The organism is Rhizobium sp. FG113, from assembly GCF_057809895.1.
In genome coordinates, this window is sequence record NZ_JBMDKV010000012.1 from 109,968 (window position 1) to 196,603 (window position 86,636).

Below are 86,636 nucleotides of genomic sequence, written 5' to 3' on the forward strand. Positions count from 1 at the left end.
ATTCACTCGTCGCCTTTTTGAGCCACGCTGCTTTCTCGACCGGCAGCAACTTTTCATTGGTCCTGAACAAATCCAAAGCCGATGGCATGTTCTCCAGAAGAACAAAAAGGTACTTACCCGGTAGAATCTCAACCACCATCGCCTCACCGCGCAGACCGCGTCGGGCGCCAGCGGCTTCAGAAGGAACCAGAAATCCCCCTGTAAGCGTTAAGCTTTCGCCGACGACAGTCTCGAAACGACGGTCCCCGTCCGGCGTCCTGAGCACCAGCGTAATCCGATCGTTCCAACGCCAGGTTGTGAGACTCGAATACGCCCATACGCCTACTAGACCGAGAAGCGCGAGCATACAGCCGATTGCATATTTGAGGCTCTTACCCAATGAAAACCATTCCTTCTCGATTGATGATAGAATTATCCTCATCCAATGCAAATTTATCATCTCGATCTGTAAACAGTTGCATCAACAAGTATACTCAACTTGCCCTTAACAGCATTTACGGCGCGGCTGCCAAAATACCTGCTGCGTCCGAAATTGGCGCCAAGCATCCCAGCCTTGGGTCGATGACACTCCAACACGCCCCATTTCCGCTGTGGAAACCCATCTCCATCCTTGCCTTGCCGCTTTTCGCCGCTATGGTCCGCCACCTCAATTGAAACGCAGGAACCATCATGGCCGCTGATATCCGCATGCTCTCCGCAGTCATCTCCTCCGAGATCAATGCCCGGCCAGAGCAGGCCAAGGCCGCGATCGAGTTGCTGGATGAGGGCGCGACCGTGCCGTTCATCGCGCGTTACCGCAAGGAAGTGACCGGCGGGCTGGATGATACGCAGCTGCGCGATCTCTCCGAACGCCTCGTCTATCTGCGCGAGCTGGAAGCCCGCCGTGATACGATCGTGGAATCGATCTCCGGCCAGGGCAAGATGAGCGACGAGCTGATGGCAAAGCTCAAGGGTGCCGCCACCAAGGCCGAGCTCGAGGATCTCTATCTGCCCTACAAGCCGAAGCGCCGCACCCGCGCCGAGATCGCCCGTGAGCGCGGCCTCGGTCCGCTCGCCGAAGCGATCCTCGCCGACCGCGCCAAGGAGCCGGCAACGCTGGCCGAAGCCTATATCACCGCTGATGTCCCCGACGTGAAGACGGCGCTGGAAGGCGCCCGCGATATCGTCGCCGAAGGCATTGCCGAAAATGCCGACCTGCTCGGCAAACTACGCGCCCATATGCGCAGCGCCGCGCTCCTCAAGGCCAAGGTGGTCGAGGGAAAGCAGGCGACCGGCGAGAAGTTTTCCGACTATTTCGACCATTCCGAACGCTGGGCAACGGCCCCCGGCCACCGCGCGCTCGCCATGCTGCGCGGCTGGAACGAGGAAGTGCTGACGCTGACGATTGAGGCGGATGCCGAGACAGCCTCGCCGAACAAGCCGGTCGAGCGCATGATCGCTGCCGCCTACGAGATCGGCAACAGCCGCCCGGGCGACCGCTGGCTGATGGAGGTCGCCAGCTGGACGTGGCGCGTCAAGCTCTCCATGTCGCTGTCGCTCGATCTGATGCGCGAGCTGCGCGAACGCGCCGAGGAAGAGGCGATTCACGTCTTTGCCCGCAATCTCAAGGACCTGCTGCTCGCAGCCCCCGCCGGCTCGCGCCCGACCATGGGCCTTGATCCGGGTATCCGTACCGGCGTCAAGGTCGCCGTCACCGATGCCACCGGCAAGGTGGTCGCGACATCGACGGTCTATCCCTTCCAGCCGCGCAACGACGTGCGCGGCGCGCAGATCGAGCTCGCCTCGCTGATCCGCAAGCACAATGTCGAGCTGATCTCGATCGGCAACGGCACCGGCAGCCGCGAAACCGAAAAGCTGGTGGCCGACATGCTGGCCGATCTGCCGGGCGCGAAACCCACCAAGGTCATCGTCTCGGAAGCCGGCGCTTCGGTCTATTCGGCGTCGGCCACCGCCGCTGCCGAATTCCCCAATCTCGACGTGTCGCTGCGCGGCGCCGTCTCCATCGCGCGCCGCCTGCAGGATCCGCTGGCAGAGCTTGTCAAGATCGAGCCGAAGTCGATCGGCGTCGGTCAGTACCAGCACGATGTCGACCAGCAGAAGCTGTCGCGCTCGCTCGATGCAGTGGTCGAAGACGCGGTGAATGCCGTCGGCGTCGATCTCAACATGGCCTCTGTGCCGCTGCTCGCCCGTGTCTCCGGCCTCGGCACCTCGATCGCCGAAGCCATCGTCAGGCATCGCGACGAGACCGGGCGCTTCGAGACCCGCCGCGATTTGCTCAAGGTCGCCCGCCTCGGCCAGCGCACCTTCGAGCAGTGCGCCGGCTTCCTGCGCATCCGCGACGGCAAGGAGCCGCTCGATGCCTCCTCGGTCCACCCGGAAGCCTATGGCGTCGCCAAGAAGATCGTCGCCGCCTGCGGCCGTGACCTGCGCACGCTGATGGGCGACAGCGCGGTGCTGAAATCGGTCGATCCGCGCCAGTTCATCGACGACAAGTTCGGCCTTCCGACGGTCAAGGACATCCTGTCCGAACTGGAAAAGCCCGGCCGCGACCCGCGCCCGAGCTTCAAGACTGCGACCTTCGCCGAAGGGATCAACGAGATTTCCGACCTTAAGCCGGGCATGACGCTTGAGGGAACGGTAACCAACGTCGCCGCCTTCGGCGCCTTCGTTGATATCGGCGTCCATCAGGATGGCCTGGTGCACGTCTCGCAGCTTGCCGATCGCTTCGTCAAAGATCCTCACGAAGTTGTGAAAGCCGGCGACGTGGTCAAGGTTCGCGTCGTCGAGGTGGACGCGAAGCGCAAGCGAATCGCCCTTTCCATGCGCAAGGATGATGGCGCTAGCGCTCCTGCGCCGCGCGGCGAAACCCGTTCAAATCCAGCCCCTCGCGGCGGAAACGAGCGGCGTTCGTCGAGCCCCAAGCAGGAGAGCCAGGGGGCATTCGGCGCAGCACTCGCCGAGGCCATGAAGCGAAAATAAGGGTTTACGGATAAGCATTGCAGAAATGTCACACTTCGGCAGCCTTGTTGCCGAAGTGCCAAATACGGCGCTTGTAAGGCAGACCAGACGGCCTAAGTTGACTGGATTCCTGTCACATTGCGAGGCCTTACTTATGGCGTCGGCTTTCTTATCGATTGTCCAAAAAATCATCCGCAAGGGTAACCTTAAGCTCACACTCGCCAATGGCGAGACACACACCATCGGGGACGGCACCGGAGATCTCGTTGCCGCCCGCGTTGCCGACGAGGAGGCGGAGCGACTGATCCGCCGAGACCCCACCCTCAAGCTCGGCGAAATGTACATGGATGGCCGGTTCATTCTGGAACAAGGCAACATCTACGATTTCCTGGCCCTGGTGAAACAGAACACCACCAACGAAATCTTCGATATCCCGATGGCGGCCCTCCTGATCGGCCGCATCGCCCTGCAGCAGCTGAAGAGCCGTCTGCCCGTCAATCACAACAAGCGCAACGTTGCCCATCATTACGATCTGTCGGAAAAGCTGTTCGAGCTCTTTCTCGATGAGGACTGGCAATATTCCTGTGCCTATTACAATCCGCCCGGCATCAGCCTGGAGGAGGCGCAGGTCGCCAAGAAGCGCCACATCGCCGCCAAGCTTCTGCTTCAGCCCAACCAGCGCGCGCTGGAAATCGGCTCCGGCTGGGGCGGCATGGGGATGTATCTGACGGAGTCCACGCCGGGGCTCGATCTCACCGGCATCACGCTCAGCGAAGAGCAGCTGAAGATCTCCCGCGAGCGGGCGCAAAAGCGCGGTCTCAGCGACCGGCTGCGCTTCGAGCTGCAGGACTACCGCACGATGAAGGGCCAGAAGTTCGACCGCATCGTCTCCGTCGGCATGTTCGAGCATGTCGGCATCGGCAATTTCGGCAACTTCTTCCGCAAGGTGCATGAGCTGCTGGCGGACGACGGCGTCATGGTGCTGCATTCGATCGCCCGTCCGAAGCCGAGCTTCGGCACCAACGCCTTCATCGAGAAGTATATCTTCCCGCAGGGCTATATCCCCTCGATCGGCGAAACGCTGCCGGCCATCGAAAAGGCGAACCTTCTGGTCCGCGACGTCGAGGTCCTGCCGCTGCACTATGCCTACACGCTGCGCCATTGGCGCGAGCGTTTCGTGGCGCGCAAGGCCGAAGCCGTGGCGCTTTATGACGAACGCTTCTTCCGCATGTGGGAGTTCTATCTGGCCGGCTCCGAAATGGGCTTCCGCTGGGACGAACTCTTCATCATGCAGATCCAGATTTCCAAGAACCAGTATTCCACCCCTGATAATCGCGACTATATCGCCGCGAACGAGGCGAAGCTGAAGGAATTCGAGGCAACGCGTCCGCCGCTCGAAAAGGTCATTCTCTGACTTGACGAAAAGGCGCGGCGACACCCGCGCCTTTTTTGTTTCCGCTGTTTCATTTTGAAAGGGTTGCGAGATGAGCAGTGCCTACCCCGAGATTACGCTGGTGCGCCACGGCGAGACCGAATGGAGCCTGTCCGGCCGCCACACCGGCCGCAGCGATATCCCTTTGACCGAAAACGGCGAAGCCGCCGCCAGCCGCCTCGGCCCGCGCCTTGAAGGCCTGACCGTCTCCGAAGTCTGGTCGAGCCCGTCTGAGCGCGCCCGCAACACCTGCCGCCTTGCCGGCTTCGGCGAGCGGATGGTCGTGAAGGACGACCTCGCCGAATGGGACTACGGCGCCTACGAGGGCGTGACGACCAAGGAAATCCTGGCCAACCGCCCCGGCTGGCAACTCTTCCGCGACGGCTGCCCCGATGGCGAGACCACCGCCGACGTCGGCGCCCGCGCCGACCGCATCATCGCCGCGATCCGCTCGGTGAACGCCCCGATCCTGATTTTCTCCTCCTCCCACTTCCTCCGCGTGCTCGCTGCCCGCTGGCTGGGGCTGCCGCCGGAGGGCGGGGCACATTTCGTGCTGGATACGACGAGCATCAGCGTGCTGGGGTATGAGCATGATTTGACGGAGCCGGTGATCCGGCGGTGGAATGGGTAGGGTGCGGCGTAAGCCCCACCATCCCCGCTTGACCCCACATCCCCCACGTCGCTAGATGACCGCATGCAACAGATCGACGGAATCAACGGGCGCGTTGCGGATGCGCCGTCCAACAACTGGGTTTACCGGGTGCTGCCGCCATGGCTCTGGCCGTATGCGCAGCTGGCGCGCTGGGATAGGCCGATCGGCTGGCAGCTTCTGCTGTGGCCGTGCTTCTGGTCGGCGGCGATGGCGGCCAATGCGGCGGCTCATGTCGGCCTCTTTTCCGGCGGTCAGCTGATCTGGCATCTGGTGCTCTATTTCATCGGTTCCGTCGCCATGCGCGGTGCCGGCTGCACCTATAACGATCTCGTGGATCACAAGATCGATATGGAAGTCGCGCGCACCCGCTCGCGCCCGCTGCCGTCTGGCCGCGTCACCCGCATGCAGGCGAAGATCTTCATCCTGCTTCAGGCGCTGGTCGGCCTGATTGTAGTGCTTCAGCTCAACTGGTTCTCCGTCATCCTCGGCGTTGCGTCGCTCGCGATCGTCGCGCTTTATCCCTTCGCCAAGCGCTTCACCGATTGGCCGCAGTTCTTCCTCGGGCTTGCCTTCTCCTGGGGCGCGCTGATGGGCTGGGCCGCGATCTTCGGCAGTCTGTCGCTGGCGCCGGTCCTGCTCTACATCGGCGCGGTCGTCTGGACGATCGGCTACGACACCATCTACGCCCACCAGGACAAGGAAGACGATGAGCTGATCGGCGTCCGCTCGACCGCGCGCCTCTTCGGCGACAACACCAAGCAATGGCTGGTCGGTCTCTATGGCCTGATGCTGATCCTCACCTTCGCAGCCTTCCTGCTCGCAGGCGTCGGCATCATCGCCTATCTCGGCCTATTGATCGCAGCCGGCATGTTCGCCTGGCAGATCATCACGCTCGATATCAACGATGCCGATCAGTGCCTGGCGCTGTTCAAGTCGAACAACCGCGTCGGCATGATCATCTTCGCAGGTCTGTTCCTGTCGCTGCTGTTCGTGCTGCCGTAGGTCGATAACAAGCCTACGGAACGTGCTGCATGATGATTTGCGTGTGCAGCATTGGCGCATCGGCGCCGAAATAGGTGTCGAGTACCGTAAGGAAATCGTCGGACAGATAGAAATCCGTCAAGGCGCGATCGGCGAGCAGCCTAAAATCGGCATCGTTTCGGGGCAGGGCGATCGCATAGGGCTCATGCGTGAACAGCCGGTTGCCGACCTCGAGCAAGGATGGATCGCGCGCCCGGGTGGCGAGGCTCGTGAGAAGCACCTGATCGCCGATATAGGCGTCGATCTTGCGATCCTCCAGCGCCTTTAGCCCCTCTTCATGCGTGTTGAAATCGGCTATCGTGGTCGTCGATGCCTGACCCTTCATGGCTTCGTGTAGTGCCGCCCCCGTCGTCGAGTTCGCCCGCGCGCCGATAACGCTCGCCGACGCGGCCCGCTGGCTGACGGCGCTCACGGCCGGCTTGTCGAAAAAGAACGATTGCAGGTAGTCGGGCGAATCCTTGCGAAGCAGAGCGCTTGCACCGGTCAAAAAGATCGGCTGCGAGAAATCGACGATCTCCCGCCGCTCAAGATTGACGGTGATCGCGCCGCAAAGCAGATCGACCTCACCATCCTTCACGGCATCGAAGCCATTGGCGAGCGTCTTCTGCACATATTCGCGTTTCAACTCCGGCACCTGATGCTCGATGTCATCGGCGATCCTGTTGCAGAGGTCGATCGCATAACCCGTCGGCTCTGCCCCGGCCTTGGCCACGGAGAAGGGCGCTTCGTCGTCGATATAGCCGATCCGCACAGTCCCGCGCTCGATGATGCCGTCGAGCGTCGCGGCACTTGCCGTCAGGGCTGAAAGGGAAAAGGCGATAATCGCCAGCGGGAGCCGTCTCATGCACTTTGTTGCCACCGGCATGACGCTCATCTCCGAAAGACGGTTGCGATCTCAAAGCTATGCACGCAGCTTATGGCCAGCCGGCCATTTGTCAACCGAGGCCGTCTGTCGTCTTCTGCGATCATTAGCTGTTGGCAGCGCGTTCCGCGTTAAGTTCGCGCAGGAATGCAACGGCGTCGATTTCTTCCGGTTCGCCGCTCGCTTTGCCAGAAGCGTATTCGCGTTTCAGCTCGTCGAGCCAACGAGCGCGGCGTTCATTGACGGCAGAAATGGTGTCATCAGATGGCATCTGAATCCCCCTCAAGGATGCGAAGACGCTATCATTGTTTGATAATCGGGCCAAATGAAACCATAAGATCGCATGCCGAGGTCCAAAAACGAAAAACCCGGCACGCTGGCCGGGTCTTTCCGTTTGATCTTTTGCATCAGCCCTTAGCTGCGGGCGATGATTTCCTTGCCTTCGATCTTCATGGCGACGCCGAGCGTGCCGGTCGAGCGGCGCACGAGGAAGCGCGGGCGACGGTTGGCGAAGTAGGAGTGGCGGCGGCGCGGCTTCAGGTGGCTGGTGCGCAGTTCGCCGAGATGTTCTTCCAGCGGGCGGGCGATGCCGTCGGCCTCGACCATCAGCATGGGAATACGGAAGGCTTCCGACCAGCCGCGCCAGTCGGCGGCGATGTCGGCGAGATCATGCGCGACCAGAAGCGGCACGCAAAGATCGGGATCTTCGTGATGCAGTTCGAGCGTGACGGTCACTTCGCCATTGCCATGGTCGATGGCGCGGGCTGCGACGCCCTTGAAGGCGCGCTTCGGCAGCGCGATGGAGAGCGGCAGGCCGCTGGAAGGCAGGATCTTGCGCAGGATGGCGCCGCGTTCGTCGATCGTTATGCTGACGTCGGTTGTGGAGTCGTGGATGGCGTAGCTCACCTGCTGCGGAAAGCGCGACGGATCAAGACGAAGTGTCGCTCCAGCCCATGCGGGCTTCATAACCGTATTGTTCATGTTCATTCTCACCCTTGTCTTACCTGAGAGCCGGTTTCCGGTCTTCTCCTCGGGACTTTTCGTCCTCTGTGGCTGACAATAGGCGCCGGCTGTTCGAGACAGCTTAAAAATCGCGGTTAAGAAGACCTTGCCTCCCTGGATGGTTATCAAAACCAAACGTGGCAGGGTTTCCGAGAGGTGAACGACCGGCTGTGCCAGGTCGCGACATCCCGCGGGTAAGTCTCGGGTAAGCTTTTCATAGCAAAATGGGGCGGAAACCGTCTGTCATTCATTCAAGACTTTGCCGGAATAGAACGCTCATGATCTCCGCTTCGATGGCCTATACGATATTGTCGGGCGACATGCAGAAGAGCCTTGACCGCGTCGCTTCGCAGACGACGGTGAAGCGCGAAGCCCAGTATTACGAAGAAAACATCAACAAAGTCAAAGATGTAGATGATTTCCTCGGCAATTATAAGCTCTACAGCTATGCGATGAAGGCCTATGGCCTTGAGGATATGACCTACGCCAAGGCCTTCATGAAGAAGGTTCTGGAGAGCGACCTGACGGACGCCAACAGCTTCGCCAACAAGCTGTCGGACAGCCGCTACAAGGAGTTTGCCTCCGCCTTCAACTTCGGCACGACGGCGACGGACCCTCAGAGCGATGCCCAAGAAACCGATATGCTGGGGCTCTACACCCAGTCCTATGCGGATGAAGGCGCCAACGCTGCCACGGAATCGAACTATTACAGCACAGCGATCGACAGGGTACAGAGCGTCACCGGCTTAACGTCGAACGCCCGCCTTCGCACCTATGTGCTCAGCGCTTTCGGAATCGATCCGACCTACGTCTCAAATGACTATCTCAGTAAGGTGCTGACCAGCGACGTCAACGATCCCGATAGCTTCGTCAACACCACCGGCAACGCCAAGTACAAGGCGCTTGCCGCCCAGTTCAGCTTCAACGCGGATGGTACGGTCAACGGCACGGCGCAGACCGCCGATCAGAAGAACGCGGTCGTCGAGCAGTACAATCTCACCGTCCCGTCGATCGTCACGACCAAGGCGGCCGAGTACAACAGGGCCTATTACGACGCCAATATCGGCTCGATCACCAGTGTCGATCAGCTGATATCCGACAAGCGCCTGACCTCCTACATCAAGGCTGCCTATGGCACCGGCGCGGATTTCAGCGATGCCGGCCTGAAGCGGGTGCTGACCGATTCAAGCTATGCCAGCATGCTGGGATTTGACGCGATCACCGCCGCCTTCAATTTCAACAGCGATGGCACCGTCGACACGACGAAGGCGGGATACGCCGCGCAGACATCGGCCCAGATCGGCGCGACGGCAACGGCTGCCAACAACATTTCGAGCGCTTACGCAACCAAGATCGCCGACATCACGACGGTCGATGAATTGATCGCCGATACCAAGATGACATCCTACATCAAGGATGCCTATGGCATTTCGCAAAGCCTGAGCGACGCGGATCTGAGAAGCGTTCTGACCGATTCCAGCTACGCCGGCCTGCTCGGCCTTCAGGACGTGCACGACGCCTTCAACTTCCAGGCCGACGGCAGCGTGACGTCTGACGGCGCGCAGACCATCAGCCAGACGCGCCTTGCGGGCTATAGCGCGAACGACAATCTCAACTATTACCGCAGCAAGATCAGCACGCTTTCCAATGTCGACGACCTGATTGCGGACACGAAGCTCACAAGCTTCATCAAGAGCACCTATTCGCTGCCATCGACGATCAACGATGCCGATCTGAAGAGTATCCTGACCGACTCGAGCTTCGCCGCCTCAAGCGGTTTCAGCAACGTCAAAGAGGCCTTCAATTTCGCCGCCGACGGCTCCGCCGCCGCGATGTCGGGTCCGCAGAGCACCCAGCAGACGACGAGCGTCGATACGCTCTATTCGGCCCATTACGCTGATGAGCAGCAGGCCGAGATCGACAGCTCCGTTGCCAACTACAAGGCACGGATGGCCGATGACAAGGTCACCAATGTCACCGATTTCCTGAGGACAAACCTCACGGCCGATACCGATCGCAGCAACGACAGTCTTCCTGATCTCTACCAGATGGCGCTTCGCTCCTACGGGCTGACGGAGCAGGACGTGCCGCGCAGCATGATGCGCACGCTGCTGCAAAGCGATCCCTACGACCCCAAGGGCTACGTCGCCTCGCTGAAGGATGAACGCATCACCAACATGGTGCGCGCGTTCAATTTCGACACGGACGGCAAGGCCACCTCGGAAGTGCAGGCTGTATCGACGGCCGTGCTTGCGAAATATGGCACGACCTACAAGTCGCTCGCCACGCTCGGCATGGCATCCGGTCCCTTGAGAGACAAGGCATCCAAGGACGCTACCACCGAGGTCGATGATTTCGCCAAGAAGATCGTCACCGTGAAGTCGCTTGACGACTTCCTCGATGACAGCACGCTGACCGATTTCGTCCTGAAGGCAAACGGCCTGGAGCCGAAGGACTACGACAAGGCGACCCTGAAGAAGATTTTCACCTCGGATACGACGGACGCCAACAGCTATCTGAACAAGACGGCGCCGACGAAATTCAAGGAAATCGTCGCCGACTTCAACTTCGACACATCAGGCAACCTGACCCGTTCGAAGATTGGCGCCATCCAGAACGTCGGCGCCGAGGAGCGGACGCAGCAGGGCTACCTGCAGATGACGCTCGAAACCCAACAGGGCGAGAGCAATGACGGCGTGCGCCTCGCGCTTTACTTCGCCCGCAAGGCGCCGAGCATAACGTCCATCTATTCGCTGATCGGCGATCAGGCGCTGTTCCAGGTCATCACCACCGCCTACAGCCTGCCGACGAGCATGTCGAACATGGATGTCGACAAGCAGGCCACGCTCTTGAAGAAGTTCATCGACGTCAGCGATTTCCAGGACCCGGAAAAGGTCGACAAGCTGATGCGCCGATTCACCGCCATGTACGACCTGAAGAACAACACTCAGACATCGCCGGCGCTGACAATCATGAGCTCCTACGCCTCGAACGCGGCGAGCATCAACAGCAACAGCAGGCGTTAAGCGCTGTCGTTACGGTGAGGTGAGAAGCGGCCATCCGGCCGCTTTTTTCGTCAGTCGATATTGACGACCTTGCCGGGGTTCATGATGCCTTCAGGGTCGAAGGCCTTCTTGATGCGGCGCATCAGGTCGATCTCGATCGCCGGGCGGATCGCGGCAAGCTCATCGCGCTTCAATTGCCCGATGCCGTGCTCCGCCGAAATCGAGCCGCCATGCGCAAGCACCAGCCCGTGCACGATCACGTTCATCTCGTGCCAGCGCTCGAGAAACGCCTGCTTGTCGGCGCCAACGGGCTGCGAGATGTTGTAGTGGATGTTGCCGTCGCCCATGTGGCCGAAGGCGCAGATGCGTGCGCCAGGCATGGCCGCCATCACCGCCTGCTCGGCCTCGTGCATGAACTGAGGCACCGTCGAGACAGGCACCGACACATCGTGCTTGATCGATCCGCCTTCCGGCTTCTGCGCTTCCGACATGCTCTCGCGCATATGCCAGAGCGCCGTCTGCTGCGCGACGGAGGAGGCGATGGCGGCGTCCTGCACCAGGCCTGCCTCGAAACCCTGCTCCAGGAGCGCCGTCATCATCCGCTCGGCGGTCTCGGCCGAATCCGAGGTGGAGATGTCGATCAGCACGTACCAGGCATGTTCCGATTCCAGCGGATCACGCACGCCCTCGATATTGCGGGCGGTGATCTCAACGCCAAAGCGCGGCATCAGCTCGAAGCCTGTTAGAGACGTACCGCACAGGCTGGAAGCGAGGTTGAAGAGCGCAAGCGCATCCTCGACCGAGTTCAGGCCGGCAAAGGCCACCTGCTTGCCGAGCGGCTGCGGGAAGAGCTTCAGCACCGCGCCGGTGATGACACCCAGCGTTCCCTCGGCGCCGATGAAAAGATCGCGCAGATCGTAGCCGGTATTGTCCTTCTTCAGGCGGCGCAGCCCGTCCCAGATCTCGCCGGTCGGAAGCACGACCTCCAGACCGAGGCAGAGCTGGCGCATGTTGCCATAGGCGAGCACGGCCGTGCCGCCGGCATTCGTCGAGAGATTGCCGCCGATGCGGCAGGAGCCTTCAGAGCCGAGCGACAGAGGAAACAGCCGCCCATGCGCCTCGGCCGCCTTCTGCACGTCGGCAAGGATAGCGCCGCCATCGGCGACCAGCACGTTGGCAACGGGATCGACGTCGCGGATCTTGTTCATCCGCTCCAGCGAAAGAATGATGTCTGACTTACCCTCGCGCGGCGTCTGTCCGCCCACAAGCCCGGTATTGCCCGTCTGCGGCACCACTGATGTGCCGGTCTCGCTGGCGAGCTTGAGGATGGCTGAGACTTCCTGAACGTTGGCGGGCTTCAGGAGCATCGGCGAGGAGCCGTGATAGAGGCCGCGGTTTTCGATCAGGTGCGGTGCCAGATCCGCTTCGCCGCGCAGCGCATATTTGTCGCCGACGATGGCTGCGAAACGGTCGAGTAGATCAGGTGAAACGCTGCTCATCGGGCTTTATCCTCTGTTATTCCCGTGGGGCCGCGGCGCGCCGCAGCCGGTCGTTGATGGCTTCGCCGAGACCCTGGTCGGGAATGGCGCTAAAGGCGATCGTCGCAGCGCCACTGGCATCGGCGCGCTTCATGTAGTCGAAAAGATTGGTGGCCGCTTCGGCGAGATCGCCGGTTTCGCTGAGATTGAGCACGACCTTTGCTCTATCAGCATTGGCAACAGGGGAGGGGCCGAAGGCGATCAACGCCTCGCCATCTCTCACCTCGATGGCATCGAGCCGCACCGCAGCCCCCGGCGCATAGTGCGAGGCCATCATGCCCGGCGCCTCGATCGCGGCGGATGCCACCTTCGGCCGCACCAGCTTCACGCCGGCGACGCGCTCGATCTCGTCTGCCGGCAGCCCGCCCGGCCGCAGCAGCCTGAGCTTGCCATCCTCGACCTTGACGATGGTGGATTCCACGCCGACATCGCTCGCCCCAGCATCGAGGATCAACTTGATCTTCTCCCCGAGGTCGGCATGCACATGGGCGGCGCTGGTGGCGCTGATCTTGCCCGATGTATTGGCGCTCGGCGCCGCCAGCGGATGGCCGAAGGCGCGGATCAGTTCGCCGGCAAATCCCTTCGGCACCCGGATGCCGACGGTATCGAGCCCGGCCGTCGCCAGCGCATGGATGCCGCTCTCGGCCTTCAAGGCCACGACGATCGTCAGCGGACCGGGCCAGAAGGCCTCCGCCAGCGCCCGTGAGAGCGGATCGAAATCGGCATAGATCTCCGCCATTTCGAGGTCCGCCATGTGGCAGATCAGCGGATTGAACTGCGGCCGGCCCTTTGTCTCGTAGATGCGGGCGATGGCCGCCGGATTGGTGGCGTCGGCGGCAAGGCCGTAAACCGTTTCGGTCGGAATGGCGATCGGCAAACCTTCGCCCAGCACGTGGCACGCGGCGTCGATCGCCTGCTGCCTGTTCTCGGTGATGTCGATGATCTCTGCCATATGCCGCCCGGATAGTCTGTCCGGCAGTCCTTATGCCCTTGCGGCCCCGCGATCAATATCAGAGCTGGCGAATGGTCTCAAAGCTGGCGAATGATCTCGCGGAGCTGCTCGTTGCGGGCGCCGAGCAACAGCACGTTCTTGATCGCGACCTGCGGATCGTCGGTGCGAAAGAGCAGGCCGTTGCCGCGGATATTGCGGTCGATCGTCATCTTCTCCGGCGTATGCTCGCCGGGCCGGATGGCAACGGCGAAGTACATGCGCGAGTAACGCACGTCGATCTTCTCGAAGACATTGTCGTTGTCACCGATATCGGCGTAGAAATTGGCGATGTAGAAGGCCCAGCTGACCGCGTCATATTGCGCGAACTTGGTGCGCGCCGCGGTCACATGGCAGTAGCCGAGATGCGGGCTGTCTTCCAGCGTGCGGTGAAACACCATCTTCGGAAACTGGATGGAGCGGTGAAAGCCGTTGATATGCTGGTGCGTCTTCTCGCCGGCGGTCTGCAGCTTGCGGCCGGTCTTCTCGGCCACTTCGTCGTGGGTGAGATAGCGGCGCTCGGCGGCCAGCCAATGCGACTGGTGGCGGGTGATCTTGCCCGTGCGCAGGAATTCGGAATGCGGCGCGACCGGCGCGGCGGGCTGGTCGACGCTCGCTCTGGCGTCGAAGTAACGAAGTTTCGCCATGGTCTCGGATCCGGCTGCCTGTCTCTTTGGCCGAAGGATAGGCAATCATGCTTAATGCGATGTTAAATTGGGCCGGGCGCGACCGCGGCTGCTACAAACGGCCGCAAGCTCTGTCGCAAACAGAATATCGCCGGCAAGGCCACTCTCGCCTTCCTTGATCTCTGGTAATTTCGACAAAGTCGCAAATAATCCTATTTGTTTGAAGCGACGCGGAAATGCCCGTTTTCTGTCGTGCCGCCACTGCCCGAATGCAACTGTCGTCATTTTCGAAGCCGATGTCGCTTTGCAGCCACGCGGGCGGCGTGGGCAGTGGTTAAATGTATGACATAGGCAATATCTCCTTCGGGAGAGGGGGCGAGCGCTTCCCGCGGCTTTCGCCATCCGTTATGTGGCAGCCCGAATAGACGAGGATATGAGATGGATATTCGCAGCAACGTTTTACGGCAGCTCAAGAACCGCCGCGAGGGCTTCAGCCTCGAGCAACCCTTCTATATCGACGAGGATTACTTCAAGCTCGATATGGAGATGATCTATTATCGCGACTGGCTGTTCATGGGCCATGACTGCGAGCTGCCCAAGGCCGGCGCCTATTTCACGGTGCAGATCGGCCAGTATCCCGTCGTCATCGTTCGCGGCCGAGACAACGTCATCCGCGCCTTCCACAACAGCTGTCGCCATCGCGGCTCGCGCGTCTGCACCAAGGATCACGGCTCGTCGGTCCGTCTCGTCTGTCCCTATCACCAGTGGGCCTACGATCTCGACGGCAAGCTCGCCTTCGCCCGCCACATGGGCGACGATTTCGACAAGTCCGGCTTCGGCCTGAAGCCGGTTCATTGCGAAAGCTTCGGCGGCTATATCTTCATCTGCCTCGCCGACAAGGCGCCCGACTTCCAGCCGGTCCGCGACATGGTCGCCCCCTACATGATGCCGCATCACCTGAAGGACGCCAAGATCGCCTTCCAGAGCACCATCATCGAGAAGGGCAACTGGAAGCTAGTCTGGGAAAACAACCGCGAGTGCTACCACTGCGCCGCAAACCATCCCGAACTCTGCCGCACCTATCCCGAGGCGCCGAGCGTCACCGGCACCGATGGCGGCGCCGATGATCCGGAGATCGCGGGCCACTGGGCACGCTGCGAGGCCGCCGGCCTTCCCAGCAAGTTCCAGATCTCGCCTGATGGACAGTTCCGCGCCGCCCGCATGCCGCTGATCGAGGATGCCGAGAGCTACACCATGTCCGGCAAGCGCGCCGTCGCCCGTCCGCTGTCGGATGACGTGACGATCGACCGGATCGGCACCATGCTGCTCTTCCACTACCCGACGACCTGGAACCACATCCTCGGCGATCACGCCATCTCCTTCCGCGTCCTGCCGCTCAGCGCCAACGAGACGGCCGTGACCACCAAGTGGCTGGTCCACAAGGACGCCGTCGAAGGTGTCGACTACAATCTCGAGGAACTGACGCACGTCTGGACCGAGACCAACGACCAGGATCGCCGCATCGTTGAGGAAAACGCCTTCGGCATCCACTCGCCGGCCTATGAACCCGGCCCGTACTCGATGCTGCACGAGGGCGGCGTCATGCAATTCCTCGAATGGTACGCGCTGTTCATGACAAACCGCCTGCAGGGCGATCAGGCCAAGCTCTCCGTCGTCGCCTGACGCTAGCCTCGCAAGAGAATACGGCCCCGCGCTTCACCGAAGCCGGGGCCGTTTTCGTTTGGGCGTTCAGAAATCCTGATAATTCAGGGCGTTGATTTCACGCGGCGGCACCGATGAGGTCACGAGCCCATCCCGCGCCGCCACCGTCACCCCCGTCGCGGCTGCCGGCAGCTGTGTGGCGGCGGGCAATTGCGCGATCGGCGGCAGGGCCGGTGTTGCGGCCACGACCGGCGGCAGCGGTTGGCGCGGTTCCATCTCGATCTTGGCGAGGATCAGCGGCGGATCCGGCTCGCGCGCCGGCAGCAGATTGCCCTGCGCCCAGATCTTCGTCAGCGCCGCCTTGTCCATCGCGGCGACATTGACGTCAATGTCGGTCAGCGTCCCCGGCACACGATAGGGGCAGCGCCGCTTGCTGCAATTGGCGCCGGCCGAGAACTGCCAGAGCAGGTAATTGTCCCAGTTGCCCATCGGGAAAACGCCTTTGACGTCGGGCTTGTAGCGCGCATACCAGATCGGCAGCCGCGCCAGCACCGGATAGTCGTTGCGATAGGCAGCGATGTAGCGGGCCGTGTCGTGGTTGGTATAGAGCACCGGATAGCGACCGGTCCGCGTCTTGATATGGCCGACGAAGATCTGCGCATCCTCGAGCGACATGAATTTCGTGGGATCGATACCCTCGAGATCGAGGATCATCATCTCGTCCGGCTTGGGTGTCGCATAGTCGAGAAAGTGGTTGGCCTGGTCGATCGGGTTGCCGGGGCGGGCAAGGTGATAGGCGCCCCACAAAAGCCCCGCCGCGCGCGCCACCAGCCGCCTTGTCTGGAACAGCTCGCGGCTGACCGCGTACTTGCGCCACATCGTCTTGCAATGGCCCACCGTGTCCCCGGCATGGTCGCCATCGCACGAAAAGCTCTCGGGCAGCCCGTCAGACGCCTTGGAGATGAAGCCGGCGATCCGCTTATCGGAGGTCAGCGCTTCCCAGTCGATCGTGTTCAGCTCGTAACCATCGACGACGAGCGCGTTATCCGTCTTTTTCCAGGGGAGTGTGTCGGCGGCCGTGGCGTAATGAGACAGTCCGGCCGTGATCGCCAGAAGCAGAATACGGAGAGTGGCTCTTCCATGCCGTTGCTTCATGTAACGAGAGTGATGAAAACTGGTTAATGGACTATTTATCAGATTTTACGAATAAACAAAAAACCGTGACCGGTCGCGAAAAAAGATGCGCTTAGGAACATTTTCCCCATCAATGCGTTACACCACGGATTAATTTACGCTGAGATTGGAGTGTTCATGCCCAGGTCGTTCAAGCAACTCGTCGTCGCGGCCATTTCCTCATTGATGCTGGTCACAAGCGTCGCGCCGTCGCAGGCCGTGCAGATGCCTGCCGCGCCGCAGGTGGAAAAATCGGCTGATGTTCAAAACGTGCAGTATTGCCGTTACGGCCGCTGCGGACCGCGTCCGGGCTATTATGGCCGCCCGGGTGGCTACTATCCCGGTTATCGTCCCTACCGCCCGGCCTATCGTCCCGGCTGGTACGGCGGCTATCGCGGCTATACCTACGCGCGTCCCGGCTATCGCCACTATAACGGCTACTGGTACCCGCTCGCCGCCTTCGGCGCCGGCGCCATCATCGGCGGCGCCATCGCCAGCCAGCCGCGCTATGCACCGGCACCGCGCTACGTCGCCCCAGCCGGATCGAGCCATGTCGCCTGGTGCCAGCAGCGCTACCGCTCCTACCGCGCCTACGACAATACCTTCCAGCCGTATAACGGCCCACGCCAGCAGTGCGTTTCGCCTTATTGATCTGTCGGCCTAGTTGACGTGAAAAATCCCCTTCGGTTCGCTGCCGAAGGGGATTTTTGTTTGTCCGTCAAAGAATATTCACCCGCTTCAACAGCCACCAGGCCAGCGCGATCGACGCGATGATCATCCCGATCGCGTATTCCGTCCCGGTCGATCCCTGCGTAAACGGCAGGTTGGCCGTGTTCATGCCGAAGAAGCCGGTGACCAGCGTCGGCGGTAGCAGGAAGGCGGTCATGATCGACAGGATGTAGAGGTGCCGGTTGGTTTCCGACGAGAGCTTGGAATCTATTTCCTCGTGCAGCAGTCGTGCTCGATCCTGCAGAGCGTAGATGTCGTGGTCGACCGTCTCCAGCCGCGCCGTCAGCCGCCCGGCGACATCCTCGAAGCCGAAGGGCATCTCGTCGTCATCGGAAGCCGCCGCCCGGCGCATCAGGCCGAGCACGGTCCTCAGGTGCCGGTGGATGCGCACGACGGTGCGCCGGACCGGCGCCAGCCGCCGCCGCTCGTCGCGCGGCGCCGTGTCGTAGACGAAGTCCTCGATGATATTAAGCTCTTCGGTCAGGTCCATCACGATCGAAATCAGCGTGCGCTGGAATTCGGTGACGAGCAGTTCGAACAGATCGACCGGCCGGGTGAACTTCGCCGGGTTTTTCTCCATCAATAGCCGTGCCCGCTCGACGCTGCGCAGCGGCTGCAGCCGGGTGGTGATGATGAAGCGGTCGGAGATGGCGAAGTGCAGCCAGCCGAGATCGGCGGTCTCGTGGTCGAATTCGCGCTGGCAATCGACCAGCGTGCCGTAGAGCATCTGCTCGTCGACGGTGATGGCCGAATGCGTGTCGTGCGTGGTGAGCGCCGCCTTGGCGTCGTCGGTAAGCCCGGACAGCGCATCGATAAGCGCGGGCACGCGGGCGTCGGCGAGGTTGAGATGCAGCCAGTAGAAGCCGCCATCGGCGGTGAGGTCGGCCGGAACCGCGCTGTTGGAGAGCCGTATCGGCTTGCCGCCGCCTTCAGGGAAACGGTAGCCCCAGACGAAACCCGGCATGCTCACAGGCAGTGTATCCATTCTTTGCCGGTCCTCTTGCATTGGCGGTGCGCTCCACGCTGGCGTCTGGGTCTTGGCGACCAGCAGCGCCGGATCGGCAGCTCATATGAGAGCATGAGCATGGCGCCGCACCCGATGGCAAGACCCTTTCAAGCGATGCCTCCCTATGACAGCGACACCACAGTTTCATGACAGTGGCACCCACAAGTTTGAAATTGACGTTTACGTAAAAATCAATTAGCTCTGCCGTCGGAGGCAGCGGGTAGGGGAGAGCTATCCCGCGCCATCAGGCTTACGAGGAGAACAGTATGTACAAGGCGCCCGTCGAGGAGATCGCATTCACCCTGAAGCACGTGGCCGGTCTCGCCCAGGCGATCGACGACGGCCTGCTTGGCGATCTCGGCGAGGATCTGGTCGATGCGATCCTTCATGAAGCCGGCCGCTTCGCATCCGACGAGATCGCCCCGCTCGCCGATATCGGGGATCGCCAGGGCGCGCGCATATCGGATGGCAAGGTGACGACGCCGGATGGCTGGCGCGATCTCTACCGCAACTGGACCGCTGGCGGCTGGAACGGCCTGACGGCATCGGAAGACTTCGGCGGCCAGGCGCTGCCGCATATGCTGAATGTCGCGGCACTCGAAATGTGGAACTCCGGCTCCATGGCATTCGCGCTCTGCCCGACGCTGACCATGGGCGCCATCGAAGCCATCGCCGCCCACGGCAGCGACACGCTGAAAACGACCTATCTTCCGAAACTCGTCTCCGGCGAATGGACCGGCACGATGAACCTGACGGAACCGCATGCCGGTTCCGATCTCGGCGTGCTCAAGGCCCGCGCCCAGCGCCGCGACGACGGCAGCTACCGCATCTTTGGCCAGAAGATCTTCATCACCTGGGGCGAACACGACGCCGCCGACAACATCATCCACCTTGTGCTCGCTCGCCTGCCGGATGCGCCTGATGGTACGCGCGGCATCTCGCTGTTCCTGGTGCCGAAATTCCTCGTCAATGACGATGGCTCGCTCGGCGCCCGCAACGATCTCTTCTGCCACGCGCTGGAGCACAAGCTCGGCATCCACGGCTCGCCCACCTGCACGATGATCTATGGCGACGGCCGTTTCAGCGAGGAGAAGGGCGCCATCGGCTGGCTGGTCGGTGAGGAAAACAAGGGCCTCGCCTGCATGTTCACGATGATGAACAACGCCCGCCTTGCCGTCGGCATGCAGGGCGTTGCGATTGCCGAAGCCGCCACGCAGAAGGCCGTCGCCTATGCCCGTGAGCGCACCCAGGGCAAGGCGCCCGGTTGGACGGGAGCAGGCATGAGCCCGATCATCGAGCATCCCGATGTGATCAGAATGCTGCTCACCATGAAGGCGTTGACCCAGGGCGCCCGCGCCATCGCCTATAGCTGCGCCCACGCCACCGACATGGCGTACCGCGCCGGCGATGACAAAAGACACTGGCAGGAGCGTGCCGCCCTGCTGACCCCGGTCGCCAAGTCCTTCGCCACCGATATCGGCGTCGACGTCGCCTCGCTCGGCATCCAGGTGCATGGCGGCATGGGCTTCATCGAGGAAACCGGCGCCGCGCGTTATCTCAGGGACGCCCGCATCGCCCCGATCTACGAAGGCACCAACGGCATCCAGGCGATCGACCTTGTCACCCGCAAGCTGCCGCTATCCGATGGCGGAGAGGTGAAAAGCCTGATCGCCGAGTTGCAGCAGATCGCCGACCGTGTCGGCGCCTCGAACGCCGAAAACTTCGGCGCCACCGCAAACCGCCTGAACGCCACAATCACCGATCTCCAGGAAGCGACCGACTGGCTCCTGGCGCAACTGTCAGCCGGCAACGTGGCCGACGCGCTTTCTGGCGCCACGCCCTATCAGCGCCTCTTCGGCCTGACGCTGACCGGCTGCTATCTCGCCAAGGGCGCGCTCGCGGATGCGGATGATGGCAAGGCCGCCGATCGCATCGCGCTCTGCCGCTTCGCTGCCGAAAACCTGCTGGCCGAAACCACGTCGCTTAAGGATACTGTCGTCAACGGCGCCGCCAGCCTTGCCGCTGCCAAATCCATTCTCGCCTGAGGGACCCGATATGACCGACCACATTCTCATCGAGCGCCCGGCTGCTCATCCCGGCGTTCAGATCATCCGCTTCAACCGACCGGACAGGAAGAACGCCATCACGCGCGTCATGTATCAGGCCATGACCGAGGCGCTGACTGCGGCTGATGGCAATCCTGACATCCGCGCCACGGCCTTCCTCGGCACCGAGGGCTGCTTTTCCGCTGGCAACGATCTCGGCGACTTCCTTGAAGTCGCGATGGGCGGCGGCATGCCGCGTGAGGTCGTCGATTTCCTCTATGCGCTGGTGCGCCCGGCAAAGCCCATCGTCTCGGGCGTCGATGGCCTGGCGATCGGCATCGGCACCACGATGCATCTGCATTGCGACCTGACGGTCGCATCCGCCCGCAGCCAGTTCCGCACCCCCTTCGTGGATCTCGCCCTGGTGCCCGAAGCGGCTTCCAGCCTGCTTGCCCCGCGCATCATGGGCGCCCAGCGCGCCTTCGCCATGCTCGCCGCCGGCGAACCCTTCTCCGGCGAGGAGGCGAGGGATGCCGGCCTGGTCTTCAAAGTCGTGGAGCCGCATCAGGTCGAGGCGCAAACGCTTAGCCTCGCCGAAAAGCTCGCCGCCAAACCGCCCGAGGCTTTGCGCCTTTCGCGCGATCTCATCCGTGGCGACCGCGAAGAGATCATCGCCCGTATCGACGAAGAAGCCCGCCACTTCGCCACCCGCCTGCAAAGTGCTGAAGCCCGCGCCGCATTCGAAGCTTTCATGCGCCGTTGAGGCCGGGGAACCGCCGTATCCAATAGTATGAATTTATGCTTTTTGGCGGGTGAATTTGCGAAAGTAAAAATTTACTACAATTTAACGTACCGCATCAATTCTCGCGCCAAAACGAGGGTTATGCTGTGAAACTATTTAAAAGTGCATTGTCGTTCAGGCAGGAAATCTCCGATTTCATCTTCATGCGCTCGCCGGATGCGTATTACGTACTGGAGGATGAGCACATCGTCGATTGCAACCACGCGATGGAGGTGATGCTCGACTTGCCGCGCGACAAGATCATCGGCATCCACCCGGCCAAGCTTTCACCGGCGGTGCAATCGGATGGCCGCCCGACCAGCGAAGCCGCCGTCGCCATTTTCGCCGAGATCAAGAAAAACGGCATGGCCCGTTTCGAATGGGATCATCAGCGCCTCGATGGCACGCCGCTGCCGGTTCTGGCGACAATCCTCCAGGCCAACATCGCCGGCCGCAACGCGCAGGTCGTCTTCTGGCAGGACATTCGCGATGTCGTGAAGATGCGCCGCCAGGAAGCTGAAGCCCGCAAGCGCGACGAAGCCAAGGCCGCCGAGCAGGCGGATGTCGTGCGCACCCTTGCATCTTCTCTCAGAAAGCTTGCCGCCGGCGATCTCGACTGTCTTCTCGAAAAGCGCTTCCCGGATGAATATGAAGGCCTGCGCCAGGACTTCAACGGCACGGTCGATCAGCTGGCCGGCGTCCTCGGCAAGCTCGCCGTGAACGCCGAGACGATCCGCGCCACCACCGCCGAACTCAGCCGCGCCACCGACGATACGGCGCGCCGCACCGAAAAGCAGGCCGCCAGTGTCGAGGAAACCGCCGCTGCCCTCAACCAGATGACAGCAGCCGTCAAGAGCACAGCCGAAAGCGCCGCCACCGCCGCCAGCTTCTCGGCCAAGGCCAAGCGCGACGCCGAAGAATCGGAGAAGATCTCCAATCAGACGGTTGCCGCGATTGATGAGATCGCGCAGTCCTCAAAGGCAATCAACCAGATCATCGGCGTGATCGACGAGATCGCCTTCCAGACCAATCTTCTTGCCTTGAACGCCGGCGTGGAGGCGGCGCGCGCGGGCGAGGCCGGTCGCGGCTTTGCAGTCGTTGCCCAGGAAGTGCGCGAGCTCGCGCAGCGTTCCGCCAAGGCGGCGAAGGAGATCAAGACACTGATCGTCAATTCGGGCACCCAGGTCGAGCGCGGTGTCGCGCTGGTCAGCGATTCCGGCAAGGCGCTGGGCGATATCATCGGCCACCTCTCGCATATCTCTCAGTTGGCAACGACGATCGCCGATTCCGCCCGCGAGCAATCTTCGGGGCTTACGGAGATCAATGCGGCGATCAACCAGATGGACGGCGCCACGCAGCAAAATGCTGCCATCGTCGAGGAGACGGCCGCTGCCGTGTACGGTCTGTCGGAGCAGGCCGCTGCGTTGAACGGCCTGGCCTCGACCTTCCGCCAGCGCCGGGATGCGCCGGCGAAAATGCGCGCCGCCGCCTGATATCTCCGGCCGTCGGCCAACATCAGATTCGAGCAAAGCCAGAGCCGCCACGCCCAGCGTGAGCGGCTCTTTCATTGTGGCGTTGAAGCCAGAATGTTCAAAAAGTATTACTTTTAATCAATTTTTACCAATTGCCTTGTTTAGTGATCGGCAATGCATGATGCAGCACGGGCATGAGCGCCCGGCCCCTTTTTCGGCACAATCAAAGGCGCAGACGCCAGCGGATCGCCCCCCCCCCCCGATCGCTGAGGCATGTCGGTCGGCCGCATTCGAGACAATGCTATGTTCAAAATGAAGATCAAGACGCTGCTTCCGGTGCTCTTTCTGTCCCTCGTCGCCATTTCCCTCGTGCAGGGCGCCATCGCCGCCGTTGCGCTCACCAGTCTCGAAGCCAATACGCGTGAGATCGGCGCCCAAAACATCCCGAACACCGAGCGCCTGCATGCCATCGTCACGACGCTGAACGACGTGCGCCGCAGCTATGCCGATTATCTGCTGGCCTCAGGCAAGACCGATTTCCGCAACGCCGAGACCACGCTTAAGACCCGCCGCCAGCGGCTCGCAACCGCCATCGATGCCTTCGAAAAGCAGCCGAAGAGCGAGTATATGACCCAGAACTTCGCGCGGCTGCAGAAGGCGCTCGCTAACGACACGGCCGTCGCCGACAAGATCATCGCGCTGGCGCTCGACAACAAGCGCAGCCAAGCCAATTCGCTCTATCGCGGCGAACTGTCCATGTCGGCAAACAACATCCAGACGCTGATCGACGGCATGATCGCGAGAGATCGTCAGTCGACCGATGCCGGCCTCGTCTCGGCCGCCGTCAACTATTACGCCGGCACGGTCTCGATCGTCGCCGGTCTTGCCGTGGCGCTCATCGCCGCCATCGCCGCCGCCTATCTCGCCTGGAAGCGCATCTCGCGCCCGATCACGACCATTGCCTCGCGCATGGCCGGCCTTGCCGATGGCGATCTCGAAGCCGCCGTTCCCTATACCAATCGCCATGACGAGATCGGCGACATGGCAGCCGCCGTTTCCGTCTTCCGCGACAACGCCTTTGCCCGCCTTGATCTCGAACGCAGCGCCGAGGACAACCGCACGCATGCCCGCGACGAGCGCGCCCGCAACGAAGCCGTCAAGGCGCGCGAGGCAGCCGAGATCAATCATGCCGTCGAGGCGCTGGCGGGTGCCCTTGGCGCACTATCTGAGGGCGATCTCGCCCATCGCATCGAGCAGCCTTTCGCCGATCACCTCGATCGCCTGCGCAGCGACTTCAACGCCTCGGTCGCCAAGCTCAGTGAAGCGTTAGAGGAAGTCGGTCATAACGCACACGCGATCGACGCCGGCGCCGGCGAGATCCGCAACGCCGCCGATGGCCTCGCGCGGCGCACCGAGCAGCAGGCCGCCTCGATCGAGGAAACTGCCGCCGCACTCGAAGAGATCACCACCACGGTGAAGGACACCGCCCGCCGCGCCGAAGAGGCCGGCAGCCTCGTGTCGCGCACGCGCGGCGGTGCAGAGGAGTCCGGTAACATCGTCCGCAAGGCGGTCTCGGCCATGACCGAGATCGAGCAATCCTCGCAGAAGATCGCCAATATCATCAGCGTCATCGACGACATCGCCTTCCAGACCAACCTCTTGGCGCTGAATGCCGGCGTCGAGGCCGCGCGCGCTGGCGAGGCCGGCAAGGGTTTCGCGGTCGTCGCCCAGGAAGTGCGCGAGCTCGCACAGCGCTCCGCTACAGCCGCCAAGGAGATCGAGACGCTGATCTCGGCTTCCAACGCCCAGGTTCGCTCCGGCGTCAGCCTCGTCGGCGAAACCGGCAAGTCGCTGGAAACGATCGTCGGCCAGGTGCAGGACATCAGCCGCCATGTCGACGCGATCGTTACCGCCACCCGCGAACAGTCGACCGGCCTTGCCGAGATCAACACCGCCGTCAACACCATGGACCAGGGCACCCAGCAGAACGCAGCGATGGTCGAGGAGCAGACGGCCGCAAGCCACGGTCTCGCCCAGGAAGCCGCCAAGCTGATGCACCTGCTCGGCCAGTTCAACCTGCAGCCGGGCAATCACGGCATGACGCGCCGCTACGCCGCCGCCTGATCGATCGGTGTCATAAACGACAAAACGCCCGCGCATGTCGCGGGCGTTTTTTATGGACTTGGAAAGATCGGGAAAACCCGTTATCCGTGCATCCGCTGGCGCTCGGGCTGCTCCGCGATGAAACGGTTGTTGCGGGCCGAAAGCGGCTCCACCGGTAGAATATCGATGACGTCGGCAGCATCGAATTTGCGCTTCATGCCGCATATCGTGGCAATCACGACGCCCCTGTCAATATTGAAGGATGTCGCCAGGAAATTCCGTTCGTCGCCATGATCATCAATGGAAATAACAAACATATTATCCTCCGTGTATTATCCATTGATACACGCAGATTATTTATCATAGATGAATTTATAGATGAATTATATTCTGTCGAGCTGGATGATCATTAGGAAATTCTGTTGAACTCCCGCTGCACTCGCGCTACTCGCAGGTGCAGCGGAAAACCACGAAGATCAGCTCGCCTGCGGGATGCGGGCGATCACCTTGATCTCGAAATCGAAGCCCGCCAGCCAGTTGACGCCGACAGCCGTCCAGTTTGGATAGGGCTTGTCGCTGAACACCTTCAGCCGAACGTCGTTGACCGTCGCGAACTGGTTTTCGGGATCGGTATGAAAGCTGGTGACGTCGATGATGTCATCGAAACCGGCGCCGGCAGCCTTCAGTACGGCGGAGAGATTGTCGAAGGCGAGCTGCACCTGCTTCGGAAAATCAGGCTCCGGCGATCCATCCTCACGGCTGCCCACCTGGCCAGAGACGAAGAGAAGGTCGCCGGAGCGGATCGCTGCCGAATAGCTGTTGATCTCATAAAGCGCCTGTCGGCCGGCGGGGAAGATTGCGTCGCGTTTGGTCATGTCATGCTCCTGTTTCAACAAGGCAAAGCCCAGGCGCGCGCCGCCGAGCCAAAGGGCGCGGCACGTTGCTTTTCAGTCACCTGGATCTCTGCTCTTCACGATCAAGGGCGAAAGTGATATACGCCCCGTATGTGAATATAGGAAGCATACGCTGCGTATGTCAATACGCATACGTCGCGTATGCTAATTGATGGAGACGAGGGTGACGGCGAGAACGCGCGCGCAGATGGTCGAGGAAACGAGGGGGAAACTCATCGCGGCCGGCCGAAAGGCTTTTGCCACAAAGGGTTACGCCGCATCGTCGATGGATGATTTCACCGCCGAAGCGGGGCTGACGCGCGGCGCGCTCTATCACAATTTCGGCGACAAGAAGGGGCTGCTGCAGGCCGTCATCGACCAGATCGACGCCGAGATGCTGGTGCGCCAGCGTGCCGCGCAGGCCAAGGGGAAGACACCCTGGGAAGGCTTTATCAACGAAGGCATCGCCTATATCGAGATGGCGATCGAGCCTGAGATCCAGCGGATCATGCTGCTCGATGGCCCCGCCGTGCTTGGCGATCCCTCGCAATGGCCGAACCAGACAGCGTGCCTGCGCACCAGCACTGAGACCATCGAGGCGCTGATTGCTGATGGTATCGTCAAGCCCGTGGATGCCGAAGCCGCCGCCCGGCTGATCAACGGTGCGGCGCTCAATGCAGCGCTATGGATCGCCGCCGCCGATGATCCGCATGCGGTTCTGGAAAAGGTCGTCGATGCCTTCAAGCATCTCGCCGGCGGCCTGTTGCGGACCGCCAGCTGACCTTATCCGGCAGCGTGGACGCTCGCTTACTTCTCCAGCGTCGCCACCACCTCGACATGCGAGGTCCAGAGGAACTGGTCGATCGGCGTCACCGAGGTGATGCGATAGCCGCCCTCGACGAGAATGGCGAGGTCGCGCGCAAGCGTCAGCGGGTTGCAGCTGACGGCGGCGATCTTCTTCACCGTCGAGCGGGCAAGCTCCTTGCACTGGAATTCGGCACCGGCGCGCGGCGGGTCGAAGACGACGGCGTCGTAGACCTTCAGTTCAGAGGCCATCAGCGGCCGGCGAAACAGGTCGCGGCGCTCGACGCTGACGGGCTTGATCCCCTGCGTGTTGCGCGCGGCGTGGTCGAGTGCCGCAAGCGGCTTGTCTTCGCTTTCCACCGCATGCACCCGGCCGATCCGTGCCAGCCTGAGCGAGAAGGTGCCCGTCCCGGCGAAGAGGTCGGCGATGCGCTTGGACTTGCCGACATGGGCAAGCACCAGCTCGGACATCGCTTCCTCGGCGGGCTTTGTCGCCTGCGTGAAGCTTCCCGCCGGCGGCGATACCTGGACGCCGCCGAAATCGAGCATCGGCTTCACCGGCTCGATCAGAATCTCGCCATTGACCGACACACGGGCGATCCCCCGCATCGAGAGCACGGTCTCGGTCGCCTTGCGCCGTTGCTGGTCCGACAGCTTCTTCAGGCCGTCAGCGGCGATGTCGAGGCCGGTCGCCGTTTCCAGCACGGTGACGCGGAACGCTTCGGCGTTGACGGCAAGTGCCGCGCCGATCGCCTTGATCGCCGGCAGCCGCGCGATGAGGCTTGCCGACGAGATGGGACATTCCTCGATATTGACGAGATGGTGGCTTTCGGCCTGGTTGAAGCCGATGAGCATCTCTTTCTCGGTCTTGCGCGCGGCGAACGTCACGCGGCGGCGCTCGCCGGGATGAGCGACGACAAGCTCGCCGACTTCAGGCGTCAGTCCCTTGGACTTCAGCGCGTCGATGACCAGCTGCCGCTTGAAGCCGCGATAGACCGCGTCGCCTGCGTGCTGCAGCGTGCAGCCGCCGCAGGTGCCGTTGACGCCATCGGGCCCGAAGTGCCGACAGTGCGGCTCCTGGCGGTCTGGGGAAGGCGTGGTGATCGACATGACCGTGCCCTGGCTCTTGACGCGCGCGATGGCGACCGTCTCGCCCGGCAGCGTGAAGGGAACGTAGACGGGGCCATCAGTGCCGTTGGCGATGCCGTCGCCCTGGGCGCCGAGCTTCTGGATGGTGACTGTTTCAGTGCTCACGGTTTCGTTCCTGCGAGTAGATATTCCTGGTTTCCGTCCCCGCCCGAGATAGGAGAGGGGATCAGCCCGAGGCTGGTCCAGCCCATGTCCTCGACGAACCAGCGCTCCAGTTCGGCGGCGACGGCCGGTGCTGTCGAAGGGTCCTTCAGCATGCCGCCCTTGCCGATCGCCTCGCGGCCGGCCTCGAACTGCGGCTTGACCAGCAATACGGCCGTCGCGCCCGGTTCAGCGAGATCGAGCGCCGGGGCCAGCGCCAGCTTCAGCGTGATGAAGGATACGTCGGAAACGATGAAGGTGAGGGGATGGCCGATATCCTCAGCCTCCAGATTGCGCGCGTTCAGGCCCTCGATATTGGTAACATCGGGGTTTTCGGCAAGCCGCGGATGCATCTGGCCGTGGCCAACGTCGATCGCGGTCACATGCGTGGCGCCGCGTTCGAGCAGCACTTCGGTAAAGCCGCCGGTGGATGCGCCGACATCGAGACAGTGGTGGCCCGTCGGATCGAGCTTGAAATGATCGAGTGCGGCCGCAAGCTTCAGCGCCGCGCGCGACACATATTCCTGCGCGGGATCATCGATCTCGATCGAGACATCCTCGCCGAAGACGGCGCCGGCCTTGGTGACGACCTTGCCGTCGACCTTGACGGTGCCACGGCTGACCGCGTCGCGGGCGCGCGAACGGCTGGCAAAAAGACCCAGGCTGACGAGGAGCTGGTCGATGCGTTGTGTATTTTGATCGGACATGGCCTGTCCATGCCGGGCAATGCCATCAGTTGCAAGCCTTTTGTTGATCGCCTCCGCCGTCGCCGCAGTCCTCTGATGTCACATGGATCGCCCGTGCTGGCTCACCCGTCGACAGCAATGGGAAAATTAGCGGTCTCTGGCCAAGCGAAAAGAGAGCTACAACCTGCGCTATGATGGTGTGTGACGACGAAGCGTCAAACGGGTTGAATCCCCGAGAATTCAGTGCCTGCAGCCAATAAACTGCGACCCGTTGTCGCGCCGACTTAAACAATTTTAAATTTTCCGTGGCTAGTGTCGCCGTCGATTGCAGCGGCCGAAAACCGCGTCCGCCATGATGGCCCGAAATTCCACCGCCGATCATGTTTTCCCTCGTTGATAGTTTCCCCGCACGCGCTGACGCGTGCCCGATTTGCCATGGCGCCAGGCGCCCAGGAAAGACCGACTGATGTTTGCTAGAAACATGTCCCTGAACGGTAAGCTCGCCGCGACCTTCGCGGCTCTCATTCTCATCTTTGTATCCGTCTCCGCCTTCGTCTATTCGAAGGCCGGCGCCGTGGCGGAAGCTGCCATCTAGGAAAAGCGGTCGGAGCTGCTGGTCAACCAGATCGACGACGCGCTACAGGCCATGCTCGAGCAGGCCGTGAACCTGCGCGGCTTCCTGCTCTTCAAGAGCGACAGCACCTATGGCGATCTCTTCAACAACCGTGACCGCATGCTGAACGCGATTTCCGCCGCCAAGCAGACGGCCGCAGGCAAGACCGAGTTCGTGAGCCAGATCGACGCCATGCAGAAGGCCGCCGACCTCTATTTTAACCAGCTTGCGGTGCCGCAGAGCAAGGCGCGCAAGGAAACCGACATGCCGATCGACCAGATCGTCAAGATCGGCGTCAACGAAACCAAGGGCCAGCTCGACGGCTTCCGCCAGGCCTCTGCCAAGATCAAGCAAGCCGCGCGTGAAGAATCCGCAGCCCTTTCCGCCATCAAGGCCGATGCCAGTGCAGCGCTCAACATGACGCTGCTCTTCGGCGGCATCTTCGCAGCGCTCGCAGCCGTCGTGCTTGCCTGGATGCTGTCGCGCAGCATCGTTCGCCCGATCGTCGGCATGACCTCCGCCATGGGCCGTCTGGCCGGTGGCCAGAACGATATCGAGGTTCCGGCACTTGATCGCCAGGACGAAGTCGGCCGCATGGCGCAGTCGGTGCTGGTGTTCAAGAACGCGGCCATCGAGAAGCTGCGTCTGGCCGGCGAAACCGACCGCATGCGTGGAGATGCCGAACGCCAGCGCCAGATGGGCGACGAGCAGAAGGCGCGCGAGGAAAGCGAACTGCGCTTCGCCATCGACAACCTCGCCGATGGTCTGTCCGGTCTTGCCAACGGCAATGTCGCGATCCGCATCACCACCGCCTTTGCGCCGCAGTTCGACCGCCTACGCAACGACTTCAACCACGCCGTCGAAAAGCTGCAGGCAGCCCTGCAGTCGGTTGGCCACAATGCGTCCGCCATCAATGCCGGCGCCGGCGAAATCCGCACCGCAGCCGACGATCTGGCCCGCCGCACCGAGCAGCAGGCCGCAGCCGTCGAGGAAACGGCAGCTGCCCTCGAAGAAGTCACCACCACGGTCCGCGACAGCGCCAAGCGCGCCGAGGATGTGGGCCAGCTCGTCGAGCGCACCCGTCTCGGCGCCGAACGCTCCGGCGAGGTCGTCCGCAAGGCTGTCACCGCCATGCAGGAAATCGAGAAGTCCTCGGGCGAAATCTCCAACATCATCGGCGTCATCGACGACATCGCCTTCCAGACCAACCTGCTGGCACTGAACGCCGGCGTCGAGGCCGCACGCGCCGGTGAAGCCGGCAAGGGCTTCGCGGTCGTCGCCCAGGAAGTGCGCGAGCTCGCCCAGCGCTCAGCCAACGCCGCCAAGGAGATCAAGGCGCTGATCAATACGTCTGGCACGCAGGTAAACTCCGGCGTCTCGCTGGTCGGCGAAACCGGCAAGGCTCTGTCCGAAATCGTCGGCGCCGTGCAGGAGATCAACCGCCATGTCGGCGCCATCGTCACCGCCACGCGCGAACAGTCGATCGGCCTGCAGGAGATCAACACCGCCGTCAACAACATGGACCAGGGCACCCAGCAGAACGCCGCCATGGTCGAGGAACAGACGGCCGCCAGCCACTCGCTCGCCCAGGAAGCCATGGCGCTGGACGATCTGCTGCGCCAGTTCAACCTCGGCAACGACCGCGCCGCGCCGCGTGCGGCAGCCGCTACCCCGGCTTCGCGCCCGGTCGCGTCGCCGGCCAACGCGCTGAAGCGCAGCGTTGCCCGCGCCTTCGGTGGCGGCGGTGCCAGTGCCGCGGCCGTCAAGGAAGAATGGTCGGAGTTCTGATCGAACGCCCGATCATCGACAGGAAAGGGAAGGGGCTGCGCATGACGCGGCCCCTTTCGCGTTCAGGACCCTAGCCGGTCGAAACCTCAGCTGGCCAGCGCCAATCCGCCATAGCGGCTGATCTCGCTTTCGATCTCGGCCACCAGCGTATCGAGTGCTGCGTTGCGCACCTTGCGGCCGCGACGGACCACATAGACGAGATCCGGCGGCACCGGGAAGCGGTCGGTGATGATCTGCATCTCCGGCCGCAAATGCCGCTCGTTGAGCAGCGCCACGCCCATACCCGAGCTCACGGCGGCGATAATCCCCGCGGCACTCGCGCATTCGAACACCGTCTCCAGCATGATCCCGCCATCCTGCCCGATATCGAGCGCCCAGTGGCGATAGAAGCAATCGTCGTGGAAGGAGAGGAAGGGCACGGACGTGCTCTGCGGCAAGAGCAGGCTCGGATGCTTCACCCAGTGCAGCGTTTCGCGAAACAGGATGACATCGGTCGGGCGCACCTCGTAGGCGAAGACCTGCACGATCGCCGCGTCGAGCTCTCCCTGCTCGAGCATCGCCCTCAAGACGAGGCTCATGCGGACCTGCGTGCGCACGGACACATCGGGATGCAGCCGGCGGAAGCGGCCGAGAATATGGGCGAGCGCCGAGCAGGTCGTGTCCTCCGTCAGGCCCAGCGCGATCCGCCCCGCAAGCGTCGTCTTCGACAGGCTGAGCAGCGCCTCATCGTGCAGCCCGAGAATGCGGCCGGCATAATCCAGCAGCTCCTCGCCTTCAGTGGTGAAGACAGTGGAACCGGCCTTGCGGTTCAGCAGCTCGCAGCCGAGGCTGGTTTCCAGCCGCTTGATCTTGTGGCTGACAGCCGATTGCGACAGGCCGAGCGCTTCCGCCGCCCGCGTGATGCCGCCGTGATGGCGGATCGCCCAGATGGCGCGCAGCGCGTCGATCTCCAGCCGCCGGTTGTTCAGGTCGCTCATTTCGCTCCGTCTCTTCGTTGCCTGCCGGCGAGAGCATGCAATGTTGAGCCCGCATTTGCAAACTTCCATGACTGGTTTCGCTTAAAAGTCATGCCGTGATCGAAATTTGTCATGTGCTCGCTCGCAATCAATGGCTTATGCCCTCGGTAAGACGCATGACAGGGATCACCGATGACGGACCACGCATTGACCGCCACGACCAAGCAGCAGCACCGCCTTCTATGGCCGCTGATGGCCACATTGCTGATTATCGGCTGGAGCTCCGGCTTCGTCGGCATCCGCTATGCCAGCGAGGAAGCGAGCGTCGTGCTCGTGCTCTTCTGGCGCACGCTGCTGTCGGGCCTGATCCTGCTCCCCTTCGCCCTGACCATCGGCCCACGCATGCAGTGGAAGGCCATCGTCGGGCAAATGTGGTTCGGCGTCATGTCGGTCTTCCTCTATCTCGGCGGCTTCGCCCTGGCGATCGAGCAGCGCGTCCCGACGGGCCTCGTGGCGCTGATCTCGGACCTGCTGCCGCTCGCCATCGCCACCCTGTCGCAGCCGGTGCTCGGCGAACGCCTGAGCGGCCGCCAGTGGCTGGGCACGGCGATTGCCGTGGCGGGCGTGCTGATCGTCTCGCTCGATAGCCTCAGCTTCGGCTCGGCGCCGCTCTGGGCTTACGGATTGACCGTCGGCTCGATGCTGATCTTCGCGCTCGCCTCGGTGCTCCACAAGCGCCGGCGCGTCGGCCACATGCCGGTGCATCAGAGCCTCTGCATCCACACGCTGACCGGTTCGGTGCTCTTCGGTATCTGCGCCCTGATCCAGGGTGACATCGCGCCGCCGATGACTGAGAATTTTGCCATCGGCATGGTCTGGCTGGTGCTGATCGCCACCTTCGCCGCCTATTCGGTCTATTACACCAGCCTGCGGCTCTTCCCTGTCGCGAAGGTCAGCGCCGCGATCTATCTGAGCCCACCGGTGACCATGCTCTGGGCCTGGGCGCTGTTTTCCGAGCCACTGACGCTGACGATGTTCGTCGGCCTCGGCGTCACGCTGGTCGGCGTTTTCATGACCTCGCGCGCCTGATACCTCACGCGTTGTTCGCCTTGCCGTCCCGGAAATACAGGCGCTGGATGACGGCCATGATCAGCGCCGTCGCCCAGCCGAAGATGATCCAGCCGTTGACGGCCTCGAACACCGAGATCTGCCGCCACTCCTTGCCAAGCACGACATCGCCATAGCCGACCGTCGTGAAGGTGGCGGTGGAGAAATAGATGGCGTCGTCAAGTGAGGGCAGGGCGCCGATCAAATAGTAGAGAAGCGCCCAGAGGCAGATATCGAGACTGATCGGAATGAGGAGGTAACTCACCCAGACGACGGTGGCGATCGTGGCATGGCGGCCGAGATATCCCGGCTCCGCATGCCGGATGGCGCGAAGCCCGATCTCCATGAAGACGGCCTGTATGGCGACTGTGGCCGCGATCAGCGCGGTGGCGAGGAGAAAATTGACGGGCACCGGACCTCCAATGGATGTGGGTCAATATTGCACGGCGATCTCTGCTTCGTTGCATCTACGCGCGAGCCGACAGAACGGAATGTCTTCCGCGGCGCATGCCGAACGCCGCCCTCCGCCTTCAGCATGCGCGCGACTGCTCTCAGCATGCGCCCGACGCAGCAGCCACCGCACAAGTTCCCTCGCTTCACGCGGCTCAAGCAGCACAGCCGTCACCCCGGCATCGACAGGCAGGCCCGTTGTCTGGTCGATGACGTCGACGAGACCAAGGCGGCCCGGCACAACCATGTACCGCACTTCAATCGCCGCTCCTGACTGCATTCCAACCACACCCCTCGCTTTCATCCCGGCCAAACTAGCAGGCACAGGACGCTGCGCATTGCGCAGGATCAATCCTTCGCGGGAAAGGCAGCGATATCGGCGCAGCGTTGATCACGCGCAATGCAGGCCGACGACCAAGCCCCTATGCTCATCCGCGCGAAAATCCGGATGGAGCCCGCCGTGCAGAACGTTCAGCGCAAACATGGGCCTTCGGGGCTGGTCGAGGTTGCAATGGCGGAGCTTCGCGCCGCGCCGCTCCTGGCGCTGCTCGTCTTCGTACCCGTCGTCATCCTGACCGATATGGCGGCACCGGAATCGCACACGCTGCTCTTCATCCTCTCCGTCCTTGCGATCATCCCGCTCGCGGCTTTGCTCAGCCGCGCAACCGAAGCCGTCTCCACCCGCACGGGTGACGCCGTCGGCGGCCTGTTGAACGCCACGCTGGGCAATCTCACCGAACTCGTCATATCGCTCGCCGCCCTGCAGGCCGGGCAATATCTGCTGGTCAAGGCCTCCATCGCCGGTGCCATCGTCACCAACACGCTGTTCATGCTCGGCGGCTCCTTCCTGCTCGGCGGCCTCAAGCATCACCTGCAGGAGTTCAATCGCGTCAGCGCCCGCTTCCAGGCGTCGCTGCTCTTTCTCGCCACCGTCGCCCTGTTCGTCCCCTCGCTTGTCAGCCGCGCCGATCAGGGGCCGGAGATGGTGCAGGCGCTCAGTCTCGGCCTCGCCGTGATCCTGATCGCCGTCTACGCCATGGGCATGCTGTTTTCGCTGAAGACCCACCGCGAACTCTTCGCCAGCATCGGCGAGGCCGAGGAGCATCATGGCGGCTGGGGGCTATCGACCAGCATCATCATCCTGGTGGTGGTCACGCTCTTCGTGGCGTTGATCAGCGAGGTCTTCGTCGGCTCCGTCCAGGCGGCAGCCGAGAAGATGGGGATGACGCCCGCCTTTGTCGGCTTCATCGTCGTGGCGCTCGTGGGTGCGGCGGCGGAAATGACTGCAGCCTTCTCGGCTGCCCGCGCCAACCGGCTCGATCTCAGCGTCGGCATCGCTCTGGGAAGCGCCTCGCAGATCGCCCTCTTCGTCGCCCCCGTTCTCGTCATCGTCAGCTATTTCATCGGCCCCGAGCCCATGTCGCTGCAATTCTGGCCGGGCGCGGTGGCCATGATGTTCCTCGCCATGATGGCGGCGGCACTGCTCTCCAATGGCGGGCGCGGCGCGTGGTATGTCGGCGTGTTGGCGCTCGCCGTCTACGCCATATTCGGCCTGACGCTGTTCCTGCTGCCGCCCGCCGTGTCCTAGAATCCGGCAAAGTTCGGAGATGTGCGCATCCGCGCCACATCCCGCTTCGGCGTCTCCTTGTGCACGCGGACATAGTCGCGGTTGAACTGCGATGGGCTGTCATATCCGACGCGAAATCCCGCCTCGGCCGCCGTCATCCCCTCGACGATCATCAGCCGACGCGCCTCCTGCAGGCGGATCTGGGTGCGAAACTGCAGCGGGCTCATCGCCATCGCCGCGCGAAAATGCTCGTAGAAGGATGACGAGCTCATGCCGGCGATATCGGCCAGTTCCTCGATCGCGAACGGGCTTCCGAAATTGCGGCAGACATAATCCACCGCCCGGCCGATCTGGTTCAGCCGGCTCTCGCCGCTGGCGATCTGCCGGATCAGCCCGCCCTGCGGTCCCGATATCAGCCGATGCAAAATCTCCCGCTCGACAAGCGGCGCCAGAACCGGCGCATCCTCGGGCGCATCGAGAAGACCAAGCAGACGCGCCGCCGCATCGATCAGCCGTGGCGTCGTCTCGCTCACCCGCGCCGCCGCCGGGTTCTCGTCGCGTGCTGGTGCACCCGCGATCATCTCGTTCAGAAGCGTTCGGTCGAACTCCAGCCGCAGGCAGAGATAGGGCGCGTCAGCGCTCGCCTCGATCACCGCACCGATAACGGGCAGGTCCACGCCAACAACGAGATAATGCGCGGCATCGTAGATATAACTGGTATCGCCGATCGTCGCCCGCTTGCGCCCCTGCGCCACGATGCAGCAGGAGGGCTTGTAGAGCGTATGCAGCGGCTCGGTCGTTGCCGAGGATCGTATAATGCCGACGCGCGGCAGCACGGTGTCGAAGTTTCCATCCACTGCCGCATGGCGGTCGATCAAAGTGGCAAGGTCGGCAATTGTTTCCATCATGCCAGCATCGGCTGTCGCGCGCGCTTTGCCAAGGGGGCCATCACCCCATTTCGGAGGATCGTGCAAGAATTCCGGAAAAGCCGTCTACCGCAATTGGCCCCGCCGGCGCGATCCTGTGTCGGTCAACAGATCGCTTGAGGAGCAAGACATGACCGATATGAACAACAAGGTAGTGCTGATCACTGGCGCCAGCAGCGGCATTGGCGCCGCCACGGCCCGCGAATTGGGCCGCGCCGGTGCGAAACTGGTTATCGGCGCGCGCCGAACCGATCGCCTGGACGCTTTGAGCGAGGAAATCCGCGCCGATGGTGGTGTCGTGATCTCGAGAGCGCTCGACGTCACCGACCGCGCCGACATGCAGGCCTTCGTCGATGCCGCTATTGCCGAGTTCGGCCGCGTCGACGTCCTCGTCAACAATGCCGGCGTCATGCCGCTGTCACTGATGTCCTCGCTGAAGGTCGAGGAATGGGATCGGATGATCGACGTCAACATCAAGGGCGTGCTCTATGGCATCGCCGCCGTGCTGCCGATCATGAACGCCCAGCAATCCGGCCAGATCATCAACGTCTCCTCCGTCGGCGGCCTCGCCGTTTCGCCGACAGCGGCGGTCTATTGCGCCACCAAATACGCGGTACGGGCGATTTCCGATGGCCTCAGGCAGGAAAACAAGATCTTGCGCGTCACCTGCATCTATCCCGGCGTGGTCGAATCCGAACTCGCCGACACCATCACCGAACCCTTCGCCGCTCAGGCCATGGTCGCCTATCGCGCCGTGGCGCTGAAACCCGACGCCATCGCCCGCGCCATCCTTTACGCCATCGACCAACCCGCCGACGTCGACGTCAACGACATCGTCGTGCGCCCGACGGCGAATGCGGGGTTGTGAGGGGGAGGCGGGGGGAGGGCTATGGCTTGCTTTGAGCCCGTGACACCCCCCTCTGTCCTGCCGGACATCTCCCCCACAAGGGGGGAGATCGACTCGCGGTTAGGTCTACGCCAAACAATGAGAGTGGAGCGAGCGGCCAAGCCCAGCCGATCTCCCCCCTTGTGGGGGAGATGCCCGGCAGGGCAGAGGGGGGTAATTCTTGCGCCAAGTCAGCTAGTTCAGCAAATCAAGACGGCCGAGCGTTCACCCAACCCATCAACCAACCCACTTACCCAGCAAACCCAACAGCCGCAGGCCGCCCAAGCGCCTTGAACACGGTGCCGACAATCCCGGCCCGGTCGAGCCCGGCCTGCGCGTTCATCACCTCGGGCTTCGCCTGCTCCACCCAGAGATCGGGCATGACAAGCGAGCGAACCTTCAGCCCGTTGTCGAGCAGGCCCTCGGTCGCGAGGAACTGCAGCACATGGCTGCCGAAGCCGCCGACCGCACCTTCTTCAACCGTGATCAGCATCTCGTGGTGACGCGCAAGCTGGCGGATCAGGTCGTGGTCGAGCGGCTTGGCGAAGCGCGCGTCGGCGACCGTCGTCGAAAGCCCTGCGGCATCGAGGTCTTCGGCGGCAAGCATGCAGTCCGCCAGGCGCGTGCCGAAGGAGAGCAGCGCCACCTTGGTGCCTTCCTTGACGATGCGGCCCTTGCCGATCTGCAGGATTTCGCCGCGAACCGGCATCTCGACGCCCACGCCTTCGCCGCGCGGATAGCGGAAGGAGATCGGGCCGGCGTCATAGGCGGCCGCCGTGCGCACCATGTGCTTCAGCTCCGCCTCGTCGGCGGCGGCCATGACGACGAAGCCAGGCAACGTCGCGAGGAAGGTCGTGTCGAACGAGCCCGCATGCGTCGGCCCGTCGGCGCCGACGAAGCCGGCGCGGTCGATCGGGAAGCGCACCGGCAGGCCCTGGATCGCCACATCGTGCACCACCTGGTCGAAGGCGCGCTGCAGGAAGGTCGAATAAAGTGCTGTAAACGGCTTGTAGCCCTCCGCAGCGAGCCCGGCGGCGAAGGTCACGGCATGCTGCTCGGCAATGCCGACATCGAAACAGCGCGACGGAAACACGCTTGCGAGCTTGTCAAGACCGGTGCCGCTCGGCATGGCGGCGGTGATGCCGACGATCTTGTCGTCGAGCTCGGCTTCCTGCACCAGCGCTTCGGCAAACACATTGGTGTAGCTCGGCGCATTCGGCTTCACCTTCGCCTGCGCGCCGGTGATGACATCGAACTTGTTGACGCCGTGATACTTGTCGGCGGCGGCTTCCGCCGGCGCATAGCCCTTGCCCTTCTGCGTCACCACATGGATCAGCACCGGCCCATGCGCATTGTCGCGCACATTGCGCAGCACGGGCAGCAGGTGCTCGAAGGAGTGACCGTCGATCGGCCCGATATGATAAAAGCCCATCTCCTCGAACATGGTGCCGCCGGTCACGTAGCCGCGGGCATGCTCGACGGCGCGGGTAATGGCGCGATCGACCGACTTGCCGAGATAGCTGGTCAGCTTCTTGCCGACTTCGCGCATGCCCATATAGGTGCGGCCAGAGGCCAGACGCGCCAGATAAGCGCTCATGGCGCCTGTCGGCGGCGCGATCGACATGTCATTGTCGTTGAGGATGACGATCAGCCGCGCATCGAGCGCGCCGGCATTGTTCAGCGCCTCATAGGCCATGCCCGCCGACATCGCGCCGTCGCCGATCACCGCGATGACATTGCGCTTCGAGCCGGAGAGATCTGCCGCCACCGCCATGCCGAGGCCGGCCGAGATCGAGGTCGAGGAGTGTGCTGCGCCGAATGGATCGTACTCGCTTTCGGCGCGGCGGGTGAAGCCCGAGAGCCCGCCTTCCTGGCGCAGCGTGCGGATGCGGTCGCGCCGGCCGGTCAGGATCTTGTGCGGATAACACTGGTGCCCGACATCGAAGATCAGCTTGTCGTCGGGCGTGTTGAAGACATTGTGGATGGCGATCGTCAGTTCGACGACGCCGAGGCCGGCGCCCAGATGCCCGCCCGTCTTCGACACCGCGTCGATCATCTCGTCGCGCACCTCGCGCGCAAGCTGCGGCAGGTCGCGATCCTCCAGCTTTCGGAGGTCGGCCGGATAAATGACCTTGTCCAGCAGCGGCGTCTTCGGCGGTTGTGTCACGGGAGGCACTCTTTCTTGTCGTTCTTGTTCTTGTCGTCTTTTCCAGGCGTTTTGGGGCACATAGCCTTTAGGCCATAAGTTGCGGTGAAAGAAGTCGATTTCAAGAACCGCAAGGATCCTTTCTAGAGGAGAACGCTACTCCGGCAAAGGGACGAATTCCTCTTCATCCCCCGGAACGATGTCGAAACGACCGGTACGCCACTCCTCCTTGGCCTTTTCGATCCGCTCTTTCGACGAGGAAACGAAGTTCCACCAGATGTAACGCTTCGAGTTCAGCGCCGCCCCGCCGAACAGCATGAGATGACAGCCTTGGGCACCGCCCTCGAGCGTGATCGCGTCCCCCGGACGGAAGACCAGCAGCTGATCGGCCGCGAATCGGTCGCCCGCGATCACCACCTCGCCGGACAGAACATAGATCGCCCGCTCCTCATGCGCGGCGCCGAACGGGAATTTCGCGCCGGCATCGAGATTGATATCGGCATAGAGCGTGTCGGAAAACACGCTCACGGGCGAGCTCATGCCCGCGAACGCGCCGATGACAACCCGCCCACGCACCCCGCGCTCGTCGATCACGGGCATTGCGCTCTTTTCCGTATGCGCGAAGGAGGGATCGATCTCCTCCTTGTCATCGGGCAGCGCCAGCCACGTCTGCAGCCCGGACATCAGGAGCGGATGGCCGCGCAGATTGTCGGGCGTGCGCTCCGAATGCACGATACCACGCCCCGCCGTCATCAGGTTGATATCACCAGGCCGGATCACCTTCTCGGTTCCAAGGCTGTCGAGATGCCGAATCTCGCCGTCGAACAGATAGGTGACCGTCGACAGCCCGATATGCGGATGCGGCTTCACATCGAGCGCCTCATCCGGCTTCAATATCGCCGGCCCCATCCGATCGAAAAAGATAAACGGCCCCACCAGCCGCCGCTGCCTGGTCGGCAGCGCCCGCCTGACCTGAAACCCGCCGATATCGCTGGTACGGGGGATGATCAAGTTCTCGATGGCGTCGCAGGCAAAGGCATCGCCGGGGAGGGGGTCTTTGCCGGGGAAGAAGGACATGGGGGGCCTTTCTAAAGCGTTTCCTGGTCTTCAGGATACTTCGCCAGGAATGTTTCGAGCTCGGCAAGCAATCGCGGAAGATGCTGGCTGATAGCGGCCCAAAGCACATCGTCCAGTACATCAGGATAGCCATGGCGCAGGATGTTGCCGAAATTCCGGATGCCGTTCCAATTGTGTGAGGGGAATAGCTGTTCAGCAAGCGGACCAAGCTTTACTGCCGCTTCCGAAAGCCGTGAAAAGCATCGTTCGCAAGCATCCTTTACTAGGTTGTTGCGAACATAGTCTCCAAGTTCCATTCCGTGCGAGTATCTGAGAATGGCTTGGCCGTTCTCGACGATATCGCGCATGCGGATGAGAGGGCGCTTAGTAGGCAACGGCGCGGTCCCGTTCCACGTTGCGCTTGAACCGTTCCTTGCCCAAGGGTTCCGCGACTATATCGACGCTGGGCGCGCCGGTGATCCGGCTGATCAGCAGGCGCAGATTTTCTAGCGCGCTGAAATAGCCAAAGCCGGACTGGATCACGGGCTCGGAGAATTTGACAAGCACGTCAAGGTCAGACTCCGCTGTCGCTTCTCCGCGCGCGACAGAACCGAACAGCGACACGTGCTCCGCGCCCGCTGCCCGCAGTTCGGTCTCATGCTTGCGAATGATCGCTATGACCTGATCCTTGTCCATGCCTCCAATATAATCGACCTCTGCGACTTGGTCGAGACGCCGCCACAACCGGCCAAGCCGCCCGCAGCGCTCACATCGCCGTAAACCCGTTATCGACGAACAGATGCGCGCCGTTGACGAAGCTCGATTCATCGCTGGCCAGATAAAGGGCCGCGCGCGCCACGTCCTCCGGCTCGCCGATCCGCCCCTGCTGCGCGGCGATCGCCGCGTCCGAGACATCGACGCCGAGTTTCTGCAGGTCGGCCACTTCGCGCAGGCCATGCGGTGTGCGGATGAAGCCGGGGCAGACCGCGTTGCAGCGGATGTTGCGGTCGCGGAATTCGACGGCGATCGCGCGGGCAAACATGTGCACGGCGCCCTTGGTGGTGTCGTAGAGCACCTCCATCGGCGTCGCCGCCACAGCCGAGATCGACGAGGTGCAGACGATCGACCCGCCGCCGGCCGCAATCATCTTCGGCAGCACCGCCTTGGTCATGAGGAACATCGAGCGTACGTTGACGGCATGCAGCCAGTCCCATTCCTCAAGCGTGGTCTCGAGGAATGGCTTGATGACGATCGTGCCGGCATGGTTGAAGAGCACGGTCACCGCGCCGTAGCGCGCCTCGATGGCGGAGACCGCCGCGTTCACCGCCGTCTCGTCAGAAACATCGGCCGTCCAGAAATCAGCCTCGCCGCCGGCTGCGCGGATTTCACGCACCGTCTCAGCCGCCGCCTCGCCATTGCGATCGATGATCGCGACCTTGGCGCCCTCGGCCGCAAACAGCTTCGACGCCGCCCCGCCCATGCCGGTCGCCCCGCCCGAGACAATCGCGATCTTGCCCTTCAATCTATCCGTCATGCCGTCTCGTCCCCTCTGCTGTTTCGGGGATGATAGACCGACGTTTGGCCGATGGCCAAGGGGTTTGATGGGTAAGGGCAGCGCTGCACCAGCCTGCGATCGAGCACAAACCTTTGCGAGGTGACGCGATCCAAAAGTTACAATCTCGCTGTGGTCATTAACGGCGGTTTTACCGCACGCGCACGTCGCCGCTCGCTGGCGTTGGTATGGCCTTGTCTCATTTCGGGATTGATGCAACCAAGGGGCGCATTTAAACCTGAAAGCCATTCGTACATGCAGTATAAGAAAAATGGACAGCTCGGAAGGCTGGCGAAAAGCGCCGCTCTTCTGGCCGTGTTCGCCACCCTGGCCTCCTGCGCCACCAATCCAAACTCAACCAAAATGGGCGCCGACGGCAAGGATGCCGCCAGGCAGGCGGATGCCATGGTCGCGGACAAGGGCGCTGCTGCCGTCGTGCGCGTTTCGCTCAATGGCAGCTATTGCGTGCGCGGCACCGTCCGCCTTCAGAAGGTCGTCGATGGCAAGATCAGTTCGGGACCATTTACCGAAATCGGGCAGCCCAGCGGCATTTATGGTGCCGATGCGATGGTTAAGAAGCTTGCCAAGACGACCGCGCAAATGCTGACGCTCAACGTGCCGGCGCTGATCAAGGAGAATGGCGTGCGCGATATCCGCACCTCCTTCCGCCCCATCGAGCCGGGCCATTATGCCGTTACCATGATCACTTGCGAGAACGGCAACAGTACCGCATCCATGGGGACTGGAAATGGCGGACTGTTCGGGGCTCAAGGAAAAGAGCCGCACACGCTGCTTGGCGACAATACGATCACCATCGGCAAGGGCCAAATCGTCGATGCAGGCGTAATCGATATCGTTCAGATCAGCAGCGGTGGGTTCTTTTCCAGCGCGCGGGCGCGCCTGGCTGGCTCGGAGGCGCCGCAGACGTTCAAGGATGCAATCCGCCTGAACGTTCCGGAAATCTATCCACGCATCACCTACACGAAATTCACGGCCGATTACGCTCTGTTGTTCTCGGCCCTAACACCGAAGCCTGAGGCAAAGTAAACCTATGAAGACGATCACCACAGACCGCATTTCCCGCCGCGCAGCAAAGTTCAGCGTCGCAATGGCCCTCTCAGCTTGCCTGATGGTTCCACAGGTGGCGTTGGCCGCGCCAAAGAGCAGCAAGGGCAATGATATCGCCATTGCGGCGTTCAAGGATGTCTGCCTTGCATCGGCGCCAACATTCGCCACCGCAGCGGCCAAGGCGAAACGCTATGGCGTAAAAGACGCCGACCAGCAGTTCGGCGGCATGACCGACGACCACTCCATGTCCGTGCAGATCAAGCCCAAGAAGGAATGCGCGGTCACCAGCGAAAACCGCTCGGACCCGACGCTGCATGCGCAGTTCCTTCGTGTGATCGCGGCCTCCGGCGCGGAGGTGCCGAATGACGCCAAGGCAGGAAAGCCTTTCGTCGCGACGATCAAGGGAAAGCGCTTTATCTTCCAGCACGACAGGCGAGGTGGTGAAGCCTACGTGATGCTTAGCCTCGACAAATAAGGCTGGTTCGCAACCGGACGGGGTGAGCCGATCAAGCCCCGTCCAAGGGCTCCACGCCCTGCGGCTTGCCCGCGCGGTCGAGCCTGATCTTCTCGATGCGGTTTTCGGCGGCCGAAAGCAGCGTCTCGCAATGCTTCTTCAGCGCCTCGCCACGCTCGTAGATCTCGATGGACTCGTCCAGCGCCACGTCGCCGCGTTCCAGCCGGGCGACGATGCTTTCGAGTTCGGCGACTGCCTTTTCGAAAGAGAGGCCGGAAACCTCCGGCTTGGCGTTGTCGGTCATGCTCAACCCTTCATCATTCTCAAAACATGCAAGCCTGCCGATTCGGCCAGGCCCTCCAGATCATAGCCGCCTTCCAGAAGGCTGACGACCCGGTTGCCGGCACTTTTGTCGGCCACTTCGAGCAGCCGCCCGGTCGCCCAGTCGAAGTCCTCGCCGACAAGGTTGATCTGCGCCAGCGGGTCGCGGTGATGCGCGTCGAAGCCGGCCGAGATGATGATCAGGTCTGGGCGGAAGTCGTTCAGCGCCGGCAGCACGCGGGATTTGAACGCCTCGCGGAAGTGCTCGCTGCCGACATTGGGCGAAAGCGGCGCGTTGACGATCGTGTCATGCGCGCCGGTCTCCGTCTTGGCGCCGCTGCCGGGATAAAGCGGCATCTGGTGCGTCGAGCAGAACAGCACGGACGGATCGTCCCAAAAGATGTCCTGCGTGCCGTTGCCGTGGTGCACGTCCCAATCGACGATGGCCACGCGCTCGGCGCCATGCTTAAGCTGGGCGTGGCGGGCGGCGATGGCGGCGTTGTTGAAGAAGCAGAAGCCCATCGCTTTGGACTTTTCGGCATGGTGGCCGGGTGGCCGCGAGGCGACGAAGACATTGTCCGCCTTGCCGGTAAAGACGTCGTCGACTGCCGCCATCGCGCCGCCGATCCCCGTCAGCGCCGCCTGCAGGCTTTTCGGGCTGGCATAGGTGTCGGCCTCGAGCTGGTTGATCTCGCCTTCTTCCTCCGGCACCTGCCGCATGACGGCGAAGAGATGCTCTTCCGGATGTGCCAGAAGCACGGCGTCCTCGGAGGCCTGCGGCGCCTGCTGGCGGTCCAGTCGGTCGAAATGCGGATGCCCCAGCGCCACGTTCAGCGCCCGCAGCCGGTCGGATCGCTCGGGGTGTCCCTCGGGCGTGATGTGTTCCAGAAAGATCGGATGTTCGTAAAGGCGGGTGCTCATAAGAGCCTTTCCTGGTTAGATTGAAGCATTCTGTTGGCTCAAACGGAGTCGAATGGTCGTCCGGCCGGCGCGCGTCGTAGCCTAAGCATACGGCCAAGCCGGCCGGACGATCAGGCGGCCCGTTTCAGCCAACCCGAAGGGCCGGGCATCTTTCCGCCAGGATCAAAGGCGATCGGCTCGACCGTACCCGGGGTATGCCCTTCGCCAATCGCCTTTGCCCTGACGAAAACCTGCTCCGGCAGAATGCTTCAAGCTAACCAGGAAAGGCTCTAAATCACTCTATCTGCCTGCCTCGTCATGTTCCACAGCAGATGGGGTAGGGGCTCGCGATTTCAACAATCGTGCGCTGTCATACGCCTTTCGCGTTCATTTACATAATATTAGCTGGACGTTATTCTCGGGGGCTAAAGCAATTCCAGCAAAAGTGTAGCGCGGTTTTGCGTGCGGAATTGCGTGGTAGCAAAGGCTGAGACTGGGAGAAATCGATGAACGCTGCGATGCGCTCCAACATTGTGCAGATCCACGTGCCGTTCCGCGATGTGGACATGAACGGCCAGATGTTCCTCGGCTCCTACATCTCCTATGCCGAATCCGCGCTGGCGAAATTCTGGTCCGAGCGACCCGAGTTGGGAGACGAGCCTCTTTACGTGGCGAGCAAGATCACCTGCATTCTGCATCGTCCGCTGCGCTATGGTGAAATGGTGCTGTTTACGACCGCCGTCGACAAGATCGGCGTGCGCTCCGTCGGCTTCATCATCGCGGTTGACGCAGGCGATGAGCGTGCCGCCGAGGTCGAGATCGTCTGGCAGGCGCAGACGCGCCAAGACAAGGCACCGGTCCCGCTGCCTGAAGTGACGCGGGACTGGCTTTACGGTTTCATGAACTAGGTTCTGGCTTAGCCTTTAACCGGCAGCAGCGGATAACCGGCCATGACCGCGCGGCCGACCAGCGCCGCAACGAACGCCTTGATCACATCACCGGGAATGAAGGCCATCGAGCCGGTAAACGCCGCCTTCAGGCCGATCTGCGCGGCAAAGGCGAGATAGACGATGCCGAAAGCATAGAGCACGACGATCCCGCCCATCATGGCCGCGAAGAAGAAGCCGGTCAGCTGCATGCCGGCCGCCTGGCCGTGCTTCACCAGCCGTTCGCTGATATAGCCGGTCGTGAAGGCGGCGAAGACCCAGCCGATCAGGAAGCCGGTGGTGGGCGCCGCAAACGCCGCCAGCCCGCCGCGTCCGCCGGAGAGAACCGGCAGGCCGATCGCAACAAGCACCAGCACGATCAGCACCGCCACCGTGCCGCGCCGGGCGCCGAGCACCACGCCGGCCATCATCACGCCGAGCGACTGCGCCGTGATCGGCACCGGAATGAAGCCGAGCGTGATCGGCGGCAGAATGCCGAGCGCGACGATGATGGCGGCAAACAGGGCGGACAGAACGAGGTCTCGGGTGCTCATGATGGCTCCGTGGTTCAATAGGTGCTAATTCACATGCCGCCGAATACCGCGCGCGTCAATCGCAGCCGCGATGTTATCAGCATCCTTCAGTGTCAGGATGATCAACGGCACCAGCACCGTTGATGGCCGTACCTTCAGCCCGCGCGCATGGTGCGCCTCGGCAATCGCGTGGTAGCGGCCGATGATTTCAGGCACGAAGCGCACGACCAGCCCGACGGCAAGCCCGACATCGTCGGCCCGCACCAGCCCCAGGCGCTCCAGCGGCCGGGCGGCAAGCGTGATCTCGTCCATGAAAGCGGCGATCGTCGTGGTCGCGGTCACGCTCGCGGCAAACAGCATCAGCGCCGTCAGCCGAAGCAGCGCCACGACGGCGCCATGCCATGGATTGAAGGCGAGGCTGAAGACGGCGACGATGAAAATGGTGAGAAGGATCGGCTTCAAGCGCGCAAGGGCCGCGCGAACCGGCATGCCGATGCCGAAATAGACCGCGCCCGTAGCGACGACGGCGATGGCCAGCAGCGCGATGTTGGCGGTGGCAAACAGCGCGATGCCGAGCACCGCAAGCACGATGAGCTTCACCCGCGCCGAGATCAGGTGCAGCCGGCTATTGCCCTCGACATAGAGCGATTGCATCAGGCAGCGAGCTCCCGGTAGCGGGCGATCGCCTCGGCGGCCGGCGCATCGGCCGCCAGTTGCCCCTGGTGAAACACCAGCACGCGCGGATAATCGGTGATCAGCTCCAGATCGTGCGTGATGACGATGGCGCTTTCGTGCAGGCTCTCGATCAGCCCCTGCACGAGGCCGCGGTTGCGCAGGTCGAGCTGGTTGGTCGGCTCGTCGAGAATGAGGATATCGGGGCCGGTAGCGAGCACCGAGCAGAGTGCCGCCATCTGCAGTTCGCCACCGGAAAGCTCGTGCGCGCGCCGCTCGGCCAGATGCCCGGCGTTGAAGCGATCGAGCACCTCGGCCACCCTGGTCTCGATCTCGGCCTTCGCAAGTCCGCGGCTTTTCAGCCCGAAGGCGATATCATCGCGCACGACGGGCAGGATGATCTGGTTCTGCGGCGATTGGAAAATGAAGCCGACATCGCCAAGCGCTGCCTTCTCGTCCGATGTGTCGCGACCGTTGACGATGACGCGGCCTGACGTCGGCTTGGTCAAGCCGTTGATCAGCCGTGCGAAGGTCGTCTTGCCGGAGCCGTTCAGCCCGATGATGGCAATGCGCTTTTCGGTGAGTTCAAGCGTCAGCGGCTGCAGCGCAGTCCGCGATCCATAGCTGACACCGGCGCTTTCGAAACGGATATTCACTGCGTCCCCCTGAGGTGAAGCGCCGTTCTATAAACGAATGCGGCCGGAGGGAAGATCAAAACGTGGGCGGCTGGAAGCCCATTGCATCCTCGCGCGAACCCGCCATATTCGGGTGGCTAGGAACATTTTCCGGATTATCATCGCTGCCATGACGAAGCTGATCTCCAATGCCGACGCCCGCCGCATCTTTCTGGCCAAGCAGGGCCTGAGTGCCCCGCCCAACCGCGTGCTCACCAAACCCGGCCTGCTACAGCTGATCCACGATCTCGGCTTCGTGCAGATCGACAGCATCCAGTGGGTGGAGCGCGCCCATCACCAGATCCTTTTCTCGCGCAACCAGACCTACAAGCGAGAGCATCTGACGGCGTTGCTCGAAAAGGACGGCGCGCTGTTCGAGCACTGGACGCATGACGCCTCCATCCTGCCGAGCAGCTACTTCCGCTATTGGAAGCACAAGTTCCGGCGGGAGGAGGAAGTGTTGGTGGATCGCTGGCGCAAATGGCGCGGCGAGGGTTTCGAGGATGCCTTCGACGAGACCTACGAGCGGGTGAGCCGCGACGGCGCCATCATGGCGCGCGAGATCAAGGCGGATGGCCACGTCTCCGGAGGCTGGTGGAACTGGCACCCCAACAAGACGGCGCTCGAATATTTCTGGCGCACCGGCAAGTTCGCCATCTCCGGCCGCTCGAATTTCCAGAAGGTCTATGATCTGGTCGAGCGCGTCATCCCGCCCGAGTTTCACGAGCCCGAGGTCAGCCGTGAGGAATTCGTGGACTGGGCCTGCCGCAGCGCGTTGACGAGGCTGGGCTTTGCCACCCATGGCGAGATAGCGGCCTTCTGGGCGTTGGTCTCGCCGGATGAGGCCAAGGGCTGGGTCGTCGCCCACCGAGATGAACTGACCGAGATCCTGATCGAGCCGGCATTGGGCGGCAAGCCGCGCCCCTCTTGGGCGTTCTCGGATTTCCTCGATACGCTCGACGATTATCCCGCGGCACCACCGCGCATCCGGGTGCTGAGCCCCTTCGATCCGATGATCCGCGACCGCAACCGCACCGAACGCCTCTTCGGTTTCTTCTATCGCATCGAGATTTTCGTGCCCGAGCCCAAGCGCGAATATGGCTATTACGTCTTTCCGCTCTTGGAAGGCGATCGCCTGATCGGCCGCATCGACATGAAGGCGGACCGCAAGAAGGGCTCGCTCGACGTCAAGCGCCTGTGGCTGGAGCCGGGCGTAAAACCCTCCGCCGGCCGCCTCGAAAAGCTTGCCGCAGAGCTCGATCGCGTCGCCCGCTTCGCCGGTGTCGAGCGGGTCGAGATGCTGGAAGGTTGGCGCGGCTAAGCGGTTGTCATCGTTGAGATAGTTCGGATTTTAGATGATTACCGCCTGTTAATCTTGACAGGGGTTTACCATGCTTCTTCGCGAACTTCTTAAGGACCGTTCGCCTACGATTGGAGCATGAAAACACGAGCGATCAGATACGCCGCATGGACGGCATGGAACAGCCTCGCCCGCAGGGTCAGAGCACTGATGCGTAACCGTCGCGACGCCCGCGCCGCGGCGACAGGTTCGATCGTTTCGTTGAGCGAACAGCGTGCGCGGATGAAGCCGGTCACCGTCAGGTCCGCCCTGATCGATGCGGTCTATTTCAGCCAGGAAGACGGCAGATTGCGTGTCTGCCTGAACAATGGCGAGGAACGCATGTTCGAAGGCGTGGCCGAAGCCCATGTCATCGCCATGGTGACGTCTGAATCGCCGGGCAAATATTACATGCAGAACGTCAGGACGCGCTTCAAGCGCATCGCCGCCTGACAACGGTTCAAACCGGCGGGTCTTACCCGCCGGCTGATCATCTCACCGGCCTTAGCCGATCTCTGTTTCCGCGATCTTGATGCCGAAGCCTTCGAGGCCGACATAGTGGCGCTCGCTGCGGGTCAAGAGTTTGATCGAGCTGACGCCGAGATCCTTCAGGATCTGCGCACCGAGACCGATTTCCAGCCATTCGCTTTCACGGTTCTGCGCTTCCGCATGGGCTTCACGGCCCTGGCCCAGAGCCTTGCGGCCGTTGTCCTGGTGGCCGACGCCGACAGAACCTTCGCGCAGATAGACGATGACGCCGCGGCCCTTCTCGGCGATCTTCTTCATGTAGTGATCGACCGAGCGCTTGCCGAACAGGTCGTCCACGACGCTTTCGGTGTGCAGGCGCACCGGAATGTCGATGCCATCGCGGATATCGCCGAAGACGACGGCGAGATGCTGCATCGGATCCCAGGGCAGGGAGTAGCTGTGCGCCTTGGCCTTGCCGAACGGCGTCTCGACGTCGAAGCTCGCCTGCAGCTGGATCAGCGTTTCCTTGCGCTGGCGATAGGCGATGAGGTCGGCGACGGAGACCAGCTTCAGGCCGTTTTCTTCGGCAAAGCTCGATACCTGCGGGCCACGCATCACGCTGCCGGTGTCGTTGACGAGTTCGCAGATCACGCCGATCGGCGGCAGGCCGGCGAGCTTGCAGAGATCGACGGCAGCTTCCGTATGGCCCGAGCGCATCAGAACGCCACCCTCGCGGGCGACCAGCGGGAAGATGTGGCCGGGGCGCACGAAGTCGGAGGCGCCGACATTCGGGTTGGCGAGGTTGCGCACCGTCAGCGTGCGGTCGTCGGCGGAGATGCCCGTCGTCGTGCCGTGCTTGAAGTCGACGGTGACGGTGAAGGCCGTCGTATGCGCGCTGTCGTTTTCCGCGACCATGGCGTTCAGCCCGAGACGCTTGGCTTCTTCCTTCGGCATCGGCGTGCAGACGATGCCCGAGGTATGGCGCACGATGAAGGCCATCTTTTCCGGCGTGCAGTGAACAGCGGCAACGATAAGATCGCCTTCGTTTTCGCGGCCGTCGTCATCGACGACGACAACGATTTCGCCGGCCTCGAAGGCCCGGATAGCGTCTACGACGCGCTTCTGATCGTAAGGCATGGGAACGTTCCTATTTCAGCCGGCCGGTCTGGCCGCGGTCTCGAAGGTAGTGGTCGGCGATGGCGCAGGCGATCATCGCCTCACCGATCGGCACGGCGCGGATGCCGACGCAGGGGTCGTGGCGACCCTTGGTGCGAATATCGACATTCTTGCCGTCGGCGTCGATCGACTGGCGCTCGGTCAGGATCGACGAGGTCGGCTTGATCGCGAAGCGGGCGATCACGGGCTGACCGGTTGAAATGCCGCCAAGAATGCCGCCGGCATGATTGGACAGGAAGATCGGCTGGCCGTCATTGCCCATGCGCATTTCGTCGGCGTTTTCTTCACCGGTGATTTCCGCCGCCTCGAAGCCGTTGCCGATTTCCACGCCCTTGACGGCGTTGATCGACATCAGAAGCGAGGCGATATCCTGGTCGAGCTTGCCGTAGATCGGCGCGCCCAAACCGGCCGGAACGCCGTCAGCGACGACCTCGACCACGGCCCCGATCGACGAGCCCTTCTTGCGGATGCCGTCGAGATATTCTTCCCAGACGGGAACGATATCAGCATCCGGCGCGAAGAACGGGTTCTGGTCGACCTGGTCCCAGTCCCAATTGTCGCGGTTGATCTTGTGCTTGCCGATCTGCACCAGCGCGCCGCGCACGCGAACGCCGGGAACGACAAGCCGCGCGATACCGCCGGCCGCCACGCGCGCCGCCGTTTCGCGCGCCGAAGAGCGCCCGCCGCCGCGATAGTCGCGGATGCCGTATTTCAAATCGTAGGTGTAGTCGGCATGGCCCGGCCGATACTGGCGGGCGATCTCGCCGTAATCCTTCGAGCGCTGGTCGGTATTCTCGATCAGCATCGAGATTGGCGTGCCTGTCGAGATCATCGTCTCGCCGTCGGCATCCAGCATCACGCCCGAGAGAACCTTGACGAGGTCGTCTTCGCGGCGCTGCGTCACGAAGCGCGACTGGCCGGGCTTGCGCTTGTCGAGCCACACCTGAAGGTCTGCAAGCTTGAAACGCAGGCCGGGAGGGCAGCCGTCTACGACGCAGCCAAGCGCCGGACCGTGGCTTTCGCCCCAGGTGGTTACGCGGAAGAGGTGACCGAATGTATTGTGTGACATATGCTCCGACCGGATCGCGCCGCCGGGCGTCCCCGGGCCGCGCCATTCTTTAAAAAGGCGCGACACTCATAGGCCAAAAGCCGAGAGGGCAAAAGGCTTTCTTTGCGCCAAACCGTCTCCATTGGGAAACGGTGTTTCCTCAAATCCGAGAACAACCGCGCAAAGCCATACTACGAAGCGATGCGCCAGGCCGTATGGGTGGCTGCTTCGGTGAAGTCGTCGAAGGAGAGGGGGCGCGAGAAGGCATAGCCCTGCAGCAGATCGCAGCCGAGTTCGAGAAGCAGGCTGGCATGCGCGACAGTCTCTACACCCTCAGCCACGGTCTCGACGCCGAGCGAGCGGGCGATGTCGATGATCGAGCGCACCAGCGCGCGCTCCTGCGCCGAGGTGATGATCGGCTGCACCAGCTGCCGGTCGATCTTCAGCCGCTTCGGCTTCAGCTTCAAAAGGCTGACGATCGAGGTGTGCCCCGTGCCGAAATCGTCGATCTCGATATCGATGCCGAGCGCCTTGATCTTGTCGAGGTTCTCGGCGGCGACGTCCTCGCTCTCATCGAGGAAGATCGACTCCACCAGCTCGAACGAAATCTCGCCCGGCCTGATCTGCAGCATGCGCAGCGAATCAGCCAGCGCATCGTCATGCAGGCGCCGCGCCGAGACGTTAACAGAAACCTTGGGAACGGAGACGCCAAGCGCCGCCCACCGCATCTTGTCTTTCAGCGCCGTTTCGAGAACGATGCGGTCGAGCGTCTGCACGACGTTGATCTCTTCGGCGATCTTCAGGAACTTGTCCGGCGTCAGCAGACCCCGGGACGGATGCTGCCAGCGCACCAGCGCCTCGACGCCGGTCAGCTCCATGGTGCGGGCGCTGAATTGCGGCTGGTACCAGGTGGTGAACTCGCCGTTCTCGATGCCCGAGAGGATCTCGTCGGCCAGCCGCTTGTTGTTGATGATGTCGGCCTGCAGATTGTGATTGAAGAACTGGAAGCGGTTGCGGCCCTGGCTTTTGGCGCGGTAGAGCGCGATGTCGGCGTTGATCAGCACCTTGCGGGCATCGACGCGCATGCCGCTCGCGAGCGCAATCCCGATCGACACGCCGCATCGGCAGGCAAACCCCTGGAAGTCAATCGGTTGGCGCATCTCTTCGACGATACGGCCCGAAAGCGCCGACATCTCGGCGTCATTGGCATTGAGCGCCAGGATGACGAATTCGTCGCCGCCGATGCGCGCCACGATATCGCTCGGGCGGATACTGCGAGAGAGCACGCGGGAGGCATGGACGAGCATGGCGTCGCCCGCCGCGTGGCCCAGCGTGTCGTTGATCTCCTTGAAGCGGTCGAGGTCGATGTGCAGGATCGCGAACTTCTGCCTGGCGTGCTGGCCGGCATCGGTCAGCTGCTCCAGCGCCTTGTCGAGCTTGCGTCGGTTGGCGAGCCCGGTCAGCGGATCGTGTAGCGAATTGTGCTCGATGCGGTTGTTGGCGAGTTCGAGCTCGATGTTCTTGCCGATCGCCTCGTCCTTCGCCGCCTTCAGCTCCGCCGTCATCAGCGCGTCTTCGGTGATGTCGAAGGCGACGCCGATGATCTTCAGCTGGCCACTCGAGGTCGCATGCACCTTTCCGGTCGAGCGCACATAGCGCATCGTCCCGTCCTCGGTCGGCACGCGACAGACGACGGTATGCGTATCGCCGACCTTCTTGAAGTACCGCGCGCTTTCGATCGCCAACGGACGGTCTTCCTCGAGCACGCAGGAGAGCCAGGTCTCCTCGTCCATGAATCCGGCGCGCGGCTCCAGCCCGTAGAGTTCGTGCATCCGGTCGTCCCAGAACGAACCGGGCTTGCCGAGCGTGGCCTCGAAGATGCCGCACTGGTAGGAATCAAGCGCCAGATCGAGCTTGCCCGAGAGCTCGGCAAGCTCGGCCTCACGGTGCGAGAGTTCGTCGAGCGCAAGTTCCAGCTCGGCATTCTTGATGTCGCTTATGTCTTTCGCCCGGCGCAGCGTCTCGGCGGCAACCGCATCGGCAGTCACGTCCCAGACGATCCCGATCGTCCGGATGGTGCCGGCGGCGTCGTTATAGACAGAGCCCACCGATCGCAGATAGCGCGTGCTGCCGTCCGAAAGCTCGATCCGGTATTGCGTCGTGTAGGAGGAGCCTGAACGGCCATCTTTCAGCAGGTGGATCTTCGCCACCCGCCGATCGTCGGGAACAATCGTTTCAAGCCAGTCGTCGAGCGAGTAGCTGCCCTCGATCGCTTGTTTGCCGTGCAATGCGGCCGCGCGCCCATCCCAGAACAGGCTCTGGCCGCCATTCCTCAGTTCCCAGATGCCGATATTGGACGTCTCAAGCGCCAGGTTGAGCCGCTGCGACAGCTCCAGCAGCGTCTCCTCGCGCTTTTCCAGTTGCCGGATGTTCTTGTTGCGCTCGCCGAGCAGAAGGGTCGCGAAGAACACGGGAATGATGGTGAGGCAGGCGGCGGCGAGAATGATGAACCGCAGCGTCTGCTGATTCTCTGGAGGGGCGGTCCAGCCGGTTTTCGGCGCCGCCGCGATTTCCCATCGTCCGCCCGCGAATGTGATCTTGCGCGTCAGCGGCCGCTGCCCCAGGACCTCCGGTGAACCGAAGAACGGGGAGACGGCAGCACCCGTCGTTCCAAGATCGCGCAGCGCGATGGAGAGGTGGTCGAGATGCGGATATTTCTCGCGGTTCTCGCTGTCGCGCGCCGGCTTCAGGCCGGTGTTCTCATAGAACATGTCGGCGTCGATCACCGCCTCGACCGCGCCCCAGACCCGCCGCTGGCCGTTCTCTTTTACGAAGACGGGGAAAAAGATCGCGAACGTGTCCTTGCCGTCGAGCGTGCGGATCGGTCCGTAGAAACGCGCCTGCTGGTTGCCGGTGGTGCGCGCCACCGACTGGCGATCCATCAGGAATTCGCGCACGTCGTGGCCGAGCCGATCCTTGCCCTCCGTCGGCGGAAATACCGACTGCACGATGAAATCGGGGGCAACGGCAATATGCACGAAATGCGGGTTCTGGATGAGCAGCCAGTTGATCTGCCGCTCCATCTCCTCGGCATTCATCTTAGAGCTGATTGCGACCATATTGGAGAGGTCGCGCACGATGGTGATGTCCATGTTGATCTGGGCGGTCACACGCGCGCGAATAAGGCTGGTCTCGTTTTCCGTGCGGATCGTCAATTCGCGAAGATTAGCCGCGGTATTGGCGCGATCCAGGCTGAAACCGACGATGATGACGACCACGGCGACCAGGCAGGAAACCAGAAACGAGATATGGGTATTCCGCAAAGAACTCCGCGTTGCCTCGTTATGTTTCCTGCGGAATAGCAAAACCCCAGTCTCCCCGTTTCCTTATGACTGTAAGTAGCGGGTGTTAATTTACGATTTCTTACAGGTAGTATTGGGAACACGTTTTAAGTGTACGGCTGTATTAACGAACCCTCTTGATTGTTGTTAAAATGCGCTTCATCAATTGGGCGGGAATGGTCACGGTTCAGGGCAAATTTCGCCATATTCGGGAGGCTATCTATGCACAATTGGATGTTTGAGTCGTGTTTTCGAAGGAATGCCGTTATGCGCTTCGTAGTTGCTACACTTTTGGCCACAGCGAGTTTTCTGTCGCCGATCAGCGGCTTTGCCGAGAGCGCGGACGTGGAAGCGACGATCAAGAACATCGACATGAGCAATCTCAGCCTCACGCTCGATGACGGCAAGACCTATCAGGCGTCGGAAGAATTCAATTTCGAAGGCTTGAAGGCAGGCGTGAAGGTCATCGTCTTCTATACGGAAGTCGACGGAAAGCGCGTCATCAACGATCTCGATATCGTACAGTAATTCGGCTGGCGCGAAGCCTAACCTCTCCTGATTAAATCCAGGCGATCTGCTTCGTGTCGGTCTCGATCTTGAGAATCCGGTCCTGCGGAATCTCGCCCTCGGCCGCTTCATCCTTCGGCACGTTGGCAATCGTCCTGAACAGGCTGCGAATGACGCCGCCATGCGTGACGCAGACCGTCGGCCGGTCCACCTCGTTCAGCCAGGAAGCCACCCGCCACGACATGATCTCGTAGCTCTCGGCATCGGCACCCGGCGGAATGAAATCCCACTTGTTCAGATTGCGCTCGACGATCCGGTCCTTGGCGGTCGCCTTCAGTTCCTTGACCGTAAAGCCTTCCCAGTCACCGAAAGACACTTCCACCAGACGCTCGTCGGTGCGGTAATCCTTGGGCGGGAGGTTCATTGCCTCGCGGGCGATCTCCATCGTCGCGCGCGTACGGCCGAGCGGGCTCGCGATGAAATCGAACTCGATGCCTTCGACCTTCAGGATTTCCGCGAGATTGATCCCGTTCTGGCGCGCCTGCTCACGACCGATGGCATTGAGCGGAATATCCTTTTGCCCCTGCAGGCGACGTTCCGCGTTCCAGTCTGTCTGGCCGTGACGAATGACGTAGATAAGCAATGATCGGCTCCATATTGCAAACGGCCCCTTATCGCTTCCGCGAGGAGGGGCCGCGAGCATGACTCATAAGAGAGTACGATCAGTCTTTTATGACGGAAATATCCGGCGCGTCCACAGCCTTCATGCCGATAACATGATAACCGCTGTCGGCGTGATGCACTTCGCCGGTGACCGAGCGCGACAGGTCCGAAAGCATGTAGAGGCCGACATCGCCGACTTCTTCGATGGTGACGGTGCGGCGCAGCGGCGCGTTGTATTCGTTCCACTTGAGAATGTAGCGGAAGTCGCCGATACCGGACGCTGCAAGCGTCTTGATCGGGCCGGCCGAGATCGCGTTGACGCGGATGTTCTTCGGTCCGAGATCGACCGCCAGATACTTCACGCTGGCTTCAAGGGCTGCCTTGGCAACGCCCATGACGTTGTAGTTCGGCATGACCTTTTCGGCGCCGTAATAGGTCAGCGTCAGCATCGAGCCGCCATCCGTCATCAGCTTCTCGGCGCGACGTGCGACCGAGGTGAACGAATAGACGGAGATCTGCATCGTCTTGGCGAAGTTGTCCGCCGAGGTGTCGACGTAACGGCCGGTGAGCTCGTCCTTGTCCGAAAAGCCGATCGCATGCACGATGAAGTCGATCTTGCCCCAGGTCTTCTCGATGTTGTCGAAAACCTCGTCGATCGATGCTTCGTCGCTGACATCACAGTGTCCGGCAAGAATGCCGCCGAGTTCAGCTGCCAGCGGCTCGACCCGCTTCTTCAGCGCATCACCCTGATAAGTAAAGGCAACCTCGCCGCCCTGTGCATGAATAGCCTTGGCAATGCCCCACGCAATCGAACGATTGTTGGCAACGCCCATGATGACGCCGCGCTTGCCTGACATGAGGCCTTGTGCCTGAGCCATGTTTCGCCCCTTAAGTAAATTGATCGATCCTGCCTATGGCATAGCCGGCCAGCCGGTTCAAGATTGGCAGCAATCATCAACTGTTAGGGAACGTAACAAAGGGTGCTAATGTCACCTAAAATTCACAAAAACAGGCCGTTCTTCATAATTCTCATCAAATCCGTGACCTTATCGTCGGGCTTTTCCCACAGGATAATGCGCAGTTCGACCACAAGATCGCCCTTTCCGCCATCCGATTTGGACAATCCCTGACCTTCGAAGCGGATTGATTTGTCCGATCCCGACCATGCCGGCACGGTGACCGTCAGCGGTCCGTTCGGTCCGTCGATGCGCGCGTCGGTGCCGAGCACGGCGTTTTCGATGGTGACGGGAAGCACTGTGTGAAGGTCGAACCCGTCGACGGTGAAGTCGGCGTGCGGGGCGATGTGAATATTGACGACCGCGTCGCCGCGCTGCATGCCCGTCAGCTTGTGACCCTGGCCCTTGAGGCGCACCGTGTGGCCCTCGGTGGTCCCCGGCGTCAGCGCGAAGCCGGCATCGCGGCCATCGCCGAGATCGACGTTCACCCAGGCGCCCTTCAGGATGTCCTCGATGGTCACTGTCGCAATGGCTAGCTGATCCGGCGCCTTCTCGGGCGCGGGGGCCGCACCGCCGGTAAAGCGGCGAACGAATGAGGTGAGAAGGCTCAGCGGCTGCAGGACGGCAGCGCTCGCCGCCGCGGTCTCGTCCGCGCCGTGCTCGTCGTCTGCGCTCTTGCCGGCATCGCCGGCCTTGGCGCTCTCGGTAGCCTTATCCGTTTGCTTGTCGGTCTCGGCGCTCTCGGGCTCCGGCCGTTTGGCCCGGCCGGAAGCAAAGCCGCGCGTCCGTCCGCCACCGCTCGCCGCGCGCGCCTGGTTGCCGAATATCCGCTCGATCATCTCTTCCGCGGGCTCGGTAGCGCCGGCCTGCTGCTGCTGTTGCGGCTGTGGCTGCTTGGCGGCCTCGGCGGCCGCCTTCTGCGCCGCTGCGCGCGCCAGCTCTTCCATCACCCGCTCGGCATTTTCCTGCGCCTGCTTGGCGCGGATCGCGGCTTCGCGCGCCGCCTGGCGCTGCGCCATGATGGTGTTTTCGTTCTGCTTCTCGTTCTGCTTGGCTTCGGCTGCCCGCGCCGCGCTGTCGAAGAGGCTGCGCTTCTTCGGGTCCTTCAGCGTGTCGTAGGCGCGTCCGATCTCGGCGAAGCGAGCGCCGGCCAGCGGGTCGCCCTGATTATGGTCAGGGTGCACCACCTTGGCCATGTTGCGCCAAGCTGCCTTGATCTCGTCCTGCCCCGCGTCGCGCCTGACGCCCAATATCTTATAAGGATCGCGCATGTTCCAAACCGCCCGGTGTCCAAATGCGAGGTGCCCTGTCCGGCACTCCGCAGCCCCGATTAAACTCATTTGGTGCGCCGAAGTTCGCTTCGCGAGCAGAAAATCTGCGCACATATGCGAACCACAGTCCCGCAAACTTGCTAATCAGTCCTTATTTGGCGTCAGGACACGCCACGGTTTTATGCGGAATGGTTATCTTTTGCTAAATCTGGAAACGTAGCCGGGGGCAGCCGTTAACGACTGCCTGAAAAGGCCGCTCAGCTCTCTGGCTGGAAGCTCAGGAGCTGCCAGTTGCCGCCGCCGACGAGGCAGGTCTTGCCGTAGAATTTCGAGATGCCGACATAGGAATGGCGCGTCGTCTTGAACTGACGGCAGACCTGGCCGGTGTCGTTGTTTTCGACGATCGTGTCGATCACACCGGCGCTGCCGGTGGAAGCGTTCGCCCAGGGAAGGGGGCGTCCCTGCAGGCCGTTGATGTCGGCCGAGGTGACGGCATTGCCCACGGTCATTTCGTCGGAGATGCTGTCGCTTGTCGGCGCCGGCTGCGGCACCGTGCCCGTTGCAACCGAACGGTCGACCTTGTTGCTGCTGAACATATCAAGCCCGCCGGCCATGCAGCCGGAGAGAGAAAGCACTGCCATTCCGACAACGCAGATGGCCGCGCATTGGCGCATGAGGCCCTTTGTATGACGAACTGACTTTGCTATGACTTCCACCCTGTGTCCTGTCCAGTAGTTTTGGGCTGGGCAATTATCGAATAAACCCGGGGCATTTGAGCTAATATGTCGGAAAATGAGTTAACAACCAGTGACTTCACCGAGCAAAACGAGCCGTTCCAGCTCTTTGCGGATTGGCTGAAGGAAGCCGAGGCTTCCGAGATCAATGACCCGAATGCGGTGGCGCTTGCGACGGTCGATGAAGACGGCCTTCCCAATGTCCGCATGGTTCTCCTTAAGGGATTCGATCAAGACGGATTTGTGTTCTACACGAATTTCGAAAGTCAGAAAGGCCGCGAAGTCCTCGGCCAGAAAAAAGCGGCCATGTGCTTCCACTGGAAGACGCTGCGCCGCCAGGTTCGGCTGCGCGGCCCGGTTGAAGTGGTGAGCGACGAAGAGGCCGACGCCTATTACAAGACCCGCGCCCGCGGCAGCCGCATCGGCGCCTGGGCCTCCAAGCAGTCGCGCCCGCTCGAAAGCCGCTTCGCGCTGGAAAAAGCCGTCGCCGAATACACCGCGCGCTATGCCATCGGCGAGATTCCGCGCCCGCCGCACTGGTCCGGCTTCCGCATCAAGCCGACCTCGATCGAGTTCTGGAAAGACCAGAAGTTCCGGCTCCACGACCGCATCGAGTTCCGCCGCGCCACGCCCGAGGGCGGCTGGGACAAGGTGCGGATGTATCCGTAAGCATCGCCTCGGTGGCGTCTGCAATCACCCGCGCAAAGGCGGCACGAACCCGCCGCCGCTGACATCGAAACGGAGCGCCGCGCAACCACGGCGCTCCTCGCTCGAATTTTCATCCTAGGTTGAAAAGATCGTGCCTCGGGGCGCTGGCGTCACCTGGAAATGGCGCGCCGCCTCAAAAGAAAGTGATCGGTGGATAATGTCGGCGGGGAGGGCCTAGCCCCTCAGCCGCGATTGCCCATCAGTTTTAAGGGAATCCCCGAAGCAAGGCCGGAGACATAGCGCGGCTTCTGATAGAGCCCGTTGATCGACAGGCGCGGCAGATAGGTGGAGCGCTCGAGCGATTGCCGGCCGATCACGCCGGGCTGCGTCGTCACCGCCAGAGAAAAGCCGAGATCCCTAGCGATCGCCGCCTGCTGCTGCGTCACCGCCTCGCGCGTTCCATATGGATAGGCAAACGCATCAGGCCGGTGGCCGCTGATCACCTCGACATAATCCTGGGAGTGCGTCATCTCATCGCGAACCTCGGCGTCGGAAAGCCGCGCGACGGCACGGTGGCTGACCGTGTGGGCGCCGAGCGAGGCGAGCGGGCTGGCGTCCAGGAGGTTGAGCTCTGGCGCGCCCATCACCAGATCGTCGACGATCTCGGTGGGGTCGATCCCATGCGACCGCGCCAGCGCATCCACGGCCTCTACAGCAGAGGTCTCCTCATGCATATGAATATAGCGTGCGAAGCGGGCAAAGGCGCGGTGCTTGTCAGCGGGTGTCGCGATGTCGATCGTCTCGACGCCAGCCCCGAAATCGAAGCTCAGCCTGTCTTCGCGCCGCAAGAGCGCCGTCAGCGTCTCCCACCAGATCGTATGCGTCCGCTCCACCAGCCCCTTGGCCACGAAGATCGTGAACGGCGCCTCATGCCGCTCGAAGACGGGCATGGCGTAGACGAGATTGTTGCGATAGCCGTCGTCGAGCGTAAACGCCGCGAAGGGCTGCGACGGTTTGGGCTCAGCGAGCGCGTCGGGAACATCAGCAAGCGACACGAATCGGTAGCCGTCGCTCTTCAGCCGCGTCAGCACAGCGTCGAGAAAGTCCGGCGTGATCTCCAGATGCGCGTTCGGCGAAAAGGCGGCCGGCTCGTGGGGGCGAACGTGATGCAGCGTGAAGATCGCGCCCATGCCGCGTGCGCCGCGCATCAGCCCGACCGAGCGCAGGAGGTTTGCCACCTCCAGCCCGCCAGTTATCGCGATCCGCTTTGCCAGCGTTCTGGCGTTCATCATCTCCGCTCCGTTTGCGGGGTCGTGAGGAGGGCGACCCTAGCAAGCGCGAGGTTAAGCCTTGCTGAATGCTGACTTTGCCTGAATGCTAATATTGCAGGGCGTGTTTTACGTTTTTTTCACCATAAAGGGTAAAATTTGACAAAAATGGTCCACGTTGCCGCAAAGTCGCGCCATATTGTGTCCTTCTGTACAGGAACGGGACAAAATTCGGGCGACGAGGGTCGGCCGTTCATCGAGGGGAAGTGCATGAGAAAGCTGTTGGCCGCGATTATAACCGCGACGTTGGTCGTTGCGGCGCCGTTGTCGGCTATGGCTGGCAGCGCCTCCCTCATCCTCGATGCGAGAACCGGCAAGGTTCTGTCGTCGGAAAACGCCGATGTCCTCAACCATCCCGCGTCTCTTACAAAGATGATGACGATCTACATGGCCTTCGAGGCCATCAATCGCGGCAAGATGAATTGGGATACGCCGATCGTCATGTCGAAATACGCCGCCTCCCGCCCGCCGACCAAGCTCGGCGCCAAGGCAGGAACGTCGATCACCGTGCGCGAAGCAATCCTCGGCATGATCACCAAGTCGGCAAACGACGCCGCTGCCGCCATGGGCGAAAAGCTCGGTGGTTCGGAAAGCAATTTCGCCCGCCTGATGACGCAGAAGGCGCGCCAGCTCGGCATGAGCCGCACCTCGTTCTATAATGCTTCGGGCCTGCCGGATGGCCGCCAGGTGACCACGGCGCGTGACATGTCCACGCTCGCCGTCGCCCTGATGAAGAATTATCCGCGCGAATATCGCCTGTTCTCGACCGCGAGCTTTAATTTCCGCGGCCGCCAGATTCGCGGTCACAACAACCTGATGTACCGCTACCAGGGCATGGACGGCATCAAGACCGGCTATACCAACGCCTCGGGCTTCAACCTCGTCAGCGCCGTCAAGGATGGCAACCGCCGCGTCGTCGGCGTGGTCCTCGGCGGTCGCACCGCCCGCAGCCGCGACGACAAGATGGCGGCCCTGCTCGACAAAGCCATGGGCCGCGCATCCTCCTCGGGTGGCGCCCGCCTGGTCGCCAGCGTCAATTCGCGCGAGCCTGTCGAAGTTGCATCCGCGGCAGACGCCAGCGACCTGCCTGTTCCCGCCTCCGCACCGCGCGTCGAGGATGTCGCCCCGGTCGCAGCACCTGAAATCGCCCGCAGCGAACTTGCTCCCAAGGCGCTCGGCTATCTGAGCGACACCGTTCCGCAGGAGCGTCCGTCGGCGCTCGACGCCGTAACGCCATCGGCGAAAATCGGCTCTGCCAAGCCGCTCGCATCCGTCGCCTCAACCGGCGATTGGTCGATCCAGATCTCTGCTGCTCCAAGCGATGAAGCCGCCCGCGCGCTTCTCGCCCAGGCCAAGTCCGAAGGCGGCGCCGCGCTGAAGTCGGCCAACCCCTATACGGAAGCCGTCGGCAAGGGCGCCAACAAGGTCTACCGCGCCCGCTTCGTCGGCTTTGAAAGCCGCGACGCTGCGACATCCGCCTGCGACGCGCTGAAGAAGCGCTCCTACGACTGCATGCTGCTCGGCGACCGCGGCTGATCCGCCAGCCATTCCGACTGGACATTGTCGCTGAATCAGGGTTCTCCTACGTAAACGAAAGGAGAACATGATGCTGGATGATCTTGCCCTGAAGTTCGAGCGGGCCTCGAGTGCCTATGCCGGAGAAAACGGCATCAACCGCGACGCCGACTGGTTTCTGCTGAAGCTCCAGGAAGAGATGGGCGAACTGACCCAGGCTTGGAACCGTGTGAGCGGGCGAGGGCGGCCCAAGGGCCGTTCCGGCGAGGACATGGCCCGCGACCTCGAAGACGAAGCCGCCGACGTGCTCGGCCACATCCTGCTTTTCGCGCACCAAAACGATCTCGATCTCGCTGCCGCGATCAAGCGCAAGTGGCTGTTTTCGCTGGATGAAGCTCTATGAGCGTCAGGCGGCGCGGACGCTCAACCTGTAGAACTTGCTGTCGACGACCATCACAGGAAAGCTTGGCGGCAGCGTGCTCTTCTCGACTTCGACGAAGCCGTTCTTCTCGTAGAAGCGGTGCGCGGCGAGAAACTTGTCCGTTGTGCCGAGATAGACATCGGCAAGCCCCTGCGCCTCTGCGTGCCGCACCAGCGCCGCAAGAAGTGCCGTGGCCACGCCACGTTCGCGTCCGCGAAAATCCGCCGCCACGAACATCTTGCGCAGTGCTGCCTGGTCGTTGCCGATATCTTTCAGCCCGATCGTGCCGACCACGGTATCACCCGATGTCGCCACCCAGAACTGGCCCTTGCCCGACTGGTAGAACTCGGGAATGGCCGAAAGGTCCGGCTGATCGGCGGCGGTGATCGCGATCCCGAACTCCTCGCTCTGGATCGGAAGGATGGTCGAGATCACGCCGTCCTTGTCTGACGGCGCGAAGGGGCGAATGCTGATATCGGTCATCGGGGAAGGGCCTACGCCTGCGTGCCGCCCACCGTCACCTGGTCCATCCTCAGATGCGGCTGGCCGACACCGACGGGAACCCACTGGCCTGCCTTGCCGCAATTGCCGATGCCGGTGTCGAGCTTCATGTCGTTGCCGACCATGGAGATCCGCTGCATCGCATCCGGACCATTACCGATCAGCATTGCGCCCTTGACGGCGGGACCGATCTTGCCGTTCTCGATCAGATAGGCCTCCGTGCAGCCGAACACGAACTTGCCGGAAGTGATGTCGACCTGTCCGCCGCCGAAGGAGACGGCGTAGATGCCCTTCTTTACTGACGAGATGATCTCTTCCGGCGTCTTGTCGCCACCCAGCATGTAGGTGTTGGTCATGCGCGGCATCGGGACATGCGCGTAGCCCTGGCGGCGGCCGTTGCCCGTCGGCTTCATGCCCATCAGCCGGGCGTTCTGCCGGTCCTGCATGTAGCCGACCAGTTTGCCGTTTTCGATCAGCACGTTGTAGCCCGAAGGCGTGCCTTCGTCGTCGATGGTGATCGAGCCGCGGCGGCTGTCGATCGTGCCGTCGTCGACGACGGTCACGCCGGGGGCCGCGACCATCTGGCCGAGCAGGCCGGCGAAGGCCGACGTCTTCTTGCGGTTGAAATCGCCTTCCAGCCCGTGTCCGACGGCCTCGTGCAGCATCACGCCCGGCCAGCCGGAGGAAAGCACCACGTCCATCGTGCCGGCAGGCGCGTCGATCGCTTCGAGATTGACCAGCGCCTGGCGCAGCGCCTCATCCGCGCCATACTGCCAGTTGCCCTCGGCGATGAAGTCGCCGAAGCCGATGCGGCCGCCGCTGCCGTAGGAGCCGCTTTCCTGGCGGTCGCCCTGGCCAACCATGACGGAGATGTTGATACGCGTCATCGGGCGGATATCGCGGACCCGGTGACCGTCGGCGCGCAGAATGTCGACCACCTGCCAGCTGGCCGCGACCGAAGCCGTCACCTGCCGGACTTTGTCGTCCTTGCCGCGAAGATAGGCGTCGATGTCCTGCAGAACCTTGACCTTCTCCTCGAAGGTGGGCGAGCCGATCGGATTTTCGTCGCTGTAGAGCTTCTTGTTGGTGCCCTGCGGGGCCGCCGCATAGCTGCCGGTATAGCCGCGCGTCACCGCGCTCACGGCGTCCGCAGCCCGCTTCAGCGCCGAAACCGAGAGATCGCCCGCATGCGCGTAGCCCACCGCTTCGCCCGCCACCGCGCGCAGGCCAAAACCCTGCTCGGTGTTGAAGCTGCCGCCCTTGAGGCGGCCATTGTCGAACATCAGCGATTCGGCCTGCGCGTGCTCGATATAGAGCTCCCCGTCGTCGGCGCCGGAAAGGGCTTCGGCGACAAGCGAACGCATCTTCGCTTCGTCGGCGTCGAAAAGCGTCAGGAGATCGGTATTCATGTCATTATGCTCCGCTGCGGCAGGAAATGCTTCCTGCCGATGTAGGTCCCGGGGACGGTTCGAGCAAGTGTCGAATTCGTAAGGATCGCAAAAGCGATCAGACGCGGAGGTCGGGCCCAGCGATCGGGGCCCTTGTCAGGCCCTGATATCAGGGAAGCGCGTCGTAGCCTTCGGCGAAGCCCTTCAGGTCGACGGGAATGCCGATGCCCTCTTCAGGAGTCTGGAAGACGATGAAGGTGGCGCTGGCGCCGCTGCGGAAGGTCTTCAAGAGCTCGTCCTCGAGCACGACTTCGGCGTAGCAGCCGTCGGCGAAGCAGCGAACGAAGTAGGCGCGGCCGATATCCTTGCCGTCGACGTTAAGGCCGAGACCGTTGGGCAAAAGCACGCCGAGCGGCGCGAGCACGCGCAGAATCTTCGACTTGCGGTCGGCGGTCTTCAGCACGACCACCGAGAGGCCCACTTCCGGGCGATCCTCGGCAATCACGTTCTGCATCAGCGCGCATTGCTCGGCCGAAGCGCCGGCCGGCTTGTCGCACACCACGGACCACGCGCCGTGATTGGAGCGCACGGTGCCGGGCGCCTGCGGTTGCGTCTGTCCTGGTGTCGCCTGCGCGGCAGGGGCGCCGGGGGCGGGCTGTGCTGGCGCGGCCGGAGGTGGTGTCGGCGCCGGCGTCTGCGCTAAAGCCGGAGCGATCGCCGCGGCGGTAACACAAGCCGACAGCACGAACGGCCGCACTAGGGAACGGAAACCCATGAAAACCTCTGCAGTTCGAATCAGTGCCGCTAAGTTGGGGCGGGCCGTCCAAAATGAAAAGCCCCACCCGCTGAAAAGCCGGGGACTACGGCGGAAATGGGACGTTTCTTGATTATTCTTGGGAAGGATGGCTGGCTCAAGCCAACATTTTCCGTATCATAAGGAAAATCATGGCATGTTTCGATGCGCCCGGAGGAGGGATCATCGGGGCGAAAATGCCGCATGGCCAAATGCTTTGGATTATTGCGGCAAGTGCTAAACTGTGGTTTGAAGCGCATGAGGATGGCAAGGATTCTGCGTGCAGTGCACGCGGGTCAGCGCTCGAGGGAGATGAAACGTGATTAAGAAGGCCTATGCAGGCATGACCGCGATGGTCTGTCTGCTTTTTGCTTCCGGCAGTTATGCCGACCAACCGATGCCGTGGCAGGCCACTTTGCAGCCAGCCGCGACGCCGATCATGCGCGATATTCACTGGTTCGAACAATATACGCTGTGGTTTATTGTTCCCGTGACACTGTTCGTGCTCGCTCTTCTTATCATCGTCTGTCTTCGCTTCCGGGCCAGTGCGAACCCGGTTCCATCAAAGACAAGCCACAACACCGCGATCGAGATCGCCTGGACCGTGGGACCGGTTCTGGTGCTGCTCTTCCTGGCGGTTCCGTCGTTCAATCTTTTGACCGCGCAGCTGACGCTTCCTGAGAACCCTGATGTCACCATCAAGGCGACCGCGACGCAGTGGCAGTGGAATTATGAGTATGAGGGCTCGGGCGACAATCCGCTCGCCTTCGACAGCTATCTCCTGAAGGATCAGGATCGCGCCGCCGCCGGCAAGGAAGACAAGGCCAAGTATCCGCGTCTTCTCGCCGTCGACAACGAACTGGTGCTGCCGGTCAACAAGACGGTGCGCGTTCTCGTGACCGCGGCCCCGACCGACGTCATTCACGCCTTCGCGATGCCGTCCTTCGGCGTCAAGATCGATGCCGTGCCCGGCCGCCTGAACGAAACCTGGTTCCGCGCCGAGCGCGAGGGCCTGTTCTACGGCCAGTGTTCCGAACTCTGCGGCAAGGACCATGCGTTCATGCCGATCGCAATTCGCGTCGTTTCCGAGGACAAGTACAAGCAGTGGATGGCGTCCGCCGCCTCCGACCTGCCCGGTGCTTACAAGAACCTCATGGCTGAAACCGATGGTCCCGCAAAGACCCTCGATGTCGCCGAAAACGTCGCTCAGTAAAGGAAAAGGAACGGGACATGGCTGGACCTTCCGCACACGATCATTCGCATGATCACGATCATGGCGCGCACGCCCATGACGATCACCACCACTCGCACAAGCCGAGCTTCGTCAATCGCTGGCTCTTTTCGACCAACCACAAAGACATCGGCACGCTGTACCTGATCTTCGCGATCATGGCCGGCATCGTCGGCGGCGCGCTCTCCGTTGCCATGCGCATGGAGCTGCAGGAGCCCGGTATCCAGATCTTCCATGGCCTTGCCGCCATGGTCTATGGTTACGAAGGCGATGCCGCCATCGACGGCGCCAAGCAGATGTTCAACATGTTCACCACAGCGCACGCGCTGATCATGATCTTCTTCATGGTCATGCCGGCGATGATCGGCGGTTTCGCCAACTGGATGGTGCCGATCATGATCGGCGCGCCTGACATGGCCTTCCCGCGTCTGAACAACATCTCCTTCTGGCTGATCGTTCCGGCCTTCCTTCTGCTTATCATGTCGATGTTCGTCGAAGGCCCGGCTGGCGCTTATGGTGCTGGCGGCGGCTGGACCATGTATCCGCCGCTTTCGAGCACGGGTACGCCCGGTCCTGCGGTCGATCTGGCGATCTTCGCGCTCCACATCGCTGGTGCGTCGTCGATCCTTGGTGCGATCAACTTCATCACCACGATCCTGAACATGCGCGCTCCCGGCATGACGCTGCACAAGATGCCGCTCTTCGCCTGGTCGGTTCTGATCACCGCCTTCCTGCTTCTGCTGTCGCTCCCGGTTCTCGCCGGCGCCATCACCATGATGCTGACCGACCGCAACTTCGGCACCTCCTTCTTCGTGCCCGAGGGCGGCGGCGACCCGATCCTTTACCAGCACCTGTTCTGGTTCTTCGGTCACCCTGAAGTCTACATCCTGATCCTGCCTGGCTTCGGTATCGTCAGCCACATCATCTCGACCTTCTCGAAGAAGCCGATCTTCGGCTATCTCGGCATGGCCTACGCCATGGTCGCGATCGGCGCCGTCGGTTTCGTTGTCTGGGCCCACCACATGTATACGGTCGGCCTGTCGCTCGACGCGCAGCGCTACTTCGTCTTCGCAACGATGGTCATCGCCGTGCCCACGGGCGTGAAGATCTTCTCCTGGATCGCGACGATGTGGGGTGGCTCGATCACCTTCTCGACGCCGATGGTATGGGCGATCGGCTTCATCTTCCTGTTCACGGTCGGTGGCGTCACCGGCGTGCAGCTGGCAAACGCCGGTCTCGACCGTTCGCTGCACGACACCTATTACGTCGTGGCGCACTTCCACTACGTTCTATCGCTCGGCGCCGTCTTCGCCATCTTCGCTGGCTGGTACTACTGGTTCCCGAAGATGACCGGCTACATGTACAACGAGCTCATCGGCAAGCTGCACTTCTGGGTCATGTTCATCGGTGTCAACCTGGTGTTCTTCCCGCAGCACTTCCTCGGCCTCGCCGGCATGCCGCGCCGCTATATCGACTATCCGGATGCCTTCGCCGGCTGGAACTACGTGTCCTCGATCGGCTCCTACATTTCGGCCTTCGGCGTTCTGATCTTCCTCTTCGGCGTGTTCGAAGCCTTCGCCAAGAAGCGCGTCGCCGGAGACAATCCGTGGGGTGAGGGTGCTACGACCCTCGAGTGGCAGCTTTCCTCGCCACCCCCTTATCACCAATGGGAACAGCTCCCGCGCATCAAGTAAATGGATGCGAGACATCGTGACCGCCGCCGGAGGAGCGCGGCGGTCACCGTTCAGTTTTCAGGACAATACCAATGACAGTCATCGACGATCGCAGCAGCCTAGGAGACGACAGCGAATTTCGCATGTCGGAAGCCAGCGCCCGCGATTATTTCGAGCTTCTCAAGCCGCGCGTCATGTCGCTTGTGGTCTTCACCGCATTCGCCGGCCTGATCGTGGCGCCCGGCCACATCAACCCCATCATCGGCATCATCGCGGTGCTCTGCATTGCCGTCGGCGCTGGTGCCTCCGGCGCGCTCAACATGTGGTATGACGCCGATATCGATGCGGTGATGACCCGCACCGCCAAGCGCCCGATCCCGGCCGGCCGTATCGCGCCCAACGAGGCGCTCGCCTTCGGCCTCGTGCTCTCCTGCTTTTCCGTGTCGATCCTCGGGCTCGCCGTCAATTGGCTTGCAGCCTCGATCCTCGCCTTCACCATCTTCTTCTACGCCGTCGTCTACACGATGTGGCTGAAGCGCTCGACGCCGCAGAACATCGTCATCGGCGGTGCGGCCGGTGCTTTCCCGCCGATGATCGGCTGGGCCTGCGTGACCGATAGCGTCACCATCGAAAGCACGGTTCTCTTCCTGATCATCTTCCTCTGGACGCCCGCCCACTTCTGGGCGCTGGCGCTATTCAAGATGCGGGATTACCAGTCCGTCGGCGTGCCGATGCTGCCCAATGTCTCGGGCGAGCGCACCACCAAGAATCAGATCGTCGTCTACGCCGTACTGACCGCTTTCAGTGCCGTTGCGCCGACCTTCCTCGGCTTTGCCAGCACCGGTTATGGTGTCGTTGCCGGCCTGCTCAGCGCCGTCTTCGTCTACTGGTCGGTCATCTGCTGGCGCATGCCCGATGGCGACGAGAAGATGGTGCCGGCCAAGAAGCTGTTCGCCTATTCGATCTTCTATCTCTTCGCCATCTTCTCGGCGCTGATGTTCGACCGCCTGGCGTCCGTCCTGATGACGCATTGGGGAGCCGGCCTTTGATCGAGACCGTCAAGCTCACCGACGCCCAGCGCAAGTCCCGCCGCAACCGCAACGTTGCGCTTGGCCTCGTGCTGGCCGCTCTGGTCGTCATTTTCTACGCCATAACCATCGTGAAATTCACTTGAGGGCATGAGATGAGCGAAGCGCAAAGCACGCCGAGAAAACCGCGCAACAATGGCGCCGTCGTTTTCATGTGCCTTGCCTTCGTCTTCGGCATGGGCGCGGCAAGTTATGCCGCCGTGCCGCTCTATCGCATGTTCTGTCAGCTGACCGGCTATAACGGCACGACGCAGCGCGTCGAGCAGGCCTCGACTGTCATCCTCGACCGCAAGATGCGCGTCACCTTCGACGCCAATGTCGCGCCGGGGCTGGATTGGGAGTTCAAGCCCGTCGAGCGCGAGGTCAATCCGCGCATCGGCGAAACGATCCAGGTGAATTTCACCGCCGTCAACAAGTCCGATCAGCCGCAGCGCGGCCAGGCCGTGTTCAACGTCACGCCGGGCGAGGCGGGTGTCTATTTCAACAAGGTGCAGTGCTTCTGCTTCAACGAGACCGTGCTGCAGCCGGGCGAGAAGCTGGATATGCCTGTCGTCTTCTACATCGACGCCGATATCGTCAAGGCCGTGGAATCCAAGGATATCCACACCGTTACCTTGTCTTACACGTTCTATCCGAAGGAAGGACCGAAGCCGGTGGCTTCGCGCGAGGATGGAACGCAAACGCTTGAAAAGAAACTTTGATACTGGGTTCGTTTCCGGCTAAGCCGGAGCGGAGAGGATAGGTCCGGGGGAGTCCAAATGGCCGAAGCGCATCAGAAACATCACGATTATCACATCATAGATCCGAGCCCGTGGCCGATATTGGCGTCGTTCGGCGCCTTCGTCATGACCTTTGGCGGCGTCGGCTACATGCGCTATCTCAACGGCGGCTCGCTGCACATCTTCGGCATCGAATGGGCCCATCCCTGGCTGTTCTTCATCGGCCTTGCGGTCGTTCTTTACGTGATGTTCGGCTGGTGGGCCGATACCGTCAAGGAAGCCCATGAGGGCGCCCACACCCGCGTCGTCTCGCTGCATCTGCGCTACGGCATGATCATGTTCATCGCCTCGGAGGTGATGTTCTTCGTGGCCTGGTTCTGGGCCTATTTCGACGCCAGCCTCTATCCGCACGAAGCCATCCAGGCCTCGCGTCTGGCCTTCACCGGTGGTCAGTGGCCGCCGAAGGGCATCGAGGTGCTCGACCCCTGGCACCTGCCGATCTACAACACCGTCATCCTGCTGCTCTCGGGCACCACGGTCACCTGGGCGCACCACGCGCTGCTGCACAACGACCGCAAGGGCCTCATCCAGGGCCTGACGTTGACGGTGCTGCTTGGCGTCCTGTTCTCCAGCGTCCAGGCCTACGAATACGCGCACGCGCCGTTCGCCTTCAAGAACTCGATCTACGGCGCCACCTTCTTCATGGCGACCGGCTTCCACGGCTTCCACGTGCTCGTCGGCACGATCTTCCTGATCGTCTGCCTGATCCGCGCCATACGCGGCGATTTCACCCCCAAGCAACACTTCGGCTTCGAAGCGGCCGCCTGGTACTGGCACTTCGTCGACGTGGTCTGGCTCTTCCTGTTCTTCTCGATCTACGTCTGGGGCGGCTGGGGCGCACCGCTCGCGGCCGGGTGAGGGCTGCGGCTGTTGGATTGAAAGGGCGGGCCGTGGGGCCTGCCGGTAACGCAGATGCGGGGTCATCGAGAGGTGGCTCCGCATTTTTTATGGTGGGCGGTACGACGAGGTCAGTTTGCTGATGCTATTTTCCACGCAAGGCGAGGTTAAACCAAACCGTAAAAAGACGAGAAAATTCCGCGAACACCAGAAGCAGCAGGCAACCTCCCCAGTTTGGTTCTCCAAAAGCCGCCACGCTTAGGAGGACGATCAGGAAGTACGAAGCAGAAAGTATCGAAACATACTTCAATAGCGCCACGCCAAAACCTCCTCGTTCTCTACCTATGTAATGTTTGTAGATCTGAATACAATTTCAAGCAGCATGGGGTATGGATGACGGCAATGGCCCGTGCGGACCTCCGTAGCAGTGTCTCACCAGTGGCCCCCCTCACCCTACCCTCTCCCCGAGGGGAGAGGGGAAGAGACCGCAGAGGGTGCCGCTTTTCCCTTCTCCCCGCGGGGAGAAGGTGCCCGAAGGGCGGATGAGGGGGCTCCGGGTGCTGAGTTAGCCACATCCACGGTTCACCGGCGCAGGAAGTCCGCTTCTACCGGCCCCTACCGCGCTTCCGCGATCCGCTCGAACGCCGACGGCCTGGGAATGCCGATATCGAGCGTCTGCCGGATGATCTCGGCGCACTCCAGCGGCGTCAGCAGCGACGTGTCCACTTCCAGATCGTAGATGCCCGGCTGGTGCACATGGTCCTGCCAGCGCTGCACCGAATCGGGGATCGGGTCCTCGGCGCTTGCCTGGTCGTAGAGCCCCTCGCGACCCGGCATGCGGATCTCGCGGCGGCGCATGATCGTGTCGAGCGGGCAGTGCACGCCGACGAACAGAACCGGAAAACCTTCCAGCCGGCGGGCGCAGTCGGCGAGAATGCCGAGCGGTTGCGAATAGAAATCGTGGTGCCCGAGATCGGCGACGACGTTGAGGCCGAGGCCGACATGGATGGCGATGGTCTCGTAGAGTGCGGCGTAGAAGAACGGTACCATCTCCTCAAGATCGGGCCGCTCGCCGCCGGGACGCAGGCCGATGCCCGGCAGATAGCGCTCCGGCGTCATGCCGTTATAGGCATCGACGCCGAGGTTCATCCACGGGCCGTCGAACTCGTCCTGGATCGCCTTGGCGATCGATGATTTTCCGCTGCGCGGTGCGCCGTTCAGGATGACGATCTGAGCGGCAGGGTTTTCCTCGGACATATATTTTCTTCTTTTGTTTGGCGCGAATCAGTGAGGCGAAATCGCGCAGGCATTTCACTTCGCATTTCGATTACATTATGGGTGACAGTATGGCGGTGACTCACCGCGTCGGGAGGATAGCATGAACGAGGACAGCGCGCATTTCCCGCCTGTGGATCCTTTGAAAACAGGCATTCGCGGCTGCTGCCCGCGCTGTGGTAACGGCAAGCTTTTCAATGGTTTGCTGGGCCTGAAGCCGCGCTGCGCCGCCTGCGGTCTCGACTATGCCTTTGCCGACGCCGGCGATGGCCCGGCCGTCTTCGTCATCCTGATCGTCGGCTTCATCGTCATCGGCTCGGTGCTGTGGCTGGAGGTGAACTATTCGCCGCCGATCTGGCTGCATATCCTGCTCTTCGCGCCGCTGACGATCATCCTCTCGCTGCTGGCGCTACGCTGGTGCAAGGGCATCCTCATCGCCATGCAATACCGCCACAATGCCCGTGAAGGACGTCTCTCCCGTGATTGATGCCACAGCCGCTGCCCGCCGCCGCACGCGATCCGTCCTGACCGCCATCGCGGTCCTCGTCGCGCTCGCCATCCTGATCGCGCTTGGTACCTGGCAGGTCGAGCGGCTGCACTGGAAGGAAGGCCTGCTCGCTGATATCGCCGCCCGCCTCGCAGCACCCGTAGTCCCCTTGTCCGATATCGAGGCCATGGCCGCCAAGGGCGAGGATATCGAATACCGCCGCGTCACCGCGACAGGCGTCTACGACAACAGCCGCGAACGCCACTTCTTCGCCACCTGGCGCGGCCAGACCGGATTTTACGTCTACACGCCGCTGCAGCTTGCAGACGGCCGAGATGTCTTCGTCAATCGCGGCTTCGTTCCCTACGACAACAAGGAACCGGAAATGCGCATGCAGGGCCAGCTGACGGGCGAGCAGACCGTCAACGGTCTCGCCCGCAGCAAACTCCCGAGCAAGCCGTCCTGGGTCGTGCCCGATAACGACGTCGCCAAGAACATCTTCTACTGGAAGGACCTCGATGTGATGGCCTCGAGCACCGGGCTCGACAAGGCTGCCGTCGTGCCCTTCTTCGTCGATGCCGATGATACGCCCAATCCCAAGGGCATGCCGATCGGCGGCGTCACCGAGGTCGACCTGCCCAACAACCACCTGCAATACGCCTTCACCTGGTATGGTCTCGCCTTAACGCTGGTCGTGATCGTCGTCGTCGCGCGCTTGCGCAAGCGCGGCAATCCGCCGGCGCAATAGTATCGCTTCAATTTCTGCCTATATTGGGCTAGAGACGCACATCTGCATTAACCGGAAAAGACATGAATATTGCGGCGAAACCTCCACTGACGATCAGGCTCTGCGGGCCGCGCGGCTTCTGCGCCGGCGTCGACCGGGCGATCCAGATCGTCGTTCTGGCGTTGAAATCCTATGGCGCGCCCGTCTATGTCAGGCATGAGATCGTTCATAACCGCTATGTCGTCGAGGGACTGGAAGCCAAGGGCGCCGTCTTCGTCGAGGAGCTGAACGAGATCCCGGAAGAGCATCGCACCCAGCCGGTCGTCTTCTCCGCCCACGGCGTGCCGAAATCGGTGCCGGAGGATGCGACCACACGCAACCTCTTCTATCTCGACGCCACATGCCCGCTGGTCTCCAAGGTCCACAAGCAGGCCATGCGCCACAACAAGCTCGGCCGCCACGTGGTCCTGATCGGCCATGCCGGCCACCCCGAGGTGATCGGCACCATGGGCCAGCTCCCGGAAGGCGCCGTGTCGCTGGTCGAGACCATCGCAGATGTCGATCTTTACGAGCCCGTCGATCCCGACAATCTCGGCTATGTCACGCAGACCACGCTCTCGGTCGACGACACGGCCGGCGTCATCGCCCGCCTGCAGGAGCGTTTCCCGAACCTGACGGCGCCCTCGGCCGATTCGATCTGCTATGCCACGACCAACCGCCAGGAAGTCGTCAAACAGGCGGCCCCCGGCTGCGATCTCTTCATCATCGTCGGCGCGCCCAACTCGTCCAATTCCAAGCGCCTCGTCGAAGTGGCGCTGAGGGCAGGGGCGAAGAAATCGATCCTGGTGCAGCGCGCCTCCGAGCTCGATTGGGACGATATCGGCCACGTCGGAACGCTCGGCCTCTCAGCCGGCGCCTCGGCCCCCGAGGTGATCGTCAACGAGATCATCGAGGCGTTTCGCGCCCGTTTCGATGCCCGCGTCGAGCTTGCCGAGACGGTTCAGGAAAACGAGCACTTCCTCGTCAACCGCGAACTGCGCGACATCGAGCTGACGACGGCGGACATGGCGTTCGTGAACGGATAATCGGTGGTCGGAGAGTGGGCCACCCCCCTCTGTCCTGCCGGACATCTCCCCCACAAGGGGGGAGATCGGCCAGCCGCTTGCTCCCTGCGCCATCGCCAACGACAATTGTTTGGGGAAGATGCTCGCCTCACCCAATCTCCCCCCTTGTGGGGGAGATGCCCGGCAGGGCAGAGGGGGGTAATATCTGCGCCGCCCGAAGCCGACCGAAGCACCAAACCGAAAACGAGAGCCCGCCTTGGCAGTCTACACCGATATCTCCGAAGACGATCTGAAGTGGTTCCTGACGGAATATGACGCCGGCACGCTGTTGTCCTACAAGGGCATTGCCGAGGGCGTCGAGAACAGCAACTTCCTGCTGCATACGTCGAAGGACCCGCTGATCCTGACGCTCTACGAAAAGCGCGTCGAGAAGACAGACCTGCCGTTCTTCCTCGGCCTGATGCAGCATCTCTCCGCCCGCGGCCTGTCCTGCCCGCTGCCCTTGCCGCGCAAGGATGGCGCGCTGCTCGGCCAGCTGTCGGATCGCCCGGCGGCGCTGATCTCCTTCCTCGAAGGTATGTGGCTGCGCAAGCCGGAAGCGAAACACTGCCGTGAAGTCGGCAAGGCGCTCGCCCGCATGCACATCGCCGGCGAGGGTTTCGACCTCAAGCGCCCGAACGCGCTCTCCGTCGAGGGCTGGCAGGTGCTGTGGGACAAGTCTGAAGCCCGCGCCGACGAGGTCGAGAAGGGCCTGCAGGCCGAAATCCGCGGCGAACTCGATTTTCTCTCGGCGAACTGGCCTAAGGATCTCCCCTCCGGCGTCATCCACGCCGATCTCTTCCCCGACAACGTCTTCTTCCTGGGCGACGATCTCTCGGGCCTGATCGATTTCTACTTCGCCTGCAACGATCTGCTCGCCTACGACGTCTCGATCATCTTGAACGCCTGGTGCTTCGAAAAGGACGGCGCCTATAACATCACCAAGGGCATGGCGATGCTCGAGGGCTATACCAGCGTGCGACCGCTGAGCGACGCCGAACTGGCGGCACTTCCGATCCTCTCGCGCGGATCGGCCCTGCGCTTCTTCCTCACTCGCCTCTACGACTGGCTGATGACGCCCGAGGGCGCGATGGTCACGAAGAAAGACCCGCTCGAATACCTGCGCAAGCTGCGCTTCCACCGGCAGATCAAATCCGCCGCAGAATACGGGCTTACGCCATGAAGCACGTCGACATCTACACCGACGGCGCCTGCTCCGGAAATCCCGGCCCCGGCGGCTGGGGCGCGGTGCTGCGCTATGGCGAGGTCGAAAAGGAGCTCTGCGGTGGCGAGGCGGAAACCACCAACAACCGCATGGAACTCTTGGCCGCCATCTCGGCGCTGACGGCGCTGAAAAGCGCCTGCGAGGTCGATCTCCACACCGACAGCAAATACGTCATGGACGGCATCTCCAAGTGGATATTCGGCTGGAAGAAGAACGGCTGGAAAACGGCTGACAAGAAGCCGGTGAAGAACGGCGAACTCTGGCAGGCGCTCGACGCCGCCAACCAGCGCCACAAGGTCAAGTGGCACTGGGTCAAGGGCCACGCCGGCCACCCGGAAAACGAACGCGCCGACGAGCTGGCCCGCAAGGGCATGGAGCCGTTCAAGAAGCGGTAGGGCGGGGGCTTTCCCTTCTCCCCAGCGGGGAGAGGGTGGCTCGAAGGGTTCAGGTGCAACTAGTTGCACCGGGGATGAGGGGGTTCCGGGCCCCAACTTGTCCATCAGAATCATTATCTTAAACACCTCACCCGTGGCCCCCTCATCTGCCTGCCGGCATCTTCTCCCCGCTGGGGAGAAGGGACTCGTGGCGGCCCGCTTGCTCCATCTTCCCTTCGCCCCATAGGGGAGAAGGTGCCCGAAGGGCGGATGAGGGGGCCACACGGCAAAACATTTCTTACCGGCCGCTCACCCAGAAACCGCCAAATAAGCCGAAATCGTCCCAATCGACAGCACCGTCGAGGCCAGCACCATGCGCCCCGTCAAACTCGCCTCGCGCCCATAAAACTCCGCCAGCATGAACGGCCCGGTCCCCGTCGGCAGCGCCGCGAGCAGCACGCAGGTATGCACCGCAACCGGCGGCAGATGCAGCAGCGGCCCGGCGATGACCCAAGTCACCAAAGGCTGCGCAACCAGCTTCAGCCCGACGAGTATCCCCGCCGTCGCCGCCCGCTCGGTTGCCGCCCCCGCCTTCGATCCGGCCAGAAACAGCCCGAGCGCAATCAGCGCGCAGGGCGAGGCCGCCCCGCCGAGAAGTTTTAGAAACGCATGCACCGGCGCCGGCAGCGAAACGCCCAAGACCATGAACAGCGCGCCCACCACCGGCGCGATCAAAAGCGGGTTTTTGGCCAGCGAGAGGAAGGTCTTCCTGGCGATATCGCGCCGCCGCGTCTCCGATTGCAGCCCGCCCTCGATCAAGACGATGGCGACGGCGAAGAGCACGCAGACGGTGACGATCGTCGCGATCAGGGTCGGCGCCATGCCGTTGTCGCCGACAACAGAAAGCACCAGCGGAAAGCCGACGAAGCCCGTATTGGCGTAGCTGGCGTTCAGGCTGTCGATCGCCGCATCGGCCAGATGCCGGCCCTTGGCCATCCGCCACCAGAGCGTCGCGCAGAAGATGATGGCGCAGCCCGAGGTGAAGGCGAGGATGAAGCCCGGCTGCCAGATTTGCGATAGCTTCGCATTGGCCATGATGTCGAAGAGCAGGGCCGGCAGCGCAAGATAGACCACCAGCCGGTTCACCTCGCGCGTCGCATTGGGGCCGAGCGCGTCGGTCTTGCGCGCGATCCATCCGGTCAGGATCAGCGCGAAGATGGGGAGCACGATGAGGAGATTGGTCAGCATTGGGGAGGAAACTCAGGTTGCAAAGACCATTGTCTAGCCCCTGATACCGATATAATCCAATGTTGGTATCATCGCTGATTGATACTCCAGAGGTATGAAATGGACACGCGCCACATGCGCTATTTCGTGGCGCTCGCCGAGACGCTGCACTTCGGCCACGCGGCGGCGCGCATGAACATGAGCCAGCCGCCCTTCAGCCGGCAGATCGCGGCGATCGAGAAGACGCTCGGCGCTCGCCTCTTCGAGCGCAATTCCCGCAACGTCGCGCTGACAGCGGCGGGCAAGCATTTTCTGGAGGAGTGCCGCGCGGTGCTCGAGCGTTTTGACGCCGCCTGCCGCGACGTGCAGCTGGTCGCATCGGGCGTGAAGGGTGAGCTGAAACTCGGCTTCATGATGAACGCCGCCTACAGCGTCGTCCCGGCACTGGTGAGATTGTATTCCGAGGCGCGCCCCGATGTCCGCCTCGCGCTCGAGGAGCGCCTACCGACCGACATCGAGGAGATGCTGATCGAAGGCCGCCTCGACGCTGCCGTCACCTTCGGCGGCAGCCCGGCGACGCATCTGCGCACCACGCTTCTCGCCCGCGACCGCCTGCGCCTGATCGTGCCTGGAGATCACCGCCTGGCCGAACTCGACATCGCCGGCCCAACCGATCTCGCAAGCGAACGCCTGATCGCCGCCCCCGCAAGCGTGACGCCGACCCTGCGCGACGCCATCCGCAACTACTGCGCCTCCCCAGGCGTCGTCCCGCATTTCGCCCTCGAACCCCGCCTGCAGCACACCATCATCCGCCTCGTCGCCGAAGGCCTGGGCATCGCGCTCATCCCGCAGTCTTTGTGCGCGGACTTGGCGGAAGGGCTGATCTCCCGGCCGATCAAGGATGCGCCGGAGTTCGACATCGTGCTCTGTGCTTCGGCTGCGTCGAGCAATCCGGCGGTGCCGGCGCTGTTTGAGGTGGCGGAGAGGTTGGGTGGGGCGCTTTCACTTCGAGCCCCGGGATAATTGCCGGAATACACCCTTTGCGAGTGCGCCTTCGATCCGGGCGTATGTCACGATGACAAGAGAGGCTTAAACGGCTCGACGTAGTATCGCTTTTCGAACTCACGCAGAACCATTTCGAGCGTCGCCTCGAAGGCGCTCTGCTCAAAACTCATTGTTTTGCCTCCTTCATGAAGGTAGCGCCAGTCGATGAAAGCATCCTTGTGTTGAAACAAGATGTGACGAATGCCGTAGTCCATGAAAAGGCAGTTGGGATGATACGGGACGACTGATCTTTTAAATTCGGCGTCGAGTTTTTCTTAGCTTTCCGGCTTTAAACTATCAAACAGCTTTAGAAGATCATGCGATTTGGCGACGTTTGGATCATCGTAGTCGAAGACGAACCATGCTTTCAGCGCCAATTCCATGGAAAGTGCCATAAGCATAGGCTCGACGCCAATGTGGTTGCCATGCCTTAAGTCTTCGCATTCCCCAAATCCCCCGTCAGGAAAGCTCCGAGTTTTCCGAAGTATTGCCCTGGCGGCATCTCCGATTCTGATGGCTGTCGACAGTCGAGCGCTCATTGCGGCTCCTCTAGCTTGATGCAGGTTGGCATGATGCTGGAACTCGGTGTTTTAAGAACGTTATCACTTTGGCTAAGTCGAGCTGATCCTGATATCAATAAACGCCTCTCCATCCCACGTTCGCCTTCTTCTCTCATCTCACCTCCACACGCTGCAATATCAACCGCTTACACCACACATTTTCCCCGCGCTCGCCGCCTGCGCCATCATCACCCCGTCCCATCTTCGGATACACCGGTTGCGTTACCGGCGAGGCGGGACCGGCGCTTTCGGGAAGCCCCTGACGCAGGGTGAAACGAGGGGCGTTGCGGAATGGTCCCGCCAGCGAAGAGTTGGTGTGCGGGCGCATAGGTCGGTTCGCCGATACCACGCGCCTATGCACATAAGGGACGGCGACTGGCCGACCGTAAGCCCGAAAGGGTTTTGCGGAACGGCGCCGGGGTGCCGCGGGCGACAGGTCCGTGGAGGCCCTCCTGGCGTCGATCAAGACGGCCCTTCGGGATGCCCGGGGAGCGAAAGCTTCAAGAACAAGAACAACCCCGCGAGCATATCTCTGAAAAGATGCCGATCACCCGGTAAAGGAACCAGGACACGATTGCAGACCGCCGAACGGGGCGCCGGAAGGTGTCAATAAAACTAAACTATTTACGAGGCAGCTTCTGGCGCCCCGTCCGATCAGATGCCGTATCAGCCGGGGGTAAAACCTGCCGGGGTAGAGGCATGTTGTTTTGTGGGTGGGAGTTTCGAAAGTGGCTAACGTCAGCGCCAGCGGCCCCCTCATCCGACCCTTCGGGCCACCCTCTCCCCAGCGGGGAGAGGGTAGGGTGAGGGGGCCACACGGCACAACGCCAGCCACCCCCTCATCCTCATACCGCTCAAGCCGCCTTCGCCACATCCCCATGCGGGTCGAGCACGAATTTCGTCGCCGCCCCGTGGTCGAAGCTCTCATAGCCCTGCACGGCCTCTTCGAGCGGGATCACCTTGGCGTTGACGATATCGGCGATCGGCAGGCGGTCGTGGAGGATCGCCTGCATCAGCTGCCGGTTATACTTCAGCACCGGCGTCTGGCCGGTGTGGAAGGATTGCGCCTTGGCCCAGCCGAGCCCGAAGCGCAGCGACAGATTGCCGGTCTTGGCCGCGCTGTCGACGGCGCCCGGGTCCTCGGTCACGTAGAGGCCGGGAATGCCGATCGAGCCGGCGGCGCGGGTGATGTCCATCATCTGGTTGAGCACGATCGCCGGCTGCTCGCCACCCGAATGGCCGCGCGCCTCGAAGCCGACGGCGTCGATGGCGCTGTCCACCTCGTTACTGCCAGTCACCTGCGCGATCATGTCGCCGAGACGGTCGCTCTTCGACAGATCGATCGGCTCGAAACCGACGCGGGCGGCATGCGCCAGGCGATCCTTGTTGAAGTCGCCGATCATCACGACGGCAGCGCCGAGGATGCGGGCGGAAGCGGCAGCCGCAAGCCCGACGGGGCCGGCGCCCGCGACATAGACGGTCGAGCCGACGCCGACGCCGGCGCGCACCGCGCCATGGAAGCCCGTCGGCAGGATGTCGGAGAGCATGGTGAGATCGCGGATCTTCTCCATCGCCCGGTCGCGATCCGGAATTTTCAGGAGGTTGAAGTCGGCATAGGGGATGGTGACGTAGCGGGCCTGCCCGCCGATCCACCCGCCCATGTCGACATAGCCATAGGCGCCGCCGGCGCGCGACGGGTTGACGGTGAGGCAGACGCCGGTGTCCTGCGACTTGCAGCAACGGCAGCGGCCGCAGGCGACATTGAAGGGCACGGAGACGATGTCGCCGACCTCGAGCATCTCGACGTCGATGCCCTTTTCGATAATCTGGCCGGTGATTTCATGGCCGAGAACAAGCCCCGGCATCGCCGTGGTGCGGCCGCGCACCATGTGCTGGTCCGATCCGCAGATATTGGTCGAGATCACCTTCAGGATCACGCCATGCTCGATGCGGCGCCCATCGGGTGCCTCAAGCTTCGGATCATCGATGTCATGGATTTCGACAACGCCGGGCCGCATGTAGACGACGCCACGGTTCTTGCTCATTTTCATCTCCTCCGTTGAAAATGCTGCGGTACGCGCGGGCTCCTCTTCCCGTGCGGTCATGCGTCGCAGCTTAGAGGAGAATGTCGCCGACGTCGTCCCGTTTACGACGGTTTTTCCGCCCGAAACGGCCATCTCGAAGCCGTGATCCATCGCGCTGTATACTTGCCTACGCGACTACAAGGACTTGCTACATTTCGCCGCAACAGCCCCTCCGGTAAGTATTTCTAAATTGCGATTTGTCAAACCTGTCAGCGGTTGAGGAGGGCCAGATCGAAAAAGATTGAAGAAACACCGGGGCTTACGATGATGAATTTGAAGATCAGGACACTGATACCAGCGCTCTTTGGCGGCGTTGTTGTCTTGGGTGTCATTCAGGGCGGCTTGGCGCTCAATTCCATTTCCAATCTGGAAACGCAGTCGCAGCTGATGGTCCGCAACATGACCGGTAACGCCTTCCTGGCGGCGCTCGACAAGAGCTTCGGCGATCAGCGCCGCAATGTCATGGCCATGCTGTCGGCCACCGGGCCGCAGGAGATCGCCGCACATCAGAAGGCGGTGGACGACGCGCGTGCCATCCGCGATGACGCACTCAACTCCTTCGAGACCCGCGTCACGCTGCCGGCCACCCGCGCCAAGGTCGAGACGCTGAAGAAGGACTTCCGCGCCTATGACGAGTTCGGCACGACGATCGCGAAGATGGCGACCTCGGGCGAACAGGCGAACCTGAAGCCGTTCATGGTCGAGAACATGGACCCGATCGGCGCTGAAGCCAGCGGCATCATCAAGGGCGTGGTGGACAACAACAAGGATCTGGCGGCGCAGTCGATTGCGATCTCCAGCGATGTCGTCAGCTTCGCCCGGATCTCGACCTTCACGGCCGTCGCGATCGCAGCCCTGCTCGCCATCGTTGCCGCCTTCATCTCCTTCTTCCGCGTGGCGCGTCCGATCAGCGACATCACCGGCGCGATGAACCAGCTTGCATCGGGCGACAACAGCCACGAGATCCCGCACGGCGCCCGCCGCGACGAGATCGGCGAAATGGCAGCCGCTGTCGCCGTCTTCCGCAACAACGCGCTGGAACGCGAACGCCTGGAGCGCGAAACGGAAGCCAATCGCGGCCTCAGCGAAAACGAGCGGATTGCCCGCGAAGCGCAGAAGGCGCGTGAAGCCGAAGACGTCCGCTTCGCAGTCGATGGCCTCGGCGTCGGCCTGCAGCGCCTGTCGGATGGCGACATGACCTACCGTCTCGAAACGCCCTTCGCCGACCAGCTGGACGCGCTGCGCGTCAGCTACAATGAATCGATCGGTCGTCTGCAGGAAACGCTGCGCACCGTTGGCGAAAACGCCCGGATGATCGATGCCGGCGCAGCCGAGATCAAGGCATCGGCCGACGATCTCTCCCGCCGCACCGAGCAGCAGGCAGCCTCCGTCGAAGAGACGGCAGCGGCACTCGAACAGGTCACGACCGCGGTCAAGGATTCAGCCGGCCGCGCAGGTGACGCTGGCGAGCTGGTCAAGCGCACCCAGGCCGGCGCCGAGCGCTCCGGCGAGATCGTCCGCGAAGCGGTGGATGCCATGCAGGAAATCGAGCAGTCGTCGAGCCAGATTTCAAACATCATCGGCGTCATCGACGACATCGCCTTCCAGACCAACTTGCTTGCGCTGAACGCAGGCGTCGAAGCGGCGCGCGCCGGCGAAGCCGGCAAGGGCTTTGCGGTCGTGGCCCAGGAAGTGCGCGAACTCGCCCAGCGCTCGGCAAACGCCGCCAAGGAGATCAAGCAGCTGATCACCAAGTCCGGCGACCAGGTGCGCGGCGGCGTCGATCTCGTCGGCCGTACCGGCCAGGCGCTTCAGGAGATCGTCTCCGAAGTGCAGGAGATCAACCGCAACGTCCAGTCGATCGTGCTCTCCTCGCGCGAACAGTCGACCGGCCTTTCCGAGATCAACACCTCGGTCAACCTCATGGACCAGGGCACCCAGCAGAACGCGGCCATGGTGGAGCAGGCAACCGCTGCGAGCCACGGCCTGGCAACCCAGGCGGCGACGCTTCTGGAACTTCTGTCGCAGTTCAAGCTCGACGACCGCACCGTCAGCGCCGCCACGTCAAGCTCGCGTCCGGTACACTCGCCGGCCCGCGCACTCGCAGATCGCCTGACGTCGTCTTTCGCAGGCCGCTCCGCCGCCTGATCGAGACTCGGCAATTATTGATCAGAAGGCGCGGCCGGTCACCGGTCGCGCCTTTTTCCATGGCTAATCTTTGCATCTTGCCCGCAGCCGCATTCCCACTATGCTTTGCGGATAACAACATGTCGGGAGGCAACATATGATCCTGCACTCAGTGCTGATGCGGCTGAAATCGGCCATCACGGGCGAAGAGAAGCAGTCCTTATTCGAGCAGATCGTCGCGCTGAAGCAGGTTATTCCGGGTATTCTGGATATCAAATACGGCCCGAACGTCTCGCCCGAGGGCCTGCATGCCGGCTTCGTCGATGGCTTTGCCGTGACCTTCGAAAGCCCGGAAGCGCGCGACGCCTATCTCGTCCATCCCGAGCATGTCGCGGTCGGCGAGCGCATCGTCTCGTCGCTGGATGGCGGCCTCGGCGGCCTGATCGTATTCGACCTGCAGGTCTGATCCCGCAGGTCGAAAATACTATTCGCTATCGTCAGCTACCCTTCGCCATGGCGGCGGAGATCTGGTCGACATTGTAGCGGAACATCTTCTCGTATGTGGATGCCGGGCCCTTGGCATCCGACAGCGATTCCACATAGAGCTCGCCGCCGGGCTCAGCCCCCGTTGCCTTGGCGATCTGCTTGACGAGGCGCGGATCGTTGGAGTTTTCGAAGAAGTAGGTCTTCACGTGCTCGGCCTTGATCTGCTCGATCAGCTTGGCGACTTCGGCCGCTGACGCCTCGCTTTCGGTGGAAACGCCGAGCGGCGCCAGGAAGCTCACATGATACTCCCGGCCGAAATAGCCGAAGGCGTCATGGCTGGTCAGCACCTTGCGATGGTCCTCGGGAATATCCTTGAACTTCCCCTTGGCATAGGCGTCCATCTCGTCGAGCTTCTTGGTGTAAGCCTCGGCATTGGCCTTGAACGCCGCCGCATCGGCTGGATCGGCCGATGACAGCGCCTTCTCGATGTTGGCGACCCAGACCTTGACGCTGACGGGGCTGTTCCACACATGCGGATCGGTCACCGTCTTGCCGTCCTCTTCCATGGTGCGGGTCTTCACGCCCTCGGAGACGGTCACCGGCGTGCCCTTGTAGCCCGACGCAGCAATCAGCCGGTCCATCCAGCCTTCCAGCCCTTCGCCGCTGACGAAGGTGACCTTCGCGGCCTTCAGGTTCTTGGCGTCGGTGGGCGACGGCTCGAATTCGTGGGGGTCGCCGTTCGGCCCGACGAGGCTCTTGACCTCGACATGGTCGCCGCCGACTTCGCTGACGACATCGGCGAGCACGGTGAACGAGGCCACGACCTTGAGCGTTTCGGCCGAAGCCGGCATGGCCGAGAAGGCCATCAGCGCTGGAAGCGAGGCGGCAAGAAGCAATCTTCTATGGGGCATAGAAGCATCCTTTGGTTAGCCCTTGAGATGGGCGCGGGGGAAAAGACGCCGGGCAAGGCCCGACGGTGCGAAAAAGATGGAAAAGCCGTAGATCGCCGCCGCCGTCATGATGATCGTCGGCCCGGAGGCGAGCTCAAGATGATAGGAGGCGATCAGCCCGAAATAGCCGGATGCCGCTGCACTCAAGGCTGCCACCAGCATCATCGAAGGCAGGCTGCGCGACCAGAGCTGCGCGATCGCGGCTGGAAGCATCATCAGCCCCACCGCCATCAGCGTGCCAAGCGCCTGGAAGCTGGCGACGAGGTTGAGGACGACGAGCAGCAGGAACAGGAAGTGATAGACCGGACCACGCCCGCCGATCGCCCTTAAAAAACTCGGGTCGAAGCATTCGGCGATCAGCGGCCGGTAGATCGCGGCGAGCACGATCAGCGTCAGCGTCGTGATCGCGCCGATCTGGTAGAGGGCAGGGGGATCGATGGCGAGGATGGTGCCGAACAGCACATGCAGCAGGTCGATATTGGAACCTCTCAGCGAGACGATGAGCACGCCGAGCGCCAGCGACGCCAGATAGAAGCTGGCAAAGCTCGCATCCTCCTGCAGCACAGTCACCCGGCTGACCGCACCTGATAGAAGCGCGACCGCGAGCCCCGCCACCAGCCCGCCGATCCCCATCGCCGTCAGCGACAGCGAGCCGGCGACGAGATAGCCGATCGCCGCCCCCGGCAGGATCGCATGGCTCATCGCATCGCCCATCAGGCTCATCCGCCGCAGCATCAGGAACACGCCGATCGGCCCGGAACCGAGCCCGAGGCAAAGGCACGCGACCAGCGCCCGGCGCATGAAGCCGTAATCGACGAAGGGCGCGAAGAAGAGATCGTAGATGGTCATGCGGCGGGCGCGCAGGCGTCTGCGTCCTCATCCCAGCGCTCGGCCATCGCCCGCGCCTTCAATAGGTTCTCCGCCGACATCGCGGTCGCCGTCGGCCCCCAGTCGATCATCTCGCGGGCGAGAAGCAGCGTCTGCGGGAAATGCGCACGGATCTGCTCGAAATCATGCAGCACTGCCACGATTGTCCGCCCGTCGCCATGCCAGGTCCGGATCATCTCGATCAGGTCGCGGGTGGTGCGGGCGTCGATCGCGGTGAAGGGTTCGTCGAGCAGGATCACCTTGGCGTCCTGCAGCAGCAGCCGCGCAAACAGCACCCGCTGCAATTGGCCCGATGACAACGACCCGATCTGCCGCCGCTCGAAACCCTCCAGCCCGACCGCCGAAATCGCCTCTTGTGCTTTCACCATTTCCGCACCCGAGACCCGCGAAAACGCCCCCGCCTGCCGCCATGCGCCAAGCAGCACGGTATCGAGCACCGAGATCGGAAACCGCCTGTTGATATCGGCCGCCTGCGGCAGGTAGCCAAAATCGGTGCGCTGCAGCCGATGCTCCACACGCCCCTCGCTCGGCCTGAGCTCACCCATGATCGCCTTCAACAGCGTCGACTTGCCGGCTCCATTCGGCCCGGCAATGGCCGTCAGGCTGCCGGCCGTAATCGCGCCGGAGACGTGGTGCACGGCCGGGTGCCGGTTATAGGCGACGGTGAGATTGGAGAGCCGGATCAGGTCTTCGCTCATGGCAGCATCACCGCCCATGCGATGGCGATCCAGAGCAGGGCTGCGACGACAACGGCGCCGATCACGCGGCTCATTGCCGATCCGCCCATCAGGCCGGCGGCGAGGTTGTTGAGGAGGGTCATTGCGGGTACTCAGTATGTAATAACATTACTTTGTAACGTTATAACGATATGACGATGCGCAATGCAAGGGGGCGGAGTGGAAATATCGGCGATCGACAGCGGTTGTGGAGAATAGTGAGGGGGAATGGGAAATGGGAAATGGGGGTGGGCGCATCGCCACGCTCTCGTCGTCATCCTCGGCCAAGGTGCCGAGGATCTAAGCACGCCTCCA

The 86,636-nt window shown here is 62.3% G+C and carries 85 protein-coding genes and 3 pseudogenes (1 of these 88 only partly in view); 41 read left to right on the forward strand and 47 right to left on the reverse strand.

Going from position 1 to position 86,636, the window contains the following annotated elements:
* A protein-coding gene (locus ACODTZ_RS23820) for a hypothetical protein (protein ID WP_489028606.1) crosses the window boundary here: on the reverse strand, window positions 1-379 show its 5' portion. 302 nt of this gene lie to the left of the window's left edge; 379 of the gene's 681 nt are visible here — the first part of the coding sequence; the start codon lies at window positions 377-379; its stop codon lies off the left edge, out of view.
* A 290-nt stretch (window positions 380-669) separates the two neighbouring features.
* Here ACODTZ_RS23820 and ACODTZ_RS23825 point away from each other — a divergent pair, with 290 nt between their 5' ends.
* From ACODTZ_RS23825 to ubiA, 4 genes are all read left to right on the forward strand, one after another.
* Window positions 670-2,979, forward strand: a complete 2,310-nt coding sequence (locus tag ACODTZ_RS23825) for a Tex family protein (protein WP_489028608.1) — start codon at window positions 670-672, stop codon at window positions 2,977-2,979.
* Window positions 2,980-3,112: 133 nt separating this feature from the next.
* Complete coding sequence (locus ACODTZ_RS23830) at window positions 3,113-4,372, forward strand: cyclopropane fatty acid synthase (RefSeq protein WP_489028610.1); 1,260 nt, start codon at window positions 3,113-3,115, stop codon at window positions 4,370-4,372.
* Window positions 4,373-4,442: 70 nt separating this feature from the next.
* Window positions 4,443-5,021: a histidine phosphatase family protein gene (locus tag ACODTZ_RS23835; protein WP_489028612.1), complete on the forward strand. Its 579-nt coding sequence runs from the start codon at window positions 4,443-4,445 to the stop codon at window positions 5,019-5,021.
* A gap of 63 nt (window positions 5,022-5,084) precedes the next feature.
* Window positions 5,085-6,044, forward strand: a complete 960-nt coding sequence (gene ubiA, locus ACODTZ_RS23840) for a 4-hydroxybenzoate octaprenyltransferase (protein ID WP_489028614.1) — start codon at window positions 5,085-5,087, stop codon at window positions 6,042-6,044.
* 13 nt (window positions 6,045-6,057) lie between these two features.
* Here ubiA and ACODTZ_RS23845 read toward each other — a convergent pair whose 3' ends face one another.
* From ACODTZ_RS23845 to ACODTZ_RS23855, 3 genes are all read right to left on the reverse strand, one after another.
* Window positions 6,058-6,927, reverse strand: a complete 870-nt coding sequence (locus ACODTZ_RS23845) for an amino acid ABC transporter substrate-binding protein (RefSeq protein WP_489028616.1) — start codon at window positions 6,925-6,927, stop codon at window positions 6,058-6,060.
* Window positions 6,928-7,051: 124 nt separating this feature from the next.
* On the reverse strand, window positions 7,052-7,216 hold the full coding sequence (locus tag ACODTZ_RS23850; RefSeq protein WP_489028618.1) for a hypothetical protein: 165 nt from the start codon (window positions 7,214-7,216) through the stop codon (window positions 7,052-7,054).
* 143 nt (window positions 7,217-7,359) lie between these two features.
* On the reverse strand, window positions 7,360-7,926 hold the full coding sequence (locus ACODTZ_RS23855) for a DUF6101 family protein (RefSeq protein ID WP_047508453.1): 567 nt from the start codon (window positions 7,924-7,926) through the stop codon (window positions 7,360-7,362).
* Between the two features lie 299 nt (window positions 7,927-8,225).
* On the opposite strand from ACODTZ_RS23855, the gene ACODTZ_RS23860 reads away from it, so the two are divergent.
* Entirely contained in the window at window positions 8,226-10,973 is a 2,748-nt protein-coding gene (locus tag ACODTZ_RS23860; protein ID WP_489028620.1) for a DUF1217 domain-containing protein, read from the forward strand.
* Window positions 10,974-11,023: 50 nt separating this feature from the next.
* Here ACODTZ_RS23860 and ACODTZ_RS23865 read toward each other — a convergent pair whose 3' ends face one another.
* From ACODTZ_RS23865 to ACODTZ_RS23875, 3 genes are all read right to left on the reverse strand, one after another.
* Window positions 11,024-12,451, reverse strand: a complete 1,428-nt coding sequence (locus ACODTZ_RS23865; protein WP_489028622.1) for an FAD-binding oxidoreductase — start codon at window positions 12,449-12,451, stop codon at window positions 11,024-11,026.
* 16 nt (window positions 12,452-12,467) lie between these two features.
* On the reverse strand, window positions 12,468-13,442 hold the full coding sequence (locus ACODTZ_RS23870; protein ID WP_489028624.1) for an L-threonylcarbamoyladenylate synthase: 975 nt from the start codon (window positions 13,440-13,442) through the stop codon (window positions 12,468-12,470).
* A 77-nt stretch (window positions 13,443-13,519) separates the two neighbouring features.
* Entirely contained in the window at window positions 13,520-14,125 is a 606-nt protein-coding gene (locus tag ACODTZ_RS23875; RefSeq protein WP_111561856.1) for a DUF6656 family protein, read from the reverse strand.
* 417 nt (window positions 14,126-14,542) lie between these two features.
* Between ACODTZ_RS23875 and ACODTZ_RS23880 the strand changes: the two genes are divergently transcribed.
* Window positions 14,543-15,787, forward strand: a complete 1,245-nt coding sequence (locus ACODTZ_RS23880; protein ID WP_209232836.1) for an aromatic ring-hydroxylating oxygenase subunit alpha — start codon at window positions 14,543-14,545, stop codon at window positions 15,785-15,787.
* A gap of 66 nt (window positions 15,788-15,853) precedes the next feature.
* Here ACODTZ_RS23880 and ACODTZ_RS23885 read toward each other — a convergent pair whose 3' ends face one another.
* Window positions 15,854-16,921, reverse strand: a complete 1,068-nt coding sequence (locus ACODTZ_RS23885; RefSeq protein WP_489028627.1) for a glycoside hydrolase family 25 protein — start codon at window positions 16,919-16,921, stop codon at window positions 15,854-15,856.
* Between the two features lie 156 nt (window positions 16,922-17,077).
* Between ACODTZ_RS23885 and ACODTZ_RS23890 the strand changes: the two genes are divergently transcribed.
* Window positions 17,078-17,590, forward strand: a complete 513-nt coding sequence (locus tag ACODTZ_RS23890; RefSeq protein ID WP_112982232.1) for a BA14K family protein — start codon at window positions 17,078-17,080, stop codon at window positions 17,588-17,590.
* A gap of 67 nt (window positions 17,591-17,657) precedes the next feature.
* Here the strand turns inward: ACODTZ_RS23890 and ACODTZ_RS23895 are convergent, their stop codons facing one another.
* Window positions 17,658-18,653, reverse strand: coding sequence for a transporter (locus tag ACODTZ_RS23895; RefSeq protein WP_489028629.1), 996 nt, complete (start codon window positions 18,651-18,653; stop codon window positions 17,658-17,660).
* Between the two features lie 287 nt (window positions 18,654-18,940).
* Here ACODTZ_RS23895 and ACODTZ_RS23900 point away from each other — a divergent pair, with 287 nt between their 5' ends.
* The 5 genes and pseudogenes from ACODTZ_RS23900 to ACODTZ_RS23920 all read left to right on the forward strand — a co-directional run bounded on the left by ACODTZ_RS23900 (window position 18,941) and on the right by ACODTZ_RS23920 (window position 25,096).
* Window positions 18,941-20,719, forward strand: a complete 1,779-nt coding sequence (locus ACODTZ_RS23900; protein WP_489028631.1) for an acyl-CoA dehydrogenase family protein — start codon at window positions 18,941-18,943, stop codon at window positions 20,717-20,719.
* Between the two features lie 10 nt (window positions 20,720-20,729).
* Entirely contained in the window at window positions 20,730-21,482 is a 753-nt protein-coding gene (locus ACODTZ_RS23905) for a crotonase/enoyl-CoA hydratase family protein (protein WP_489028634.1), read from the forward strand.
* Window positions 21,483-21,664: 182 nt separating this feature from the next.
* Window positions 21,665-21,976 (forward strand): annotated as a pseudogene (locus tag ACODTZ_RS23910) (PAS domain-containing protein); the annotation flags it as partial.
* 360 nt (window positions 21,977-22,336) lie between these two features.
* A complete protein-coding gene (locus ACODTZ_RS23915) occupies window positions 22,337-22,993 on the forward strand; it encodes a methyl-accepting chemotaxis protein (protein ID WP_489028728.1) in 657 nt (218 codons plus the stop codon).
* A gap of 282 nt (window positions 22,994-23,275) precedes the next feature.
* Complete coding sequence (locus ACODTZ_RS23920) at window positions 23,276-25,096, forward strand: HAMP domain-containing methyl-accepting chemotaxis protein (RefSeq protein WP_489028635.1); 1,821 nt, start codon at window positions 23,276-23,278, stop codon at window positions 25,094-25,096.
* An 80-nt stretch (window positions 25,097-25,176) separates the two neighbouring features.
* Here the strand turns inward: ACODTZ_RS23920 and ACODTZ_RS23925 are convergent, their stop codons facing one another.
* Window positions 25,177-25,392, reverse strand: a complete 216-nt coding sequence (locus ACODTZ_RS23925; RefSeq protein WP_018902078.1) for a hypothetical protein — start codon at window positions 25,390-25,392, stop codon at window positions 25,177-25,179.
* Window positions 25,393-25,551: 159 nt separating this feature from the next.
* On the reverse strand, window positions 25,552-25,950 hold the full coding sequence (locus tag ACODTZ_RS23930) for a RidA family protein (RefSeq protein ID WP_489028637.1): 399 nt from the start codon (window positions 25,948-25,950) through the stop codon (window positions 25,552-25,554).
* A 226-nt stretch (window positions 25,951-26,176) separates the two neighbouring features.
* Between ACODTZ_RS23930 and ACODTZ_RS23935 the strand changes: the two genes are divergently transcribed.
* A complete protein-coding gene (locus ACODTZ_RS23935) occupies window positions 26,177-26,749 on the forward strand; it encodes a TetR/AcrR family transcriptional regulator (protein ID WP_489028730.1) in 573 nt (190 codons plus the stop codon).
* 26 nt (window positions 26,750-26,775) lie between these two features.
* Here the strand turns inward: ACODTZ_RS23935 and ACODTZ_RS23940 are convergent, their stop codons facing one another.
* Both ACODTZ_RS23940 and ACODTZ_RS23945 read right to left on the reverse strand, forming a co-directional pair.
* On the reverse strand, window positions 26,776-28,026 hold the full coding sequence (locus ACODTZ_RS23940) for a class I SAM-dependent RNA methyltransferase (protein WP_489028639.1): 1,251 nt from the start codon (window positions 28,024-28,026) through the stop codon (window positions 26,776-26,778).
* Window positions 28,023-28,769, reverse strand: a complete 747-nt coding sequence (locus ACODTZ_RS23945) for a TlyA family RNA methyltransferase (protein ID WP_489028641.1) — start codon at window positions 28,767-28,769, stop codon at window positions 28,023-28,025. The genes ACODTZ_RS23940 and ACODTZ_RS23945 overlap by 4 nt, the downstream gene beginning before the upstream one ends.
* Window positions 28,770-29,214: 445 nt before the next feature.
* Between ACODTZ_RS23945 and ACODTZ_RS23950 the strand changes: the two are divergent.
* Window positions 29,215-31,149: pseudogene (locus tag ACODTZ_RS23950) on the forward strand (methyl-accepting chemotaxis protein).
* 86 nt (window positions 31,150-31,235) lie between these two features.
* Here ACODTZ_RS23950 and ACODTZ_RS23955 read toward each other — a convergent pair.
* A complete protein-coding gene (locus tag ACODTZ_RS23955) occupies window positions 31,236-32,126 on the reverse strand; it encodes a LysR family transcriptional regulator (RefSeq protein WP_112982222.1) in 891 nt (296 codons plus the stop codon).
* 171 nt (window positions 32,127-32,297) lie between these two features.
* Here ACODTZ_RS23955 and ACODTZ_RS23960 point away from each other — a divergent pair, with 171 nt between their 5' ends.
* The gene (locus ACODTZ_RS23960; protein ID WP_489028643.1) at window positions 32,298-33,194 is read left to right on the forward strand and encodes a DMT family transporter; all 897 of its coding nucleotides are present in this window, start codon (window positions 32,298-32,300) and stop codon (window positions 33,192-33,194) included.
* Window positions 33,195-33,198: 4 nt separating this feature from the next.
* Here ACODTZ_RS23960 and ACODTZ_RS23965 read toward each other — a convergent pair whose 3' ends face one another.
* Both ACODTZ_RS23965 and ACODTZ_RS23970 read right to left on the reverse strand, forming a co-directional pair.
* A complete protein-coding gene (locus ACODTZ_RS23965; protein ID WP_489028645.1) occupies window positions 33,199-33,624 on the reverse strand; it encodes a potassium channel family protein in 426 nt (141 codons plus the stop codon).
* 21 nt (window positions 33,625-33,645) lie between these two features.
* Window positions 33,646-33,918, reverse strand: a complete 273-nt coding sequence (locus ACODTZ_RS23970; protein WP_489028647.1) for a hypothetical protein — start codon at window positions 33,916-33,918, stop codon at window positions 33,646-33,648.
* Between the two features lie 255 nt (window positions 33,919-34,173).
* Here ACODTZ_RS23970 and cax point away from each other — a divergent pair, with 255 nt between their 5' ends.
* Complete coding sequence (cax, locus tag ACODTZ_RS23975; RefSeq protein WP_489028732.1) at window positions 34,174-35,250, forward strand: calcium/proton exchanger; 1,077 nt, start codon at window positions 34,174-34,176, stop codon at window positions 35,248-35,250.
* Here cax and ACODTZ_RS23980 read toward each other — a convergent pair.
* Window positions 35,247-36,137, reverse strand: a complete 891-nt coding sequence (locus ACODTZ_RS23980) for an AraC family transcriptional regulator N-terminal domain-containing protein (protein ID WP_489028649.1) — start codon at window positions 36,135-36,137, stop codon at window positions 35,247-35,249. The two genes, cax and ACODTZ_RS23980, sit on opposite strands and share 4 nt — an antisense overlap.
* A 148-nt stretch (window positions 36,138-36,285) precedes the next feature.
* Here ACODTZ_RS23980 and ACODTZ_RS23985 point away from each other — a divergent pair, with 148 nt between their 5' ends.
* Window positions 36,286-37,023 (forward strand): SDR family oxidoreductase, encoded by a 738-nt coding sequence (locus ACODTZ_RS23985; protein ID WP_489028651.1) that lies wholly within the window; start codon window positions 36,286-36,288, stop codon window positions 37,021-37,023.
* 268 nt (window positions 37,024-37,291) lie between these two features.
* Here the strand turns inward: ACODTZ_RS23985 and dxs are convergent, their stop codons facing one another.
* The 5 genes from dxs to ACODTZ_RS24010 all read right to left on the reverse strand — a co-directional run bounded on the left by dxs (window position 37,292) and on the right by ACODTZ_RS24010 (window position 41,777).
* A complete protein-coding gene (gene dxs / locus ACODTZ_RS23990) occupies window positions 37,292-39,208 on the reverse strand; it encodes a 1-deoxy-D-xylulose-5-phosphate synthase (protein ID WP_047508446.1) in 1,917 nt (638 codons plus the stop codon).
* Window positions 39,209-39,343: 135 nt separating this feature from the next.
* The gene (locus tag ACODTZ_RS23995) at window positions 39,344-40,264 is read right to left on the reverse strand and encodes a pirin family protein (RefSeq protein ID WP_489028653.1); all 921 of its coding nucleotides are present in this window, start codon (window positions 40,262-40,264) and stop codon (window positions 39,344-39,346) included.
* A gap of 11 nt (window positions 40,265-40,275) precedes the next feature.
* Window positions 40,276-40,611 carry a HepT-like ribonuclease domain-containing protein gene (locus ACODTZ_RS24000; RefSeq protein ID WP_489028655.1) on the reverse strand — a complete coding sequence of 112 codons (336 nt, stop codon included), beginning with the start codon at window positions 40,609-40,611 and terminating at the stop codon, window positions 40,276-40,278.
* Between the two features lie 16 nt (window positions 40,612-40,627).
* Window positions 40,628-40,939 (reverse strand): nucleotidyltransferase family protein, encoded by a 312-nt coding sequence (locus ACODTZ_RS24005; RefSeq protein ID WP_489028657.1) that lies wholly within the window; start codon window positions 40,937-40,939, stop codon window positions 40,628-40,630.
* Between the two features lie 70 nt (window positions 40,940-41,009).
* Window positions 41,010-41,777, reverse strand: a complete 768-nt coding sequence (locus ACODTZ_RS24010; protein WP_209232853.1) for an SDR family NAD(P)-dependent oxidoreductase — start codon at window positions 41,775-41,777, stop codon at window positions 41,010-41,012.
* A 273-nt stretch (window positions 41,778-42,050) separates the two neighbouring features.
* Between ACODTZ_RS24010 and ACODTZ_RS24015 the strand changes: the two genes are divergently transcribed.
* Both ACODTZ_RS24015 and ACODTZ_RS24020 read left to right on the forward strand, forming a co-directional pair.
* On the forward strand, window positions 42,051-42,842 hold the full coding sequence (locus ACODTZ_RS24015) for a hypothetical protein (protein WP_489028659.1): 792 nt from the start codon (window positions 42,051-42,053) through the stop codon (window positions 42,840-42,842).
* Between the two features lie 4 nt (window positions 42,843-42,846).
* Complete coding sequence (locus ACODTZ_RS24020) at window positions 42,847-43,338, forward strand: hypothetical protein (RefSeq protein ID WP_489028661.1); 492 nt, start codon at window positions 42,847-42,849, stop codon at window positions 43,336-43,338.
* A 31-nt stretch (window positions 43,339-43,369) separates the two neighbouring features.
* On the opposite strand, the gene ACODTZ_RS24025 is transcribed toward ACODTZ_RS24020, so the two are convergent.
* Together ACODTZ_RS24025 and ACODTZ_RS24030 are read right to left on the reverse strand one after the other, a co-directional pair.
* The gene (locus ACODTZ_RS24025) at window positions 43,370-43,621 is read right to left on the reverse strand and encodes an exodeoxyribonuclease VII small subunit (RefSeq protein ID WP_047507965.1); all 252 of its coding nucleotides are present in this window, start codon (window positions 43,619-43,621) and stop codon (window positions 43,370-43,372) included.
* Window positions 43,622-43,623: 2 nt separating this feature from the next.
* A complete protein-coding gene (locus ACODTZ_RS24030) occupies window positions 43,624-44,559 on the reverse strand; it encodes a histone deacetylase family protein (RefSeq protein ID WP_489028663.1) in 936 nt (311 codons plus the stop codon).
* Window positions 44,560-45,044: 485 nt separating this feature from the next.
* On the opposite strand from ACODTZ_RS24030, the gene ACODTZ_RS24035 reads away from it, so the two are divergent.
* Window positions 45,045-45,446: an acyl-CoA thioesterase gene (locus ACODTZ_RS24035; protein ID WP_489028665.1), complete on the forward strand. Its 402-nt coding sequence runs from the start codon at window positions 45,045-45,047 to the stop codon at window positions 45,444-45,446.
* 8 nt (window positions 45,447-45,454) lie between these two features.
* On the opposite strand, the gene ACODTZ_RS24040 is transcribed toward ACODTZ_RS24035, so the two are convergent.
* From ACODTZ_RS24040 to ACODTZ_RS24050, 3 genes are read right to left on the reverse strand one after another with little or no spacing between them, the layout of a single operon-like run.
* Window positions 45,455-46,018 (reverse strand): biotin transporter BioY, encoded by a 564-nt coding sequence (locus ACODTZ_RS24040; protein WP_047507957.1) that lies wholly within the window; start codon window positions 46,016-46,018, stop codon window positions 45,455-45,457.
* Between the two features lie 24 nt (window positions 46,019-46,042).
* Window positions 46,043-46,651, reverse strand: a complete 609-nt coding sequence (locus ACODTZ_RS24045) for an energy-coupling factor transporter transmembrane component T family protein (RefSeq protein ID WP_489028667.1) — start codon at window positions 46,649-46,651, stop codon at window positions 46,043-46,045.
* A complete protein-coding gene (locus ACODTZ_RS24050) occupies window positions 46,651-47,325 on the reverse strand; it encodes an energy-coupling factor ABC transporter ATP-binding protein (RefSeq protein ID WP_489028669.1) in 675 nt (224 codons plus the stop codon). Before ACODTZ_RS24050 ends, ACODTZ_RS24045 begins: the two co-directional genes overlap by 1 nt.
* Before the next feature lie 148 nt (window positions 47,326-47,473).
* Here ACODTZ_RS24050 and ACODTZ_RS24055 point away from each other — a divergent pair, with 148 nt between their 5' ends.
* Both ACODTZ_RS24055 and ACODTZ_RS24060 read left to right on the forward strand, forming a co-directional pair.
* Entirely contained in the window at window positions 47,474-48,664 is a 1,191-nt protein-coding gene (locus ACODTZ_RS24055) for a winged helix-turn-helix domain-containing protein (RefSeq protein WP_489028671.1), read from the forward strand.
* 117 nt (window positions 48,665-48,781) lie between these two features.
* Window positions 48,782-49,135: a KTSC domain-containing protein gene (locus tag ACODTZ_RS24060; protein ID WP_081992997.1), complete on the forward strand. Its 354-nt coding sequence runs from the start codon at window positions 48,782-48,784 to the stop codon at window positions 49,133-49,135.
* A 51-nt stretch (window positions 49,136-49,186) separates the two neighbouring features.
* On the opposite strand, the gene ribB is transcribed toward ACODTZ_RS24060, so the two are convergent.
* The 3 genes from ribB to ACODTZ_RS24075 form a co-directional block, all read right to left on the reverse strand.
* Window positions 49,187-50,287 carry a 3,4-dihydroxy-2-butanone-4-phosphate synthase gene (gene ribB / locus ACODTZ_RS24065; protein WP_047507948.1) on the reverse strand — a complete coding sequence of 367 codons (1,101 nt, stop codon included), beginning with the start codon at window positions 50,285-50,287 and terminating at the stop codon, window positions 49,187-49,189.
* A gap of 10 nt (window positions 50,288-50,297) precedes the next feature.
* Window positions 50,298-51,395, reverse strand: a complete 1,098-nt coding sequence (gene aroC, locus ACODTZ_RS24070) for a chorismate synthase (protein WP_489028674.1) — start codon at window positions 51,393-51,395, stop codon at window positions 50,298-50,300.
* 170 nt (window positions 51,396-51,565) lie between these two features.
* Complete coding sequence (locus tag ACODTZ_RS24075) at window positions 51,566-54,697, reverse strand: bifunctional diguanylate cyclase/phosphodiesterase (RefSeq protein ID WP_489028676.1); 3,132 nt, start codon at window positions 54,695-54,697, stop codon at window positions 51,566-51,568.
* Between the two features lie 285 nt (window positions 54,698-54,982).
* Between ACODTZ_RS24075 and ACODTZ_RS24080 the strand changes: the two genes are divergently transcribed.
* Window positions 54,983-55,243, forward strand: coding sequence for a DUF1344 domain-containing protein (locus ACODTZ_RS24080; protein WP_018902046.1), 261 nt, complete (start codon window positions 54,983-54,985; stop codon window positions 55,241-55,243).
* Window positions 55,244-55,274: 31 nt separating this feature from the next.
* Here the strand turns inward: ACODTZ_RS24080 and ACODTZ_RS24085 are convergent, their stop codons facing one another.
* The 4 genes from ACODTZ_RS24085 to ACODTZ_RS24100 all read right to left on the reverse strand — a co-directional run bounded on the left by ACODTZ_RS24085 (window position 55,275) and on the right by ACODTZ_RS24100 (window position 58,828).
* Window positions 55,275-55,865 carry a histidine phosphatase family protein gene (locus ACODTZ_RS24085; RefSeq protein ID WP_018902045.1) on the reverse strand — a complete coding sequence of 197 codons (591 nt, stop codon included), beginning with the start codon at window positions 55,863-55,865 and terminating at the stop codon, window positions 55,275-55,277.
* 79 nt (window positions 55,866-55,944) lie between these two features.
* On the reverse strand, window positions 55,945-56,763 hold the full coding sequence (fabI, locus tag ACODTZ_RS24090; RefSeq protein WP_026283646.1) for an enoyl-ACP reductase FabI: 819 nt from the start codon (window positions 56,761-56,763) through the stop codon (window positions 55,945-55,947).
* Window positions 56,764-56,885: 122 nt separating this feature from the next.
* On the reverse strand, window positions 56,886-58,112 hold the full coding sequence (locus ACODTZ_RS24095; protein WP_489028679.1) for a DnaJ C-terminal domain-containing protein: 1,227 nt from the start codon (window positions 58,110-58,112) through the stop codon (window positions 56,886-56,888).
* Between the two features lie 257 nt (window positions 58,113-58,369).
* On the reverse strand, window positions 58,370-58,828 hold the full coding sequence (locus tag ACODTZ_RS24100; RefSeq protein ID WP_026283645.1) for an RT0821/Lpp0805 family surface protein: 459 nt from the start codon (window positions 58,826-58,828) through the stop codon (window positions 58,370-58,372).
* A 66-nt stretch (window positions 58,829-58,894) separates the two neighbouring features.
* Between ACODTZ_RS24100 and pdxH the strand changes: the two genes are divergently transcribed.
* Window positions 58,895-59,515, forward strand: a complete 621-nt coding sequence (pdxH, locus tag ACODTZ_RS24105) for a pyridoxamine 5'-phosphate oxidase (protein WP_047507936.1) — start codon at window positions 58,895-58,897, stop codon at window positions 59,513-59,515.
* Window positions 59,516-59,736: 221 nt separating this feature from the next.
* Here the strand turns inward: pdxH and ACODTZ_RS24110 are convergent, their stop codons facing one another.
* Complete coding sequence (locus ACODTZ_RS24110; protein WP_489028681.1) at window positions 59,737-60,786, reverse strand: polysaccharide deacetylase family protein; 1,050 nt, start codon at window positions 60,784-60,786, stop codon at window positions 59,737-59,739.
* 246 nt (window positions 60,787-61,032) lie between these two features.
* On the opposite strand from ACODTZ_RS24110, the gene ACODTZ_RS24115 reads away from it, so the two are divergent.
* Window positions 61,033-62,358, forward strand: coding sequence for a serine hydrolase (locus ACODTZ_RS24115; protein ID WP_209232865.1), 1,326 nt, complete (start codon window positions 61,033-61,035; stop codon window positions 62,356-62,358).
* A gap of 70 nt (window positions 62,359-62,428) precedes the next feature.
* Entirely contained in the window at window positions 62,429-62,740 is a 312-nt protein-coding gene (locus ACODTZ_RS24120) for a pyrophosphatase (protein WP_489028684.1), read from the forward strand.
* A gap of 3 nt (window positions 62,741-62,743) precedes the next feature.
* Here the strand turns inward: ACODTZ_RS24120 and ACODTZ_RS24125 are convergent, their stop codons facing one another.
* From ACODTZ_RS24125 to ACODTZ_RS24135, 3 genes are all read right to left on the reverse strand, one after another.
* Window positions 62,744-63,241 (reverse strand): GNAT family N-acetyltransferase, encoded by a 498-nt coding sequence (locus tag ACODTZ_RS24125; RefSeq protein ID WP_489028686.1) that lies wholly within the window; start codon window positions 63,239-63,241, stop codon window positions 62,744-62,746.
* Window positions 63,242-63,252: 11 nt separating this feature from the next.
* On the reverse strand, window positions 63,253-64,668 hold the full coding sequence (gene tldD / locus ACODTZ_RS24130; protein ID WP_111561897.1) for a metalloprotease TldD: 1,416 nt from the start codon (window positions 64,666-64,668) through the stop codon (window positions 63,253-63,255).
* A gap of 148 nt (window positions 64,669-64,816) precedes the next feature.
* On the reverse strand, window positions 64,817-65,422 hold the full coding sequence (locus ACODTZ_RS24135) for an invasion associated locus B family protein (RefSeq protein ID WP_489028688.1): 606 nt from the start codon (window positions 65,420-65,422) through the stop codon (window positions 64,817-64,819).
* A gap of 337 nt (window positions 65,423-65,759) precedes the next feature.
* Here ACODTZ_RS24135 and coxB point away from each other — a divergent pair, with 337 nt between their 5' ends.
* The 6 genes from coxB (at window position 65,760) to ACODTZ_RS24165 (ending at window position 71,069) form a co-directional block, all read left to right on the forward strand.
* Entirely contained in the window at window positions 65,760-66,653 is an 894-nt protein-coding gene (gene coxB / locus ACODTZ_RS24140; RefSeq protein ID WP_018902033.1) for a cytochrome c oxidase subunit II, read from the forward strand.
* 17 nt (window positions 66,654-66,670) lie between these two features.
* Entirely contained in the window at window positions 66,671-68,365 is a 1,695-nt protein-coding gene (ctaD, locus tag ACODTZ_RS24145; protein ID WP_489028690.1) for a cytochrome c oxidase subunit I, read from the forward strand.
* 71 nt (window positions 68,366-68,436) lie between these two features.
* Window positions 68,437-69,393, forward strand: coding sequence for a heme o synthase (locus ACODTZ_RS24150; RefSeq protein WP_489028692.1), 957 nt, complete (start codon window positions 68,437-68,439; stop codon window positions 69,391-69,393).
* Complete coding sequence (locus tag ACODTZ_RS24155) at window positions 69,393-69,518, forward strand: hypothetical protein (protein WP_489028734.1); 126 nt, start codon at window positions 69,393-69,395, stop codon at window positions 69,516-69,518. Before ACODTZ_RS24150 ends, ACODTZ_RS24155 begins: the two co-directional genes overlap by 1 nt.
* A 9-nt stretch (window positions 69,519-69,527) precedes the next feature.
* A complete protein-coding gene (locus ACODTZ_RS24160; protein ID WP_111561900.1) occupies window positions 69,528-70,133 on the forward strand; it encodes a cytochrome c oxidase assembly protein in 606 nt (201 codons plus the stop codon).
* Between the two features lie 57 nt (window positions 70,134-70,190).
* Window positions 70,191-71,069: a cytochrome c oxidase subunit 3 gene (locus ACODTZ_RS24165; protein WP_047507917.1), complete on the forward strand. Its 879-nt coding sequence runs from the start codon at window positions 70,191-70,193 to the stop codon at window positions 71,067-71,069.
* A 124-nt stretch (window positions 71,070-71,193) separates the two neighbouring features.
* Here the strand turns inward: ACODTZ_RS24165 and ACODTZ_RS24170 are convergent, their stop codons facing one another.
* Window positions 71,194-71,367, reverse strand: a complete 174-nt coding sequence (locus ACODTZ_RS24170) for a hypothetical protein (RefSeq protein ID WP_197067319.1) — start codon at window positions 71,365-71,367, stop codon at window positions 71,194-71,196.
* A 296-nt stretch (window positions 71,368-71,663) separates the two neighbouring features.
* Complete coding sequence (locus tag ACODTZ_RS24175; protein WP_489028695.1) at window positions 71,664-72,305, reverse strand: chloramphenicol phosphotransferase CPT family protein; 642 nt, start codon at window positions 72,303-72,305, stop codon at window positions 71,664-71,666.
* 121 nt (window positions 72,306-72,426) lie between these two features.
* Between ACODTZ_RS24175 and ACODTZ_RS24180 the strand changes: the two genes are divergently transcribed.
* From ACODTZ_RS24180 to ACODTZ_RS24205, 6 genes and pseudogenes are all read left to right on the forward strand, one after another.
* Window positions 72,427-72,810, forward strand: a complete 384-nt coding sequence (locus tag ACODTZ_RS24180; RefSeq protein ID WP_047507915.1) for a DUF983 domain-containing protein — start codon at window positions 72,427-72,429, stop codon at window positions 72,808-72,810.
* Window positions 72,779-73,558: an SURF1 family protein gene (locus ACODTZ_RS24185; RefSeq protein WP_489028697.1), complete on the forward strand. Its 780-nt coding sequence runs from the start codon at window positions 72,779-72,781 to the stop codon at window positions 73,556-73,558. Before ACODTZ_RS24180 ends, ACODTZ_RS24185 begins: the two co-directional genes overlap by 32 nt.
* Before the next feature lie 62 nt (window positions 73,559-73,620).
* The gene (ispH, locus tag ACODTZ_RS24190; protein ID WP_489028699.1) at window positions 73,621-74,622 is read left to right on the forward strand and encodes a 4-hydroxy-3-methylbut-2-enyl diphosphate reductase; all 1,002 of its coding nucleotides are present in this window, start codon (window positions 73,621-73,623) and stop codon (window positions 74,620-74,622) included.
* A 235-nt stretch (window positions 74,623-74,857) separates the two neighbouring features.
* A complete protein-coding gene (locus ACODTZ_RS24195; RefSeq protein ID WP_489028701.1) occupies window positions 74,858-75,823 on the forward strand; it encodes a homoserine kinase in 966 nt (321 codons plus the stop codon).
* Window positions 75,820-76,260, forward strand: coding sequence for a ribonuclease HI (gene rnhA, locus ACODTZ_RS24200; protein WP_018902017.1), 441 nt, complete (start codon window positions 75,820-75,822; stop codon window positions 76,258-76,260). The genes ACODTZ_RS24195 and rnhA overlap by 4 nt, the downstream gene beginning before the upstream one ends.
* A gap of 115 nt (window positions 76,261-76,375) precedes the next feature.
* Window positions 76,376-76,520: pseudogene (locus ACODTZ_RS24205) on the forward strand (endonuclease domain-containing protein); the annotation flags it as partial.
* A gap of 28 nt (window positions 76,521-76,548) precedes the next feature.
* On the opposite strand, the gene ACODTZ_RS24210 reads toward ACODTZ_RS24205, so the two are convergent.
* Window positions 76,549-77,487, reverse strand: a complete 939-nt coding sequence (locus ACODTZ_RS24210) for an AEC family transporter (protein WP_489028704.1) — start codon at window positions 77,485-77,487, stop codon at window positions 76,549-76,551.
* 99 nt (window positions 77,488-77,586) lie between these two features.
* On the opposite strand from ACODTZ_RS24210, the gene ACODTZ_RS24215 reads away from it, so the two are divergent.
* Entirely contained in the window at window positions 77,587-78,489 is a 903-nt protein-coding gene (locus tag ACODTZ_RS24215) for a LysR family transcriptional regulator (protein ID WP_489028706.1), read from the forward strand.
* Between the two features lie 296 nt (window positions 78,490-78,785).
* Here ACODTZ_RS24215 and ACODTZ_RS24220 read toward each other — a convergent pair whose 3' ends face one another.
* The gene (locus ACODTZ_RS24220) at window positions 78,786-79,049 is read right to left on the reverse strand and encodes a hypothetical protein (RefSeq protein WP_489028708.1); all 264 of its coding nucleotides are present in this window, start codon (window positions 79,047-79,049) and stop codon (window positions 78,786-78,788) included.
* Window positions 79,050-79,924: 875 nt separating this feature from the next.
* Window positions 79,925-81,115, reverse strand: coding sequence for a formaldehyde dehydrogenase, glutathione-independent (gene fdhA, locus ACODTZ_RS24225; RefSeq protein ID WP_018899073.1), 1,191 nt, complete (start codon window positions 81,113-81,115; stop codon window positions 79,925-79,927).
* A 303-nt stretch (window positions 81,116-81,418) separates the two neighbouring features.
* On the opposite strand from fdhA, the gene ACODTZ_RS24230 reads away from it, so the two are divergent.
* Window positions 81,419-83,302 carry a methyl-accepting chemotaxis protein gene (locus tag ACODTZ_RS24230; protein WP_489028710.1) on the forward strand — a complete coding sequence of 628 codons (1,884 nt, stop codon included), beginning with the start codon at window positions 81,419-81,421 and terminating at the stop codon, window positions 83,300-83,302.
* Window positions 83,303-83,438: 136 nt separating this feature from the next.
* Window positions 83,439-83,747 (forward strand): Dabb family protein, encoded by a 309-nt coding sequence (locus ACODTZ_RS24235; protein ID WP_026283108.1) that lies wholly within the window; start codon window positions 83,439-83,441, stop codon window positions 83,745-83,747.
* 31 nt (window positions 83,748-83,778) lie between these two features.
* On the opposite strand, the gene ACODTZ_RS24240 is transcribed toward ACODTZ_RS24235, so the two are convergent.
* From ACODTZ_RS24240 to ACODTZ_RS24255, 4 genes are read right to left on the reverse strand one after another with little or no spacing between them, the layout of a single operon-like run.
* Window positions 83,779-84,678 carry a metal ABC transporter solute-binding protein, Zn/Mn family gene (locus tag ACODTZ_RS24240; RefSeq protein ID WP_489028712.1) on the reverse strand — a complete coding sequence of 300 codons (900 nt, stop codon included), beginning with the start codon at window positions 84,676-84,678 and terminating at the stop codon, window positions 83,779-83,781.
* Window positions 84,679-84,693: 15 nt separating this feature from the next.
* On the reverse strand, window positions 84,694-85,566 hold the full coding sequence (locus ACODTZ_RS24245; protein ID WP_018899069.1) for a metal ABC transporter permease: 873 nt from the start codon (window positions 85,564-85,566) through the stop codon (window positions 84,694-84,696).
* Complete coding sequence (locus tag ACODTZ_RS24250) at window positions 85,563-86,303, reverse strand: metal ABC transporter ATP-binding protein (protein ID WP_489028714.1); 741 nt, start codon at window positions 86,301-86,303, stop codon at window positions 85,563-85,565. The genes ACODTZ_RS24245 and ACODTZ_RS24250 overlap by 4 nt, the downstream gene beginning before the upstream one ends.
* A complete protein-coding gene (locus ACODTZ_RS24255; protein WP_489028716.1) occupies window positions 86,300-86,425 on the reverse strand; it encodes a hypothetical protein in 126 nt (41 codons plus the stop codon). The genes ACODTZ_RS24250 and ACODTZ_RS24255 overlap by 4 nt, the downstream gene beginning before the upstream one ends.
* Between the last annotated feature and the right edge of the window lie 211 nt (window positions 86,426-86,636).

What these genes read in the sequence shown, in the direction of transcription:
- ACODTZ_RS23825 (WP_489028608.1), top strand. Translation starts at nt 670, where the DNA reads ATGGCCGCTGATATCCGCATGCTCTCCGCAGTCATCTCCTCCGAGATC.
- ACODTZ_RS23830 (WP_489028610.1), top strand. Translation starts at nt 3,113, where the DNA reads ATGGCGTCGGCTTTCTTATCGATTGTCCAAAAAATCATCCGCAAGGGT.
- ACODTZ_RS23835 (WP_489028612.1), top strand. Translation starts at nt 4,443, where the DNA reads ATGAGCAGTGCCTACCCCGAGATTACGCTGGTGCGCCACGGCGAGACC.
- ubiA (WP_489028614.1), top strand. Translation starts at nt 5,085, where the DNA reads ATGCAACAGATCGACGGAATCAACGGGCGCGTTGCGGATGCGCCGTCC.
- ACODTZ_RS23845 (WP_489028616.1), bottom strand. Translation starts at nt 6,927, where the DNA reads ATGAGACGGCTCCCGCTGGCGATTATCGCCTTTTCCCTTTCAGCCCTG.
- ACODTZ_RS23850 (WP_489028618.1), bottom strand. Translation starts at nt 7,216, where the DNA reads ATGCCATCTGATGACACCATTTCTGCCGTCAATGAACGCCGCGCTCGT.
- ACODTZ_RS23855 (WP_047508453.1), bottom strand. Translation starts at nt 7,926, where the DNA reads ATGAACAATACGGTTATGAAGCCCGCATGGGCTGGAGCGACACTTCGT.
- ACODTZ_RS23860 (WP_489028620.1), top strand. Translation starts at nt 8,226, where the DNA reads ATGATCTCCGCTTCGATGGCCTATACGATATTGTCGGGCGACATGCAG.
- ACODTZ_RS23865 (WP_489028622.1), bottom strand. Translation starts at nt 12,451, where the DNA reads ATGAGCAGCGTTTCACCTGATCTACTCGACCGTTTCGCAGCCATCGTC.
- ACODTZ_RS23870 (WP_489028624.1), bottom strand. Translation starts at nt 13,442, where the DNA reads ATGGCAGAGATCATCGACATCACCGAGAACAGGCAGCAGGCGATCGAC.
- ACODTZ_RS23875 (WP_111561856.1), bottom strand. Translation starts at nt 14,125, where the DNA reads ATGGCGAAACTTCGTTACTTCGACGCCAGAGCGAGCGTCGACCAGCCC.
- ACODTZ_RS23880 (WP_209232836.1), top strand. Translation starts at nt 14,543, where the DNA reads ATGGATATTCGCAGCAACGTTTTACGGCAGCTCAAGAACCGCCGCGAG.
- ACODTZ_RS23885 (WP_489028627.1), bottom strand. Translation starts at nt 16,921, where the DNA reads ATGAAGCAACGGCATGGAAGAGCCACTCTCCGTATTCTGCTTCTGGCG.
- ACODTZ_RS23890 (WP_112982232.1), top strand. Translation starts at nt 17,078, where the DNA reads ATGCCCAGGTCGTTCAAGCAACTCGTCGTCGCGGCCATTTCCTCATTG.
- ACODTZ_RS23895 (WP_489028629.1), bottom strand. Translation starts at nt 18,653, where the DNA reads ATGGATACACTGCCTGTGAGCATGCCGGGTTTCGTCTGGGGCTACCGT.
- ACODTZ_RS23900 (WP_489028631.1), top strand. Translation starts at nt 18,941, where the DNA reads ATGTACAAGGCGCCCGTCGAGGAGATCGCATTCACCCTGAAGCACGTG.
- ACODTZ_RS23905 (WP_489028634.1), top strand. Translation starts at nt 20,730, where the DNA reads ATGACCGACCACATTCTCATCGAGCGCCCGGCTGCTCATCCCGGCGTT.
- ACODTZ_RS23915 (WP_489028728.1), top strand. Translation starts at nt 22,337, where the DNA reads ATGACAGCAGCCGTCAAGAGCACAGCCGAAAGCGCCGCCACCGCCGCC.
- ACODTZ_RS23920 (WP_489028635.1), top strand. Translation starts at nt 23,276, where the DNA reads ATGTTCAAAATGAAGATCAAGACGCTGCTTCCGGTGCTCTTTCTGTCC.
- ACODTZ_RS23925 (WP_018902078.1), bottom strand. Translation starts at nt 25,392, where the DNA reads ATGTTTGTTATTTCCATTGATGATCATGGCGACGAACGGAATTTCCTG.
- ACODTZ_RS23930 (WP_489028637.1), bottom strand. Translation starts at nt 25,950, where the DNA reads ATGACCAAACGCGACGCAATCTTCCCCGCCGGCCGACAGGCGCTTTAT.
- ACODTZ_RS23935 (WP_489028730.1), top strand. Translation starts at nt 26,177, where the DNA reads ATGGTCGAGGAAACGAGGGGGAAACTCATCGCGGCCGGCCGAAAGGCT.
- ACODTZ_RS23945 (WP_489028641.1), bottom strand. Translation starts at nt 28,769, where the DNA reads ATGTCCGATCAAAATACACAACGCATCGACCAGCTCCTCGTCAGCCTG.
- ACODTZ_RS23955 (WP_112982222.1), bottom strand. Translation starts at nt 32,126, where the DNA reads ATGAGCGACCTGAACAACCGGCGGCTGGAGATCGACGCGCTGCGCGCC.
- ACODTZ_RS23960 (WP_489028643.1), top strand. Translation starts at nt 32,298, where the DNA reads ATGACGGACCACGCATTGACCGCCACGACCAAGCAGCAGCACCGCCTT.
- cax (WP_489028732.1), top strand. Translation starts at nt 34,174, where the DNA reads ATGGCGGAGCTTCGCGCCGCGCCGCTCCTGGCGCTGCTCGTCTTCGTA.
- ACODTZ_RS23980 (WP_489028649.1), bottom strand. Translation starts at nt 36,137, where the DNA reads ATGATGGAAACAATTGCCGACCTTGCCACTTTGATCGACCGCCATGCG.
- ACODTZ_RS23985 (WP_489028651.1), top strand. Translation starts at nt 36,286, where the DNA reads ATGACCGATATGAACAACAAGGTAGTGCTGATCACTGGCGCCAGCAGC.
- ACODTZ_RS23995 (WP_489028653.1), bottom strand. Translation starts at nt 40,264, where the DNA reads ATGTCCTTCTTCCCCGGCAAAGACCCCCTCCCCGGCGATGCCTTTGCC.
- ACODTZ_RS24000 (WP_489028655.1), bottom strand. Translation starts at nt 40,611, where the DNA reads ATGCGCGATATCGTCGAGAACGGCCAAGCCATTCTCAGATACTCGCAC.
- ACODTZ_RS24005 (WP_489028657.1), bottom strand. Translation starts at nt 40,939, where the DNA reads ATGGACAAGGATCAGGTCATAGCGATCATTCGCAAGCATGAGACCGAA.
- ACODTZ_RS24010 (WP_209232853.1), bottom strand. Translation starts at nt 41,777, where the DNA reads ATGACGGATAGATTGAAGGGCAAGATCGCGATTGTCTCGGGCGGGGCG.
- ACODTZ_RS24015 (WP_489028659.1), top strand. Translation starts at nt 42,051, where the DNA reads ATGCAGTATAAGAAAAATGGACAGCTCGGAAGGCTGGCGAAAAGCGCC.
- ACODTZ_RS24020 (WP_489028661.1), top strand. Translation starts at nt 42,847, where the DNA reads ATGAAGACGATCACCACAGACCGCATTTCCCGCCGCGCAGCAAAGTTC.
- ACODTZ_RS24025 (WP_047507965.1), bottom strand. Translation starts at nt 43,621, where the DNA reads ATGACCGACAACGCCAAGCCGGAGGTTTCCGGCCTCTCTTTCGAAAAG.
- ACODTZ_RS24030 (WP_489028663.1), bottom strand. Translation starts at nt 44,559, where the DNA reads ATGAGCACCCGCCTTTACGAACATCCGATCTTTCTGGAACACATCACG.
- ACODTZ_RS24035 (WP_489028665.1), top strand. Translation starts at nt 45,045, where the DNA reads ATGAACGCTGCGATGCGCTCCAACATTGTGCAGATCCACGTGCCGTTC.
- ACODTZ_RS24040 (WP_047507957.1), bottom strand. Translation starts at nt 46,018, where the DNA reads ATGAGCACCCGAGACCTCGTTCTGTCCGCCCTGTTTGCCGCCATCATC.
- ACODTZ_RS24045 (WP_489028667.1), bottom strand. Translation starts at nt 46,651, where the DNA reads ATGCAATCGCTCTATGTCGAGGGCAATAGCCGGCTGCACCTGATCTCG.
- ACODTZ_RS24055 (WP_489028671.1), top strand. Translation starts at nt 47,474, where the DNA reads ATGACGAAGCTGATCTCCAATGCCGACGCCCGCCGCATCTTTCTGGCC.
- ACODTZ_RS24060 (WP_081992997.1), top strand. Translation starts at nt 48,782, where the DNA reads ATGAAAACACGAGCGATCAGATACGCCGCATGGACGGCATGGAACAGC.
- ribB (WP_047507948.1), bottom strand. Translation starts at nt 50,287, where the DNA reads ATGCCTTACGATCAGAAGCGCGTCGTAGACGCTATCCGGGCCTTCGAG.
- aroC (WP_489028674.1), bottom strand. Translation starts at nt 51,395, where the DNA reads ATGTCACACAATACATTCGGTCACCTCTTCCGCGTAACCACCTGGGGC.
- ACODTZ_RS24080 (WP_018902046.1), top strand. Translation starts at nt 54,983, where the DNA reads ATGCGCTTCGTAGTTGCTACACTTTTGGCCACAGCGAGTTTTCTGTCG.
- fabI (WP_026283646.1), bottom strand. Translation starts at nt 56,763, where the DNA reads ATGGCTCAGGCACAAGGCCTCATGTCAGGCAAGCGCGGCGTCATCATG.
- ACODTZ_RS24095 (WP_489028679.1), bottom strand. Translation starts at nt 58,112, where the DNA reads ATGCGCGATCCTTATAAGATATTGGGCGTCAGGCGCGACGCGGGGCAG.
- pdxH (WP_047507936.1), top strand. Translation starts at nt 58,895, where the DNA reads ATGTCGGAAAATGAGTTAACAACCAGTGACTTCACCGAGCAAAACGAG.
- ACODTZ_RS24110 (WP_489028681.1), bottom strand. Translation starts at nt 60,786, where the DNA reads ATGATGAACGCCAGAACGCTGGCAAAGCGGATCGCGATAACTGGCGGG.
- ACODTZ_RS24115 (WP_209232865.1), top strand. Translation starts at nt 61,033, where the DNA reads ATGAGAAAGCTGTTGGCCGCGATTATAACCGCGACGTTGGTCGTTGCG.
- ACODTZ_RS24120 (WP_489028684.1), top strand. Translation starts at nt 62,429, where the DNA reads ATGCTGGATGATCTTGCCCTGAAGTTCGAGCGGGCCTCGAGTGCCTAT.
- ACODTZ_RS24125 (WP_489028686.1), bottom strand. Translation starts at nt 63,241, where the DNA reads ATGACCGATATCAGCATTCGCCCCTTCGCGCCGTCAGACAAGGACGGC.
- tldD (WP_111561897.1), bottom strand. Translation starts at nt 64,668, where the DNA reads ATGAATACCGATCTCCTGACGCTTTTCGACGCCGACGAAGCGAAGATG.
- ACODTZ_RS24135 (WP_489028688.1), bottom strand. Translation starts at nt 65,422, where the DNA reads ATGGGTTTCCGTTCCCTAGTGCGGCCGTTCGTGCTGTCGGCTTGTGTT.
- ctaD (WP_489028690.1), top strand. Translation starts at nt 66,671, where the DNA reads ATGGCTGGACCTTCCGCACACGATCATTCGCATGATCACGATCATGGC.
- ACODTZ_RS24150 (WP_489028692.1), top strand. Translation starts at nt 68,437, where the DNA reads ATGACAGTCATCGACGATCGCAGCAGCCTAGGAGACGACAGCGAATTT.
- ACODTZ_RS24160 (WP_111561900.1), top strand. Translation starts at nt 69,528, where the DNA reads ATGAGCGAAGCGCAAAGCACGCCGAGAAAACCGCGCAACAATGGCGCC.
- ACODTZ_RS24165 (WP_047507917.1), top strand. Translation starts at nt 70,191, where the DNA reads ATGGCCGAAGCGCATCAGAAACATCACGATTATCACATCATAGATCCG.
- ACODTZ_RS24175 (WP_489028695.1), bottom strand. Translation starts at nt 72,305, where the DNA reads ATGTCCGAGGAAAACCCTGCCGCTCAGATCGTCATCCTGAACGGCGCA.
- ACODTZ_RS24180 (WP_047507915.1), top strand. Translation starts at nt 72,427, where the DNA reads ATGAACGAGGACAGCGCGCATTTCCCGCCTGTGGATCCTTTGAAAACA.
- ACODTZ_RS24185 (WP_489028697.1), top strand. Translation starts at nt 72,779, where the DNA reads ATGCCCGTGAAGGACGTCTCTCCCGTGATTGATGCCACAGCCGCTGCC.
- ispH (WP_489028699.1), top strand. Translation starts at nt 73,621, where the DNA reads ATGAATATTGCGGCGAAACCTCCACTGACGATCAGGCTCTGCGGGCCG.
- rnhA (WP_018902017.1), top strand. Translation starts at nt 75,820, where the DNA reads ATGAAGCACGTCGACATCTACACCGACGGCGCCTGCTCCGGAAATCCC.
- ACODTZ_RS24210 (WP_489028704.1), bottom strand. Translation starts at nt 77,487, where the DNA reads ATGCTGACCAATCTCCTCATCGTGCTCCCCATCTTCGCGCTGATCCTG.
- ACODTZ_RS24215 (WP_489028706.1), top strand. Translation starts at nt 77,587, where the DNA reads ATGGACACGCGCCACATGCGCTATTTCGTGGCGCTCGCCGAGACGCTG.
- ACODTZ_RS24220 (WP_489028708.1), bottom strand. Translation starts at nt 79,049, where the DNA reads ATGAGCGCTCGACTGTCGACAGCCATCAGAATCGGAGATGCCGCCAGG.
- fdhA (WP_018899073.1), bottom strand. Translation starts at nt 81,115, where the DNA reads ATGAGCAAGAACCGTGGCGTCGTCTACATGCGGCCCGGCGTTGTCGAA.
- ACODTZ_RS24230 (WP_489028710.1), top strand. Translation starts at nt 81,419, where the DNA reads ATGATGAATTTGAAGATCAGGACACTGATACCAGCGCTCTTTGGCGGC.
- ACODTZ_RS24235 (WP_026283108.1), top strand. Translation starts at nt 83,439, where the DNA reads ATGATCCTGCACTCAGTGCTGATGCGGCTGAAATCGGCCATCACGGGC.
- ACODTZ_RS24240 (WP_489028712.1), bottom strand. Translation starts at nt 84,678, where the DNA reads ATGCCCCATAGAAGATTGCTTCTTGCCGCCTCGCTTCCAGCGCTGATG.
- ACODTZ_RS24245 (WP_018899069.1), bottom strand. Translation starts at nt 85,566, where the DNA reads ATGACCATCTACGATCTCTTCTTCGCGCCCTTCGTCGATTACGGCTTC.
- ACODTZ_RS24250 (WP_489028714.1), bottom strand. Translation starts at nt 86,303, where the DNA reads ATGAGCGAAGACCTGATCCGGCTCTCCAATCTCACCGTCGCCTATAAC.
- ACODTZ_RS24255 (WP_489028716.1), bottom strand. Translation starts at nt 86,425, where the DNA reads ATGACCCTCCTCAACAACCTCGCCGCCGGCCTGATGGGCGGATCGGCA.